Raw genomic sequence first — 115,343 nt, forward strand, 5'->3', positions numbered from 1 at the left:
CTATAGCCTCAATTTTCCTTTTAATTCAGTGGCCTGAAAGTACTGTGAAGATTTTGGCGAAAAAAATGGTCATTTCCTCTCGGGGAACTTTTTTCACGGTTTTCATTGGCGAGATGAAGCGCATGCGGTGAATGTGAATCGGCTTGGGTTATTGCCATTACTGCATAAAAAATAATCTTGAGATTTCTTCGCTTGCAGAAATACACCACGAAATATTGAGTGCATCCGCGTATTGTAAGGGCTTGATAATGCAACCAGATACGTGTAACTCACTTTTAGCAAGCTTTTCTTTAGTGGTATATTCACCTGTAAGTAAAAAAACCTTAACTTTTTCAAAATCAAAAGATTTTCTAACTTCTTTCAAAAAATCGATGCCGTTCATCCTGGGGAGGTTGAGATCAAGTAATATCACCTTCGGCCTGAGTTTAGGCTTACCATTTCGTCCATACAACATATCCAGTGCTTCTTTCCCATCCTTGGCGATAGCAATATTGACCTTTTTTTCCATTTTGGCAAACTCACGTTGCATCGATTCAATGTCAACGTCATCATCTTCTATATATAAAATATCCGCGTTCATAGCCATAATCTCCCTATAAGTGAGCAGAGCAAACTGATGCTATAAATTCCTCAGTTACTTTATATTATAATATACATCGAGGCCTTCAGCTGATTTAGCCACCAAAACACGTGGCCTATCCGTATTCAGCAATTATTACACCAAACTGAATGAGTCTGAACCTTCAACTGCAGCAATCTTATCATTGGAGCCTGTTTGTTGATGTTGCGATGCAGATTTCCAGAACATATCTCTGAGGAGAGTACTAGAGGTAGCTGGACACGTGCTTAAGCTTTTACCTGCTTCATCAATAAGCAAGCTAATTAATTTATCATTTGCACTCTCTTGTGGGCGGCGTAGATTTGCAAATTTGGCGGATAATCTTATTTTTTCATTGAGCGGCTTAATTTGACTAAGATAATAATTCAGTTGTTCTTCAAGATTATGTGCATCTGCTGATTTTAAATGGTTGGCCAAACAAAGATCGGAGTCTAATTCGATAAAGACCTTGATATCAAACCTTGATCGTAGTTTCTCATCTAAGAAAATATCTGCTCCAAAAACAATAACATCACCGGATGCATCATTGATAGCAGATAAAAGTAACTCGCTAGAATTATAAGCAGAACTATCAATGAGTAAGGTGCTCTTTTTATTTAATAAAGAATAACATTGCTCACTCAACGCTTTAAAGCCACTACCTATAGGTCCACAAACGGCCAATACTGTCATATAAATTACCACGCTGTTTAAAATGGCGGCAATAATACCAGTTTGGAGCAGTTAAAACAAATGATATTCGAAAAACCTGATGTATCCCGCCCAAATTAGATAAGTGTATTGATATTATCCATAGGATCTGGTCTTCAAACCAGATAAGATATACTGGCTTATTGGATTGGTCTCATTACTTCACTATGTCTAATATGATAAAAATTTGAATGGAATTCTCATTAATTAAATAAGGAGTTTATTATGAAAATAAGCTGTTTATTAGGCGCTTTGTGCTTATCCCCCTTTCTTGCTTTTGCCAATTCGGATCACAATTTAGAGGGTCTTATTTTTTCCCCTTTGCCGAAAAATAAAAATACGATAGTCAAACATTATAGTAATGAACAAGAAATACCTGATCTGCAGCAAATGGCGCAAAGAACCGTTGATTTTCCAACTCAAATCGTTCGCGTTCGCGGAAATGTTGAAGGATTAGGACTCAGTTGCGAAGAAGTAACAGATAAAATAGACCAGGTCTTTTCAGAAAAAATCTCTCCCAACTTGTTTACCTACAACACCTACGTCAATTGTGGTTATGATCAAGATAGCCCCGAGGAATATGCAACCAGTTTTTCCATCCAGAGTTATTTTGATCCATTAACCGATAAAGCCGTTGATTATTTAAAATCCTATCTCAAAGAATATAATGGCTACAACTTATTTAATACCGCAACCTTGCATATTGAAAATGCCAAAGGTGTTATTATATCAATGAATCTCAATGCGGGTTTAAAAAACAACCCTGATAAAGTGCCACTGATGCTTTATCGTCAAGATAGAAGCAATTTTCATTTCAAAAGTAATTTTGACATGAGAAAAGAATTAATTGCCGATATTTATCAACGATTTTATTCAAATGCCCCCGAAATCATTCTACCCTTTTTAAACAAATGGCTTTTTTCCTATGCAGGAACAGTTTATTACCCAATTCTACAAGCATCCAATTATCTTGAATTGCAACCTGAAAGAATATTTGTCATGGAAAATGAAGGAGATATCTTCGTATCTGATTTAAGATATTATTTCGCCAACCTATGTATGAAGAGAAACCCTAATAAACATTGCTTGTAACTCATTGCAGAAAATGAGCCAGGAGACGAAATCTGGGTGAAGCAAAAGCAGGGGAAAGGGTGTCTGATTTTTTTATTTGCAACCCGGATCACGGTTTGCTTACACCCAGGCTGCTTTCTGACTGCCGGCAAGCATGGCAACTGACTTAAATTTTTAATTCAAGACAGTTGCCCCCAGACCTACGGACTATTTGCATTTAAGATCATATTCTCGCCTATCGTTGCAATTGAAGGAGGCGTTTGGTTAATTCAGCAAACGCTGGGCTTAACAGCCCAGCCTCCGCTTACTGACTTCTAAAGCTGATTTCCCAAGTGTTTCTGTAACAATACCAGCGATTTAGGATCACAATGGGCTAATGATAGTGTTTTAAATAGATTCTTGTTGTCTATTGCTGATAAGTGAACGTCAACAACTTGCGCTCAATTTTGTCTTCAAGAGTTCGTGATGAGTTCGCTATATTGTTCTTCATCAAAGCCCACCGCAATGGTCTTGCCATTTTGTACTAAAACCGGTCTTTTGATGATTGATGGATTGGCGATGATAAAATCAATTTTTTCCGCCATACCTAATGCTTCATAATGGTCTTTATATTTTCGGTATGTCGTTCCTTTCTTGTTGACAGGTAACTCACCGAAGTAGTCACTCCACGCTTGGAGCTGTGTTTTTGTTGGTGGCGATTTTTTGAAATCAATAAATTCATAAGCAATTTTATTGGTTTCTAAAAAAGTACGCGCTTTTTTTACCGTATCACAATTGGGAATAGCAAACATTGAAATCATTTTGGTCCGCGGGATTCAGTGACTAACATGGCAACATCTTATAATGCGGCGCTAATTTCTCCTAGAAAAAAGTGCGGAACTGTCTCGAACGAGAGGATTATACAACCAGGATTGTAACTAGTGTGCATATAAAATATGCCGAGACTGATGATATAATTTCGCCAAGATACTTGATTTCGATGCATCAATTAAACTCAATCTCTTAATTTCCATCAATGTACTAATAAATTAATTTTTAGTTAATTTATTAGTACATTGTCGAACCAAGACCCGCCCCTGACCTACGTTTGCTGCATCTTGCTCTTCTATTTCTTCAAGTACATTATTGAAATCACAATTTTTTTTTCGATAAATCGATTCAGAAGCCTTTACTCCAATCCTAATCCAAAGACATAAATAAAACTTTTTGCCACGATCAGAGCGATTTATTGTATTTATCAATTAATAAATTCTTAATAAATAATTATCTATGATAAAGAAAAGCACTATAGCTTAATTGTTTGGAGGATCTATGCCTAAGAAAGCTGCTTTTGTAGATATCGATGGGTGTTTGGTTATTGAAGGTAAACTAAATCAAGCTTTAGTGGAGCAACTTAAAGCCTATGATGAGATTATCTTGTTTACCCAAAGAAGCATGTATCTGCAGGTTGGACAAATTTCGCGCTCGTATCTCCTCTCGGGAGAAGTGGGAGAAGATACTATTGTAAATACTTGTGATGCCGTTGACGCACTAAGTAAAGCAATCGGAAAAAAAGTGAAAGTATCCACCTCTGTTGATCAGTGTTTTGGACCGCCAACTGAATATTATGAAACAGCCTTAAAGCCATTCGAACAACAATTAAAAGAAGAAGCGGCTAGCAAGAAAGATAAGTTGGATTTTGCTCCATTCAACAAACGTGTAAGTGACGAAGCTGCGGTAGTAAGAAGACATTTTGGTATTGAAGATGAAAGAGCGGCTCCGGACACCTTTTACCCTCAAGGTAAAGTAGAGCAATGCCAAGGACTTATGTCTCATTTACCTCAATTGTTGGGCACAGAAGATATTACCGTTGATTTTTTTGATGATAGCAAAAGAAATCTCAATGAAGTCATTGACAGCGACTTGCGCCAAAAACCAAATTGCATGGTTGTCTCTGGTACTTATATTTGTCCCATAGCTAAGTTTCACGAAAAATATGGCATAGATGCAGATCCACGTGATCGTAAAATTCAAGCCAAATTGCAAGAAGATCCTATTGCAAAATTAAGCCAATATATCGCTATTCGTGAAGCTGAACGTGAGAGTTCTGATCCCCGGTCTGAGTATAAAAGCAAATGGGCAGAAATTTTTAGGCCTGATGTATTGAGTGCTACAACAAAAATCAGTGCTGCCAAAAAGGCAATTAGAATTTTACAAGGAGAAGAAAACGTAGTTATGACAGAAAATGAACTGAAAGCTTTGCAGCAAGGCCGCTCTAAAGACCTCATTGGTGATGCAATTGATATAATAAAAGAGTCACAAGAACAAAATGATGATAGACATGTATTCCACTAAGAAACTTGCTTCTCTCTTCAAAAAAGCTATAAGTTTTTAACACTTACTCCAGAAACTCAACGTACCGCGGGCAAGCCGCGGTACGTTGGCAAAGTAATTGGTACCTTCATAGGCATCCTATTGATAGCGCAAGTCGCTTCATGAAATAACGATAATTAAAGACAATTACCACCTGATTTGATACAACAGGATCAATGAGTCAAAATTAAAGGTTTAATCAATGAGGAAAATAAATATTCTGTTGCTTTGTTTTACCTTATTTTTTCAGTTGCCGCAAACGTATGGAAAAACAAACAAAATGAATTCTCGATCCCAAACACAAACAATAATTGGCTATCAAGAAGGTGATTTTATAATTCCTAAGTATTCATTTAAAAATGGCCAAACCTTAAACAACCTCCGCCTCCATTACATTACCGCTGGGACGCCGCAGAAAAATAATCAAGGTGAGATAACTAATGCGGTTTTATTTTTGCATTGGACCGGTGGCAGTGGCAGTGAACTGCTTGCGCGTTTTGAAAAAGCATTATTAGCACCTGGAAAACCTTTTGATATGAATCATTATTTTTTAATTTTCCCAGACAACATTGGTCAAGGACAATCAAGTAAGCCCAGCGACGGCCTCCGCATGCAATTCCCTAATTATAACTATCATGACATGGTCGCACTGCAACATCAGTTAGTCTCTGAACATTTAAAAATTGCACATTTAAAAATGATTGTTGGCACGTCTATGGGCGGCATGCACAGCTGGATGTGGAGTGAGTTATATCCCGAATTTATGGATGGGATTATGCCTATTGTATGTCTTCCACGCATCGTTGATGGGCGCAATTTGCTTTGGCGACAAATCGTGATTAATACTATCAAAAATGACCCGTCTTGGCACAATGGAAATTATACAACGCCTCCTTATGGAGTAGAGGCCATTTGGCCATTAGTGGCAATGATGGTCGATGGGGTACCCCATATACAACACATGATTGCTAATGCGAACGAAGCAACGAATTACATCCATGCAGCAATGATGGCAGGCAGCAAAAAAGATGCTAACGATATCATTTATATCATGTCAGCCTCTAGAGACTATAATCCAGAACCGTTGTTATCGGCGATTAAAACAAAAGTATTTGCCCTGGATTTCACTGATGACGCGCTAGATTCACCTGAGTTTTATCGTATGCCCGCTTTAATAAAACAAGTAAAACATGGGCGATGGATTCTACAAAAGGGAACACCAACTTCGCATGGTCATTTTACTTTGCTCTACCCGGAGTTATGGATTAAGCAGGCAAAACGTTTTGTATCCTGGGTTAATCATTCGCAATGAAACAGCATGAAGTATTTTTCATGCTGTTTCATTGTTAAGACTCAGAGTTTACTTACACTCTGGATACTTGAATGAAGCAATTTGAGTACTCCAGTTGTCCTTCCCTGACTCCTGCAGAAACTCGTTTGTATACCAAAACGTGCAATCATCACTCGGGTCAATGGCCATACTGCTGTAGTCACCCCAGCGGTTGGTCTTGCCTGGCGCAGAAGGTAATTGATGTCCGCCTCCATTCATAATGATATTTTCACCACGCATTCTGTCACGAGGGTCATAATGTTTGCGTCCAGTATAATGGATGGATGGAAACAGTGCGGGGCCAGAAACGCTAAAGCCTAACGCCATATTTCCCTGTTTATCCATCGCAATACTACCCATCCAGCGCCCATTGCCATCAGGTTGTGTATATGTACCTTGCTGATGAACCGTTAAGTTACCTCTGTAATTTACTCTGAACTCATACCAACGGGTAGCCGGAATTTGATTTCCAGTTTGTACAACATGATTAAATACTAACGATTGATGACTACCCAAATTACGATATGCCAAGCGATACATTGGTCTGTCAGATATCACATCAAGTTTCGCGTTAGTTCCTTGTTGTACAGCGCAATCACCGTCTGCATTATCTGGAGTTTTATTACAAATCGTTGGGTTGAACTCTTTTACTCTCAGTGCAGTAGGCCCCATAAATGTGCTGTTATTGGGATTTTGCCAATCCACATGGAACTTCCATACTGCAAGGTGGTGGCGATCTGTTACCCCATTTGCGTCTTGGAGAAGCCCGACAAAATAGTTTGGCTCGCCTGCATGCGGCAGGGTTTTACCATCAAGATCCGAGGGCAGGAAGAAACCTGCTGCGGGCTGTGGTTGAAAACATTGCATCGTCGCTGGGGAGCCAGTCAACATACTGTTACGATCAAAAGCGCACGCAGCAGGTCCAGACTGAGTGGGTATCGCTGGTGCAAATCCTTCATCATCATCAAGAACGTCAGCGGGAAACATGGCGAACATCATATAATAAGCATCTGGCCAAACACCCAATTTCCCATAATCATTAAAGTTAGTGCCGAAATCAAATGCATAGCGATAGTATGGACCAGTCGCATCCGATGTCGTAGAAACCGCAATACATTGGGTCTGATGTGCTTTGTCCTCAACAGCAAATTGAGTCATAACCCAACGATTTGCTAGTTGGTCGTATTTCACAATAGGATCGCCGCTATTCTGATTTTGACATGGCCCACCAAAGCCTGCCCATAATGCGTTCCCAGCAGTTGGCCCCATCACAAGAGTTCCTGTAGCCTTATCAAAAACAGCAAAACTGGCATTTACCCACTGGACTATTTGAGTCAAGCCTACTGAGGCATTAGGATCTGGTGGAGAAATACTAGGTTCAAAATTTGGAAAACCAGCACCTAAACCTAAAAAGCTAAGACCCGGGGTTGCCACTAGTGGCAATGTAACATTAGGCTGTATCGCCTCATCGATGAACGTGCCTTCAATTGGCTTCAGCTTTAGTGGCTTTCTATATAAAGGAACGACGCGATGTGCTGGTTGAACTAGTTGAACAGTCGATGCCATACTTTTTAATGTTTCAGAAACATCATGTTTCACTTCAGGGATCACTAATTTTACTGGCTCAGCGGCTAGCGAATTCCCGGAAAAAATACTTACAGCCAATCCTAATGCAATGTTGAATTGTTTCACGATCGATAAACTCCTTGTAAAAATGTTTGAATTATTTTTGATAATCGAGCAAGTAACTTATTGGCATCCTAATCGCAATCAGGGACGTTATCCTCTAAAAATGAACTGTACTCACAATATGATTCAACATCATGTCAGAAAAAAAATGCGCTATAAAAACAAGGCATGTACATCCATTCCAACATAGCTGATTATCCTATCACACCCAATAAATCATTTGAAATCAAATGGCTATAGTTAACTGTAAGCCTGTAGTCGATTACGTGTTCTCATTACTTTTAGCTTCTCAGAGTTTTTTTTATTTAACCTGTATACCCATGGTCTCAATACAGTGGGTGTCGAAGCAGATACCAGTACACTGTACAGCTACTCTTGGCGTATACAAACACAACAAATACTTGCTGTAGCAAAACTTTATTACCGCCACGGAACTAAATTTAGGAACACTTCTTACACTACTTTTTGCGCGAACAAATGACCGAATAATCCCTGTATTGGTCTGCCAAATTCATCGTGTTGGTGCAGTAGCCCTGCAGACTCTTTATATTCCAGTATTGACCAACCACTGTCCTGATAAAAATGATACAGCTCTTCTTTTTCTGGTAAATAAGTAAATGATGCAGGTAATGAGTACAGCTCCGATTGGATGGGGAATATTAGAAAATGGAACCCTTGCCTCAGCGTTGCTTGTTGTAACTCATGGAGCAAAGAAGGAATCCGTTCGGGTTTTAAAAACTGTAACGTGACGGTTGAAAGTACGAAATGATATTGTTCTTTTTTAAGAGGCAAAGGCTCATGCAAATCATGCACTATTGTTTGCACCTGCGGTAAGTTCTCTTTTTGGGCAATTGTTGAAACCTGCTCAATAGCAGATTCATTGATATCAATGCCTGTTATCGGGTAACCCTCTCGAGCTAAAAATAAAAGATTCCTGCCGGAACCACAACCAACATCCAAGCTAATTAGTGGATCTTGAGCGTGCAAATGGGTAGCGTAAATAGAAAACAAATCATGATGAACGGCACCTAAGCCATACTTTTTACTGAAATAACGATTTGGTTTACAGTAAAACGCCAATGAGGCATTAAAAGGCTCACTAATTGGTATAATTTTATGCCACGCAGCAGGTGGAATTAGTAACTGCGGATTATTTTTATTGATTCGAGTTCGAGAAAGCTCTTCTCCGTCGCCATTCAGAAAAATAAAATCAATTTCGCCTTCATTAAGATGCAAACTTCCCCAAGTTCCTTCTTTAGTACTGTGCTTTTCAAGGAAGAATTTAAGTTTGCCATGGCTGTCTATTTGTGTCTGCTTGTAGCACACTAAATCATGATGTTTGAGATCTTTATTTTCTTTGAGGTGAGTATGAGCCATTTGTATCTCCTTAACTCCAATGCGAATTACATGATGATTCTAAAATCACTGACGCTCTTTGTCTGGAACTTTATGCCATAGACGCATGGATCTTAGCAATTGTCGTCCAATTACGTGCAGTGCCTTGTATGCCAAGTTTTTTCTCAATCAAATGATGTGTCAATTTAGAACGTCCTATCCCATCAGGATAGGTTAAATAAAGGCACTGAGAACCGGCAGTAATTTGTTCTCGCCCCTGTATACTCTTGATTAAATCTTCTAAAGCAGAGAGTGAAGGATTTTTTGCAAGCAACATCACAAGTAAATGACTTGGATTTGCAATAGCCATTTCAGAAAACGGATTGTTGTGCATGGTTTGCTCAAGAAACTCTTTTTGGCGCACAAATACAGTAACCACCAATTGTAATTGTTGATAAATAGCCGATGCAATCTGCTCCTCCAGAAGAGCCTCCGGCACACCATGCTCTACACTAAAAATAATATTTCCCGTTTGCAGAATAGTTTTTACCTGCTCAAGCCCATGATTTTCCAACAAAAGACACAAGTCCCGCATTGCGACCTTTTTGTGACCGCCTACATTAATTCCACGAATAAATGCAACATAATTCATTTTTCTATCACTTGCATCCTAAATCCAAAATTGTACCATCAAGTTTATAATCAGTAGTTACCAAATGAATGGGAGCAGCCGAGTAGTGACTTTTTTTTGATACTCAGTATATCCGGGCAAATCCCGTACAAGTATTTTTTCCTCATTCAAGATACGGGCAACTAGGAGTGCTAGGAAGGCGGGAGCCAGAAGTAGGGTCCACCATGAGCCGAGTGCCAGTGGTGTGCCAATGAAAAGAAACATGGCGCCAAGATACATCGGGTGGCGCACGCATCCATATAGGCCCGTCATAATGACTTGTTGCCCCTCCTCAACACGAATGTTGGCGGCAGCATAAGTATTCACTTTCGACACGAGATAGAAGATATAGAATGAGAATGCAACGAGCGCATCACCTATGATCGATACATACCATGGTACCAACGACCAACCAAAACGGACATCGAGCGGTGACAAGACAACAAGCGCGATACACAGAATGTAGAGAATAAAAATAATGATTTTTTGGGCGGGCTCCTTTTCATACGCGATGCCTGCCTCAGTACGACGCTTGAGAAGCGCTGGATCATATTTTGCTAGATACACGCTGTATGCGGCGGATGTAATAACAAACACTACCATGTAAAGCCAACCTTGCCAGTAGCTTAGGGTGCCAGCAGAGATAAACAGGAGCGCAAATAGAACCAGCGTCCCGAAAATTGAAGAGCGAATCAGTTGTTGGTAAAGAGCGTCCATATTTTCTTCTTTTCTTAGAAATTATCTTTTAAATTCTAAAGATTGAATTCATCTTACACTTGCGGATTATTTTAAACAACCACCAGGCCATGCTCATTAATTAAGCATTTATAGTCCGGGCTTTAAGAAGTCCAGACAAAAATTGAACCATGGATTTGCCCTGAAAAAATCCAAAATACACCCAAGATAATCTTGCAGAGCAAATTACAGGCATGATATTTAATGGATAATTAATTTCGACTCCATATCTCGAATTTTTTCGTAATCTAATAAAATTAATTCTCGGTTTCCAGCCAAACCAACAATGCCAATACTCGTTAAATAATCGACTGTTTGTGGTACGCGATCACCATTTTTAAACCAAATATGTTCATTAAGAAAGGTCGGCAATTTAGCAATATCAGCGAAAATTTCAGCATTCACTATTGTTCCTGTAGCAGGTGATTTTAAAAAAACAGGCATCACTGTTTTTTTAAATAGATATTTTTTTGTTGTAACATCACCGTCAGCATAGATCTCAACTAATTTATCCGCCTGGCTACTCCCAGTAGCCTCTCGTGCAAAGCCAACAACGGGCCCTCCGCACATCCTGGCACCAGTTTCTATAAGGCGAGGACCGTCTTTAGTGAGCATGATTTCATTATGGGCCGCGCCCCAGCAAACTCCCAAAGCATCTAATGCTTTTTGCGTATAAGCAAATAACGCTCCATACATTTCTTCGCTATAAGGCACAAACTCAACATAGTCATACACGGTTTGGCGATCGTTAAAGGATGTTTTATTATATTTAATTAAATGCGCTAAATAGTGTTTTCCATTGGCACTCACAGTACCTACAGCAAACTCCGTCCCCATAGCCTGCTCCTGGACCACAACCGTTTCATTCATTGCCCCAGTTAGTTTAGAGGGCTCAGATAAAACGCAGTTGAACGCCTTTTGCCAATCGCCTCGTGCTGGAATGTGAAAAACCTTATCACTACCAGCAGAGATTGGGGGTTTAATTATCAAAGGGGAATCAATTAATCCATTTGTCTGAATCCAAGATTCAACTTCATTTTCGGATGCGGTATTGAGTGTCTTCAAAGCCGGAACGCCTGCTTCCTGTAACGCTTTTTGCATCAGTGCTTTGTGTAATCTATTCTGTGCTTTCTTAGGATCATTGGCGAACTGAGGTGTTAACGCTATCGCTAAAGCGTCTGCGAGGGGAACCCCTTCTTCTGCGCCGGGAATAATGGCCAGTGGATCGTACTTTCTAAGCATCTCTACAAGATTAGGTTGATCTGGAATTATCTCAATAAAGTCAGTAGCTTGAATTGTTGCTCCAAAGCCACTCCAATATAGAGGTTTAAGCGTAACGGCAATAGCAGGGATTCCCCGAGCTTTAAACGCAGGAGCCAACTCGATTCCTGAGGATAACGGCTCGACAATGACAACAGGCCTATTCATGAACATACCCCTTATTCGCGTTGTGAGTTAATAGTAGCTGCCCGATTAATACGAAAAGTAATAACGTTGCGGCAGAAAAAGGAAGATAGATTTCTCTGAATCCAGACGCAATAATTAAGCCGCCAAGCAAGGTCCCCAAGGCCCCTCCCAACCCTAAGGCCGAAGAATTCATAGCAGCAAGGATGCTCCCCTGATTTTCATGTAATTCATATAAAATTTGTTGTTGGGGATTAGCAACAGCCCATCCGAAAGCACCCCACATGAAAAAAGGGATTAATCCGAAGTAAGGCACGTTCTTAGTCAATGGTATCGCAATCAGAGACAGCATGAGGCCAAATAAAATTAAAGCCATAATAACCCGGGGTTTTCGGGTTCGATCAATAAAAATTCCAACCAATGAGCTCCCTATGAAGCCTCCCAATCCCCAACTAAAAAGAGTCGTGCTTAATGAATGAGGAGAGCCTGATTGAATAAGGGTGACATACGAATATAGTCCCAAACTTGCCAGAGCTGTAAAACATGTAATGCCAATTACCGATAGCGTTTTTGGCTCAATCATAAGACGTAGCCTAACTGCAAAGGGTGGTGACTTAGGCAGTCTTATGTTGGCATTTTGCAGCGAAAAACCAATTAAGGCGATGAAGCTTAAAATAACAAGATAAACAATCGACAACTGCCAATGCAATAATGAAGAGAGGTACAGTCCAAGAGGAACGCCAAATACTACGCCCGCACTATTAGCACTCCAGAAAAAACTTAATGCGCGTCCTTGAGTAGTAGTACTGGCGAAATAAACACCCATGCTGATACATAACGGAGTAAAAATTCCAGCCCCAATGCCTGCAAGAGATCTGCCAATTAAAAACGGCAAGAGATGCTCAGAAAACAGGGTTACTAAATTGCCAACAATGAATACCGTAAGTGCAAGTTGAATAATACGCTTTATCGACTTATTCGCCAAAAGGATGGAAAAAATAGGCGCCGAAAGAAGATAAGTCACACTGAATAGACTCATTCCCTGACCGGTTACGGCAACAGGTTGGCCAATAGTTTGGCCTATTTGCGGAAGAAGACCGGCGATGAGGAAAGTATTGCAACCTACAGCAAACATTCCTATTGCTAAAAAAATTAAAGTGGTCAGCATAAGCTTCCCAATTCAAATAAAGACTCAATTTTATCTAGCGGTGCCGAAGATCGAATGTAGGAATCAGGTCTGACTAAAATTGCCTGATTTTTATAGACCGTACTGTTAGTCCAAAAATGCTCCTGACATTGGTTTGGATAAATGTACATGACATTTATAAACTCTGGAAGTTTTAGATCCACGTCACAAGTACCGAAAATGAGTAGGGTGAATTTCATATAATCGAGATGAGAATAAAGTCGTGTTTTGACCATGCCGTTAAAAAGCTCGAAATCAAAGATCCGCGAACCACAAAGTTCTCCTGCCCCGTAACGTACCCCCATCCCCGTGATATTCCCTGCCCGCTTTTGTACAATCTTTACGTAGTCTTGGGCATGCGTCCCATTTAGTGAATACTTAGTCGAACGGACAAGCTCACCCGCAGTATTTATCACATCATGAGCGACTGGCTTGCGTTCGTCTTCATAACTGTGTAACAGTTCTTCAGGAGCCCCGCAACGTATGACCATGTTTAACTTCCACATGAGATTAAATGCATCTGCAAGACCGGTATTAAGGCCTTGTCCACCGTTTACGGAATGAATATGGCATGCATCGCCTGCAAGAAAAATACGATCCTGCACGAAAAAACGCTCAGCAACAGATTCCTTAACTGAAAACTGTGAAAACCAGGCAATCTTTTTAAAAGATAGGGTATGCGGTTGCATTGCCCGATTAATTTTCTCAATTGCTTCATTCAAGGTGAAGTCTTGAGTGTCCATTCTTACGTAAAACCTGTCGATCTCCCCCTCTCTTGGAATCCAGGCCACATCCGATGTTTCTGCCTGAAAGACGATGATTTCAGGAACCTTGGGAAAATCGGTGGTTATAATGCCATCGATTACAGCCCAAACAATTTGCGGACGTATAATTTCAAAAGGGATTTCAAAGTGATTGCGCACAAAGGAGCGTGCACCGTCTGCACCAATGACATATCGAGACTGAATACGCTCCCCATTGGCAAGAGTTGTAAGGCAGCCTGCCTCATTAAGCTCAATGTCGACAATGACTGCTGAACGTTTTACTGCTACCGCAGACTCTTTTAGTTTCTTATCTAACAGTTTTTCTATATAGGATTGATCCAGCATAAGAAAGTGTTTATGCAAACACCCCTCCAGTTCTTCCCACCATGACGATTGTCGAGAAATGAATTTGCCATCTGCCCAAACAGAACTGGTATTGCAGGTCTTTCCTAAAGGATAGAGTTCATCAAATAAATCAACCAATTCAAGAAGCTGTAAAGTGCGTGCGTTAAACGCATCCGCTCTCCCAACTTCTAAAGGACCATCAGACTTATCGACAATCACCATCTGCAAACCACAAAGTTGTGCTAGGTAGGCACACATAAGACCGACTGGACCTGCGCCAACAATCATGATATCTGCAACCTGTACACTCATATGTACGACTCCAGACCTGGGTTAGCAAGAGGAGGATTACTCAAAACATGAACGCGCTGAATATGGCGCGGAGACTTAGAGACAAATCCTTCTCGACCATGCAATAGTGAAAAATTATCTGCAATAACGATATCTCCAGTTTGCCACTCATGGGCATAGAAATTATTCGGAGAATAAAGCGCTCTTTCTAAACTTTGATGGAAACGAGCTAACTCTTCATGGTTAATACCCGTAAATTCAAGATCGGGTGGGTTTACAAAATGACCTTTCGCTGCGGAAGGAGGCTCATTGTAACGAATTACAAAACAATCCTGTTGCGGGTGTTTCGTAATAATTGGTGATACCGTCTTACTACTATAAAACTCCATTTTTCGTTGATAAGTACCAGTCACCTTATGCCAAAGCTCTTTTAATTCAGAAGATGTATTGTTTAAAGCTAAAATGGTATTTGAAAAAGTGGTCCTTCCCCCATGTCCAGGCAAAGGTGCGTTGACACAATGAAAAATCTGGTATTCAGGAACTTGAGGTCGATACATACCATCCCAATGCAGTGGCATATAACTATTATCAAAAATGTGATCTTCCGGATCCTCTCGCTCAATTAGCTCCAGCACCTTGCCAAAAGGCCACAGACTCACTTCTCCCCATAATTCACAATAGTTAGAAAAATCCTCGGCATTGTGAAATGTAGCAAACCCTCTTAATACCACGAGTTGATTCTTTCTAAATAAACGCCGTAAGTCCTCTACATCCAGCTCGCTCACCGATATCTTTTCACATACAGCCTCTAAGAGCACACCAAATGGTTTTAGATGAGTTACTTGATAATTCATATTACACCTCCGCCATTAACTGATAATGACTGTCCCGGCCGTCTGCAGCATAAATTAATTTTGCACCTAAAGCCTCCGCTTCTGAGCGTTTCAGTAAGACATACCCTTTCTTACTTTCCACAGCAACACCATGCCAAGGGGTCATCCAGCTTTCATTTCCTACTAAACGAATTCCTAATTTTTTTGCGCCACACGTTTGGGGATGAATGGACAAGCGCACTGCCTCAGGAAAGCGCTCAGCAATTAACATGCTCCAAGCATTACTTCTTCTTATGACCTCATATGCTTTAGAGCGAGATTCTTTTTGGATGGCAGAACGACTTTTTGTTTGCCCCGCATGCATGGCGTCTTCAAATAAAAACCGCGTGATGCCACTGTACATACGATTTGCTTCTTGCTCATCAGGACTTGCTGAGGGTTTGGCGCCGTTACGAATCTTAAGCTTAAGAATCTCTAAGGACTGTCCATAGCGTTTCATAAGCTCATCACGCATTTGCACAAAGTGAAGATTCTTGTAAAAGTAATCCAGATTAAAAAGGGATATGTCTGCAAAAGACATTTCTTTTATAAGCTTCTCTAGCTCAACTTGGTAAGCCGTGACATTAGCTTCTTCCATGCCAACTACATCACTAAAAACCCTGCCATCGGAGCACAGGACAATTTTAATTCCGGGGGTATAAATTTTTTTTATGCGTTGACACAATGTTCCTAAAAAATGCAGAGAAAGTCGTTCCGCATAATCAGGTAAGGGACCCAAAACTTTTTCAGGGTTTGGGGACTTTCCGGGAAAGGCCGGTAATATAAAAGTAACCGGTTCATTCTGTTTCACCGCGGAGATGATTTTGGGCAAATACGCAGAGGCGCACTTTTGACATCCTCTATCACATAAACGAACAGCCTCTGGGACGCGACGAAAAATCATTATTTCAGCTAATATTCTTTGAGCCATTTCTAGAGAAGAGCCTTTATCTAATGAATTTTTAAGTACGTAATCTTTAGTGTCATGATTTTCGGTAATTAAAGTGAACGCTGTATTTTTCATGTTCCGTACCTCCTAAGAATAAAGAGTACAGATCTTCAACAAATCATTAAAATGATTTATTTCAATGATTGTGATAAATTTTATTTATGCCTAAATATTCAATTGATGATTTATGTCTTTATTATTGGATGATATAAAATATTTTATCGCGGCGAGTGATACGCTCAATATTACGCGGGCTTCGGAAATTATTGGGATATCGCAACCGGCGCTTAGTTACTCTATAAAAAGGCTGGAAAATAAACTTGGCGGAGCACTATTTATTCGGCTTAAAAATGGGATCCAACTGACAAAACTCGGAGAAGAGTTTAAGCAACGTTCCCATCGACTCATCTATGAATGGGAACAAGTCCAAAACATAGCCCATCCTGAATCAGGCTTTGTGCAAGGAAACTATACCATTGCCCTGCACCCATCAGTCGCTCTATACGCACTTCAGTACTTTATGCCACAACTGCAAGTTGAATATCCAAAGCTGAACTTTAATTTTATCCATGGTCATTCAAGAGAGATGACTGAAAAAGTAATTAGTTGGGAAGCGGATTTCGGTATTGTTGTTAACCCCATACAACATCCTGATCTCGTTATCATCAAACTCTCTACTGATGAAGTTTCAGTCTTTCATGCCCAGAATGCACAAAATAAGCTTATTTATGATAAAAAGCTTGCTCAATCACAATATATACTTAAAAAAATTGACAAAAAGATCGCCTTTAACGGGGTAATTAACTCTACTAGCCTTGAGGTTATCGCCAAGCTAACAGCCTTAGGTCTTGGATATGGCATTCTACCCACAAGGGTTACCCATCAATACCAACATCTTAAAAAACTAAGTAATGCGCCCATATTTAAAGATGAAATTTGTTTGGTCTACAGACCTGAAAAACATAACAATTTAGTAAGTAAAAAAATTATTCAAATGATTAGAGCATCGATAAGTAATGATAACGCCCAGATTTAAAATGCATCATGATTCATTACCTTGTAAAAGGCTGAATTTGACTATTTTACTGCACACCATCACATCATCTAATTCACTCAATAAATAGCCTGGGATTCTTTATAAAAACTGCCTGTCAAGATATAAAATCAAAATCAATGATTTCATTCACTCAAGCAAGCTACTAACATGGGATACAAATCTCCCGATATCTATATCTAGTATTCAAAATTGTTTCAGCCCAGCTCTGACTTCATTGAAAAAAAAACCCGAATTAACTATGCTTAAAATATTGACACAATTTAAGGATTTGAGATGCCCAAAGGTATTGTTCCCTTCCGCGTAGATTTTGAGAAAAATGGCGTTGGAGTTTCAACCAGAGCACAAGCAGCGCAAATTCTGGATGAAGTAGCCAGACAACATGCCAATGGAGCTAAAACGGTGGGGATCACTTATTCTGCCAATCAAGCGCAAACAGATAAAATTCAAAGTACTTACAAAAATGGCGGTTGGAAAACAGGAACTGATGGATCGAATCAAGCAGCTGTAATCTCCGAAATCGAACAACTACTCACTACGCCCAAATATCAACATTTACAGGGTGTCTACCGCACAGTTCCTATTACCACGATGAAATACGACAGCACAGGAAAGGCTGTGACAGCTAAAGATACTGACGTAGAAGAAAGCCTTAAAGGTGCTTCTAAATTTATGGATGATGGCGGTGTATTATTAGGCTGGACGAATCAAACAACCGCCCCTGGCCGGTTGGCAATTGGTGGCGGTGTAGCGTCTGGTGTGCAAACATCAGCTCAAAAGAGCATGATTAACAACTGGGTAAAGAACAATCTCTCATCGCCCACTTTAGACGATGACCTGCCAATGGCACCTCTTAAACCAACAGTATCCGAGACTTCTTCGGTACAGGCACTACAAGCTTCCGAAGAAGAAGAGGCTCAACGCAAGAAAAAAAGCATTGGTATTCAAAGTGAACAGGTTGAAGCACTGCTTGCAGCCTATAAAAAACATTGTGGGGAGCAATGGTTTAAGGATAATCCACCTGAGAAAGGTGAAGATGGTCGATTAAAACTGACTTTTAAATCAGATGAAGACATGACTGACTTTTTCAAGAAACAAGCTGAGTCAGGAAATAGTTTTATCATGGTTGATGAAAAAACCAATAAAGTCATTGCCTACTCTAATGGTGATGGAAAACTCTATAAACCAGGAAAAGATGGGCCACAAGAAATTACCGGTAAAACTTTACTGCCCAAAGCAGGTGAAATGAATGATCTTCCTGATCTTAAGGATTTTAAGATGCCCGCAAAAGCAGCAACACAAGAGTCTGTTTCCCAACCACAGTAAACATAACCAATATAGTATCCTGAAGACGTGCCTCTGCACCGAACTCTTAACCCTTTGAGGTTAAGCAAAATCTGTACGTGTTTAAAGACTTTTAGATAGCCAGCTTACGGACCAGCACCAAACATTCAAGACTTAAAACATCCAACTTTGCCGGCAAGTGTTACAAATCAAATAGAATCATTGTTTGTAGTCTCATTGTGTTAGGATGTAGTTACAAGTTCTTTGATTTATGTCAAGATTCTCTCGACACTAATTGTATTAAATAAATACGTAACTCTTTTTAAGTTTATGGATTGACTGATGATGAAATACTTAAGGAATATAGTTGTTACATTACTGTTGATAGTTTATCAAAGTGCTTTTTCAGCAGGTGGCCTGTTTTTTAATGTTTCGGCAACGGGTGAACCCGAAAATCTCAATATTACTCTATGTTTGAACGGTAAAGGACCTATATCCTGTCAGAATTATAATGTTTCTGCCTTAACATTAATCATATTTACGACAATACCCAATCACTCCTATCCATTTGCTGGGATTAAAATTAATACCCCAGGTTATGTGTTGTCTGGTTGTACAGCAATCAATAATGGTTATTGTCTATTCACAGTAAGCGATAAAGCTGCGGCAAATATTGAGATAAAGCAGAACAATAATGCCCCATGGTATCCCTCTTTAGAAGCGTTTGAGCATTATAATTCTGGCCGTTCTCATGTATTTTCACAGGCCCGCTTTGGTGGTTCAATGAATGGAAATAATGTAGTCAATACCCTCAATTCCGCCACAAACTATCCTTCTGGATATAACATGTCTTATCTTAATTCCAATTATGCTTTCATCTATGGTGGCGGTTATGGTGATGTCCCTGGCTCGATTGGTGCCTATGTAGCTCGAGTAAATCCCGCCACACTTCAACCTATTTGGTATAATCAGTTAATTAATACATATGAAAATGGAGAATGGGATTATCCCGGTTCCTTAGGCATTTTAAATGATGGATATCTTTATGTAAGCTACGGTTACCGATTAGCAAAACTTAATCCGGAAACGGGACAAGTCATTACAACATTAGTACTTCCGACTGGACATGGACTTCCTAAAAACACTTCATTCAATGGTTTCAATGCTACGGCAGATGGAACTATTATCATGAAATCAGTATACCGCCAAGCAGGTTGTACTGTTCAAGGTCCTGACGCTTTATTGCACTGCCCAGATCCAACGGATGTGCCACCTTCGATTTTAATTTCAGTTAACCCAAAAACCATGCGGGTAATTGATAACATCACTCTGCCAGCCCCTGTAGGTGCAAGACCAACGGTGACTCAATATAAGAATAAAAATTATGTTTATTTACTTGAAGCGACAACAGCTATTCGCTATATAGTAGAAAATGGTATCTTCATACAAGATAATTCATGGAATCCTGGCACAATCACATTGCCCGGCCAAACGCTGTGTACTTCGTTTGTGGTGATAAATGATTGGGTCGTAGCACAAACTAATACGCTCCCTTCAGCAACAGCACTGAGTGTAATTAGCATTAACCAAAATAATGCAGCGAATCAGTTTTCTATTCAGCCATTTTTAGGAGATTCTATCCCATTGGAGATTAGAGAAGCATTTTCTACTGCTACTGCGGATATGGGACAAGCGATAAGCTGGGCACCTATGTCTGTTTCTGGTGATCCTACTACTAACTTGATTTACGCAAGTGATTCTTTACCAGGAAAAATTGCTGCCATTAAAATTTCTGAAAGCGGGTTAAATATAATTTGGACCGCTAATCAAAGAACCACTGAATTCACAACCCTTATTAATCCCCAAGAAAGTCGCGTATTGGTTGGCACCGATATTCCTAGTGGAGAAATTCCTGGTAACAATCACAATGATTTCGCAGTGTGGAGAAATGCGCTAACTGGCGTGGAAATCGCGCGCTCACCATTACTTCCGGCAATGACTCAAGGTACTATGATCCAACCGTATTACTTTGGCGCCATGTTTTTCGAAGGACAATCAGGGACGTTGATCAAGCTATCACCATTATCAGCAAACTCCTCCCAAAAAGGATAAGCAAGCAGACTACGCTGCTCATTCAAGTGCGAGCCGTCACTAGGGGCCAGTTATTATTGGTGCTACTTTTAGCACCAGTTAAATTTAGTGCGGTGCGTTAGAAGAGGTTTGCTCTTTTTTTTCTGGCTCTTTCTCCAGTTCGCTGCCTTTCGCACTTCTTATACCTTCTTTAAAATGGGCTATTTCATGTGTATGTGCCATCTGATATGGCTCATAAGATTTATATTTTTCTAACGTCACCGCACTTTTACACCCTATTGCTTGATAACCTTGTGGAGCTGGTACAGGTTCACCTTCGTAGCCTTTGTGTTTTAAAGCAGCGAAAAGGCTATCTGTTGCAGACTGTCCTGCTAATTGAAACATAACACCTGTGTGCCTAACAGTCCTATCTTCTTTCATAGACCCATCTCTGAATTGAGCAGTTCTTCCTTGTATTAAGTCATCTTTTACACTTAATTTTTCTGCCCCATCCTGTATTTCAGTAGTATCATGAGTATAGTGCGCTTTTAAATATGGCTTGAGATCCTTAAGTTCTGTTTCTTTCCAAACCCATTTGTGATGCCCTTTGTCATCTAGATTGGGGACTAATGCCCCACCTTTTTCTGCGATAAGGTCTGGTGCAAGTGTAAAGAATGTTTCTTTATATGCATTTCCTTTTTTCTTTACTACAGATAAAACACCGGTATAACTTGTTTCTCTAATAAACCATCCCCCCTCTTTCATGTGTTGCAAAGTCTGGATGAACATGGGTTTCTGTTTGGGATTATTGGGGCTAATGCTCCAAATTATAGGTTTATTAGGCTCTTTTTCTTTAGGTTCATACATGATATTTCCCCAAAACAACTATAATATTCATTTTAGCATATTGGGTACTTTTTGTTTTTCCGTACAGTCCATAACCAGTAAGCCTAGTTGCTCTTTTGGACATGACCTCAAAAGTATCCTAAGATTCGTTAGAGATGTATAAAAATGGCAAATTAAGTTTGAGTTGATAAATAATTCCAGAATCTCTATGGTTTTCGACTAATTAACGAATTAATTATTATTAAATAGATAACACCTATCGAAGCCGCAGTGGTTATTATTTAATAAAATTTCATAAGAATGGGTTTACGGATTTTTTTAATGAATAATCATGTTCTGGACGCTGAAAAAACACCCTTTTTGAGTTTAAGACAAGAGCTTATTTGTCACATTTTATTAGTATTAATTCCTTTTGTTTTAATATCTATATTAGTAATGCATTTTACTGATAATCATTTTATTTATACTTTAGATGACCCATATATCCATTTGACTCTAGCTAAAAATATTTGGCATGGATTTTATGGCATTAATATAGGTGAAGTATCTGCCCCATCATCAAGTATCCTGTGGCCCTTTTTATTATCACCGTTCTCTATCTTTGGCAGTTATTTTGAATTTGTTCCATTATTTATCAATTTATTATGCCTGGCTGGATTAGTGCATTTATTATTGTTGATTTTTAAAGACATACCGATTAAGTCGCGGGTTTTATTAATTTTTATAATTTTGCTTTCAATTAATGGTTATGGACTTGTTTTTACTGGTATGGAACATAATTTACAAATTTTCTTAATCGTATTAGGTGTCTACCCTCTATATAAAGAAAAATGGTGCATTCAAACCAGCGCCCCCCCCAATTATCAGATGATTGCTTTGGTGGTATTGCCTATGGTGCGTTATGAAGGTTTAGCGATATCAATTCCTATATTATGTTATCTTTTCTATAAAGGTTATCGCTTAAAGGCTTCTATTGGGCTGATATCGATTTTATTTATTCTCGGTTTGTTTAGTACTTTTTTATATTACCAAGGATTGGGTTTGCTACCCAGCTCAATTACTGCGAAATACATTCCAATCGTTAGTAACTTAAAAGTAAACGTACGGCAATATATTTACTTATTGTTAGTCATCGTAGCCATAGAAATAATTTTATGGAAAAAAGATCCGCAACTTGCTTTAGTTGTTTTTTTTACTAGCATGCTGCATTTTTTATTTGGCCACTTTGGCGGGTTTGGAAGATATGAAGCTTATTTTGTTTTATTTATTGTTATCTTAGCAGTACGCTTGCTAATTGACCTTGATTTGCCAATCTTTCCAACAGTCTTTGCATTACCCGTTATTTGTTATTCTCTCTTCCTCATTAATTTTTTAATCCCTCTTGCATCTGCAAATATTTTCTATCAACAAGTGCAAATGGCTAATATTTTCCGTTTGTTAAATGACCCAGTTGCAGTCAATGACGTAGGTTTAATCTCCTTTCGTAGCCATGGAAAATATGTACTTGACCTTTATGGTTTGGGCTCAACTGCATCGCAAAAAAGTCGTATTGCACAACTCAATCGTGCAAGCTCAGATTGGATAAGTGACTTGATGAGCAAAGAAAATGTTAAATATGCCTTTATCTTTGATCAGTGGTTTCCATACAAACCAAGTTCTTGGATTAAAGTTGGGAAACTCAAAGTAAAGGTTATGCGCGTGGTGATAACCTTTGCTACCGTTACCATGTATGCAGTGGACCCCATTCACGCCCAAAAATTATTTGCCGCACTAAAATCATATGAACCCTATATCAACAAAGATAAAGTTGAACTTATTATCTACTTTGGGGAAGGACCGGGTCCGGTCCGCCCCCATCTCAGAAAGAGTGAACTACATTCATGGAAACGTTATTAGATAATGTTAAATTGCTAAAGCAGATTATGAAAATTCAAACTGTTTTTGCCAGTGCACACCTTGATCAGCGGGTTTTTATACAACTTGCCGTGAATGAAGTACATAAGATCACCCCGGCGACCGAAACAGTAGTGGAGTTAGTCCAAGGGAGTTTCATGGTTTATAAGGCAATGACTGGAACCGTTACTGATTATCATGAGCTAAAATTGCCTATTGAAAAGAGTATTTCAGGACGCTGTATTCTCACTAATCAAGTGTTAATCTCTCACGATAAAGAATGTATTTTTAGACGCAATAATTTAAAAGGTGCTTAGATGAACATTACGGAAATTCATATTGCGCAATTAACGATTCCATTAATTCGTCCATTTATAACGGCCGTAAGACGCACTGAATGCGTTGAGGATGTGGTCATCATAATTAAAACGGATAGTGGCAATCTAGGTTATGGTTCCGCAGCGTCAACTCCAGCCATCACTGGCGACAATACGGAATCGATTATCAATGCAGTTAAAGCCATTCTGGGGCCACAGTTAATTGGACGCAGTATTTCTGAACTGAATGTATTGCTCCAAATGAATAACCAAGCCATCGCAGGTAATACTTCTGCAAAGGCGGCCATTGATATGGCATTGCATGATTTGTTTGCCCAATACTGTGGTTTACCTCTTTATAAATTGCTGGGAGGGAATACGAACAGTATTAGTTCGTGTATTACTATAAGCGTTAAAGAGATTGATGCAATGGTGCAGGATGCAGTTGAGCTGGCCAATCAAGGACACCAAACCATTAAAATAAAATTAGGCTTAAATCCAATTGAAGACATCCAACGCGTCCAAGCAATTCGCCGCGCAGTAGGCAATTCCATCACCTTACTTGTAGATGCCAATCAAGGATGGTCTTATGATGAAACCTTAAAGGTTATTGATGCTTTGCAACAACAGCATTTGCATATTCCGATGATCGAACAACCTATTAACGCACGGGATCTACCGCACTTAAAGACTATTAGCGAACAAGTTGAATGTCTCATCATTGCCGACGAGGCTTGTTTTTCCCCTGAGGATACACTGAATATTGCCAAAATTAATGCCTGTGATGGTGTCAATATTAAGTTGATGAAATCGGGGGGCCTTGAGAATGCTCAGGCCATTTATCATATTGCTAAAGCCGCACACATGAAAATAATGGTCGGTTGTATGTTGGAATCGCCAATTGGGGTTGCTGCAATAGCCAGTTTTGCTGTAAGTAAGCCAGATATTGCCTACGCAGACCTTGATCCTATTTACTTGATTCGTGACAATTATATTTCTGGTGGGGCACAACGTCTTGGCAATAAAATCATCTTGTCAGACAAACCAGGCTTAGGAATTGAAGGCATTGCCCAGGGATTAAATAAGATTGGAGTGATCCATTAATGTCTTTTTACATGCAGTTAGCCAGTTTAGTCATTATTGTTCTTTATGTCGTGATGTTATTTCGCAATGTTGATCCTTTAATCGCGACGGCACTCTGTGTTGGCCTAGGCTATTTGTGGAATCTAAGCAGCCCCATTGCCATCGGCAATTCTATGGCTGCAGCTTTAGGCTCATTCATGGCCTTAGTTGGTTTTATTATCATGTTAGGCCATGGCTTAGGTGAGGTCTTAACGCATACCCAAGTCAGTCATACCTTGGTGCACCAAATTGTTTATGGGATTGGGGTTAATACACAACGACGAGCTAAAATTGGCATAGTACTTTCGTCGTTTGTCATTGTCGGTTTGCTTGGCACCTTGGCTGGAGGATTGGCTATTTTAGCACCTAGCTTACGCCCTATTGCAGGTTCAGTGGGGCTCTCACGCCCAAGTTTGGCGGTGTTAATGCAGGCTTCGGCTGAAGAAGCTTTAATTATTGGGCCTTTTGCGCCGCCAGTAGTGGCTTTACTGGGCATTACCGGACTAAATTATCAGTCTGTCCTTTTATATGCATCTCTCCCAGTAGCCATAATTACTTTAATGACTACATGGGTTATGGCTAACCAATTACAGCGACAATATGCACATGAGTCTTGCGAAGACGAGGACACCTCAGAGCCATTTGTTCCCAATAAACAGCAAAAGCGCGCCACATTACTTTTTTTGCTCTCCTTTATGGCGTGCATCGTCTATGGTTTATTGACTCAGGCCAAAACCTCCTACGTTATTTTTGTTATGTTATTGCTCGCGCTGCTTACTGGATTAGCGAGTAAATTAAGCTTAAAACAAATTTTTAAATTGTTAGTTGAAGGAATGCGCAAAAGCCTGCATCTCTTCTTTTTGTTTATTTTGTTTGATCCTTTTATGGTTTTGATTCATCAGGCAGGGGGATTTAATGCCTTAACCGAACTATTAACCCCATTAATTAATTTAGGTGGCAAACCTGTATTGTCGATGTTAATTGGCTTCACTGGAGCGTTTGGCATGCCAGGCGCTGCTGAAGCAACCATTAAAATGTTACATCAGCTTTTTTCGTCTAGTGTAGTGCAGATGCAATTGCCGATGATAACGTTTGCGTTATGCATGATCTTCGCAACCCGTGTTACTAATTATGCCTATCCAGGAGCGAATATGTTTGCAGCCATGGGTTTTGCTGGCAGCGAAAATGTTAAAGCAATGATACAAAACGGACTCGCCGTGACTGCCGTACAAGTCTTATTTCTCGTTATATATAGTTTATTTCTATAATTCTGAGCCGATGTCAGCATAAGAGTAGAGTCTGTTTTTTATATTTTTAGTCCGAATATAAGTTCTTCAGGCTCCGCCAATGCTTCTACCCGAGCATATGAGACGTGACGCGCAGGCCCATGCAAAACATCAACTCCGCCTTGCTGATAAGGCGCATCCGAATAACTGGCAGTCCAGGCATTATGTGCAGCTACAGCCAATGCTTCTTTACTATGCTGATTATAAGGATGTTTTCCAGGGTGCTGGAAGTGCACGCGTTGTGGATATCCTGGGTCACTAGAATACAGGGTTGCATCTGACTTAGGGCCTCCCGCCGCATCCGCGTCTTCGATTTGCAAATGTCCATTACGGATATAACAAATATAGTTAAGTGCCATGTTTATTCTCCTATTAGGGGTGAATATCGCAATTTACTAAATTTAAAAAGAAATTATCCATTATTGCGACACATCTAAATTCAGAAATCCTCTGGATCTGACCACAGATCTGTTGAATAATGATTCGTCAATAGTTTAAGCTCTTGTTATACTCTTTCGCATAAAATATGCAACAGGATTTAGCACGCGTAGGCAGGGCTAAACGAAGTGCAGCCCAACAAAAAGAACTCATACTCTCTTGAGTGTCAACAAAGTAATTTCAGAAGGAACGCCAAAGCGATTAGCTGGTCCCCAATAACCAGTTCCAGGGTTTACGTAGAGCTGTAAATTCCCATGTTGGTTGGCTCTACGATAATATTTATACGCCAAAGGAAGTAATAAATTAAATGGGAAAAACTGCCCAGCATGAGTATGTCCAGAAAGTTGCAGATTAACACCTAATTTTTCCGCCTCAAAACACACATCAGGCCTATGCGCTAATAGTATTTTAAATTGCGTTATCTCATCAGATTGCAGTGCTTTCTCGATGTTCGGTTTATGGCTGTGATGAAAGTGACCACCAATATGATCAGTAACACCTGCAATCAATATATTAATACCATTCGCATGAATCACTTTATGCTCATTAATTAATGGCTGAAATCCTAATTGCTTTACTTTATCCAGCCAACCCTCTATTCCCCAATAGTATTCATGATTACCCGTCACATAATAGATGCCATGACGTGCTTCAAGCCGGGCCAAAGGCTCCAGATGTTGCTCAATTGATTCAGCTGTTGCATCGGCAAGATCACCGGTAACCACAATAAAATCAGGGTTGGCGGCATTAGCCAGCTTCACAACGCGATCAACATAAAATTGGCGAATAGTAGGACCAACATGCAAGTCACTGATTTGAATTATGGTCATGTCATCTAATTCTTGGGGTACATTGTTCGTAGAAATAGTAATCTTTTTTACCTTCGGTCCTCCAAGCGCCCCCAAGAAGCCTATTCCTGCAAAACAAGCGGATAAGATTAAAAGAAAATAATTGATTTTCTGATGCACAGAAACCAGAGCCACAGGATTGTGGGCAGAGGAATTAAAAATCATCTGCACGACATAATTTCCGAGAAAAATGACATCAAGAGGAATAGATAATAAAATGAACGTAGCCCAAAGCCCCATCATTAAAGTACCAAACCAGATAATTAACCGAAACCAGAGTCGCTCAACCCAATCCGGATGAGCATGATAAGCAAATAACCAGCCTATCATCACCAAAAACAGTAAGAGGCTGCATGGCACAATCAATAACTCATGAGCCGGAAAAGTTTGAATCGCCTTATAGTAGGTATAGCTCCAAAGACTCGCAATTATTAAAAAAAATCTCATTCTTTTCATCCTTAACCTCAGGGTATAAACCACTCATTTTTAAAACTCAGCAAGGTGGCAACTGTCTTGAATTAAAAATTTAAGGCAGTTGCTACGCTTGCTGGTAGTCAAAAAGTAGCCAGGATAAAGCAAAGCCATAACCGGGTTGCAGATAAAAAATCAGGCTCTGCTCCCCGGGTTCGGCTTCGCTTTACCCAGGCTACAATTTAGCAAGTTGAGCGAAACAGTGCAGCCCAACAAAAAGAATTTAAATCAGGCTATAGATTAAATAATGGTAGTGCAGTAGCAGAGCAATACCTCTTATTTGGGTGGCACTATATTAGCTGAACACGTATCTGCAATTGAATAAATACCTTCTTTGTATTGTTGATCCGTCATCGAATCTGATTGTTTAAAAAGATCTAATAGCTTAGGCTGCGCACATTGACAAAAATCAGCTACCATTTTTTGCTCTTTATCTGACGATTTGTCTTTACTAACATTCAACATGTTTTTGCAAGCACTCATCATGTCAGAGTCCGTTGTATTTGTATCTAAATTATCTGTTGCATAATGTAACAAAGCATTAAAGAAGCATGTCTTTGTTATTTTATTACTATCTTCATTGTTATGATTACTCTTAAGTTGCTCGACCATACAATCACACATCGTTTCATTAAATTTTTTATATTCTGGAGTGTTATTTTCAGGTGTATCATGCTTGGTTATCGCTTTCATGCAGGATTGAAAATTCGCATCCTGCTCAGCAAAAATTGGGGCTGATAAAATACAGAAAGAAAACAAAATCAACAGTTTTTTTATTATCATGATTACATTCCCTTTGTTTAAAAGATAAATACCATAGAGTAAGTGTAGTAGTATTTTGTCTTTCAGATGACAACAAGCGTAGGCTGGGCTGAAAGCCCAGCACAAGTATGTATCATTTCTTAGTTGAGCTTTGCAGTTCTCTCTAAAGTAGGAGCTCCATTTTTAATTTGGTATGTATTCAATATCTTTTGCCAGAAGAATATTAGATAAAGGCTGCTTATCACTAAAAAAATCAGGGATAACATTTTTAATAATAACCCCACGTTGAGTGTCATTGGTGTTTTGCGATAATAGCCATAAGCACCAATTAGGCCACAACTACTCCCTAATAATGCGCCGGCCACCACATCGGCTAACCAGTGAGCATCTAATAAGATGCGTGCACTCACTACCGCTATGAGTATCACAATAAAAAGAATCAGCGTTATTTTCTGTTTTGCAGAAGAAAAATAAGGAGTAATCAGCGCATATAAAAAAACCAGATAAGCACTACAAAGAGTTACATGTCCGCTTGGGAAGGAAAAATTTTTAAGTACTGCCGTCATAGCACCAGGGCGAGGAGAGGCGATAACGATTTTGAAAACAAAAGCTAAGATTGCTGCAAGAGCAATAACCCCAAACAGATATAATGCCAATCGCGTTTTTTGTTGATAAATCAGCCAGGCACTGTTTATTGCAAACACAGGGATAATGACTTTCTTATCTCCTAAAAGACAGATGAAGATAGCAACTAAATCCAGAAAAGAAGTTCTCAGTTGATGAGCGAATTGATAAGTTGCTGTATTAATAAAAAAAATAGACCCTTGCCATTTAATGATAAGTGCTAATAACAAAAATCCTACACTGCATATAAAAAAGAGAATAAGACGTCGAGCTTGCTTACGTTGCATTGCTAATAAATTGAATGATGACTCCATTATTTTCCTATAAAAGATTAAAAGACAATTTGCGTTACATAGCGAGTATGTCAATCCCAGGTGCATCTTTATCAGTAAATCACCTTGCTGACTCTATTGTTTTCTACCATAAAGATATTATGAATAGTTGAATAGCTCAATAGCAAGGTGGCGCGGTTGCAAGCAAGCGTAAGCGGATCCCTATCCCTGGGCGATACATGGGCCAGACCTACACATGCCAACTTTGAACAGGTTCTATACAGAATAAGCCGCACGATGAGAATAAGAAACTTCATCATCAGCAATCGGAACTTCATAGCCTTTTTCTAGTGCATGGCGGCGCAGTACAATTGCATTATGAATTGCTTCCGTTATTTGTTTGGTGCTATGCACTAAGCCTGGTCTTTGTTGACGCATATTATTAAGTATCTCTAGTATGCGCTCGGTAATTACATCAGGGTCATCGCTTGAAAAAATAGCTGAATAATTCTTTAAGATTTCCATAGTGAGAATGAGGTGACCAGTTCGACCATGGCCGTGTTTACAGTGGACAAAGACAGGATGTTCGACTGAAATCTTAAAAATCTTCCACAGTATCTCTTTTTTCTGATCATTTGGATCAATATTTAAATCAATGTAACTCCCGTCTTTTAATTCAATACCAATTACCCCTACACGTTGATTATTTCCTTCAGTGCTCACTGTGATTTCAGATTCAGTAAATATATTGGGTTTTGACTCCTCATGTCCATGATGAAAAACATAACTACCGCCGAGATGTTTCCTCGTAACATGATAAGGTCCAACATCATAACTCTTTTTTTTCATGTAATAATTTAAAAAATCAACACCTGAAGGACAAGTATCTAATTCAGAGACACGATTACCTATTGCGATGATGTATGCTATAGGTGGGTCGCGAAATAGAGTGTCTTTAAAGAAACGAATCAAATCATCTGCATTTTTGGGACCAGCTGTAGCAGAAAAATTAGTGTTAGGAATGCTATTTGAAGGGCGAATAAACGATTTGTCCTTAATTCTTGCATGCTCTTTGGCGTAAATTGGTCCTTTAATAAAACGTTTTTTTACTGTCCTGATTACTTGAGCAATAATTTCAGGGGAAGGTCCTACTTCTTGTTTAACCGTTGGTTTTTTATTTTTCGATAAATTTCGTTTGATTTCATGTAGAAAAAACATTTCTATCTCCCTAGAGAAAAAGTAATTATTTCATAAACAGAATGTATCATAGACATATATTTTCTATTAATCGAGAGCTTAAGCGTTTTATATAATTATTAAAAATCAATGTGTTAACACGTAGGTTGAGTACACCCAACAAAACTCACTCATCAGCGAGACAAGAATTGCAATTTATTTACAATAGTTGATTGTGACAATTACATAGTTGAGGCTAATTTATTGATAAATTATGCTATTGCATCTAGATTTAAGAATAATCGAAACAATAATTAGTGTTAGGGAATCAAAACTGTTGTGTGAGTTCAAATTCAAGGAGGAAACCTATGTCGCTGTTAATCAATTACATGAAGACGTTCCGCTTCCTCTTAAGACGGAATGACTTGAGTTCTTTTGTCCAAGAGCACGACCGCCTATTCTCTCTTGCGAAGCAAACTCATAATCATACGGTCGTTGCCTCCCATTATTATGACCTTATGGCGGAAGTGATTGAGATCGCTTACGGCACCAGTTGGGTTTTTTATCCGCCCGATCATGTAGGACAATCACGCGAGGAGACCATTTCCAACTTGCATAAGCAGATCAATTCAGCGCTCTGCCTTTTACCCGGAAAAACAGCGCTTGATATGGGCTGCGGTCTTGGTGGCGCAGCACGTGATATTGCCCGGATTTCCCAGGGAAAAGTGCTTGGGGTCACATTGTCTCAGGCCGAAGTAGATCGAGCGAACGCCCTCAATCGCGAACAAAATCTGGACCACTTGTGCGAAGTCACACAGGGGGACTATACACAAAATTTGCCGTTTCCTGATAATTTCCTGGCCTCGGCTTACAGCATTTACTCACTTAAATACATTTCCAATGACTTGCTGCCCAAAGTATTTGGACACGTCCATCGTGTCATGGAGCCGAATGCAAGATACGTAGTCTATGACGCAGTTCTGACATCTAAATACGATGCAAATAATCCACAACATCGCGCTCTGGTTGAGCGGATTGAGTTTGTGACTGGCATGCCGCCCCTGCACTCGAGTGACGATCTGATAAATGCAGCCCGCAGCGTCGGCCTAAGCCTACTTTCTGAAACAGAAATTTCAAAAGAGCTTGGGTGGAGCTATTTCTTTACCGAAAACAAGCTGCTGGCTGGTACGCTTCGCTCTCGGGCAGTAGGGAGCGCGATTTCAGGCCTTGAAACAGCTCGTCTGTTTCCAAAGGGCTTTTCAGAGTTTTACAATATTTTCATTGCAGGGACGGTGAACGCCCTGGTCGATGCGGACCGCTTAGGCATCGTGTCATTCTCTCGGTTGTTCGTCTTTGGCAAGACCGACTCCTGATGTTTTTAAAAAGGGCTGGATAACTAAATATAAGTTAAAAATCATGAAAATATTAGTCACTGGAGCTAGTGGACACATTGGAAATAACCTCATTGCTGAGCTTATTAAAAAGCAATATGATGTCCGAATACTTGTGCGCAGTGAAATACCCAAATATCTCTCTCATTTTCCTTTGGAGGTATGCAAGGGAGATATTTTACATCAGGAGTCGTTGTATGACGCGACTCACAATATCGATACAGTTTTTCATTTAGCCGCAAAAATTTCTATTACCAATCGAGAAGCAGACGATGTCCGTAAAACAAACATCCAGGGCACCCAAAATGTGATCAATGCTTGTCTTAAAAATCAAGTCAACAAGCTCGTTCATTTTAGTTCCATCCACGCCCTCACTCAAAGTTCTAAAAAATCCAATACGCCTCACATTTTAAATGAAGATTGCCCGCTTGCTTTAGAATCCGTGAATATTTACGATCAATCTAAAGCCTATGCTGAAAAAATAGTGCTTGATAGTTGTGAGCAAGGATTAAATGCGGTGGTGGTTAATCCCACAGGAACAATTGGTCCCAATGACTATAAACTGTCCCTCATGGGAACGGCAATAATTAAAATATACAAAGGACACATCCCTATTCTGGTTCGAGGAGGATATAATTTTGTTGACGTTCGTGACGTGGTTCAAGGGGCGATAGCCGCTGCTGAAAAAGGCAAATCTGGAGCGCGCTATATTTTAGGTGGCCACGACATAAACATGCATCATTTGCTCAGGTTGATAGCCATTGTAAAACAAAAAAAAATGACTCGTTTGTTTCTTCCCCCAAGTATGCTTTCCTGGGTGGTACCCCTCATGGAGTTTTTTTCTAAAATCACAAATACAGAACCGCTCTTTACAAAATACTCAATTGAGACGTTGATGTATCCACCCAAAGTGGATTGTACGAAAGCGGAAAATGAATTGGGGTACAAGAAAACTGAAATCGAGACAACGATCCATGATACGCTTCATTGGCTTTCACAGTCTGGCAAGATTAAAATATGACTCAAAACAATCTCACTTTATTTCTTTATTTCTGGAATGCTATAGCCATTATGGTTTTCTTCACGCTCTTTTTCAAACGAGCGCCTTATGGACGTTATGAGCAAGGGAATAAATCTCTTAAAATCCCAGCGAATGTTTCTTGGTGTTTGATGGAATTGCCATCTGTGATCACATTTTTGCTTATTTTTCTAATGGCCAAACCATCTGCTTATACCTGGGTATTTTTTGCAATGTGGCAACTCCATTATGTCTATCGCTCATTAATCTATCCGTTTCGCCTGAAAAATGCGAAACAGGTTCCAATTTTTATCACGATATCCGCCACGTTTTTTACGACAGTGAATGGTTTTGTAAATGCCTATTGGCTGACTCATTTTCAAGAAATTACATTTTCAACATTGCAAACGCAACACTTTATCGTTGGTTTGATACTTTTTGTTTCAGGATTTGTAATCAATGTAAATTCGGACAACATTTTGTTTGCGATTAATAAAAATAAAAAACCCGGAGTTTACAAAATACCCTACGGCGGCATGTTTCGCTTTTTGAGTAGCCCAAATTATTTTGGTGAAATTCTCGAGTGGATTGGTTGGGGAGTGGCGACTTGGTCAATTGCCGGTTTTTCTTTTACTTTGTGGACAATAGCCAATTTAGCTCCTCGAGCGCTCACCCATCATCGGTGGTATCGCACACAGTTTTCCAATTATCCTAAGGAAAGAAAAGCGCTCATTCCGTTTCTTTATTGAAAAACTTCATAAACGCTTAGTTATAAAGCGAGACAATAAATTTTAGAACTTCTATCAGGAAAAGAATATCCATTAGGCAGATTTTGGTCATCATTGATGAGTTCGAAACCATTTTTTTCATAAAACCGGTGCGAGGCTACCGCCACTCCTGGTGTATCAAGAAAAATATTTTTAAGATTTAAATTTTTTGCTTGCAGAAGAAATTGATGGAAAAGTAGCATTGCAATACTAGGATAGGTTCCACGAAGTTCTTTTTTAACAAAAAACTTTCTCATAATACCCGTCTCAGTATTCAGTTTTTGCAGTCCAATTGAGCCGACAATTGCAGATCCTGCTCTCGCAATCCAAAACCCACCACCAGAATAAAAACTTAAGGGGGCAAAAAGGTCCGGTTGTTCTTTGGCTTTAAGGTTCAACTTGAATTCATTATTTTGGATATCGATAGCAAAACTACGAAGTTCAGCTTCTTCATCCTGAGCAAGAGGAGCAATAAAAATTTCAGACACAATGAATCTTAATAAAGCGAATAGAGTAAGCACTATTATTAATAAAATAATCGAGAATACAAGGGACAAGCCTTTTCCAGAATATTATTCATATACCTTTAAATGGTATGCATGGCCTGGTTGCTTGCAACCAGGCTCGCTCACTGAAGATTCGAATGTCCAAACAATAAAACTTAATCGCTTCAACTTGATTAATTCTTGATATTTAATTCCACTTAAACTAAGTTAATCTCAAAAAATGAAGCCGAATTAACACATACATTTTGTTCATCAGCAGCAATAAAGGAGTGGGGGATGAGAAAACAACTATTATGCAAAAGAACACTAGTTGCACTATGTATGCTACTTTGCAATACCTTAGTCTATAGTGGCTCACCTTTGCAGACAACTGCGCATATATCTCCTAAGCTCGTGAACATGACCGCCAACAGTACTGCAAAGAACTCATTGATTTCTATGAAAAAACGACAATGCCATCAATCCAATAGCTCAAAAATTACAAAAAAACCTAATCTCTTTGTGATGAGTTTAAATGTGTTAGCACCATGCTGGGCGAGTCCTGATTTTTATTCACCCGCCATAGCTCCTTACTTAGATACTAAGGCGCGCAGACAACAAATTATCCATTTTTTAAATAGCATCAGCGATAAAGCAGATATCATAGCGCTTCAAGAGACCACTGCTAATGAATTTAATTATTACAAAGAAGCTTTAGAGAGTAAGTTCTATTCGTTCCAAGCCTATCACGATAAAGATTACTGGTCAGATTGGATTTCACCAGATATCCCATGGGAGCCCAATGGGGTCGCTATTTTTGTAAAAAAATCAACCTTTAGCCAAGTATCTTTTCAAGATTTAGCGTTAACCAATGATGGAAACCATTCGGCCTATTTTGAAGGAGCGCTTTGCAGCACGGGGGAAAAGATACGCGCCGCATCAATCCATCTTGATACAGCACTTGATAGCAATCGCTATCTTGAATTATCAACCCTCATGACCTTAATGCCTCCGGCCTCTGATGTGTACGATATTATTGCCGGCGATTTCAATTATGGGACTCAGTCAGCTCCCATACAAGAAGTCTTAGTGAATAACCATTTTATAGACGTATTTTATTTTTTAAACAAAGAGGAGTGGACCCATCCTTTTGATAATCAAGGAGATATCAACTCAGGAATTATTGATCATATCATCTCACGCAATCTAACCCCGATTGATGGTCAGGTAATCAGTTCCAATCTTTGGGAATTATATCCAAACGATGAAGACCTGCGTGCTATTGGTAATTTAAAACTCACAGGCTCTGATCATTTTCCTCTTTACACCATATTAAATATGGATAATAACCAGACTCAGAGAAAAAGCTGACTGCTCGGAAAAATGAAGCAAGGGTAGGCTGGTTGCAAGCAGCCAGCCTACCCTTACTGCGAAACAGTGCACACCAGCCTTCGGTTTTATTGGAAATCTGGAGATTAAATTTGGTGGAGGTGGCATATTTTTAACTCATTGATTTATTTATCTTAAACTACTGTGGCTACAATGGTGGGTCACTGATGGGGCAATTTACACCTAACTTAATTATGAAATATTGCCTTTATAGCCGTTTCTCTATCCTCATACTATAATCCTTTGTTTCTCTTAAGATGAAACCAAAAATAAGTAACCCAACAGAAGCCACAAAAGCTAAGGATAAAAATCCAATAAAAAATCCATAGACTGATGTGATGTATCCAGCTACAAGATTACTTATTGATGAACCAACACCGACACATAATCCAAGAACTCCTACTAAAAAATTAAATCGGCCAGTTCCTGCTGCCAAATCGGAAACAATAACAACAGCAACCACTCCAAAAATACCAGCACTAACTCCATCTAATAATTGAATGAACAGCAGATGATAGGAGTTTTTCGTGATTGAAAATAATAAAGCACGTACGATTAGGAAAATAAATGCAAATAAATAAATGGGCTTACGCCCCATTTTGTCTATTATGAATCGCAGACTAAAAGCAACAATCACCATCACAAACTGTGCCAATACAATGCAGCTTGCCATAAAAATTGAATCTCTATTGGGATTAATTTCTGCAAGTTCCTGTCCAACTAAAGGCAGTTGGGCTGCATTGGCGATATGAAACATAATGACCGAGCTAAAAAATATTACTATGGGTTTTGACTTTGTTAATTGTAAAAAACCAATCGGTTTTGCATCTGGCGCCACTGTTGGTAATTCTCTAGCAATGGAATGATCAATTTCGTTTGAATTAATAAATAACAGTGGAATCAAAGCAATGAATGAAAAAATAATGGTTCCATAGACTATCCAAGAATGACCGTATAATTGCGCGACAATACCAATAGCGACCATTGTAAACACCGTGCCCGCATGTGTCAGTGATTCATTAACTGTCACTCGTATAGGAAAATACTCTCTCCCAACCAAACCAAGTGTCACCGCTGTGATTGCAGGAGGAATTAAGCTTGCAGCGATACCAACCAACGATTGAGCCGCAATGATAGAATAAAATGAAGTTTGCTTTAAAATCACATAGCAACTCATAATAATACAAGCACATGCAAGCCCTATGAGTGTTCGTTTAAAGGGAATTGCATCGACTAAGATGCCACTAGGCATTTGAAAAATGGCACCAGCAAAACCTGCTGCTGCAAGCGCGATACCCACTTGACTTGTACTCCATCCCAAATGAGAACGTAAATAAATAGCAAGAATTGGCCCTATACCGCCTTGAATATCTGAGATAAAAAAAATCATGAAGCTTAACGCTAAGATACTTTGATAAGAGGGTTTATTTTTCATGATTCACCTGCAAAGAAAATAGATATAAATTAAAATATTCATTAAGGTTGGCAAGCAAGCGTAGATTGGGCTACAGCTGGAGCATCTTGAGGAGTCGTTGCTCTAACTTCAGGAGTAAATACCGGCGATAGGGTATGCTTTAATAAATCACTCATTGAAGATACCGGTACAGCTCTACGTTCTTTATCATGAACCTCAGACAAATACTTTTGCCGCTCTTCAAAAACGCGATTCCTTATTCGACGAGCTAGATTGATTTCCATCAAAATCGGTAAAAATAAAAAGTTTGGTTTTGGGCACAAAAATTTTCCTTAAAACTTAAAAAAAATCAATATCTTGCCACAGAACTCAATATAACTGAACGATCTTAATCTAATGAAATAACAGAAAAACCCCATCGAAAGATGAAATTATTGCTAAGGAGAATAAGCGCAGTCTAGTTACTACAGAACCATTAACTCTTTTGGAACGCAGCGACATTTTTAAGTTAACCCGGACGATTTTCTTGATCGGCAGAAGTGGAAGCCGCAGCACTTTTTGTGCCCTGGGGCTCAGCCTTAAACATACTCGATGCTCGAAGAGTTGAAACAGTCTTTGCACTATAAGCTGTTGCTGATTCTGCCTCATCTTTGCTTATCTTTGGTGGTGTTAACATTTCATCCTCAAATCGAGCTAATGCTTCAGGAAGTTTATTCTTATCAAACTCAGGGCTTAAAATTTCTTTTAAAAATAAATCTATTTTGGCCCTTATTTTGGAAGCTGCTGCCTTTTTCAGCTCCTCTGATATAGGGGGGCTAGGAAACTCTTTAGTCCACATTTTTTGTGTAATAGTTAACAATTTGACGATGGGTTGTAGTTTACTTTTTAATTCCTGAATCTCTTCATTGCCAACAATAACTGTTGCGCCTCGACGATCCTCGACCACATAAGATTTATTTCTATCTCGTTCAGAATCTCGCTCCTTAGGTAAACCGCACATATTCATTATTTTTATTATTGTTGGCATTGGCATGAACGCTGAGGCAACAGAAAAAGCGGGGGGAACGGGGAGGCTATCGTAAATACATGAAACCGTAGTTTTACAAAATTGGCTTGGGTTGGTAAATTCCGGTGGAACTGCTTTGAGAATAGCATCTTTTGTTTCACGTTTTGCCATTATTGGATTTATTCTTTCTTCAGTGAATTTTTTTAGAAGTTCTGGAATTTCTTTTATTTTTTTATTTTTTGATGCTTCATCGCCACTGCTTGCGGTGAGAAAAATGGAACACACAGTGCTGTATAAATTAGTCTGTCCTGTAATATATAATTTTTCACAAATATCAAGAAAATCACAAATTATTTTATATTTAAACTGTATATTTTCACGTGACTCAGAACCGATACTAATACGTAAGAAATTTCCGATATTACAACACACGCTATTTGAGAAGCCATAACCATCTCTAAGAGGTATGCCTAAAGCAGGTAATACTATACTGAGCATATCTCTTTTAACAGTAGGCCCATAGGTCAAGCTGCCTCCTGGTTTAGGAGTAAAATCTATATAAAGAAATCCCCAAATGTCCTGAATATTATGGCTGGTCTCTCGAGTAAATGGAGAATAAATCCTACCAATATGAGATATATTGGGAACTAAATTTTTATGAATGTAATAAGAATTTTGATGTGCGCGGTCAAAGTGTAAATGCATACATGGGTACGCCTTTTCTAATTGATGACACGTCATTGCGGGTGTTGGATCCGTAGGTTGGAAACTTACATGAGATGATGCGAATGTTGTTTTAAGGCCAGGAAAATGATCTTTATTATAAATTGCACTGGCAACGCCACATGATAGCCTGTCTAACCCCATTCCTGCATGTTTATTAAAACTATGCGCCGTTAAAATAGCGAGCTTTCCAGAATTAATTTCTTCTTGAAATTGATGAAGTAACAATGGCATATGAATATGTTTCAATGCGGTCATTGTGGTGTCAAGAACAACGGTGAGTGGCTCTTCTTTATATTCTCGTGGTTTGAAGCCTTCCTTTGTTGTGATTTCAAAAACTGCATCTTTTTGCTCTTGAGTAAGTATTGCGTCGCCACTAAGTGCTGCTTCTGCAAGCTGAGACCGAATGCTTGTATCAATACCTTTTTTCAAAGAGTCTAATGATATTGTTTTGAGTTCGCTCTCTTGCCTTACATAGCAAACCAATTTTCCTTCTTTTATCGCCAGATATAATTTTCTTTTATCCATTGTAAGAACATTCGGTTTTTCATCGGGCATCAGACCTGAGAAATCCAGAGTATATCCTTCCCTCTCTGCTTTGCCTTTCAGTTCTTTTCTGATTTCCATTTGTTTTTGAATGGATGCAATGATGTCTGTTCCGGCATAATGAGTAGGGGCTGTTTGGCTATCTGCTGACACATTCTGGCCAAAACCATCAATAATTACATTAACCTTTTCTTTAAAATCAGTAGCCTGTTTTGTTATCGCCGTAATGATTTCCATTTCATCGCGCGATAATGTTTTTGCAACCCCCTTGGGATCCATGAGACTATCAATTTTTGTCATGTCATCACAGCGAATTTCCTCACATTTTTTGTCAGTTTTATTAATATAAAAAAGTTTATCGCCCGTACGTACGTATGCTTCATTAGAGTGAGTAGGTAATGCTTGGAGTGTCTCCACCGTAGGTGGTGTCTCCCTTCTCATGAGGTCACAACCCACTGGTGATACTTTCAGTGTTCCATTTTCTAATGTGAGAACAACACTTTCATAGTCTTTGATATTCAAACCTTCCGGACGAATAACAGGAAATAAGTTTCTAATAAAAATATCGAGCTCAAAATAAACTCTTCGATTTAAATAAATTTTTTCATGTTCTTTCATTTGTTTTATTGATGTCATTATCATCTGCGTTAGAGCCCCCATTCCTGAGGTTGATAAAAAAACATCTTCGAGAGGTACCTGAGCAGTTGGAAATGCAGGTCTTACCGCCCCCTCTTTTACTCGCTCAGCAATACAAAAAATATCTTTTAAATAGTCAGATAAATGATGCTTAATTGATGCTTCATCATAAGTTTTAGTTAAAGAAAGAATTAAATTAACTTCTTCATATGCAGATTCTATCGCTACATGAAAATCATCTCGAAATGGATCAGCAACATCTTTGCCTTTTATTCGGCTCACAGATGTATTCAATGCATAGGCCAATCGCATCCATGTTGTTCTTAATAACTCATTTTCAAGCGGTGATCTGCGGGCATCGTCCTCTAATCTCAGATCGCGTATACCTGTCATAGTTACCACAGTGTGCAATTCTTTTTGAGATAAAAGTTTTGGAATAGTTGACGGATGTAGATACGCATCAAACTGTTTTAATAGTTCGCCTTTTACCTCTAATTCCTGACATTTTTTTTCTAATTTATTTACATAATAAAGTTTGCCACCATATCTAATAAAACCGGCATTAGCTTTAATGGGTAATTCATTTAGATTTTCTCGGTTAGGTTCTAATAATGAAGCGCTTACTTCATATGAAGAATCGAATACGAGCAGGGAGTTAATAATTTTATATTGAAATGCTGCGCTTTCATCACCTTGTGCTGTAAGCTTTTTTTCCATTTTATCTAAAAGAGAATAGACATAATCTTTAACTTCACTCAACGTGCTCCGATCACGTTCATCTATTGCAGATACTTTTGGTGCGCCCGTTGATGGCCTAGCATCCGATAAAACAGAAAAACGCGCATCCTTTCCAGCATAGATTCCTCCCGTAAATAATAACTGATCTAACCTATATGAGATCAGCTCTTGGAGTAGACCAGTAGACTTTATTCTTTGATGGAGTTTGTCATCTAAACGCGCTCCTTCAATGCGGTTGATACGCTCAAATTGAATTGAACTTTTTTCGGGCCAATGAAGATCTTCGGTTAAACTACTATCAATTTCAGCATATGAAAATGATGTATTCAGAGGAGAACAAAGGTATATTTTATCATTTTTTTTAATTAAAAATGGCTCTGTTGCACGACCATTATTGAATGCAAAAACAGCCAATTTATTTTTGAAATTGGCATCATTGATGTCCACATCATTATCTATGGTTAACAAGTTGAACGTATGAAAATTATAATAATCATCCAAAACAATAAAGTTCCTGCCGTCTAAGCCTTCTACTATTTTTACTTTACTTGCTAAGACGTCTTTTTTTCCTGTTTCCCCTTCGAGCGATCTCAGTATTTCAAAAGGTATTTTGGCCATTTCTAGAGCCATAGTTAATACCTTAAGATTATCCGTCACCGGAAGCACTTTTTTTCCATACTTGCTACTTATGTGCAACCTCACCTCTTCAATGACAGAACCTGTTCTGCCTTCTCTTTCATAAACAAATCTTTTTGAGCGTGGGGAGTTGGAAAATCCTGTCAGTGACTTTGAAAGCTGATATTGTTTTAGTACATAGTGATTTCTTTCATTTTCTTCTTTTTGGGCTTTAAGTTTAGCTATGGTTTCTTCCATATTCTGGCTGCGTAATGCAAATAAAGAACTGATAGGGGCGTCTTCGGGTAAAAAACCAATGTCCAGAGACAAATCAGCAGATAACTCACTCGATTTTGCTGTAGATCCAGATGAAGGTACTGGGACTGATTCAGGTATTGGTGAAGGGGTAGACATATAATCATTCCAACATGTTCATATTGTTTTATATATTATAGGCCATAGCTGCCCTTCTATTGCTCATCAAGAACCTATAAACCACTTATTGACTCACCATTGCCCAATAATGCACTGGACTGCTAGTACTTCTCTTAATTTGGTGAAGGCAAAGCCGTAACCCGGGTTGTAGATCTTTGAGAATTGTATCCAAACGATGAAGACAGCCGTGCTATTGGTAATTTAAAACTCACGGCTCTGCTCATTTTCCTCTTTACACTATATTAAATATGAATAGCAACCGGGCTTAGGAAAAACGTTGATTGTTCGGAACTATAAAACAAGCGTAGCCAGGTTACTCGCAACCATGATTTCAACCATCAACTCTACTCACCAAAATTACAATCCACGAATAAATCCCCACTCCAATTTTGGGAGCACGAGTTTATTAATGAACATACTGAGCCCGCCAACCCTTACCTCCAACCCATTTTCAACGGCTAATAAACCCCAACCGCCATTTGCTGTCCGTTTATAGTTGATTTAATTATTTCTTAATACATGACAATAAGCAGGTAATAAATGATTATATTGGTACATTTTAACCATCTTCACTATCTTTTTCGAATGACTTAATTTTTTAAACAGTTCGTCTGCAATTTTAATAAAAATCAGTTGTTGTCTAGGCTTCACATTGTAGGCTAATGCCAGATAGATTCCATTACATGGGCTATAGGCATACAAGGATTCATAACCCAGTGTGCCGCCGGAATGAACCCAGGTCATCCCGTTACTTTTAAAATAGATAAGGCCAATACCAGCGCCTATACCTATTTCAGTGAATGGTTTAGACTCTTCAAAATATTTTGGTGTACCAATGGTTTCGATATTAACCGTTTTGGTATTCACTGTAGAAATAAGAGAGGTCATATTTTCTAATGACTTCTTAGACAAGATGTTATTTGTAAAAAGTTGATTCAGCCACAATAGTAAATCATGCGGGGTTGAAACCAATGCACCAGCAGATTGTGCAAAGGATGGGGTAATGTTTGTAACATCCGAATTAAACTTAAATGTTCCATCTCGATTATATCCATGAGCAAGCCTCGTCTTAATCGATTCTGAGTAAGGTAAAACTGAATAAAAAGTATTAGGTAAATTATAGCGCTTAAAATATTCATCAAATACTACGTGTATGGGTTTGTGAGTGACCTTTTCAATGATGAGCCCCAATAAAACATAGTCTGTATTGGTATAATGGTATTTTTTCCCAGGGATAGATACATCATGATGTTGATAAGCCATATCAGCCAGCTCTTTAAGGGACCAATATTTTTGGGGATTTTTCCTTAGTAACTTGTCGAACGAGCTTCCGCTGGTGTAATTATAAACACCACTGGTATGGCGTAACAAATCACCCAGGGTTATTTTTTTCCACCTAGGGTATTGGGTCAGCCATTTTCCTACCTTGTCATTAATATTTAGTTTATTTACTTCTACCAGCTTATAAATAATGGTTGCAGTAAATGTCTTTGTGATGCTTCCCATCTGAAACAAAGTATCGTTAGTCATTTCTTTATTTTTTAATAAAGTCTCATAACCACTAACATAATCACCTATTTTATTATTCGGAAACTGAATACTTAAAGATATGCCAGGTAAACCGTATTTTTTTCTGTTTTTATCCAGAATTTGTTGTATGTCATTTCTTAAAGAAGTATTACTGGCTGCGTCGAAGGCATAGACACAAGAAATACAGCCCAAAAAGAGTATGAATAACCTATATAAACGCATTATTTCTACTTTAATGAAAAATTGCAGCATAAATTAATTTGCCCGCTAACTCTAGAGCACGGCAAACAATAGGCCGCGCTTGCTAATTTCTCCAATACCAAGCTCACTTTCAGTATCGAACTCACGGGCCACCAAGCTCTTGATTTTTTTTATGAGCCATCCCTAATTATTAATCTTTACTAAATGTTCTTATGGTTAAAAAAAGTTAATGAATTAAGTGCAACAGTCAATAATAAAACCAGGGGACGGACCCCTGCAGGAAGTGTACAGATTGTTTAAATTATTTTGACAATTTAATTATGATTTTTAATTTAAAGAGAGTTAACAGGAAGTCGGGCCATCTCCAATTGTAGTTCAGTGTCCCAATAAACATGTCGTCGTACAGCAAAGTATGTTGGCCTCAACCCAGCGATAAAAAAAGTTGATGATCGTTAATTCATGTGTTTTCACTTTCATCTTCTGCTGCGAGTTGTAAGAGCATGTCTTTGCTTTTTGCATACCGTTCCCAATGGGTATCAACAAGAGTAACATGGCCTACCTTGCGAGCTATCCGAGGTTTTTTTCCATAGGCGTGATAATGAACCCCAGGAATAGACAAGCACGACTCCAGTGGAAGCAGATTGCCAATGCAATTTAATAACAAACAAGAACCGGTTACTTCCGTACTTCCCAAAGGCAAATCAAAAAGTGCACGCAAATGATTTTCAAATTGGCTGGTATAAGCACCCTCAATAGTCCAGTGACCAGAATTGTGAACACGTGGCGCTATCTCGTTAGCAATTAATTGATTCCCTCGGTAAAAAAACTCAATTGTAAGTACTCCTACATAGTCTAGAGCTTCTAAAATTTTGAGTGCATAAGTTTGTGCCTCTTGTTGTAAATCGCGATGATGTACTGGCGCTTCAGAGAAATGTAATATGCCTTTTTTATGATGATTTTTAATCAGTGGGTAGAAGTTTGTTTCACATTTTTTATTTCGAACAGCAATTAATGAAAATTCGTTTTCAAAAGAGATTAACTCTTCAAGGATAAGGGGTTGATTGCCTAACATGTTCCAGCTTTTTGAAATATCGGATTGGCCTCGTAAGACATATTGGCCTTTGCCATCATAGCCAAATTGTCTTGTTTTTAACACGGCGGGCATTCCTATGTCTGAGAGCGACTGTACCAAATCATGTTCTGACTCAACCGGTAAAAATCTTGGGGTTGGAATGTTTAAAGATCTAAAAAAGTTTTTTTCATATAATCTGTCTTGAGTAATTTTCAATGCTTGAGTCGAGGGATAGAAAGGCCGCATTGTGGCAACCAATTCGGCACAAGAAAGCGGTATATTTTCTGTTTCAATCGTAACGCAATCCACTTCTGCCAAAAATTGTTTTAAAGCCAACTCATCATTAAACTCAGCGACTATCAGTTTAGTAAGATCACCAGCACAGGCATCAGGACTGGGATCCAAGCACACAGTGTCAATTCCTAATGGATAAGCCGCTAATGCCAACATTCTTGCAAGTTGTCCACCACCTAAAATACCAAGTTTCATGTTAACTCCTTTGGGGGGGTTGGATTATCGAGCACTTTTTGTGTTTGTTGTTCTCGATAGAGTTTTAGGGCAGTGCGAATGTCAGGATATTTATTTGCAAGCATTGCGGCAGCTAACAGAGCGGCGTTGATGGCACCTGCTTTGCCTATCGATAAAGTGCCTACAGGTATGCCGGCGGGCATTTGTACAATAGATAATAAGGAATCAATGCCATTTAAAGTTTGCGAGGTGACCGGAACCCCTAAAACAGGCAATGATGTTTTGGCTGCTACCATCCCAGGGAGATGGGCTGCTCCTCCTGCACCCGCAATAATTACTTCCAAACCTCGCATCTCGGCCTGTTCTGCATACTGGAAAAGTTTATCTGGCGTTCTATGAGCAGAGACAATTTCCGCCTCATAAGTAATGTTCAAAGTGTCCAGTGTTTGAGCGGCGTGAGTCAATGTTTGCCAATCACTTTGAGAGCCCATAATAAGGCCTATTAATATGGTTTTCACAGAGCGACTCCTTTGTTTGTATGTTTGCAACGCTTCATTGAATTTGATTCTCTCAAACGGTTATATAAGTTATTTTCCATCCTTCAGCAGAAAGACTCACTCGAATCACAGCATTCTTGACACCATAGTCAAGTAGAGAACTCATCGAGCATGCCCAGGTATAAAGTTAAGTATGGGTTACAACACTATGTTTCAAATCAGGTCACTATTAAAACCAAATTTAGCATCTTGATAAAAGATCACCTCACCTGTTGAGATATCATGATGTCCCCCAATAATGCCACACTCACCTGTTTCAATAAGTTCTTTCAAAATGGGACTGCGCTCCATAACAGCATAGACTGTTTTTCGTACATTAATCGTTGTAACCTTTTCTACAAATTCCTCGTTACTTGAGGTTCGATTTTCAACTATGGTATTTTCGGCACGAACAGCAGATTGTATTTTACTTAATAAGGCAGTCAAACTGCCCATTTCTACATTATCACATGCACCTTTTATTGCACCACATTTTGAATGTCCCAAAACCACTATTATCTTTGCTCCTGCTATTTTACAAGCAAATTCCATACTGCCTAAAATATCTTCATTAATAATGGTTCCGGCAATGCGCACGCTAAATACATCGCCTAAACCCTGGTCAAAAATCAACTCGACTGAGGTGCGTGAATCAATACAACTTAAGATAATTGCAAAGGGGTGTTGTCCATCAGAGGTTTCATTGGCTTGCTGTAACAGGTTACGATTAATTTTTAAGTTGTTTATAAATCGTTTGTTGCCTTCTTGCAATAAGTGCAACGCAATTGTAGGCGTAATCGCTGCTTGCATTTCTTTAGTCAAAGTTTTCATTTTATGCTCCTATACAAGCTCTAAGCATCAGGTAGACTCGATAAGATCTACCATTTTAACAGTAATATTTTTCAGTTTGCATCTATATTACAATTACGAACACATTAGCAACCTTTTTCTCATTTTTATTTATCTTCATAATATGCCCCTGCCAATTTAAGAAAACTTCAGACTGAACTCAAATAAACAATTTATAAATCATTAAAAAACGGCAGAACCATGGCCTTGACGAAAAAGGCTCGGGCTGCCGGTTCATCCCGTTTTTCCGACAGCATGAAATCAACTGTAGTACCTTCCTTATCCACTGCCCTTTCAATTTGATATACGTCTCATCCATACGCCATGAGACACCACAGTGTCGTTTGTGACGCTTTCGAAAGACTCCAGAAAAATCCGATAAATCGACTGATCATGAAAATTTTTGCGACAAAACCGAATTTATCCATTACTAAAACAGCCTATGCATGGATGTGAAAACAGCTCGTAGGCTGGGTGATTTTCACCCAACCATAGTTGATAAATTGAAAATCCAATGTTGGGTCAAAACGACTTAACCCATTCAGACTACTTCTTATTTAATATGACAGAAATAAAATTATTATTATCTTTCATTTTATTGTTTACCTCGCTAACAGCCTTATTACGATCCTTTTTATTAATCTGACTTGTATTTGCCAAGGTTATGTGAGGAGCAAAGTATTTTGGAAGTAGATCGGTATCCATTTTGTACTTTGTTCCATGCTCTTCATTATATCGATCCAGTGCTTCATTCAACTCCCGGTTAATCATTCTTAGTGTTTCCAGAGAGTCCTTTGCAGGAAATAGTACTACAGCATTACGGTTGCACTTTATATTTAGAGGATTTTTGGGATTGGAAGGTTCAGGGCAGTTAGGAGCGACATGCAGGAGACCTGCTGGATCGAAATAAAAAATGAATTGTTCCTTATTTTTTAACTCCTTTTTCATAAAATTTCTTAGTTCTTTCGCTTTGCCAACCTGTCTTATCCACCCTACAGTAACATGATAATTTCTGGGTTTATTATTTGTTTTTCGTGCAACAATAGTATTTTCTACAAACTTGGTATAAATTTGATTTTTATCCTTTTCTGAAACCCTGTAGATTAAAACCAGATCATTAGCATCTGATGCAAAAACTTGACAGGAAAATAAAACAAGAAAGCAAATACTTATAAGTTTTTTCATACTGAACCTCTATCTCAAAATTATTAGACTCTCCCATTTTAAAAGATTGAGAGCCCAATTTGTAAATAATTTGCTCTGGATGAGTAAAGATAGTGTTAATAAAGCATAATTTGAGGATGACGATTGTACAAAACATGGGCAACTCGTAGGTTGGGTCATTTTGACCTGTAATGCTCTAATTAATAATCCAAACAATTTTACCCTTGAAAATAGAGAATAAATCACCAGATAGGCATAATGAAATCGATATTTATTTTAACATTTTATTTTTTACGATCGCTCACTCTGTTGATTAGATCTAATGGAGCAAAAAAGGCAGTAGCTGAAAATCTAATGTCATTTATATCATGAGATAGTTTTTTTATCAGAGATATGAATTTTTCATCGCCAGAAAATTTTCTAATATCTACATAAAAGGATTCTTTTTTTTATGATCAAATCCATATTTATGCTCACTTCTAATGGGAATCTCAATAAACCATAAAAATAATTTTGAAATAATCCTTTAACGATAATCCACTTTTTTCCTCTATTGATTTTATTAGGACTGCTAGCTAACCTTGCTGCTCTTAAGAAGAGCAGGGGTTGTTTAAGATTTTTTTTAACTTCTCTTCCGAGAAACTACCAGGAAACATAGCATAATGATGTGGGTGGATATTATTCTTGAGATTAGAATATGCCGCCCCTTAAAGATTGGGCCCTTATCTATCTTAAACTAAAGCTCGTTGATTCCATATGAAGCTTATGGCTATTATGTGTATAAAAATCGGATCTTTTTATGTCTTCGAAAATGTTTCTTAGAACGCTTTTCTCTTCAAGTGCATTGATTTGGTTATGAGTCAGCATTATCTCACCACCCTTTATCCATTTGAGTAAGCTATTTGCCGCTTCTTTTCGCGTGCTATTGGTTGCAACACAGCTTTTGTCAGCTTCCCATTCAAATGCGAGATAATCATCTAGCGCATAAGTTAAATCTTTATGCGATTTTGGCGTTAAATTCTTGGATAGCACTTCCCGATTTTGAGGAGCATGGTTTTGCACGACTCTGTTCTCTGGTCTACAAAACAGGGTTTGCGATAAAAGCGGTGATTTGGCTGTTTTGGGTAATAAAGGAGGTTGGGTAGTAATGTCCTTTCTTTTAATTTTCAAAGCAAATGGCTCAATGTGGCTGCGCTGCTCTTCTAAAGCACTGTGTAATCTCTTAGCAGCGGACAAAGCACCAATTGGATTGTTATCGAAATCGGCGAAAAACTCTCGATCCTTAGTAGCTGCTGGAGGGTTACGTAATATTGATATTTCAGGGCAGTTACTTTTTATTGCGTGAAGCTCTTTTGCATACACAGCATCAAGATAATTTCGTAATACAAAGCTATCTTTTGTATTCCAATAACCGCCACCGACTGCATAGGAAAAGAGTAGTGATTCTATATTTCCAAAGCGACGCGCAAAAGCTTGTAATTTTTTCTCTATCATGTGCACTTCATTGGTGCATTCTATTTGATTTCTTTCGACTAATGGAAAGCTGACTTGTTTACTTAGAAACATATTACGAATGAATACTGAAAAATTCTCTGGGAATGATGTATGTGCAGGTTTTATGATCCAGCCTTCTTGGATTCCATAACAAGGAAACCATGTTCCTTTGCTTGCTGAGTTTGTACCTGAAGAGCAATAAAAATAGGGGGCTTTCTCTAAAGATACTGCAGAGAGATTTCTTTCGACTTTTTCGTTTCCTTCAATACTTACATATGAAAAAACGTTACCTTTTTCTACTGCTTTAGCTTGCATAATTGTTAACCTCTAACCTTGCTTACTTCAATTTAACCAAACATTAATCTGATAGTATTATATTTGAACCATTATTATTGTCTTGTTAATTCATCTACGTAAATTATGCAATAGTGATACGAGTTATTTGATTTCAAAAGAATTTGTTTCATCTTGATTTTCACTATAAATAGACCAATAGCGTATTAATCATCTAGTATAAAAATTTCGGGTTTTGTCGCAAATCATAGAGGGTCAAGCCTTGCTTCGTGCTTACTCCCTACTTATCAAACTTGTGTTTATTTGATAATTTCTGCTTTAAGCACAAAGCAAGGCTTGACCCTCTATGCCGTGCCCCCTGCGAGAGCTCATGAACCTCCCCATCATTTAAAGGCGCCATTCCTGGCCATTTTTCTCAATACTGGAGTATTGCTAATGATCGGATTGAATTAATTTTTTTGGGCAGATATTGGGTATCTTTGAGGCATATTATACTTAATCAAGCCACATGGCTATTTCACTATAGGTGTTACCTATATTGCTCAATGTCTATGTATTGGTTATATGATTTTGTTTCACATTAAAGGGAGACTACATACTACGTTAGAAAAATTCGGGCTATCCCAATCAAGAATTAAACAAGCTTTATATCGACTTTGTTGGGGTCTGTCCAAATATCATTTAATCCCCAATAACATTCTTTATTCGGATGCAATTCTCCCCGATTTCTACCAAAATTAGAAAAAACAGTTTGTTCTGCTAATTTCAATCTAGCTTCTTCTTCAGTATTAGCCCAAGTATCCTGGCCATTTTCAAGAAGATTTTCATATCCCCCAATATCCTTAATTATTTTTATTGTTTCCTTATCTATTACTCTTAATCTGTAATGATTCATTTTTAGCTCCAGAAAATTAATTTATTCTCCTCTTGTTTTATATTAGCTTATTTTTAAATAGACCAACGATTAATGAACACTAGAGTCGAAACAAATTGACAAAGTTGAGCATATAAAATCTGCATAATTACTTGTACAGAACGTTTCCCAAATTAGGGAACCGACAATCAATCTATTTTCACAATCATAGAGGGTCAAGCCTTGCTTCGTGCTTACTCGCTACTTATCAAACTTGTATTTATTTGATAATTTCTGCTTTAAGCACAAAGCAAGGCTTGACCCTCTATGCCCCGGTTTTATGAGGAAATGCAAAACTCATCACAACCAGAAAATTTCGCAATGATTCAAATTCCTGCTCAATAGCCGTAGCTATATACAAAGGTTCATCAGTATCTTCCAATGTATAAACATTGGTTGCCACCCAATCCGCATGCAAAGAGAGAGAGAGCCAATACGTCCAATTTATCCAACGGTAGACATGTATTCCTAGTGTTCATTTTTGGAACGTGCTCGATCAAAATGCAAATGGATTAGTACGGCAATATTTCAATAACTAATAACACCCAGTTGTGATTATGAATAAATTTAATGAAAGACCCTAGAAAAACATTAGGCTGTAAAGCGCCTGGCATGTTATTTTTATCGCAAAAAATTAGTTAAAGTGTGATTGCATTAGATGGTTGAATCCACAACTCTATGGCTTACTTAGGTCTGTCTATCAAAGTAATCATCAGATCTAATGGATTTGAATTTTGAATAACGAATGGAAGTGTAAAAAGATGTTAGAAAAAAAAGAGATTAGTACCCCTGAGCAAGAAAATAGTATGATGGCTCCACTCCCCGTTGAACTCTTGGTTCATTTATTTAGTTTTTTCAATAATAATGAAAAAAGAGTAGCTAAAGGTGTTTCTCACTTATGTAAGGATGTAATTGATAAATTTTTTACCCATAAAAATATACCACTTACTTATAATGCACATAAGGATGGCTATGTTTCCTCCTTTATTTTACTACCTGGTCACCGTATTGTTTTTTCTGTTGTCCTAGAGAAAACGACATCCTTATCAAGGGCAGGCCTTATTTTTTTTAATTGCAAAGAAAATCAGATTAAAGAAGTTCTTTTGATTGAAGAGTACGAAAAGAATGGAAAACTTGATCATCTTCATGCTTTACCCAATGGTGATTTGGTTGCCTTGTTATATAACACAAACGATGCCCCTCCTTATATCCTGCTTTTAAATGGGAAAACAGGCGAAGAGAAAAATAGAATTCTATTAGCGAAGAAACATGGCAAAGAATCTCCCTGCCTAAAAGAGCTACAAGTATTATCTTCAAACCAATGTATTGCTGTATGTGATTCGGGAAACTTTTATTTGATAGATGTAGAAAATCCTGTTGCTAAAAAAATATCACTCGCCGATGCTAAAAAGCTGAGTAAAAAGAAATATAGCTTATTCGAAGGCCGACCTTCGCAGGCATTAAATATTTATAGCTTACCCGATGGCAATAAGTTATCAATTAACCACAGGTTACCTCATGATACATTAGGTAGTGGAGGGCATTTATCTATTCTCTACACTGAAAGTACAAAAAACCAATTTTCAGATGAAGAGGATTTTAAAGATGCTCTTTACAAAAAATAAACACATTGTTGCGATTATAAATAGAAACACATAGAGGGTCACCACATAGAGGGTCAAGCCTTGCTTCGTGCTTACTCCCTACTTATCAAACTTGTGTTTATTGATAATTTCTGCTTTAAGCACAAAGCAAGGCTTGACCCTCTATGCCCCATTGCTTGTGATAGCAATGTTTTAATACTTAAGAATTGTAACGGCCTTTTAACTTTGGACACCTTGTTTTAATTATGCTCGCTTAGGATGGGATTTTCATCAAATAATTAAAAAAAATACACTATAATTTTAGCAAGTAGTGAGGTATCTTTGATGAAAACAATTACAGTTGCTATGTGGGATCCCGGTTTTAGCATGGAGGATAAAAAACTGGAAGAAAGGATTGACGTGCTTGAAGAAAAATTTAAAGCGGCCTATGCGCAGGCTATGTCATCAGATTCTGGCGACTCAGAGGTGACGTTTATTTTTATGTGTCCTGAATATACTCTGTTAAATAAGGATGACGCGATACAGGGGAAATTCAACTCCAAGACAGCGTTGTTAGACGCTGAGAAGCGTTTACAAAAGCTGGCTAAAGATTATCCTCAGGCTATTATTATTCCCGGTACTACCTATGTTGAAAAAACCTTGAATTTACAAGATGAAGCAAAAAAAACAAAGTATGTGAGTGCGGTTAAATCATGGCAACGTAATCATTTCCGAGGTTTTTTCTCGTTTGAAGAGGAAATTGCAGATAAAAAATTAGTAAAAAATACAGCATCTATTTTTTTCAATTCTCAAAATAATAAACCTAAGCGTTATAGTAAACAGGTCGAGGCTGAAGTTTATCTTGATACGGGAAGCGGTATTTTTTATCCCGGTCATGCCTCTTCGATTTTTACACAAAATGGTATTCGCTTTGGAATAGAGATTTGTGCCGATCATAAAACGGGAATTTTAAGCTCTGAACAACAAAAGATAAGTGAACAAATCGATGTACATTTAATTGTAGCCGATGTTATTCCTACGATACATGGTAAAGTCGCTGAAGGCGATGGCGTGATTATCGTTAATTGTGCTGGGAATTTTACTTACAATCCACTTGCTGCAAAAGAAACAGGCGTTTGGATAAGAGATCAAGGGGGCAATTTGGAGCCTGTCGAAATATCAGAAAACTCAACTGAAGATTTAATAATTTATAGTAACATCCCTGTACCTAATCAAACACTTTCTCCTCAGGCATCAATGTAATGCAAACACTCATGGGGTCAAGCCTTGAATTGTGAATCTTTTCCTTGACATGTTTTTAGTCCATTTCATTCTGAGCCTCAATAGACTCATCAATCTTTAATTGAAATTCACAACTCAAGGCCTGACCCCATATGTGTGATTTGTAATCCGAAACAAACTCATCACTTTGTTGGAATAGATACAATTAACTAAGTTTATTAGATTGATTTAATCGAAGAAGAAGACCGAATACACCCTTTGCACAGAATCATCGAGGGTCAAGCCTTGCTTCGTGCTTACTCGCTACTTATCAAACTTGTGTTTATTTGATAATTTCTGCTTTAAGCACAAAGCAAGGCTTGACCCTCACGAATCAACCATGGGAAACCGATCACCAAATACGGCGCACTGCTTGGGTGCATACAATTAAGAGAGCTGGTATTCGTTACAGAAACCCTTATCAAACAAGACATACGTATGCCTCTATGATGTTATCTGGCGGCGAAAATATCATGTGGGTTGCAAGTCAGATGGGGCATGTTGATACTGAAATGGTAATGAAGACCTATGGTAAGTGGATTCCTAATGATGCATCGAAAAAAGGGTATAGGACAATTAATAATTGGGGAACATACATTTAGGAGGCTATCCGCTCCAAACGTTAGCTGAAGAGGCATCGTAAAAATAATATCCTTTTTCTTTATTTTTACTCTTCCAACCCTCAACTTTATTGATGATATTTTGATTTTTAAGGGTATTAACATCATCGAAAAGACTAATAAATATATTTTTTAGACTTTTTGATTCCTCGTTGATAAAGTTAAATACATGATCATCTTCATTTCTAATTGAGTGTCCAAAAATAAATAAACTTCCTCCTATCTCTTTTATACTTGCGAAAGCTCGCCCAAGATAAGTATTTTCCATTATCCGTGATAGTTTTTGTTCTGTTGTTCCTTCAGAGATAAAAACAGGGTATTTTTGTGAGCTGATAGATTCACGCACTTGTTCAGATATCGATTTACCACTATTGATCCAAGTATATTTTTCATAATGGGGACTGCCATCATTAAAAATATGCATAGCTCCATGTATATAGTATACATTTTGGCGTCTTTCCCTGCCTATCCTCCATTGTACTATCGATTGATTATTTTCAGGCTTTCTGAATCCGTCATCACAAACTAAACGCTTCTCTTTATTTTCAAGAAAATGCATATAAACCCAATAAAGGATTAGATCATAGTTAAATGAATATTTTTTTCCTTTTTCAAAGTGTTTTAAAAATTTGTAACAAGATTGGTACTGCTTTTCTGTAATTGCTTGCGGAGTGGGAGGGTGGGATTTAGTGATAACTTCTATTAATGTATTTTTTAGTTCATCCAAATCTTGTTCAAGTTTAGCTATAAGATCAGATCCTTCTGGGTATAATCGAGCAATGACTAATGCATTAGTTATCCGTCTCATTACGTCTTCAAAATCATTTGTTTCAAGAGATGTAAACAATGCTTTGATGGTTTTAGAGTTAATTCTGTCTGCTAGAACTTTATAGTTGAATACATCTGGAAATATACTGCAACTAAAACCATTTCCCAACATTAAATGCCGATTCCCGCCCGCTCGTTCTGAAATATCTAAACAATCTTGAAACGTATGTATTTGGGGTTGCTGCATGTGTATGAGTCCTTCATAAATTCAGTAGAATTACTCATTAGATAGAACTGAGCCATTCTCTCCACTCATCATTGGCAGCCTCAATTTCTTTTACCCATTTGTTTTTAATTTTTATATCTTCTTGAGTATAAAATTTTCCGGGCTGAATTGTTTGCTGAAAGCCAGTCCATGCTTTTTGTTTCCGTTGTGCTATTGCATCACCTTGGGTTTTGAAGTCCATATCAAACACCTTATGTTTTGGAGTAGTTTAAGTAGTAAATAAACCCTTTGAGAACCCGCGAATAAATCAGATATACCAAAGAGCTTATAAATCAACAGGTTAATTGGTGGAGGCGGCGGCTATTTAATTTATAATTCAATGCATTGTATTTAAAAGGTTATTTTTATGTTTGATAAAAATATACCCCCAAATGTACCCCCACTTGCTCTTAGTGCAAGTAGGAAACAACTTTTTTGCTGAGATCCGCAATCACATTGATGGCTTTATCATAATCAGTAGCTAGGCTAGGATTAAACACCATATTTTCAATGAAATCTTGATAACGTTCTCGCCATAAAGATTTGGTGCGCAGAAGATCAAGTGAACGATTAATTTCTTCTACTGGGTTGGCTGCATATTCAGGATTTTGATTTTTAAATTGCTGTGCATCGGTTAGAACAATCTCCTTAGCCAGCATTAAAAAATTGTCAGGAACAGGTTCAACCGATTCAATAGCATTAAGATCGTAAACGTGGCGAATCAATGATGGATCATCATAATGATAACCTCGTTCAATAGCTATGATGCGTCTGGTTAAACCCACCCATTTCTCAATAGCCGTTTCATGCACAGCAACGCAATGGGTTTGGCTTTGAGGAAATAAGCTTAAACTGGGAAAGGTATCCTCCATCAGCGTTTTTACTGAGCGTGTCACAACCTCACGGCGAATATTTGATAAAGTGAATTCAAAGAGTATGTGAGGTCTTAAAGTCGCATTACGAGTAAACTCTGAAGGGTAGAAAAATTCAACCCGTGAATACTTTCCCTCATTACGCACCACTGGCTCACTTGCTGTAAGATTAGGAATTGCAAAGTTTGATTGAAGCTCAAGCCGAAAAGCCTTAAGTTCTTTCAACAAATAGGATTTGCTAAAACCATCCGTGGTAGATTTACGCTGAATTTTAAAATCAACGTCCTCAGACATACGCTGGACGACCTTGTGCGCTTTGGCCAAACAAGTACCGCCACAAAATACCAAACGGAAATATTCATTTTCTATTTTGGAAAGGGATTGAATTACCTGAGTGACATAATAATCCTTTTCAATAACAGATTCAGGTAAGTCTAAAGTGTTTGCAGTGGTTTCAATATATTGAAACATCGAGCTATCGAGCATTAATTTGTTTCTCCGCAATTAATTTTCTTTTGCCAAAAGACAGCGTGCCTCGATAGCGGCTTTTTAATCGGACAGAAGTACGCACGGGAACTTGTGTTGTGCGCCCTGCATTATACTCTTGAGCCGCTGTGCTAAGCTCCCATTGGATACCTTTCTTAGTTAAGGCCTCTTTACAGGCTTGATCAAAACCGCCTTGAATAATAGGTGCATTTAGCATTTCTGATAAATATGCTTTTGCATAAATACCAGCTCCAATTTTAACCAGCTTATTGTCATCCATCATTTTCTTAAAAACACGACTAACTTGGCGATACGATCCCAGATCCATGAGATCTTGGCGCAGCACCACATTACTGCGTATTTTCTTAATACGCTGAAGCGCTTTGTACTCTATGCTGTCTTTATATTTAACTGTCATAATAATTCGCCAATTTAGGACTTATTGTAATTATAGCACACCTGTATTTAGCGTCAATTTGGGACACATTAAATATAATAAACCGCCTCTTAATTTGGATAGAATTTATTATATATCATGCTATTAGCATAGTGTTGTGGCAAAGTTTAGAAAGAACTTTAGGATTCTATACCAAGAAAGACTTGCTTAAATATTTCTAGCTTCGATTGGGGATCGATACTTATGCTATTATCGCGCTCCACACCAGCAATATACATCTCCCAATCTTCTACGTAGACTTTATCGTAGTTATCAATTAATAGCTTGGCGAGTTCCAACTCAAACTCAGAGGCTTTCAATAAATCTGCCCATTTATGGAAGCCAACTATCAACGCAATGATATGCTGGGCTTTCATTAAGCTAAAATTGTCTTCATCTATGTCGTAAGATAAAATAATTTGTTCTATATCAAAGTATTGAGGCTGATACTCATATAAATAATCATTAATTACCTCATCAAGGTATGGTGTTTTTGTTTTGTAATCTTTGAATAGGTTTTTTGCTTGAAGTTTAAAGTATTCGATGTATGTCATAATATAATCCTATTACGTTTACCAAAATTATTATCTAGTTATTTGCGTTCGTAGTCTTTGGTTAGATAACAAGCTTGGTATAAGGTTATACTATCTTCACTATTGGTTGATTAAATCTTTGCACGAACGAGCAGGCTTACCAATAAGCACGATTGCATTATGTATGAAATGCTTTTTAAAGACAAGATAGTAGTCACCCGCAGCCTATTTCAACCATTTCGAGAACTTCCTCGAAATGGCCTTCAAATTTTTTTGTCATCCATACGTTCCAAAATGGAACATATGCTTTTTACAATACTTCCCAACGTATATTCTTACGAGTTAAATGTGTTTTAATTAGAGGCCTATCTCATTTAAGGATCAGTTTTTTGATCTTAGTCTCGACTTTGGCCATTTTTGATTTTGTCATTCCCGCGAAGGTAGGAATCTATCTATCAGATTAAAATGATACCAACTTGGGCATGGATTCCCGCCTTCGCGGGAATGACAGGCTATCACATTGGACTGAAATAAATCAAAAATTTAAAATGGCCAAAGTCCAGTTAGTAGTGTTGATATTTTCTGTGCAGCAATTTGCCTTTCTCTTACCCGCCCAGAACGAATAGCATCAATTAATGTTAACAAATCATAAAATAATGGATCTGGATGTTTGGCTATAGCTTCAGGTACTGAAGGATATAAAGGTTTCAGTGCAAGACCCCGTTCACTACCTTCACCGTATGGCCAAACAGGAATTGGATCATTACCTATTATAATCTGCTCATTTAAAGCCGGTGCGGCATAGCTAGTTGGAATCCCACGAACTAGTTCGCCTAATTTGGCCGGAAAAACATACTTTAAACCATGGAGAAAAAACTCTTCGCAAGCTTGAGTTATAGGCTGTGGCTTATTTGGCGGATGATAAGGTGTAATTAATCCTGCAGAAACTAATCGCTTAAACGCGCTATTTATCTGGGAAGGACTAAGACACAATTCAGATGCAATGCTATTTTGAGACCAGCTTTTATCTATCTGGTAAACTAATAGTTTGGCTAAAACAACAATATCTTGTGGTTTGATCATGATTAATGAATAGCTATTCTAAATTCTAGAATTTAGAATGATTTAATCCATTTATAAATTGATTTTTAGTCTAAATGCAAAGAAAATTAAAATAGCATGCTGATGTGCATAGCAAAACGTACCAGATCATAATATTAACTTGACGATAACAGGCGATTGGCGTGAAAGAGCAACAAATAGAGAAAGACTTAATCAATAAATTGATTGAGCAAAAATATTCTTACCGTGATGACATTTGTGATAGAGTCTCTTTGGAAAAAAATTTCCGACAAAAATTTGAAGAGCTAAACAGAGTCCATCTAACCGATAATGAATTTTCTCGTTTATTAGAAAGCATTATTACACCAAATGTCTATAGTTCTGCTCGTATCTTACGTGAACGCAATAGCTTCGAGCGTGATGATGGAACACCGTTAAATTATACACTCGTCAATATTAAGGAATGGTGCAAAAATACTTTTGAGGTTATCAGCCAGCTGAGAATCAATACAGATAATAGCCATCATCGTTATGATGTCATTTTGCTTATTAACGGAGTTCCAGTAGTTCAAATTGAACTAAAGTCACTCACGATTACCCCACGTCGAGCAATGCAGCAGATAGTAGAGTACAAAAATGAACCTGGTAATGGCTATAACAGAACATTGATGTGTTTTTTGCAAATATTTATCGTCAGTAATCGCACCGATACATGGTATTTTGCTAATAATAACACGCGCCATTTTAGCTTCGACGCTGATGAACGTTTTTTGCCACTGTATCAGTATGCAAGTGAGGATAACAAAAAGATAACTCACCTTGATACCTTTGCTGAAAAGTTTCTCGCCAAATGCACTCTGGGGCAAATGATCAGTCGCTATATGGTTTTAGTTGCCAGCGAACAAAAATTGATGATGATGCGCCCCTATCAAATCTATGCCGTAAAAGCCATCGTTGATTGTATTCATCAATATAGTGGTAATGGATATATCTGGCACACTACAGGAAGCGGTAAAACATTGACCTCATTCAAAGCTTCAACTTTACTCAAGGATAACCCAGACATAGAAAAATGCCTGTTTGTGGTCGATAGGAAAGATCTTGATCGACAAACTCGAGAAGAGTTCAATCGATTTCAGGAAGGATGTGTTGAGGAAAATACAAATACTGAAATGTTGGTGCAACGCTTACTTTCTGATGACTATGCCAATAAGGTAATTGTTACCACAATCCAAAAATTGGCTTTAGCCTTAGATAAAAACAACAAACGTAACTATCAAGAGCGTCTTAAGCCTTTAAGTAACAAACGCATCGTATTTATCTTTGACGAATGCCATCGCTCACAATTTGGCGAAAATCATAAAGCCATCAAGGAATTTTTCCCCAATGCCCAGTTATTTGGTTTCACTGGAACACCAATTTTTGAGTTAAATGCCACTTATAAGCAAATTGAAAGCGAACAAGGCTCTTTTAAAACCACAGAAGATATTTTTCAACAACAATTGCATGCCTACACAATAACGCACGCTATTGAAGATCGTAATGTTCTACGATTTCACATTGACTACTACAAACCTGAAGGTAAAAATACGCCAAAACAAGGGGAAGCATATACTAAAAAAGCCGTTATTGAAGCCATTTTGGAAAAACACAATACTGCAACAGCTGACCGTAAATTTAATGCCATACTTGCAACCTCATCGATCAATGATGCAATTGAATATTACGAGCTGTTCAAAACAATCCAAGCACCCCCAAAAGAAATAGACATAGATTATCATCCTTTAAACATTGCCTGTGTTTTTTCTCCTCCTGCTGAAGGCAATAAAGATGTACAGCAGCTCCAAGAAGATTTACCACAAGAAAAATTGGATAATTCTGTAGCGCCTGACAAAAAGAAAGCCGCTCTTAAAGCCATCATTGATGATTACAATAAACAATACAAAATGAACTGTAGTATTAACGAATTTGATCTTTACTATCAGGATGTGCAGAAAAGAATTAAAGACCAACAATATCCCAATCAAGATCTGCCACACAACCAAAAAATCGATATTATTATTGTGGTCGATATGTTGCTTACTGGGTTTGATTCCAAATATTTAAACACCCTATATGTAGATAAAAACCTCAAGTACCATGGATTAATTCAGGCATTCTCACGCACTAATCGCGTATTGAATGATAGCAAGCCTTACGGCAATATCCTTGACTTCCGTCAACAGCACGAAGCTGTAAATGAGGCCATCACGCTATTTTCTGGCGCACAAGCTGAGCGCGCCAGAGAAATTTGGTTGGTGGATAAAGCGCCTGTCGTCATCGAAAAATTTGATAACGCAGTACAAAAACTCAATGAATTTATGCAATCACAAGGACTGGAAAACAAACCGGAAGAAGTCGTTAACTTAAAAGGTGATACAGCTCGCAGCCAATTTATCAACCTATTTAAAGAGGTACAACGCTTAACAACACAGCTGAATCAATATACCGATTTAAACGAAGAACAACGGCAGTCCATTGAACAGGTACTACCAAAAGAACAGTTACAAAGTTTCAAATCTGTTTATTTGGAGACCGCTCAACGTTTGAAGGCGGAACAGGATAAGGGTAATGAAAAAACTTTGCCAGAAGTAGAACAGCTGGATTTCGAATTTGTGCTATTTGCTTCAGCCATCATTGATTATGATTATATTATGGAGCTCATTGCTCAATATTCACAACAAAAACCTGGCAAGCAGAACATGAGCCGTGAACAATTGATAGGCTTAATTCAATCTGATGCTAAATTCATGGATGAGCGTGAAGATATCACCGCTTATATTAACTCCCTTACAGTGGGTGAAGGTCTCAGTGAGAAACAAATTCGTGAAGGTTATGAAAACTTTAAAGAAGAAAAAAATGCAAAGCTACTTACGACTATTGCTAATAAACATGGTTTAGAAGTAGCCAAGCTGCAAAACTTTATCGATAGTGTCATCCGCCGCATGATTTTTGATGGGGAACAATTAACTGAATTACTGGCGCCACTTGAATTGGGCTGGAAAGCACGCACTCAGAAAGAGCTGGAATTGGTTGATGATCTAACGCCACTACTACATAAACTAGCCCATGGGCGTGAAATTTCGGGGTTAGATGCTTATGAGCAATAAAAAAACAACACCTCTCAAACCTAAGCTAAGATTTCCTGAATTTCGTGATACAAGTGAATGGGAGGAAAAAACTTTATTAGATGTTTGCAAAAAAATTACTCAAGGTGGCACTCCAGATACAACCAACTCTTCTTTTTGGAATGGCCAGATCGAGTGGTTGACACCTGCAGAGATGGGAAAAACAGAATCTTACTTTATAAATTCAACTAAAAGAAAAATAACATCAGATGGATTAAAGAACTGTTCATCAGAATTACTTCCAATAAATTCCGTAATACTTTCAACAAGAGCCCCGATCGGCCACTTAGCTATTAATAGCACAGAAATGGCAATTAATCAGGGTTGTAAGGGATTGATTCCAAAGGAATCAACCGATTGTACGTTTTTATACTATATTCTATACAATTTAAAATCTTGTCTTATAAATCTTGGAGCAGGTAACACTTTCAAAGAACTAAGTGGAAGTGTTTTAAAAAAATTCACTTTAAGTTTACCAATCTACAGAGAACAACAAAAAATCGCTGATTGCCTGTCTTCTATCGATGAATTGATTACAGCAGAAAACAAAAAGCTCGATGCTCTTAAGACTTACAAAAAAGGGCTAATGCAACAACTCTTTCCTGCCGAAGGTGAAATTCCCCCGAAACTCCGCTTTTCGGAGTTTCAGAATGCTCAAGAGTGGAAGCTATATTTACTTGGTTCAAAATCAATAAAAATTGGAAGTGGCATAACTCCTAATGGAGGAGAGAAGAACTATAAAAATAATGGACGCCCCTTTATTAGAAGCCAGAATGTAGGATGGGGTGAGTTATTACTAGAGAACGTTGCCTTTATTGATAATGCAACACATTTAACTTTTTCTGCAACAGAGATAAAAGAAAATGATGTTTTATTAAACATCACCGGTGCATCTATAGGGCGGAGTGCGATAGCAGATAAAAGAATCGAAGGAGGTAACGTTAATCAACATGTATGCATTATTCGAGTAAAATTAGATGAGTTATTACCAAAATTATTAAATCAATATCTGCTTTCAGAATATGGACAAAATCAAATTGATGGATTTCAAGCGGGGGGTAATAGGCAAGGCCTTAATTTTTCTCAAATAAAATCTTTTTCTATCCCTCTGCCAAATACCCTACAGGAGCAACAAAAAATTTCCGATTGTCTGTCTTCTATCGATGAATTGATTACAGCAGAAAGCAAAAAACTAGAAGCTCTTAACAATCATAAAAAAGGTTTAATGCAACAACTCTTCCCAAGTATAAGTGAGCTGTAGGAATGAGTAACAAACCAGAAAAAATTTACGAATTTAAAACACTGCATCGTCTTGTTACCCGTATTAGAGATGATCTAAATAATCATGATTTTGTTTTATTGTTCGCCTATAATGGCACAGGAAAAACGCGCCTGTCCATGGCGTTCAAAGATGCTGGCAAAAAAAATAACGGGAAGGATACACTCTATTTTAATGCGTTCACTGAAGACTTATTTCATTGGGATAATGATCTTGAGGGTGATGCCGAACGTTACTTGAATATTAATTCGCAATCTGCTTTTTTCTCTGGTTTTAAAGAGCTGGCTTTAGAAGAAAAAATTTTTTCATTTCTTGAACGTTATGCGGATTTTGATTTTAAAATAGACTATGACGAATGGAAAATCATTTTTATACGCGGCGAAGAGCAACATATTAAGATTTCTCGTGGCGAGCAAAACATATTTATTTGGTGTATCTTTCTGGCAATTATAAGGCTCGTTATTGATGGCCATGAATCCTATGCATGGGTCAAGAATATATATATCGATGATCCTATTTCATCACTAGATGATAATAACACCATTGCTGTAGCCAGCGACCTGGCTAAGTTATTGAAATCTGGTATAGGAAAAATAAAGACAGTTATTTCCACACATCATGGCTTATTCTTTAATGTGCTACATAATGAATTGAAGGCTGATAAATATAAAGCCAAAACACATTTTTATCATCGAGCAAATCATTCTGATATTTATACTCTACGTAATACAGAGGATACACCATTTTTTCATCACGTAGCGACATTGAGCGAGTTAAAAAATGCTGTCGAGTCGAACAAAATATACACCTATCATTTTAATATGCTGAGAAGCATTATGGAAAAAACCGCTGTTTTTTTCGGCGCTAAAGATTTCTCTAGCTGTATTCATGGCATGGAGGATCAAGCACTGTATGCTCGCGCTTTAAACCTATTAAGTCATGGACAATATTCCATTTATGAGCCAAGGGAAATGATGGATGACAATAAAGAATTATTCAAAAATATTTATTTTGCATTTTTACAACGTTACCGTTTTGAATTACCTGAAATAAGCCGCCAACAGGAGAACCCTGCATGACTGAAGAACAACAAAAAGAACTTGGGAAAATCCTTTGGGGAATAGCCGATCAGCTTCGTGGAGCAATGAACGCAGATGATTTTCGCGACTATATGCTTTCTTTTCTTTTCCTACGTTATCTTTCTGACAATTACGAGGCTGCAGCAAAAAAGGAATTGGGAGAAGAGTATCCCGCTGCTAATGGGCATATAACACCGTTACAACATTGGTATGAAAAAAATCCTAATGATATAACTGCATTTGAGGACTTACTACGTCGTCGCATGCATTATATTATCAAGCCAGATTATCTCTGGGGCAATATTGCTGATATGGCTCGCAGACAGCATGAAAAGCTGTTGGATACATTACAAGATGGATTTAAGTATATTGAAGAAGAGTCTTTCGGGTGTGCTTTTCAAGGGCTGTTTTCTGAAATTAACCTTGCTTCTGAAAAACTTGGAAAAATCTATTCTGATCGAAACACTAAACTTTGCACTATTATCACTAAAATCAATGAAGGTATGGCTAAGTTTTCGACTGATAGAGATACTCTTGGCGATGCTTACGAATATCTTATTGGCCAATTTGCTGCTGGGTCTGGTAAAAAAGCTGGTGAGTTCTATACACCCCAACAAATTTCTAGCATTTTATCTGCCATTGTGACATTGGATGGCCAAGATCCCACTTTAGGCAAAAAAGAATATCTTGAAAGTGTCTTCGACTTTGCCTGCGGATCAGGTTCATTATTGCTCAATGTGCGAAATCAAATAGGTGCTCATGGCATTGGTAAAATTTATGGACAAGAAAAAAATATCACCACCTACAACTTGGCACGTATGAATATGCTATTACATGGGGTAAAAGACACTGAGTTTGAGATTTATCACGGAGATACCCTACTGAATGATTGGGATATGCTGCGTGAAGCTAACCCTGCCAAGAAACCCTATTTTGATGCGATTGTGGCTAATCCACCATTTAGTTATCGCTGGGAACCATCAGAAGCGATGGCGGATGATGTCCGATTTAAAAGCTATGGGCTTGCTCCTAAATCAGCAGCTGATTTTGCCTTCTTGCTGCATGGTTTCCACTACTTGAAAGAGCAAGGAACCATGGCAATTATTCTACCTCATGGCGTACTATTTCGTGGGGGTGCAGAGGAACGTATCCGCCGAAAACTCCTTGATGATGGCCATATTGACACTGTTATTGGCTTGCCTGCTAATCTTTTCTACTCCACTGGCATTCCTGTATGCATTTTGATACTTAAAAAATGTAGGAAACCAGATGATGTCTTATTCATCAATGCGAGCGAACATTTTGAAAAAGGAAAAAGGCAGAACCAACTGCTGCCAGAACATATTGAAAAAATCATTTCAACTTATCAATTTCGCAAAGAAGAAGAGCGCTATTCAAAGCGCGTTTCAATAGAAGACATTCGTGAAAAACATAGCTATAACTTGAATATTTCTCGCTACATAAGTACCACGATAGCTGAAGAAGAAATTGATTTACATGCGGTGCATGCTGAGCTGGAAGATATCGAGCTAAAAATCACTGCTGCACTTGATAAGCACAATACATTTTTAAAAGAGCTTGGGCTTCCTTTATTACCAAAATCTGGAAGCCGATAGAGTAAAATTTTAGTTTAAAAATCCGCAGAGCTGAGTCAAGATTCTTTTTAACTCAGTAAATTGGCGCTCTCTTTCACGCAATTCTGCGCAGCGAGCGCCATGTTTATAAGCATTCATTTTGCTGACGGATTTACCCTCAAGAGTCACTGCCCCGGTTGATTGATTCCAGGGTTTCCATAGTTGGATTAATAATGCTTGTTTTTGTCGTTCCTCTGAAGTCCAATGTCTCATTCTGAGTCTCCTTTAATAGTTCGTTTGCAACTTTTTTATTATTTTCAATTGAATCAGATTGATTATTGATCTGTTGGTTAAATGCATTATTTTGTTGTTTAACAAAAGTAATACTACGACGTGGATGCTTTAATTCACTCAAAACAGCCAAGGTTTTTCTGCATTGTGCCTGTGCTTTCAAAGCTATGTTTGAGAACACCTCAATTTGATTGATCATATTCAAATTAGGTAACTGCTTTAAAGTATCGTAAAAAACGTAGTCCAATGTTTTAGCTTGCGCCATTAGCATGTCCTCTATCTCCTTAAGATTACCTTCATTAATCCGGCTAGAACTTTTAATAAGCTCATCCATAAGTGTGGGTGTATCAAGCACATGACCATGTCCATGCAATTCACTTATTGCCATTGCTGCACTACTTAAACAATTAACGTGAACTTTTGAATTGTGGATCTTTTGCTGTTGCTTAGCATCTTCTTGATTATGCTTATTTTTCGATTTATTTGTCATTTTGTAATGCCTCCCGAATATAAGTATTAGCTGCCCACCGACCTTTATTTTGCTTTTTAAAGGTTTTTTCTTCCTGCTTCATTCCATCAAGCCAACGTGTTATGTATTCCGATAGTAAAGGTGTATTTACTTGAGAATATCCTAAAGATCGCAGCCATCTTTTGTCATCGTGTAATAGCTCTAGCCCAGCTTGTTTTGCTTGTTCAAAGAATGCTTCAAAAATATCAGTAGATTGCACTGGTACATCAATCTCTATTGCTAATTTTGCTAACACTGGTTTGTTGGTTGGTATGGTACTAGCAGAATTAGCAACATTAGCAGCCAACTGTCGTTGCTTAATTTCATTAAAAAGTCGTGCAATAGTCATATTATCCTCCGTTTTTAAGCAACGCAGGATTTAACTCAATACAGTTTGGTTTTTTATCGCTATTTAAACGTGCTCGGTTAAGTTCTTGCAACTCACACAAAACTAATCGCATATCTGACGCCTTTCTCACACATGCAGGGCCACTTTGAAGAACAATCGATGTAGGGACTGTGTGTGTCTTGTTTTTTTGACAATACCCAATTAACCAATTTTCTAATCGATTTGCACTGACAAGCTCTGGTGCGAGTGCAAGTTCACCGAAAAATCTTTTGGATTCATTTAAGTGCCACAAAGCAATTAGACTTGCCCCATCAAATGACTCGCCACCTATATCTTCATCATCGCCAAATTCAAAGAAGCTAAACAACGCCGCCAATCGAGCTGCATTATCTGCTAATTTTGACGCCACATCCCTGAATTCATACAGTTCACCTCCTTGATGTAATTCACTTTCGATCACGTCATGAAACTTAACCCATGCTAATTTTGCTAATGGTGATAATGGCATAAGTTTCGGAGTTAATGCGCCATTCATCACTGGCGGCGAACTATTTAGTATTTGCGTCATACGCTGGTTAAATAGGGCTAAATGTGGCCATTTTTTAGGAGCTTCAGTAAAAAGACGTTGACCTTGCGTTGACTCTGGCCATGAAAAGAGCACTCGAGCAAAATAGCCTATTCCGCGAGCTAAAGAACCAAGACGTGAAGTGAACTCCTTGATAGTAACCTCTTGGACTTGCACAGCCATGGTGAGTCTAACTTCTTGTGATCTAAATGATTCAGACGTGCGCCTGTCTGTGGGGATACCTTTTCCATCCCATCCTTGATTGTATGTTGCTAAATTACGCATCACTGTATCTTTATTCATGCCATGAGCACCAAAAACTATACCTCCTTCACTAGAAATAATTCCAGCAGATGGCCAAACCATCGCTAAATTACTTTTCAATGCCTCGGGCGTCACATCAGAATAAATAAGCCTTGGGATCTTAGGTGGTTCTGGTTTGCTAAGTTCAAGAGAAACTAATTTAAATTCTAAATGGTGTGTATCTTGTCCTTTAGAGGTTAATTTTCGGATTTCATTTTTTATTCCATCAAATTTTGCCTCCCAAGCTTCTTTCTTGGCGTTGTACTCTTTGAGCAATGGCTTTGCTTCCTCTGCTTTTTTCTGCTCGTATTCATAAATAACCTTGGTAAAAAAATTATCACAAGTCGATTTCCTTTCACCTGAATCCGCAATAGTGACCATAAATAACCCCGTTGGTCCGCATAGCTTTTCATCACGCTTGACATCAACATAAGTTTGGCATGCTAAAGAAATCGCACTAAGCGCAGATGCAGCAACTAGAGCAATTGGCGCTTTTGTATAGCTTTGAACTTCGATAATTGCATCACGAATGATCGGTGGCAATGCTTCTATAGGGTATGGAAGTTGCCCAATGGTTGTCTTTAGGGGCAAGGGATCAGACCAATCGCATTGCTGCTCCACATCATCGGATAAATTATCAAGAAAGGGCAGATTATATAAGCTCTCTTGATTTGCGTCAGGGTTCATTTCAAGCCAATCTACAACATCACCTTTTTCTGACAATCCAAGTTTAGCAACATCAACGTATCTAATACGGCAATTAAGTGATTCTAAGATACAGCGTACTTCTTGCGCATAACAAAGGCCAGATTCATCAAAATCACGCCAAATAATGATGTCTCTACCACGAAGTGGCTGCCAATCAACCGTTGCAGCGCTAGATCTTCCCCCCGATGTCGTGGCAATACATCCTAGACGTTCTAAGCAATCTACCTTTTGCTCTCCTTCTACAATCCATACCTCTCCCTGCGGATTTTTTGCAATATGGCTCAGATGATATAAGGGCTTCTGATGATTAAATTGAGGTTCACCTAAGCTCCAAGTATTTTTGTCTGAGCAGAAATGAAATGGTCTTATCCATTTTCTCCCATCAGAGTGCTTTAAACGAATTCGCATGTAGATGAACGTTCCTTTTGCATCATCATATATATGCAATGCAAGGGGCTTAAAGCCTTCTTTGAGCTCATTTTTAGCGTAGCGCCCCACCAACTTTTTTGCTTCCATTCGAAGTTTGTTGCTATCCATGGCGCCACGCTCCTAGCTCCTTAACTGCAGAAACAAAATCAAGGTTGTAACGTTTCATATGGAAGGCCACAATATCTCCTCCATGAGCACCACAAGCCATACATTTGAAACTACCTGAATCTAATCGCAAACGTAAGCTAGGCTTTGTATCAGGATGAAATGGGCAAATTGCAGACTTCCACTCACCACCTCCCTTTAAAATCAAGCCCTGTTTACGATAATATTGCGCAGCAGATGGAAGCAAGGCTGCATTAAATCCACTTTTGAAACGATTCACGCTTTTATTCATGGTTCGTTTCTCCGCAGGATTTACGCGCTAATTCTAGTCGTGTAACAAGATCTCGAATTTCATCATTTGATTTTCCTGCAATTCGAGCAGCATTTAATGCAATAACCTCATTTTCAGGCCAACCAACGGAACGAGTCCCAAGATGAATGGGTTTTGTCCATAAGCCTTGAGATATTCTTAAATAAAGCGTGCTTCTGGGAAGTCCACTAGATGCTTTGACGCGAGGCAATCTTAAGATGGTATTAGTCATGCTTGTGCCCTCCTGGGCGTTGTTAAACATGACTGTAGGATATTCTGACTAGAAATGCGTCACACCTAATGTCTTACGACGTAAAACTCGACATGACTATCTGTTTGATAATATTAAAATTTATAAATTTCTCGTATAATTTTTTTAATTATTTCTGCTTCTTTGGTATTAAATTTTCGTTCCTTAACCAACCATGAAGTTAAATTGCCCGTTTTCTGAATAGTATTTTGCTTTTCACGCCAATTAGGAAATTCTTTAAGAGTTTGCTCAAATGCCTTGTTCAGATCTTGAAAATATCGACTTTGTTCTAATAATGGATAAGTGTGATTAACTGGCTCAAGATTATCTTCGTTAATTGATTGTTGAGCACGAAAGAGATATTTCTCTACATCCTCTGTATATACGAGTGTATCTTCGCTTAATTCCACCTCATCCTTTCTGTATATTGCACGAATTTCTCCTGCGTACACAGCACGAATTAATTCTTGAATACGGTCATTCCACATCCCAACGTGCAACGTGCCATAATTACTTCTGTTTTCCCAAAATGAACCAGATGTTATCGGATTCATCCCGAAACTTAACGCCGTTACTTCATGTATAGTAAGCGAACTGTAATTACTCCAACTACGCGCTGCATGCCCGCCATTACCATGTGGTGGATGTGCTCCTTCAAAGGGCCAAATAGGTTTTTCTGGATGATTGAATTTTCCCATATAGTTCTTCCTTTCAATAATCTATTTCTTCAGGTTATATAAGTAATCAGCCCAATCTTGCATCATTTTTTTGCGTTCGGGTAAATGTGCTGTTCTGTTGTAGGCACGCCCATTAGGATCACGAACAGCATGAGCAAGCTGATGTTCAATAATATCTGGCCGGACACCAAGGACTTCATCAAGTAATGTTCTCGCAGTTGCCCTAAAACCATGACCAGTGGCTTCTTCTTTACTAATTCCTAACCTCCGTAATGCAGCCAAAATTGCGTTGTCACTCATTGGTCGAGCATTGCTTCTCGCAGAGGGAAAAACAAAAGAACTATTACCAGTTAATGGGTGAAGTTCTTTTAATATTGCTATAGCTTGAATAGCCAAAGGCACGATATGGGGAGTATCTGTTTTAGTAACAATATAACTCCATTGAGCGGTGTCAAAATCAATGTCTTCCCATTTTGCGTGGCGCAACTCACCAGGACGTACAAAAACTAACGGTGCCAACCGTAAAGCACATCGAACAATCAGTGATCCTTGGTAATCTTCAAATATTTTTAACAATTCTCCAAAACGCTTAGGATCAGTTTGCGCTGCAAAATGCTTGGTTTTTACAGGAGGAAGCGCGCCTCTTAAATCTTGAGTTGCATCTCTTTCCGCTCGGCCTGTTGCAATGGCATAACGAAATACTTGTCCACAATTGCTTAATGCTCGATGCGCTGTTTCTAATGCTCCACGTTCTTCAATTCGACGAATTACTGACAACAATACGGGGGGAGTAACTTCTGTTACAGGTTTATTGCCAATCCAAGGAAAAATATCACGCACAAAGCGTTGCATAATCTTATCCCCGTGACTTTTAACCCAATTTGATGAGTATTTTACAAACCATTCTCTAGCGACTACTTCAAAACTATTGGTCGAGCGTTCATCTGCAATTTGTTTCATGACTTTTCGATGCTCACCAGGATCAATGTCATCAGCGAGTAGTTTTCTAGCCTCATCCCGTTTGACGCGGGCTTTAGCGAGGGTAACATCATCATATACCCCCAAGGCCAGCAATTTCTCTTTCCCACCAAAACGGTATTTCATTCGCCAATATTTATTACCCTGTGGGGTTACATACATAAACAAGCCTTTCTCAGCAGAAATCTTATAAGCTTTTTCTTTTGGTTTAGCATTACGAAATACTATATCTTTCTTTTCAGCCACTTTGGGGGTATCTCCTTTTTGACTTATCGATATACCCCAATAAATACCCCCACTATGGTTTGGATGTAGGGGGTATCTATTGGACAATAGTGGACGTATGATAGGCTTTAAGCCTAGTGTTTACAAGAGTTTATGGATGTTATTGGAGTGTCTTGGATGGTTAATTGGTGGAGGCGGCGGGAATCGAACCCGCGTCCGCAAATCCTCTGCCTTCAGCTCTACATGCGTAGCCGTGTCTTTTGATTTAACTGTGCATTCTCCGACGGGCAGGATACTACACAGCGATTCCCTGAATTTCGCGTCTTAATACGGGATGGATTAGGACACTAGCTTATTTCTTATGACCGTTGATTCGATACCAATAAGCGGGCTCGGTCGAACGGGATACTGGGTTTATTGGCCAGTACACAGTGATGGTTTAACTAAAGCGCTTATTAGGCAGCGATAGCTTCCCCACCAGCAAAGTTTTCATCGTTTGCATTTATATTTAGTTTGAGTCTGATTTACGAGAGTTCTCAATCTCGGCATGCACCTCTGGTTTTGCAACCCACGTCGAAGCCAGGTCGCCCCCAATCTGTACACTTTAAGTATAACATAAATTGTACACGGATGAGCAGCCCTTATTGTGAAAATTCATGCGGGAGGTCTGGATGACGGCTTTTTGCCATCATCCAGATTATACTTATCCTTGAATGCCATTATGGCGTAATAACGCATCCACCGTTGCTGGGCGACCTCTGAACTCTTTATAAGCCTCGGCCGCTTTCTTCGCACTCCCTACTTCCAAAATGTAATGTAGGAAATCATGCCCCGTTTGGGGATTTAAAACCCCTTCTTCTTCAAAACGAGAAAAAGCGTCACTGGATAAAACTTCGGCCCAACTGTAACTGTAGTAACCGGCAGAATAACCACCACCAAATATATGGCTAAAACTATGTGCAAAACGATTATAAGGTACAACAGGGACCACACAGGTTTTAGAACGTACATCAGCCAAAATATCATCAACCAGGGAGGCTTGATTGGCTACATATTCTTGATGAATACGAAAATCAAATACCGCAAACTCCATCTGGCGTATCATCGCCATAGCAGATTGAAAGTTTTTTGCGGCAATCAGACGTTCAAAAAGTGAATTAGGAAGAGGCTCACCAGTATCTACATGCGCAGTTAAAACGGCTAAACCACTGTTTTCCCAACACCAGTTTTCAAAGAATTGGCTGGGTAATTCCACTGCATCCCATTCCACCCCATTAATACCTGAAGCACCTAAATAATCAACTTGCGTTAGAATGTGATGCAAGCAATGGCCAAATTCGTGGAACAAGGTCACCACCTCTTCGTGAGATAGCGTCGCAGGCTTATTGGCGGATGCCTTAGCAAAATTACATGTCAATGTCGCGATGGGTAACTGTACGCTGCCATCTTCCAATTTTCGACGGCTTTGTAAGGAATCCATCCATGCGCCACTGTGCTTGTTGGAGCGTGCAAATAAATCAGTAAACACATAACCGCGAACCGTGTTGTGCTCGTCAACCACACAATAACATTGTACGTCTTTATGCCAAATATCAACGCCTTTTATTTCTTCTATGGACATGCCATATAATTTCTTAACTAAATCGAATAATCCCTGCATCACCTTAGGTTGAGGAAAATAGGGGCGCAAATCTTCTTGTGATAGCGTAAATAATGCTTGTCTTCTTTTCTCAGACAAATACCCTACATCCCAAGGTTTAACTACTTTGAGCTGGAATTTTTCAGCAGCAAATTGTTCCAGCTGTTTAAACTCGGTTGTTGCTTGGGTGTGTATTCTTCCGATCAAGTCATCCAGAAAGTTTCTAACCTCAGCGGTTGATTCAGCCATTTTTGTGGCTATCGACAGTTCGGCATAGTTATTAAAGCCTAAAAGCTTAGCCTTTTCATCGCGTAATGCCAAAATTTCCTGAATCAAGGGCGTATTGTCATAAGTTCCAGCATTAGGACCTTGATCTGAGGCTCTGGTAATATAAGCCTGGTACATTTCTTCACGTAGTGCGCGATCTTCAGCATACGTCATCACCGCTTGATAACAAGGATATTCCAGAGTAAGGACATGCCCTTCGAGATGTTTTTCAGCAGCAAGTTCTTTCGCTGTATTTAAAGCATGTTCAGGCAGTCCTGCCAAACGTGCCGGATCTTTAATATGCAACGTAAATGCTTGTGTTGCGTCGAGAATATTGTGCTCAAATTGATTGGTCAAATCATCTAGGCGTGTCTGAATGGCTTCGAAGCGTTTTTTATGTTCTTTATTCAAAGCAACACCTGATAATTCAAAATCGCGCAAACTATCGTCAATTAACTTTTGTTGCACCGGATTCAAGCTGTGTTTGTCAATTGATTTGATGGCCTCATACAATTCATGATTATGGCCCATTGTGGACTCATAAGCAGAGAGCAGTGGCAAACAGGCATCATAGCATTTGCGTAATTCAGGCGAATCCATTACCCCATGCAAATGCGACAATGGTGACCAAAAGCGCTCCAGCTCATCGGCCATATCATCTAAGGGGTACATTAAATTGTCCCAGGTATAATGAGGATTTTCTTTGAGTAAACGGTCTACCTGCTCTAAATGCTTTTTTAATATGGCATCAAGATGCGATTGAAATTGCTTCACATCAATACGACTAAATTGGGGTAATCCTACTGGTGCTGACATGCTTTACCTTTGAAAATTGATAAGACCTAAAGCATAGCATTCAATTAATAAAGCCTCTATACCCAAATGATGTAATGTAATTCGTCATCCCGGTGTTATGACAAAAAAGCTAAATACCGTAGGCTGCGCTACACCCAGCCTATGTTTTATTGGACACAACAGAATGAATCATCGAGCGTCATATCCTCTTCTTCCTCAGACAACAACTCTAAACGTGCTGGCGTTGCTTCTTTTTTACTAAAAAAACCCAGTTTTGCTAGTGCAGGAGCACGCTCGATGGTATCTACAGGTCGACTTTCGGCAATTTCTTCTGTTAGAGCAAAATTGATAACACAAATCATGGCCAAACAAATTGCGCCAACTACTGGAATAATTGGATTTGCGGCAAATATGGGCAATGCGCAACATATGGCCAGAAAAATAGCGACGGTCGTTATTAAATGCGACACCAGTCGATATTGCTCAAAAGCAATTTGCTTATCTATTGTGTCAAGCTGCTCATTTATTTGTTTTTCTTCTTTTGCAGAATGCGGCTCATTGAGCATCGCTGCATATTGCGCACGCAGCTCATATAAACGACTTAATTCAATAAAAGTACGCGTAAGCGAGAGGATGATATCGATGGCAAAAGCGGCGAACGAAACATAAAAGGCAAATGGAGCCAATGCACCAACTAAATAAAAACAATTAAGAAATCCTGCACTAAACCAGACAATATCATTACCTAATTCAAACCAACGACGTTTTATTTGTGCATTGAAACGAGCGGTCCAGTCTAAAGAACCCTCTGTATCATCATCCATCCACCAGCCATGCACCGTATGTTTTATCACCACAAACAGGTTTACTAACAATCGAGGCAGGAAAAAAATCCACGCTAAATATGCGATAATAGGATCTAGAGCTTTATCCATGATGCGGACAAAATTAAGGTATCCATCTGATTGTGCAATAAGAGTAATAAAATCCAACGCGCGCTTGGAACGCGTGAATAACAATCGATACAAATTCGTCTCGACAGTCATATTGCGTACTTCTTGCGTCAAAGAAGGTACTTCTTCCACCTCTTTAGGATTCTTAGGAAAATTTTCTATCAATCCTGCGAGCAATTCACGATATAAATTCTGTTGCTGGCGTAAGCGCCTCACCTCTCTGGGTATAATTAAGTAGTGCTCGTAAATATGCTCCAAAAGTTCTGCCAGCATTAAGGCAGCAATAAGCTGTTCTTGCAGTTCTTCGCGATCGATCTGCTGCTGAGACAGAAATTTAGCTCTTAATTGTTGCCCCAAAAGACTGTATTCGAGATTCATTACTAAATGAAGTGGGACTACCTTATTATAGAAATCAGGACCTAACTTCTTGATGCTTTCTGTGAAGGTCCAATTCAAAGGATTCTGCACCATCTGCGAAACAGACAGTTCAGGAAATATGTTGTCTAAATGCCGAATAACTGGGGTCATGATGTCCTAAAATGAATTTTGGATATCAAATAAACAATGTTCTATTGATCATTTGTTTATGCCTATTAATCACTTCAAAAGTAAAAAAATAGGTCTGATTATATATAAATCTACATAAAAAGAAAATTTATGAACATTAATCCTACGGTTTGTTGTTTCCATGGATAGATTAAAAAAACAAATTTGATTTATTTTTTACCAGAAAAATCGATAATCAGGCTTATCGATCTATACTAAAGTGACACGAACTTATCGTTTTGGCATGCTCATAAAATATGAAATCAGGGCAAAATTAGATCTTTTTGCAAAATAATGGTCAAAAATGCACTTATTTTCTTGCTGATTTATGTCTTCTGAGCGACAATATTGCACCGAATTAAGCATGAAGAGAACCCATGAATCTTTCCAAAGAATTAGCTAATGCCATTCGCATGCTAAGTATAGACGCCGTAGAACAAGCTCAATCAGGACATCCAGGAATGCCTTTAGGCATGGCAGACATAGCAACCGTTCTGTGGAAGAAGTTTTTAAAGCACAATCCCCAAAATCCTCATTGGTTTAATCGCGATCGCTTTGTACTGTCTAATGGGCATGGCTCCATGTTGCTTTATTCCTTACTTCATTTGAGTGGATATAAGCTCTCTTTGGAAGATCTTAAACAGTTTCGTCAACTCAATTCGAAAACACCTGGACACCCAGAGTTTGGACATACGCCCGGTGTAGAAACGACTACCGGCCCTTTAGGACAAGGCTTAGCAAATGCAGTAGGCATGGCGTTAGCAGAACGCGTACTCGCAACACACTTCAACCATGATGATTTTAATCTTGTGGATCACTATACCTATACTTTTACTGGTGATGGATGCCTCATGGAGGGCATTTCTCATGAAGCGTGTTCGCTAGCAGGTACTTTAGGCTTAGGGAAACTCATTGTTTTCTATGACGACAATGGAATTTCTATTGATGGTAAAGTTGAATCTTGGTTTACGGATGACACCGCACAACGGTTTAGAGCATATCATTGGCAAGTCATCGAAGCAGTAGATGGCCATGATATGGATGCAATCGAGCAAGCCATTCTTAAAGCCCAAGCAAATACCACACAACCCACCTTGATTATCTGCAAAACGATAATAGGACTAGGTTCCTCTGTCGCCGGAAGTGAAAAAGCACATGGCGCGGCATTAGGCAGCAAAGACATTGCCAATGTGCGTGAATTTTTTAAGTGGAACTACGGACCTTTTGAAATCCCTGACTCCATCTATCAACAATGGAATCATGTAGAGCAAGGGGAAAGAGAAGAACAACAATGGCTCATGCTGCTGAATCAATACAAGGAAAAATATCCTCAAGAGCATTATGAGTTTTTACGTCGCATCAACGGCGATCTTCCCGATGATTGGCAAAGTAACAGTCATGCATTTTTTGAGCAATGCCGCTCCAATGACAAAGCCATCGCGACACGAAAAGCGTCACAACAATGTATTGAACATTTTGCCCGTTTTCTGCCTGAAATGCTCGGTGGTTCTGCGGACTTAACTGGTTCTAATAATACAGATTGGTCAGGTAGCAAAGCCATCACTGGCGAAGACTTTTCAGGTAATTATCTATATTATGGTGTACGCGAGTTTGGCATGGCTGCAATCATGAATGGCTTAGCCGTCCATGGAGGATTTATTCCTTATGGTGGAACATTCCTGGTTTTTGCAGACTATGCCCGTAATGCGGTACGTTTAAGTGCCTTAATGCAACAACGCGTTATTTATGTCTTTACTCATGATTCGATTGGCTTAGGTGAAGATGGTCCAACACATCAGCCCGTAGAGCATGCATCCATGCTGCGCATGACTCCAGGCATGAGCGTCTGGCGCCCTGCAGATTTAATGGAAACAGCCGTTGCATGGAAACGCTCTTTGGAGCATCATAATGGGCCAACATCCTTGCTGCTTTCAAGGCAAAACCTGCCTGCATTGCCTCATGGAGCAACAGCGGCTGAGCTAATTGACAAAGGAGGTTACATTATTCTGGATTGTGAGGGCACTCCTGATGCCATCTTAATCGCTACAGGCTCGGAAGTTCAGCTGGCACTTACGGCTGCAGAGCAAGTAAAAACACGAGGATTTAAAGTGAGAGTAGTCTCTATGCCTTGTGCAGAACGATTCTTGGAGCAAGACCAAAGTTATAAAAATCACGTTTTGCCCCAAAATATCCACACCCGTGTAGCAATTGAAGCAGCCAGTTCTGCTTATTGGTATCAATTTGTTGGCTTACAAGGTGCAGTCATTGGCCTGGATCGTTTTGGCGTATCGGCTCCAGCTACCCAAGCCTATCAATATCTGGGTATTACTGTAGAGCGAATAGTTGAAACTGTAGAAACATTAGTGCAAAAACATTAAATTTGTAGCCTGGGTGAAAGCAAAGCCGTAACCCAGGTTTCTGGACGTGAAAGAATTTCTTAATCCCGGGTTACGGCTTCGCCCTCACCCAGGTACGATTAGATACTTACTTAACTTGAAAGATAAAAGGATGTTTACAATTCGTTAGAATTGTAAACGACCCTACTAAAATTGGAGAGGTAATATGACAATACGTGTCGCGATTAACGGCTATGGTCGCATTGGCCGTTGTATCTTAAGAGCAATTTTTGAATCAAAAAAACAAAATGAATTTGAAATTGTTGCGATCAACGATTTATCAGCGATTGATACAACAGCACACCTGACCCGTTACGATACAACACATGGCCGTTTCGCATCGGATGTCAGTGTTGAAGGTGACATGCTGATAATCGACGGGCATGCAATTAAAATCATTGCCGAGCGTAATCCACTGAATTTACCCTGGAAAGAATTAAACATTGATTTAGTCTTAGAGTGTACTGGCTTCTTTACAGAACGTGACAAAGCAATGCAACACATTACCGCTGGCGCGAAAAAAGTATTGATTTCTGCCCCAGGAAAAAATGTGGATGCAACCATTGTTTATGGAGTAAACCACCACACACTCAAAGCGTCTGACCTGATTGTTTCCAATGCATCATGCACCACGAATTGCTTGGCTCCAGTTGTAAAACCATTAAATGATGCTCTAGGCATTGAAGCGGGTTTATTGAATACAGTTCATGCCTACACTAACGATCAAATGCTTTTAGATGGAAGTCATGAAGATTTACGTCGTGCTCGTGCAGCAGCACACTCTATTATTCCCACAAAAACAGGTGCCGCAGCAGCAGTAGGATTAGTATTACCTGAGTTAGCAGGAAAACTGGATGGTTTTGCAATGCGTGTTCCAGTGCTTAATGTGTCCGTTATTGACTTAACCTTTACAGCAAAACGTGAAACCACCGCCAAAGAAGTCAACGATATTGTCCGTCAAGCAAAAAGCCGTATCTTACAAATCAATGATGATCCTTTAGTTTCATGTGATTTTAATCATAACCCCGCATCAGCTATTTTTGATACCACACAAACCAAGGTATTTGGTAATCTCGTGAAAATTGTGGCTTGGTATGACAATGAATGGGGCTTTTCTAATCGTATGCTGGACACAGCGCAACAAATGATGAGTTGCTAAAAAACCCAGCTTGGAGATATCTGATGAATCTGATACAAATGCGCGATATAGACCTGTCAGGAAAACGGGTACTTATTCGTGAAGATCTGAATGTTCCAATCAAAGAGGGTTTTATTACCAGCGACCAACGATTACAGGCAGCACTACCTACTATTAAAGCTGCTTTGGATGCCGGTGCGGCAGTTATGGTCTTATCTCATTTAGGACGTCCTGAAGAAGGAAAATTCGAACGACGTTTTTCCATGGAGCCGATCGCAGAATATCTGCGCGAACATTTGGATTACCCTGTACGTTTCGTAAAGGAATATCTCAGTGGGGTAGAGGTTAACCCAGGTGAGTTAGTCGTTTGTGAAAACGTGCGTTTTAATGTGGGTGAAAAAAATAATGATGAGCAACTGGCAAAGAAACTTGCCAGTCTCTGTGATATTTTTGTCATGGATGCTTTTGGAACAGCACATCGAGCTCAAGCGTCTACTTATGGTGTCGCTCAGTATGCCCCGATTGCGGTCGCAGGCCCCTTATTAGTGAGCGAACTTGATGCCTTGGAAAAAGCCCTTGCTGCCCCTCAAAAACCCATTGTGGCGATTGTAGGTGGTGCCAAAGTTTCTACAAAGCTTAGTTTACTACGGCAGTTAGTCACGCTTGTTGATTATTTAATCCCTGGAGGCGGAATCGCAAATACCTTTCTTAAAGCTCAAGGATTTGAAATCGGTGTTTCCCTTTATGAACACGATTTACTGGATGAAGCACGTGAAATTCTCCAACTGGCTAAAGAAAAAGGCTGCCATATCCCCTTACCTACGGATGTTGTCGTTGGCAAATCATTTAGTGAACATTGCCCGGCCTATAATAAATCACTGCACAATGTTGCCTCTGACGACATGATTCTCGATATCGGTCCCATGACGGTTAGTGAATATGTTGACATTGTTAACCTTGCCAAAACCATCATTTGGAATGGCCCAGTTGGTGTTTTTGAATTTGCACAATTTGCTTATGGAACACGGGCTATAGCTATTGCTATAGCCGAAAGTGATGCTTTTTCAATTGCCGGAGGTGGTGACACACTTGCCGCGATCGATCTCTATGATCTGAATCAGCAAATCTCTTATGTTTCCACAGGAGGTGGGGCGTTTCTTGAGTGTTTAGAAGGAAAGACCTTGCCAGCTGTTGCCATTTTGCAGGAGCGAGCACAAGATGTTAAGACAAACTAAAATTGTTGCCACATTAGGTCCATCCAGTAGTAATCCAACGATACTTCGTGCCATGTTAACCGCAGGTGTTGACGTGGTACGTATCAATTTCTCCCATGCTGATGCTTCTGCGTTATCGCTTATTGCATTGGTTCGCGAAATTGCTGAAGAATTAAAGCATCCACTGGCAGTAATGGCCGATTTACAAGGCCCGAAAATCCGTATAGGCCGTTTCAAAAATAAATCAATCACTCTGGTTGAAGGCCAAGCTTTTTCTTTAGATTGTAACGCCGCAGAGATGTTAGGTGATCATGGCGAAGTTTCTGTAGCCTATCCCAATCTAGCTAGGGAACTGGTCGTAGGAGATCATCTATTGCTTAATGATGGTTTAGTGGAATTGGAAGTCAAAGACATCGTTGGCTCTAAAATTCACTGTATTGTCATTGAAGGAGGTGTTCTCAGTGATCTTAAAGGATTAAACAGAAAAGGTGGCGGCCTCGCAGCGAGAACGATGACAGAGAAAGACAAACGTGATTTGCATACAGCTATAGAAGCAGAAGTAGATTACATCAGTTTATCCTTTGTTAAAGATGCCGAAGACATTCGCCATACCCGTGCCCTCATGACCGAGTTTGGCAAAAAAATACCGATTATCGCAAAAATCGAGCGTACTGAGGCCTTGGAATACCTCACTGAAATTATTCAGGAAGCCGATGCCATCATGGTAGCGCGAGGCGATTTGGGCGTTGAAATAGGTGCCGCAGAAGTGCCTGCGATTCAAAAACACATCATTGGCGAAGCACGTCGATTGGATAAAGTAGTCATCACAGCAACCCAAATGATGGAATCAATGATAAACAATCCGCAACCTACGCGTGCAGAAGTTTCTGATGTTGCCAATGCCATCTTGGATGGAACAGATGCGGTGATGTTATCCGCAGAAACCGCCAGTGGCCAATTCCCAGTAAAAGTACTGGCGATGGTCAATAAGATCTGTCTCAGTGCAGAAAAGCATGCAAGCTTTTACTACCACAGTAATGATGAAACCTGTCATTACCAACGCGCAGACCAAGCCATTGCGATGGCCACAATGCATGCAGCCAATCATTTCCCCATCCAAGCAATTATTACCTTGACCGAATCAGGTGATACCGCATTATGGATCTCAAGACAACAAAGCACAGTTCCTATTATTGCTGTGTCTGCGAATAAGAGAACTATTGGCCGCTTGTGTCTTGCCCACAATGTGTTCCCGGTGTTTATGAATTACCACCAATTCACTTCTGAAACCTTGAATCAACAAGTGCTTGCAGAGTTAATAAAGTTAGGTCATCTGGAGCAAAAAGGCTTTGTTTTATTAACCCGTGGTCGAGTAATTGGTACAGCAGGTGGTACAAACAGTATGGAAATTATTCGCGTTTAGCGCTTATAATAAGTTTGTGACAATGTAGCCTGGGTGCAGCATAGCGTAACCCAGGTTATGGGACAGGGCTTTAATTTGCGGGTGTAGTTCAATGGTAGAACCTCAGCTTCCCAAGCTGATGGCGTGGGTTCGATTCCCATCACCCGCTCATTCAATTTGCGTGCTCCAAGAATCAAAACAACTCAGACAAACTTTCTATCAATCAGTGATTTTGCGCAAAAGCCGGTAGCTCCCGGATTATGCTGGGCTAATCCGGGTACAAAACAGGCGACAACATTAACTATTCAACGACTTCTTTTTTTTCTTCAAGACTGCGTGACAACCCTAATTTCTCTTTCAAACGCGCGACAACATCTGGATCATATTGCCGGCTCGTTTTATTTTTCACCATCACAGCGGTAGCTCTAACAGGCTGTGCTGGTGCATTTAGGGAATTATAAGTTGACGAACGCACTGGATAAGTAGGAAAGTGATCTTCTGCAGATGGAGAGACTTGGCTTGTTTTTGCTTGGAAACTTGTATTTTGCTGATTTGAACTGGTTGGGTTTGAGGTTTTTTCGGTCATAACCTTACGTGCGTTTCTTGCACTTTTTTCAACACGCTTTTTAATCTTAGTGGTGGCGTGTTCCGCTTCTTCTGCACTGACCTCCCCCACTTCATTACCGTGCAAATCAATACGCATTTCACGTAGCTTCAGACAGGCTAAATAATCAAGACGACGTGTGAATAAAACCACGGCCTCTCGTAATTTACTTTTAGAAATACCTAATTCTGTAGCTTTATCTGCGTGAAGCAAAATATCGTCCATAATCCCTATTTTTAATGGACGAATTCGTAATGAATTATCAAATGCTTCCGGGAAATTTGCAGCGAGCCACAATAATGCGTCTGTTCGTGCTTGTTTAGACTTATTTTTTTGAGCTTTATTTATAACGGCGGTGCGTGGGTGCAGCTCCTGTTTTCTCATTAGAGTACCCTTGTTAGATATTAAAATGTCATATCCGGAAAATGAAATCATTTGCATTAACGAATGAGCGCACAATGTACAATGTTTAATGATTGTTTGCAAGCACTCTTAATCATGTTCAGTTACTGCGCACGAAAAAAGAACCAAAGTAGAAAAATCGATGATGATGACCCTATAATAAAACAAGTCTTTTTGTATTCGTCATCGTTTTTTGACTACGCATTGATGTGATACCATTCATTGATATTGACTGTTTCGATTAGGTTTTATGGGAGCAATATATGATAAGCTTCATGCAAAAAATGTTTATATTCTTTCTTGCTGTATTCTTTCCATGGATCATTTTTCTTATCAATGATAATCCTGGAGGTGCCTTTGTTTCTCTAGCCTTACAAGCTACAGTGATTGGATGGCCTTTTGCAACGATGTGGGCGTTGCGAACACACTACCCTCCCTCAAAAGATAAAAAATCATAACTCATTTCGTGAGGAGAATTATGTTAACACGTGTTATTGTTAATGGGGCTAATGGAAAAATGGGGTCTTTAGCTTGTGAAACCCTTAATCAGCACAAGGAATTTGAATTAGTTGCACAACTGGGCAAAAAAGATAATTTAGCGCAAGCGATTCAAGATACTAAAGCGCAAATTGTTGTTGATCTCACCCGAGCAGACAGTGTGTATCAAAATAGCCTTACGATTATACACCATGGCGCGCACCCAATAATTGGCACCTCAGGACTTCTTCCTGAGCACATTCAGGAATTAACTTCATTATGTGAAGGTCGTCGTCTGGGTGGAATCATTGTACCTAATTTTTCCATAAGTGCCGTCTTGATGATGCTCTTTGCAGCGAAAGCCGCAGAATACTTGCCTGAGGTGGAAATTATTGAAGCACATCATCAACAAAAACTTGATGCCCCCTCAGGGACCGCTTTAAAAACTGCGGAAATGATTGCCGCTGCAAGAAAAAATCCTAAAAATAAATTAAATCTCAAGGAATTAGTCCCTGGCGCTCGTGGTGGAACACATTGTGACATCAACATCCACTCTTTACGTCTGCCAGGTGTTATTGCACGCCAACAAGTCATTTTTGGGAGCGAGGGCGAAACCTTAACCATTACAGATGACTGTATTGACCGACGTTGTTTTATGCCTGGGATTATTCTGTCTTGCCAAAAAGTGTCGGGATTATCTACATTAATTTATGGACTTGAGCACTTACTGTAATTGTGAGAATTTAGGGCCCGGTAAACCCGGGCTCTATGTATGTTTAAACATGAATCATAGCTTCATGCCGATGTGATTCTTTGGATTTATTAAACAAGCCCGTCCATTCCTCCACTGTCTTCTCAACCGTCTCAGCAAAAGTGCTCACTTCTTTTGGTTTTAACAGTGAACGTAAACGTCCATAAACAGAATTTGTTGCAACAGAGCGGGTTTCATCTGCTTCGGGTCGCTCCAATACGATTTGCAATATTTTTTCGAGCCGCACTACATTATCCTTTCCGGAACTGGGGCTGACCATGAGATCGAAAATCTGCTGAATTCCATCAGGAGTTGTTGGCGACGCATCAGAAAAAAACATCGCAGACCACGAATTTGATTCTACAGGAGCAAATAAGCTTTTTTCATTGATAAAAGGATAGAGGGCATCGTAAAGTCGATTGCAATTTGTTTTACCTAATTGCCGAGCAGCCAAACGACATTGTAATGTGTCTTTTGGTAATAGATATTCTTTTGCTTTTTTATGGCCACCAATAAAAATATTCTTTACTTCGTTATCGGTAGCAGCTCGGTCATCGTCCTTAAGAGCATGTTCATTATTGAGGCGCTTTTTAATTTCAGTGGCAATATCCTCTGGTAAATACCACTCAGGGGTTTTGATGCCTTCAGACCCAGGCGCATTATGCCCCGCATGTTCTTGTTGATGACGACTCATATACAGATCTGCAACCAAAGAAACAAAACGAATACGGTCTTTAGCTTGGGACTCATCAAATATGGGCCAGTTGCCATACAGTTCTTTATAAAGAAGCATCGCATCCGTATGGATGAGCTCTATGGCTTTTCTATCCTTACCACTCACACACGAACCATAAGGATGCCCACCAACGGCCAAAATAATTAACTGTTCCAAAGAACTCAAAAACAATTCTCTACCAGCATAATCAAAAACCGTTGCGGAACCTGCTTTTGACTCCAAAACACTTTTGTATTGATCAAGAAGAGTCTGTAATCCTGGTGTCGAGGAAACGTATTTTTTTGCGACAGCCAATAAATTCAAACTGTCTTTATCATTCGACTGAGTGTAATACAGCCGCTTTGCTAAATTATAAGGATGATTATTCTGCTGGATGGATTGAATCTTTGCCCGCCGCTCTACTGCAGCCCGCGCTAATTTGTACAACTCCAAATCAGGTGGTAATGTTGGTAAATAGTCTGTAATCCAGGTCGGCACATAGTCTACCGCATGAATTGGACTAATCAGCGTTTGTAATATTGCCAGTTGTCCTGGTTGTGCATGCTCCATCACTTTCGCCAGACACGCATCGCTATGCCGTCGTTGCACTGCTTCTGGCCACTCTAATCCATCTCGTGTTGCAATGTGGCTGGAACGATAGCGCTTTTTTGAGAGCTCACGAATTACTTTTCCATCATGACTTATTCCCAATAAGCTATGGGCTGCATAATTTGCAGGCAGAGGTAAAGTGCGATGGCGGCTGGATAAAAAAGGAACCGCATCTTCTACTTTATCAACACCTTTTAGTACATGCTCCAAAAAAAACTGTTGGTGATGCGGCAATACCCAATACCATTGTGGCAAGCTTGAGATATATGCCACCGAATCAGCACACTCATTCTTAAAACTATCGGAGATAAGCAGCTTTTTAAATTGCTTTAGATTTTCGTCCAGGTTAGCGGGATCAGCGGCCAAAATACGCATCATTTCTTGTAAATGAGGACTTAGATCATTAAACCATGAAGGAAGTGGCGAGGAATTATTAGCAATTTGTTGGAGATCTGTCTTTAAACTAAGTGCTTTCCTTTTTATTGATGACCAACTGATTAAAAAATTATTAAAATCGTGAACTACTTCAGTATGACTGCTAATTTTTCGATCTAGATTACAAAAATAGGCTTGTTGATATTCTTTAAGCCCGTATAGCCAGGGTGGGGTTTTAGGATATTTCTTGGCTTTTATCTGTTTTAATTCATCAATGAATTGACCGTAGTGAGGAGGAAGCGACTCGTCGAGTTGGATAACATAGCTGATATCCTCTCCTACCTTCATAGGCATTAATGTTGCCAGATCAGGACGGCCATTCTTCATTAAGTCATATTGCTCTGCCTCATTGAGCAGCTCAATTGCTTCTTTAATCGAAGTGCCCCAAACCAAAGCAATGGCTTCAATTAATTTGGCAGTATATTTTTCTAACTCTTTATGCAAATCATCTGTTGAGTCTTTTGCATCACAAGCAGCTGTTTTACATTCATCGATATACTCGCGCAACGTTTCTTTGGTTAAAAAGCTGCTCTGAAGAGGTAACGCATCAAGAAGAAAATTGAACCCTTTTTGCAGGCTACTTACCCGACGCACAAAACTACGGCGATAATCAGGTTTTTCATGGTAAGTTTCTAGAGTATAGCCGGGAAAACGAGTCTCTAGCGCTTGAATCAATTCTCGTGATAATTCGGTACCATGGGGTACACGTAAAACAATTCCTTTGCCCATAGATTAATTTCCTTAACTACTTGCCTCGGTTCAAAATACTCCAATAGAGTGATTCAAAAAAAGGTCATTTTAGTCCTAATCTCTTCATCATTATTGTATAAATAATTCCATGAAACAATTACAATAATCACTTAATTTGATAAAAAATAATAAAAAGGAGTTTGCTAATGAGCTACATTGTTCAACATTATATTGGTGGTCAATTAACCAATGAAACGAATACAAAAAGCCATTCTATTTATAATCCAGCTTTAGGAGAGGTGATTGGACAAGTTCATTTTGCGTCCAAATCCCTTTGTGATAAAGCAATTGCTACTGCCAAAGAAGCAGGAATAGGATGGGCGCAAACTCCTGCAATCAAAAGAGCACGAATCCTTTTTAAATTCCGAGAATTATTAGAAAAAAACCAGCTGGATCTCGCACGCATTATTACACGTGAACATGGCAAAACTTTAGATGATGCCAAAGGTTCTGTAGCACGTGCTATAGAAGTAGTGGAATTACATTGTGGCCTAGTTAATCAACTCAAAGGCGAATTTTCTCCCGATGTAACCAATGGGGTTGACTGTCATACCTTAAGACAACCAATAGGGGTGTGTGCGGGAGTTTCTCCTTTTAATTTCCCAGTCATGGTGCCGGTGTGGATGATGATTCCTGCGATTGCTTGTGGCAATACGTTCATTATAAAACCCTCTGAACAAGATCCTTCTGCTCCAGTGCGTTTGTTGGAGTTATTAACTGATGCAGGATTGCCAGCAGGCGTTGCTAATTGTGTGCATGGTGATAAGGAAACCGTAGACTATTTACTGGCACATCCAGATATCGCAGCCTTTACTGCAGTCGCGTCAACACCGGTTGCCCAACATATTTATAGTACAGCAACCTCCCATGGAAAACGCGCCCATACTTTTGGCGGTGCGAAAAACCACTGTATTGTGATGCCGGATGCCGATCTGGATCAAGCTGCCTCTGCGATTGTTGGCGCTGCCTATGGTTCTGCAGGGGAACGCTGCATGGCTATCTCTGTTGCCGTCACTGTAGGTGAACATACCGCGGATGCTTTAATTGAAAAAATGACGCCGCAAATCAAAGCAACCCGCATCAACGCAGGGGATGCGCCTAATACAGATATGGGCCCCTTGGTTAGTGGACCACATCGGGAAAGAGTTCTAGCGGCTGTAGATAAAGGGGTAAGCGAGGGCGCTAAACTAATTATTGATGGCCGCGCATTTAAACATCCTGAACATCCACAAGGTTTCTTTATGGGCCCCTGCCTGTTTGATCAAGTCCATGAAAACATGTCCATCTATCAAAATGAAATTTTTGGCCCCGTTCTCGTCATTATGCGTGCCAATAATTTTGAAGAAGCGCTCGCGTTGGTAAATCGAAATCAATATGGTAATGGTACTGCAATCTTCACCCGCGATGGATTTAGTGCGCGTGAGTACAGTCAACGTGTGCAAGCTGGGATGGTAGGAGTTAATATTCCTATACCTGTTCCTGTTGCCAACCATCCTTTTGGTGGCTGGAAACATTCTGCTTTTGGTGACACCAACATGCACGGGCAAGAAAGTATCAACTTCTATACTCGACGTAAAACCGTCACCAGCAAATGGCCTGTCACTGAAATTAAAGACAGTGCGTTTATTATGCCTACACATGATTAACATCAAATAATGTAGCCTGGGTGAAACGAAGCGTAACCCAGGGATGCAGTTCCCTGTGTTTCGCTGTGCCTTCACCCAGGCTACATTGATATTACATGGATACAATACATGGAGAACTCAATGACAAAAATCGGATTTGTAGGACTTGGACATATGGGCTTACCCATGGCCATCAATCTCGTTAAAGCAGGACATCAAGTGACCGGCTATGACTTACAACAAACGGCCTTGCAGCATTTTTCTCAAGCTGGTGGCCTGCTTGCTGAAAACACACATGAAGTCGCCAAAGACCAGGATGTATTGATTACGATGCTACAAAATGGCGAACAAGTGCTGAATGTATGTCATGGTAATAATGGTTTGTTCCATGCAGCAAAAAAAGGAGCCTTATTTATTGATTGCTCCACCATAGATGTTAACAGTTCGCGCGAACTACATTATCTAGCCAAGCAACATCAGCTACATGTTGTCGATGCACCGGTATCAGGTGGAGTCGCCGGAGCAGGAGCAGCCACCTTAACCTTCATGGTTGGTGGTGAAGAAAAGGCATTCCATACCGCCCAGCCTATTTTGGCAACTATGGGACAAAAAATCATTCACACCGGTGGCGCAGGCAGCGGGCAAGCGGCAAAAATATGTAATAACATGATCCTGGGGATCTCCATGATTGCGATTTCAGAGGCATTTACTCTCGCAGAGCAACTGCAATTATCACCCCAAAAACTGTTTGAAGTAGTCACTAATGCATCAGGACAATGCTGGGCAATGAGCAAATATGCACCAGTTCCTGGCGTTTTAGAAAACGTACCGGCAAATAATGAGTACAAACCCGGATTTGCAGCAGCCATGATGCTCAAGGACTTACTACTCAGCCAAGATTCTGCGCACTCAGTTAATGTGCACACTCCTTTAGGTTCGCAAGCAACCATGATCTATCAGCATTTTATCGACCAAGGCCTTGGTGATTGTGATTTTTCTGCAATTATTAAACTGATTGCTGAAGGTGAGGGGGTATAACATGCATACTCATTTGCACCATCCAAAATTAACGCCTACAGAAGATTCAATCAGCGAGTTTTGGTCTGAGGTAGCCCAACAAACTGTAGATTGGCTAAAGCCATGGGATACAGTACTTACCGGCGGCTTAAAACATGGTGATGTCACCTGGTTCAAAGGGGGGAAATTAAATGTCAGTATGAATTGCTTAGACCGACATTTACCCCACAAAGCAAATCAGCCCGCGATTATTTGGGAAGGTGACGATCCAACTCATAATAGAACACTGACTTTTGCTGAGTTGCATACTGAGGTGTGTCGCATGAGTAATGTGCTCAAACACCTAAAAGTAAAAAAAGGCGACAAGGTAGCGATCTATTTGCCCATGATCCCTGAAGCAGCAATTGCCATGCTTGCGTGTACTCGAATTGGCGCAATACATACCACCATATTTGCCGGTTTTTCAGCCCACGCCTTAAAACAACGCATACTTGCTTCTGAATGCACCAGCCTAATCACTGCTGACCATTTTTATCGCGGTGGTAAATTAGTTGATCTAAAGAAACAGGTTGATGAAGCATGCCATGATCTACCCTTGCCAAGGCTAGTGATTAAAACAAATGATGCCGCCGTTCCTTTTGATAAAAATAAAGATCATTGGTGGCATGAGCTCAAAGAAAAAGTAAATGCCCACTGTGATCCAGAACCAATGGACGCAGAGGATCCACTATTTATACTATATACCTCTGGAAGTACTGGCCAACCTAAAGGAGTAGTCCATACAACCGGCGGCTATTTAGTACAAGCTGCATACACACATCAATTAATCTTTAATTGCCAAAAAGAAGAAGTATTTTGGTGTACTGCAGATATAGGCTGGATTACAGGACATAGTTATGTAGTATATGGGCCGCTTTGTAATGGAATTACAACGCTCATGTATGAAGGGATCCCTACTTGGCCTGATTATTCTAGAAACTGGAATATTGTGGATAAGCATCAAGTCAATGTGTTTTATACAGCACCCACGGCCATACGTGCCTTAATGCGCGCCGGTGATGAATGGTTAAACTCTAGTTCTCGACACTCCTTGCGCTTACTTGGTTCCGTTGGTGAACCCATTAATCCCGAGGCATGGGAGTGGTATTATCAAAAAGTGGGTCAAAACAGATGCCCTATAGTGGATACTTGGTGGCAAACTGAAACTGGGGCGGTGATGATTAGCCCTAGAGCAGATGATCCCATCCGCAAGCCGGGCTCAGCGCGCCAACCCATTCCAGGTATCATTCCGGTATTACTCAATGAACATGGTCACGAAATCATGGATACCGGCGAAGGATTTTTAGCCATAAAATACCCCTGGCCTTCTATGGCAAGAACGATTGCCGGCGATCACCAACGTTACTGCATGACCTATTTGCATCATGGTTATTATATTACTGGAGATGGGGCAAAACGCGATGCGGATGGTGATTATTGGATTACAGGACGTGTGGATGATGTGATTAATGTTTCAGGGCATCGCTTAGGTACGGCAGAAATCGAAAGTGCCCTGGTGAGCCACCCCGCTGTTGCGGAAGCAGCTGTAGTTGGTATTCCTCATGATCTTAAAGGCCAAGGTATTTATGCCTATGTCATTTTAAAACAGGGTTACACCGCGAGTGACCAATTAAAAACGGAGTTAATCCAACAGGTCAATAAGGAAATAAGTCCTATAGCGAAACCAGATGTCATTCATATTGTTAATGATTTACCCAAAACCCGCTCCGGTAAAATTATGCGGCGTATCCTGCGCAAAATTGCGGGAAAGGAAATAGAACATATTGGTGAGTTGGGAGATATTTCTACTTTGGCAAATCCACAAGTCGTGGAAAAATTATGGAAGGAGTCGAACCAATCCTAATCATTTCATTTTTTTATTAAATGTAGCCTGGGTGAAGGCGCGGCCGTAACCCGGGAATAGAAACATAACTTTCCTGATTCGCTACATGGCACCCAGGCTAAAATTGCCACGCCCAAATGTGTGAATTTTTGACCAATTTGTCAAGTAAATGCAAAAAATGTGTTGCTTTATATGCAAAAAACGATTAAAATTAGGCACGTTTTAGCCATAGGTCAGATCCCCTAAAATGCAAGAAGTCCCGGATTGTTTTGATTTTTCTCAGCTGTCCTTGGAGGAAATAGCCAAATTACTCCAACGATTTAGCGTGCGCCTAACCCCCGATGAAGCCCTCACCATTCAGAATTCATTATTAAAAAGACCACCAACTTATGCTGAATGTGTCTTATGGTCAATTCAGGGCTCAGAACACTGTTCCTATAAAAGTAGTCGCAAACACCTTAACCAATTTAATACTAAAGCGCCGCACGTCATTCTAGGCCCTAAAGAGGATGCTGGAATTGTGGCGGTAGCTACGGATAAAGAGAACAGACGTTATGGGATTGTGATAAGCCATGAATCACACAATCATCCCTCACAACTCGTACCCTTCGAAGGTGCGGCAACCGGAGTGGGTGGCAATGTGCGAGACGTATGCTGTATGGGCGCGGAAGTCATTGCCGTTGCTGACAGTTTGCGCTTTGGGGATATTAATCGCCCAAAAACAAAGTGGATACATCAGGGCGTAGTGCAGGGAATTGCTGGCTATGCGAATCCGCTTGGCATTCCCAATCTAGCCGGGGATACGTATTATGACGAAGCGTATAATGAAAATTGTCTGGTCACTGTAGTCACCTTAGGTGTAGTCAGAGAAGATCATATTATCCACTCCTATGCCCCCGCTAACGCAGAGGGCTATCAATTTATATTAGTCGGCAAACCCACCGATAACAGTGGCTTTGGCGGTGCCGCTTTTGCCTCGGCAACTTTGAGTGAAGAGCAACAAGAGCAAAATAAAGGGGCAGTACAAGAGCCTAATGCCTTTTTGCAAAGACACATTCTTAAAGCCAATTATGCGATGTTTGAATTCCTCCGCGAAAAGAACCTCATTGAGCGCGTTGGCTTCAAAGATTTAGGCGCCGGCGGCATTGCATGTGCCAGTGTTGAATTGGCAGAAGCCAGTGGCTATGGAGCAGAAATCAATATTGATCTTGTGCCCACCAGCATGCACGATTTATTACCCGCGGTGGTTTTATGCTCTGAAACTCAGGAACGCTTTATGTGGGTTGTCCCTGAAGAATTAGTTGACACCTTCTTAAAGCATTACAATGAGCGTTTTGCGCTTCCAGAAATCTGTGATGGAGCACAAGCAACTGTTGTAGGCCAAATAAGAAACGATGGCTTATATGTCGTCAAATCCCAAGGGAAAGAAATTGTCTCTGCTCGCGCAGAAGACATTACCAAAGGGATTCTTTATGATCGCCCCTACAGTAGCAAACAACACACGCACACAGAACCAAAGCCTATCATTGTGCATGATTTCAATGAGCAATTACTCAGTTTACTTGCTCACGAAAACATTGCCTCGCGTGCGCCTATTTATGAAAGTTATGACAAGCAGGTTCAAGGTCGCTCCGTTGTGGAACCAGGATGGGCTGATGCTGGCGTGATTGCCCCATTTAATGAAGATAAATACCCAGAAGAAATTCAACGTACGGGTGTTGCTTTATCGGTCGATCATAATCCACGCTACAATAAAATTGACGCCTATTGGGGGGCTGTGAATGCAGTCACCGAATCCGTGCGTAATATCATTGCCGTGGGTGCCTGGCCTCTGGCGTTGACTGATTGTTTGTGTTTTGGTAATCCTGAAAATCCAGAGCAGATGGGCGAATTTGTGGATTCAGTTCGCGGCATAGTTGATGCATGTCATGCCGTAAAAATGTTTACCGATCGCAGTGTGAGTCTCCCGATTATTTCAGGAAATGTGTCGCTTTATAACGAATCGGCTCAAGGCGCCATTCCACCAAGCCCTATCATCAGCTGCCTTGGCGCAATGAACGATTTATCCAAAACCATCACTTATGATTTCAAGCAAGCTAATTCAGTGCTCTTGATGGTTGGTGCGCGTAAAGATGAATGTGGTGGCAGTGTGTATTACCAGTTGCACAACGAACTGGGCAGTCAACTTCCTAAACCGGACCTTGCTGCATTTGCTGATGAAATCAGCGCCGTACATGCCGCCATACAAACAGGCCTGGTGCTGGCCGCACATGATATTTCCGAAGGAGGTATCGCAGTTGCTTTGGCAGAAATGAGTTTTAAAAATGAACTTGGGGTAAATGTTTTTATTCCCGGTACCTTGGCGAATGATAAAAAACTGTTTACAGAAAGCGGCGGCTTTATCCTTGAAGTGTCCCCGGAACATGTAAGCATGCTGGAACAAATATTCCACAAGTATTCTGTATCGTTTCAAACTATAGGTGAAACAACAGCAACCCCAACCTTGATAATGAATTCAGTTATCAATCTGTCCGTCAGTGCAGCAAAAACTGCCTGGAAAAATGGTTTAGTTGAGAGGCTCATATAATGTCAATTATTGATTATAAAGCTGCAGGTGTAGACATTGAAGCAGGCAATGAAGCAGTTCGTAGCATTAAAAAATCGGTAGAAAGCACCTTTTCACCGCACGTACTTACGGGGATTGGTAGCTTTGGCGCCATGTATGATCTCAAAAGCCTGCTGCAGGATTATGAGCATCCGGTTCTTGTGCAAAGCATTGATGGTGTGGGGACGAAAATGATGGTCGCCAAAATGATGCAAAAATTCGACACCATCGGGATGGATTTAGTCAGCGCCACAACAAATGACATTATCGTTTTAGGTGCAAAACCACTGACGCTTCTTGATTACATTGCAAATGATAAATTAAAACCAGAAACCGTTGAACAGATCATTAAAGGCATGGTCAAAGCCTGTAAAGAAAACCACATCTCTTTAGTTGGTGGGGAAACCGCAGAAATGCCGGGCACTTATTTACCTGGTGAACTTGATTTAGTCGGAGTCGTTACCGGCGTAGTTGAAAAAAATAAAGCCATTGAGGGAAAAGCAATCTGTGAAGGTGATCTTGTGCTTACCTTTCCTTCAAGTGGCTTGCATACCAATGGTTATTCATTAGCAAGAAAACTCCTCTTTGATGTTGCAGGCTACACCGTCGAATCACAATTTCAAGATTTTTCCCATAGCATAGGTGAAGAGCTCTTAACTCCTCATATTAATTACACCAGGCCTATCTTGAGTATTTTGGAAAAAAACATACCCATTAAAGGCATGGCACATATCACTGGTGGTGGCCTACTGGAGAACATTCCCCGTATTTTACCAAAAAATTGTGGTGTAGAAATTCATAAAAAACAAATCCCCGAACTTCCTATATTTAGCTTATTACGTAAATTAGGACATCTGGATGATGAGCACATGTATCGCACATTTAATATGGGTGCAGGTTTGGTTCTCTTTATAGCGCCAGAAACATTATCTGCTGTACGCGAAGTACTCCGCGATTTTCCATCGTTCCCTCTTTATGAAATTGGACATGTCGTACGAGGCGAGCAAAAGGTGACACTGTTATGATACGCATTGGTTTAATTCAATTTCCAGGTTCTAATTGTGAGCGAGAAACAGCGCTTGCAGTGAAACGAGTCGGCATGGAGCCCGTTGAGTTTTTATGGAATGAATCTTTAGAGAAACTGCGTCACTTAGATGGTTATATCCTTATTGGCGGCTTTTCCTATGAAGATCGTTCTCGCGCAGGAATTATTGCCGCACTTGATCCCGTAATTCAAGAAATCAAAGCGCAAAACGAGCAAGGCAAACCAATATTAGGGATTTGCAATGGCGCCCAAATACTCGTCGAATCAGGTTTAGTCCCCGGTTTTGAGCAAGATGATATCAGTATGGCACTTACTGAAAATAAGCGTATTGCCAATGGCAAAATAGTAGGAACCGGTTTTTATAATGCCTGGGCATACATGCGATTATCAGAAAATCACCAGCATAATGCCTTTACCCGTCATCTTAAAACTACAGATGTAATTCATCTCCCTATAGCCCATGCGCAAGGGCGCTTTTTAATGCCTGATTCATTGTTACAAAGGATAGAACAGCATGGTTTAAATTTATTCCAATATTGTGATGCCAAAGGCAATATCATTGATAATTTCCCCATTAATCCCAATGGTTCCGCTGGCAATATTGCAGCAGTAACCAATCAAGCTGGGAATGTGATGGCCATGATGCCGCATCCTGAGCGCACAATAAATGGTGATCCTATTTTTGCTTCAATGCGCGATTATATAGAAGAACACTCTAATTCGCAGGTTACGGCAGTGCCCAAGCTACAAAGTATGGCTCACCAAGCACAAAACTTCAGTAAAATCCCAGCCAGCCACCTCTGTCTTGTTAAGCTGATTATCACGGATAACCAAGCCTTAACAGTACAAAAAACCTTAAGACGCTTAGGTTTTCCAGTAACTGTGCATCGTTTTGAACACTGGGAAATTGATTGTGACTCTGCAGAAGAGTTTGCTCAGCTCAAAAAAACGGGACTTTTATATTCCGATCGTAAAGAACGGGAAGTGTCCTTAAACGAACTGCATTCTAAAAATGCTTCAGCGTATCTCGTTCGCGCAAAAGAAGACTTAAAGGGACAGCAAACGCTACAAACCCTGAATGCCCACTATGAATTACCCAAAATAAATAAAATAAATCACGGTGTTTTATGGCAGTTTACTAGCGAGGAAACGAACGTTGCTACGTTAATAGACGACATTTTGTTAACTCATATTATTGGAAACCCCTATGCTCACGAATGCTACCGCTACGACCACTCGCTATGACAAGGAAATTCGCGAAGCTCCAGCTTTTTGTTTGGATAAAACAAATTTGCCTGTAGGCAAGAAATATCAAGGGAAAGTTAGAGATTCTTATGACCTGGGTGATGCCATCATGCTCGTTACTACGGATAGGCTAACCGCTTTTGATAGACACCTTGCCCTAATTCCTTATAAAGGTGCGGTACTTAATTTAACCAGTGCTTGGTGGTTTGAACAAACCAAAAACCTTGTTCCCAATCACATTATTGCCATTCCCGATCCGAATGTTGTTATTGCCAAAAAATGTACCGTTTTTCCAATTGAATTTGTCGTAAGAGGCTATATTAGTGGCACAACAGGCACTTCTTTGTGGACTCAATATCAAAATGGAGTGCGTACCTATTGTGGGATTACCTTTCCTGAAGGATTAACAAAAAATCAACAGCTTGAACAAGCTGTTTTGACGCCAACGACTAAAGAACAAATTCATGACCGCCCTATTGCACCGGCTGAAATCATTTCTGAGGGATGGATGACGGAAGCAGATTGGCTAGAAGCCAGTGCGTTGGCGCTGAAACTTTTTCAACGTGGTTCTGAAATCGCGAAAAATCACGGTTTGATTTTAGTGGATACCAAATATGAGTTTGGCCGTGATGCCAATGGAAAAATTATCGTCGTTGATGAAATCCATACTCCTGACTCTAGTCGTTATTGGCTTGCCGACAGTTATCAAGCACGTATTGCTGCAGGATTAGAGCCAGAAAATATTGATAAGGAGTTCTTGCGACTCTGGTTTGCAAAAAACTCAGATCCTTATCATGATGAGCAGCTTCCGCAAGCGCCGCAAGAATTAATTGTAGAGCTCTCATCACGCTATATTCAGTTGTATGAACGAATCACAGGTCAAAAGTTCAGTTTTGCAGAACATAAAGAACCTGCTGAGCAACGGATCATGCGTCATATTGCAAATTACTTGGGGTAACATAACCAATGTGTGGGATAGTAGGTATTTATAGTCATGAACCAGTAGCCTCTGAATTGTATGAGAGTCTCATCCATTTACAACACCGAGGTCAGGATGCGGCAGGCATCCTGACCTGTGATCAGCGGTTCTACACAAAACATGGCTTGGGTTTGGTGCGCGAAATTTTTACTCCTGATAATGTCTCGCCCCTACAAGGAAATATAGGTATTGGTCATGTTCGTTATCCGACCGCAGGTGGCTATACGGAAACCGATGTCCAACCTTTATGGATTGGTAGCCCACGAGGTATTGCTCTTGCGCATAATGGTAATCTGTCAAACTATCAGGAACTGGCCGATGAGATTCGTTTAAAACAACATCGACATCTTAATTCTTCACTGGATTCTGAAGCGCTATTACTGATGCTTGCAGATAATCTGGCCAGCAATGTCGCCAGTAATGAAGAAAACAATGAACACTTTTTCGAACTGCTGACGCAGGCGGTCTCACATATTTTTGAACGGATAGAAGGTGCTTATTCTATTGTTTCCGTAGTTATTGGGAAAGGGCTTGTTGCCTTTCGTGACCCACACGGTATTCGTCCACTGGTTTGGGGAACACGTGAAAATCCCGATGGAACAGTAGATACAATTTTTGCATCGGAAACCACGCCTTTTTATGCCCTAGGCTTCGAACCCAAAGGAGATATTCTACCTGGTGAAGTCGCTTTCGTGGATTTAAACGGTACGCTGCACCGCCGCGTTTTGAAAACCGAAGAATTTAGGCCTTGCGTTTTTGAATACGTTTATTTTGCCCGTCCGGATGCAACACTCAATAACGTCAGCGTGTACCGTTCCCGTTTACGTATGGGACAAAACCTGGCAATTCAATGGAAGAAAAAGCATCCAGACCTCATCCCAGATGTTGTAATCCCTGCGCCGTTCACTGCAAATACAGCCGCGTTGTCTTTCGCCAGTGAATTAGGTATTCGCTATTCTGAGGGCCTGTATAAAAATCCTTTTATAGGTCGTACGTTTATTATGCCCAATCAAAAGGCAAGAAGTCGCAATATTCGTTACAAACTCACCCCCCAACAAACCGAAATTAAAAATAAAGTGGTGATGATTATCGATGACAGTATTGTTCGTGGAACCACCTCGCGTGAAATTGTCAAAATGGTACGCGAGTCTGGCGCGAAGAAAATTTATTTTGCGTCCACATCCCCAGCACTTAAAAACCCCTGCTTTAGCGGCATCGATATTCCATCGCGCAAAGAGTTGATTGCGGCGAATCAAAGCGAAGAGGAAATTGCCAAGTATCTTGGTGTAGATGCATTACTCTATCAATCACATGAAGATCTCGTCGAAGCAGTAACCCGTCGCGGAGATCATCACATCAAGAAACCATGCATGGCGTGCATGGATGGCGATTACTTTTGTAAAAAACTAACTGCAGAAAAAATGAAGCAACTTGAACTCCAGCGTGAAACAAGTAGAGATACTCCCCCCCAAAAAGAGGACAGCATTGAATGAACATTCTTGTTATCGGTTCTGGTGCGCGTGAACATGCACTCATCAAAGCACTACACCGCTCCCCCCAACCAACATCATTATTTTGTTACGGTACGGCGATTAATCCAGGCATCCAGCAACTTACTACTCAATATTGCGCCGGGGATATCACAGAGTGTACAGCGGTAGTGTCTATGGCCAAACTCTGGGACATTGACTTCGCGATTATTGGCCCAGAAGCACCTCTTGAACAAGGAATGGCTGACGCGTTATGGCAAGCAGGTATTCCTGTTATTGGACCGAAAAAGAAATTAGCTCAAATAGAAACCTCTAAAGAGTTTGCCCGCGATTTAATGAAAAAACATCACATTGCAGGCCTGCCACGTTACCAAAAATTTGCGACACTACAGCACGTTGAGGCATTTCTTAATGAGCTTGGTGAAGGTAATTACGTCATAAAAGCCAATGGCTTAATGGGTGGCAAAGGGGTTAAAGTGGCGGGAGAACACTTGCACTCCATTGCGGAAGCCTTAAGTTTTTGTCAAGACATTCTTGATAAAAAACAGACGATACTCATCGAAGAAAAACTAATCGGCCAAGAGTTTTCTTTCATGTGTTTTGCTGATGGCAAAAAGCTCGTGCCTATGCCTTTGGTACAAGACCATAAACGCGCTTACAATGGCGATCGAGGCCCCAATACCGGGGGGATGGGTAGTTATTCAGACACCGATCATCGTTTACCCTTTTTAACAACACAAGACGTACACGAGGCGCTCGCGATTAACAATGCCGTCTTCCAAGCGCTGTCTTCTGAATTTGATGAGCCCTATATTGGCATTTTGTATGGCAGCTTTATCGCCACCAAAAACGGAATTTATGTCATCGAATTTAACGCTCGTTTTGGCGATCCTGAATCATTAAACGTATTATCTATTTTAGAGTCTGATTTTGTTGCACTATGCCAGGCAATGATTCAAGGCGATCTTAGCGCAGATAAAGTTATATTTTCGAAACAAGCTACGGTATGTAAGTACACAGTTCCCGAAGGCTATCCAGACGCCCCAAAGAAAAATTTTGTTGTTGATTTCTCAAAAGTTGTTTGCCAAGACCATTTATATCTTTCTTCGGTAAATCAGGTCGATCAGCACATCGTTGCTGAAGGTTCTCGCACGGCAGCCTATGTCGGCATTGCTGACTCCATTGTTGCAGCGGAAATAAAAGCTGAAGATGAAATTTCATTAATTGAAGGTCCTTTATTTCATCGTGAAGACATAGGGACAAAACAATTAATTCAGCAACGCATTGATCAGATGCAAAGGATACGCGCCTCATGATTCGCATCGCTATACTTGGCTCAACCCGAGGGACTAATTTGAACGCTGTTGTTGCTGCAATAAAACAACAGCGTTTACCTGCATCAATAGAATTGGTTTTAAGCAATAAAGCAGATGCGCCCATTCTGGAGAAAGCAAGCCAGTTCGGGCTTAAATCACTGTTTATTAATCCGCAAGGATTAAGTCGCAGCGATTTTGATCATTCATTATCCGAGATACTCAGCCAACATCGCATAGAGCTTATTGTCTTAATTGGTTATATGCGTATCTTATCTGCTGAATTTGTCTTGAATTGGGAAAATAAAATAATCAACATTCATCCTTCTTTATTGCCTGCTTATGCCGGGTTAATGAATCTGGACGTACACCAAGCCGTTCTAGATGGAGCTGAGCATGAAACAGGGTGCACGGTACACTTTGTTACCGAGCAGGTAGATGCCGGTCCGATTATTTTACAAAAGAAATGTCCTGTTTTAGCAGGCGATACTCCAGAGTTGTTGAAAACCAGAGTACAAGAGTTAGAGGGAGACGCTTTGATTGAAGCAATATACACCATTGCCACATCAGACAAAGCACCATATAAATAATAGACTTTTTTTCAAACGCTACTGAGAAATACTTATATCAATACTGATGGATTCAAAATCAGATTGGGCCATTATGGAAGAAGCCAGCTTAACTCTAGAAAAGTTTAAAGCACGCTGATCCATAGCACAAATGCCATCAATGCGGCTGTTTTGACAGTAACGCTCTTCGGTAATAAGTATCTTGAGTATCGCGAGCAATTAAAAAATGCAGAGAAGTCTTGGAAAATGAGCTAGAGAACGAATTATGGAAAACTCATTCCACCCCATAATCTTAGAGGATGATCATTGTGCTCTAGTGCCTTTAGCATATGAGCATCATGATGCGCTTGCAGAAGCAGTTCTTGATGGGAGCTTACATCAACTGTGGTATACCTTTGTCCCTGAGCCGCACAAAATGCGTGACAACATTAATCTACGATTAAGTATGCAAAAAGAAGGCTCCATGCTGCCATTTGCTGTAATTGACAAGACACAAGGGAAAGCAGTGGGCATGACGACTTATATGAATATTGATAGGGTAAATCGTCGCGTTGAAATAGGAGGCACATGGTATCGTAACCATGTTCAACGCACAGGCCTTAATACAGCATGTAAGTTGCTTCTACTCACCCATGCGTTCGAATCAATGAATTGCATTGCCGTTGAGTTTCGGACACATGCCTTCAATAATGAAAGCCGCAAAGCGATCGAACGCCTGGGGGCCAAACTTGATGGTGTATTGAGAAATCATATGATGATGCCCAATGGAACGTTACGGGACACATACGTATACAGCATTATTGCCAGCGAATGGCCAACAGTAAAAGCACATTTGCAATTTTTAAAAAGTAAATATCAGCTGTAGGTTGCGCCAACATCAAATTGACACTACGATAAATCAAGCCATTGATTGAGCAAAGCAATCAATTCCGCAACGCCTTCTTTTTTCAACGAAGAAAAAGATTGCACCGTAATTAAATGTTCTGCCAACTCATAATGTTTGCGCACTTTAGAAACGGCATTCTTTACATCGCTGCGACTTAATTTATCTGACTTTGTCAATAAAATATGGACTGGAAGCTCACGCTCTAAAGCCCAATCGATCATCATCAGATCTAAATCTTTTAAAGGATGGCGAATATCCATGAGTAAGATCAGCCCTTTTAAGCTTTGCCTTACTTCAAGATAATGGGCTAAATTTTTTTGCCATTCTAGTTTCACCTGTAAAGCAACTTTGGCATAACCATAGCCCGGTAAATCGACAAGACGACGCGCTTCATCGATCCCAAATAAATTAATTAATTGAGTACGTCCAGGGGTTTTACTGGTTCTGGCCAAATTTTTGATGCCAGTTAAACAATTTAACGCACTAGACTTCCCTGCGTTTGAGCGTCCGGCAAAAGCCACTTCATATCCTGAGTCTTCAGGTAAGTGGGATACACGTGCAGCACTTTTTAAGAATACTGCTTTAGAATAAGGATTTTCTGACATATGAATTATAATATTTTGGGATTTCAACCAAGGCAGTGTACCATTACTTCAAGAATTTATTATGAGAAATCGATGAAAAAATTTGTACTCACTCTTATTCTCTGTATACCTCTCACCCTTTTTGCCCAAGAAAACACGAACCCCGTAGCAAATAAAGCAGCAGTGTGTACCGCCTGTCATGGTCTACAAGGTAACAGTCCCAATCCCGACTGGCCTAATATTGCCGGACAACATCCCAAATACTTTATAAAACAACTTAAGGACATCAAAGCAAGCACCCTACGCGATGTACCTACCATGCGCGCTATTGTTAGCATGCTGAACGAGCAGGATATGGATGACTTGGCAGCATATTATGCTAAAATGCCTCTTGCTCAAGGCAGCACACCTGAAAAATTTCTTAAGCGCGGTGAACAAATTTATCGTGGAGGGGATTTTACAAAAAGGATTACGGCGTGCATTGCCTGCCATGGGCCTAAAGGAACGGGAAATGCTCAAGCGGGCTTTCCGGTGCTTTCAGGTCAACATGCTGCATATACCGTGTTGCAATTGAATGCATTTAAAGACGGTAAGAGAAAAAATGATTTAAACCATATCATGCAAGATATTAGTAGTAGAATGAGTCAGGATGATATGGAAGCAGTTGCACATTATATTGAAGGGTTACATTAGGAAACTAAATTATGTTAAAAAAATTAATCGCTGTACTCTTACTCTTACCCGCAATGGCTCTTGCCGCGTCATTTGTTGAAGGTAAGGACTATCAAGTTGTTACTAATCCCCAAGCAGCAAACAATAAAAATAAAACGCCCATCATCGAAGAGTTTTTTAGCTATGGCTGTCCTTGGTGTTACAAAATAGAAGCACCTCTGGATGTATGGGTGAGTAAAATGGGTAACAACATTCAGTTCGAACGCGTCCCAGTGGTCTTCAAACCTTCTTGGGAGCTTTATGCGAAAGCTTATTATACTGCAAAAACACTAGCACTTTCGGATAAGATGGATCTTTTACTCTTCAAGGCCATACAAGAAGATAGAAAAACTTTAGATTCAAAACAAGCCATGATCAATTTCTTCGTTACCCAAGGTGTTGATAAAGAAATTGCGAAAAGCGCTTTTGAAAATTCACCAACAATAGATATGCGTGTACAAAATGGTATGAGCCTCATGGGCACTTATCAAATTAATGCTGTTCCCGCTTTTGTAGTGAATAATAAATATAAAACAGATTTACAAATGGCTGGCAACCCAGAGCGTTTATTGGAAATATTGAATTACCTCACTCGCAAAGGGTAAATTTTTCGCTCTTTTACGTCAACGTAGCGTACCCGAAAAGTAAAGTAGGCTGGGCTGACAAGCCCAGCACTTGCTTACCCTTATGTTGTTTTACAGCTGGGCTTATCAGCTCAGCCATGTACTGTTCACACACATATGTTTACGTCGATGAGTACGCCATATTTAAACGACATTGGTTACGGTCGGTTTCTGGGATATCGGTTCTTTTGCCGTGGATAAGCCCTTCACACCTGCGAACACATTCGTTATCTCATCTAATGTCTGCTTTAACATTTTTGATAATGGACTTGAAGCAAATATACTCTTAAAAGGGTTTTCTTGCTCATGGAGTTCATCCGCTCTGTTCTTGATCCCTAAAACGCCACTATAAAATGCAACCAACTCTTCTACACTTTTGTAATAAAATAATTTTCTAAAATAAGTTTCATACTCTTTTCTTAACGCTTTCTCCTTATCAACAGGTAAAGCGGCTTGTTCTGTAAAAAAATTTTTATGATCTAGAGGTGCCATTTCTTTTAAGTAATCTACGAAATACCTTTCTACGGCGGCTTTAATTTTATCCAGTTGCTTGCGAATATATATTTGCTTCACGAGCTGAGTAAACGGTTGCTCAACGTTCAATTTTTTAAACGCAGAAACATCTATATAATCGAGTCCCAATTCATCAGCAAGTTTAAGTGCTTGCTCCACAGATACTTCCCGACGTTGCTCCAAATCTGCTTTACAGCCAAGGAGTATCATGGGTACATTTTTTTTAGCCCGTAAACTATCTACATATTCGCGCGTATGTTGTAAAGAGTCTTTTCGGGTTAGATCAAAACAAATCAAAGCAGCATCTACATTAGAAAAATAGGAGCCAACTACTTTTTGTAATCTTGGAGCACCCGATGCATCCCAGATACGTAATTGTATTTTTTTATTAAAGTCATTAATCCATTTTATTCTTTGATCAACTCCCATTGTGTCCATATATTCACCAATAGGGTGGAGAGTACCGCCACAATAGACATGCATCAAACTGGATTTTCCAACCGCATTATCTCCTAAAAGAATGATCTTGAAGTGCTCATCGTATTCTCTTTTTTGTTCCATAGTAATCACCTTAGATCAGCTTGAACAAAAATAATAACGAATTATTGGTTTTAATTTAAGTGTTCTTTGAACTAATCGTCATTTATTTTGGAGGAAGACAATGAAAGCCGTTTTAAGGATATAAAGGCGCTTATTAGGCGCCTTTACCAGGGTTTTCCAAACTGAGGATACCGGTATTAAAATCATAAGCAAAAATCTCAGCATAACGCCCCCAGTCAATCATGGTGCGTAATACTCTGTCGGCTTCTTTTTCACTTAAATAATCTTCAAGTTTACTTAAAAACCGTTCTTCGGAAACTCTATGGCCTACTTTTTCATCGAGAATCCGTCGTATATGGCGTGCAAGAGGTACCTTTTCCAATAATCTTTGCGCAAATAATTGCTTACGCTCTTGAAGATCAGCCTCAGCAAATTGCTTCCCTAAGTCACTTAATTGAATATCCCCTGCAGAAACTTTAGCAAAACCTAATATTTCCAAAGTTTCGAGAATAGGGAACAGATCATCAATGTTCATCATTAACTCATCTGCAAGCTCTGGTAAATCAATCCGTTCTTCAAAAGAAGTCATCGTCTCAATCAGACCCGTCAATTCTGAAGGTTCTACATCAGGCAAGCGATATCCCAAGCCGATTTGTCGCTCTCTTTGTGCGCGTTTTGCCTTTTCTTTGGGGCCTGTTGTCATTAAGGTATAAATTTTATCAACCAAGGCCCGAAACTCAGGAGATTCAGGCTCACGTGGCTGTGGTAAAGTAACCGGTAATTCAGCACGAATGTATCCGGGATCATTACCAAAAATTACAATTCTATCGGCTAATGTGGCGGCTTCTTCGATATTATGAGTCACTAATAAAATACCATTGGTATTGGTTTTCTTTTCCTTCCATAGCTCCAATAAATCGGACTTTAGGTTTTCTGCAGTAAGGACATCAAGTGCAGAAAAAGGCTCATCCATTAATAAGACATCTGGGTTAATGACTAGCGCACGCGCAAAACCAACACGTTGCCGCATGCCTCCAGAAAGCTCTTTAGGAAACGCGGATTCAAAGCCGTCAAGGCCAATAATATCAATTGCTTCAATCGCACGATGTCTGCGCTCTTCGCGATTTACACCTTGTGCCTCAAGGCCCAGCTCCACATTTTCTAGTACGGTAAGCCAGGGCATCAGCGCAAAAGACTGAAAAACCATCGCAATCCCATCAACAGGGCGGGTAACCGGTTTGCCTCTATAAGTTACTGTGCCACTGGTAGGCGTTATAAGGCCCGCGATAATACGCAACAATGTAGACTTTCCCGAACCGGATTTACCTAATAATGCGACAATTTCACCTTCTTGCAGTTTAAAATTTACATCCTCAAGTACCAGCAGATCTTGTTCGGCTGCCTTTTTAAATGACTTGCGCAAGCTTTCTATAGCAATAATGGTTTCAGACATAGATATCTTTTAATTAAAGTTAAAACGTTCTTCCGCCAGTCGATAGAGCGGACGCCAAATCAAATGGTTAAAAGTAAGCACATACAAGCACATCATCCCAGTACCTAAAGCAATCTTGGGGAAATCCCCCGTTGCTGTACTGGCTTGAATGTACTCACCCAAGCCAGTGGCTCTCAGAGTTGTATCCCCCCAACTCACGAATTCTGCCACAATACTGGCGTTCCATGCACCACCAGCTGCGGTGATTGCGCCAGTAATATAAAAGGGGAAAATTCCTGGCAACGCCAACCTTTTCCACCAAAGCCATCCCTTCAAACCAAAATTATCTGCGGCAAGATAAAGCTCACGCGGAATACTCGATGCGCCTGCAATCACATTAAATAAAATATACCATTGGGTTCCAAGTATCATGAGAGGCGTCACCCATATTTCTACATTTAAATGAAACGCGACAATAGCAATGACAAATAAAGGATAGAATAAATTCGCGGGAAACGCTGCAACAAATTGGATGACAGGTTGTATTTTTTGTGCAATTCTTGGCCTTAAACCAATCCACACACCTATTGGAATCCAAATTAAAGAACTCAGGAAAATCAAACAAAGGACGCGTGTACCCGTTGCCGCACCAAGCAAAAACACATGCAAAATATCACTAACTTTCAATTCAGCGAGGATAAAGCGCAACAAAAACCACCCACCCGAACAAACGCTGAGTAAAACCAAAATGCTCAAAAAGCGATCTAAGAGCTTCTGTCTTTTAAAATCAACTTCTTTAATTGCTTTAGCCTCGTTGATCCTAAGCCAGCGCGCATTAACAAAATGATCGGTACAAATACCGATGATTTCAGCAAACTGCTTCATTAGCCGACTACCGCGTATCCAGTCCACTAACCAAGATTGATATTCAGCTTCATCGTGAGACTGCTCTGTTTTAAATTTTTCGGACCAGGCAATTAAAGGCCGGAAAAATATTTGATCGTATAAAAAAATAACAATCACCATCGCTAAAATGGCATAACCTACTGCATGTATATCGCGTTGCTGGATGGCTAAAGCAATGTAAGAGCCTACCCCCGGTAACCTGATGTCTTGATGCGCGACAGAAATTGCTTCTGATAAAACCACAAAAAACCAACTTGCAGACATAGAAACCATCATGTTCCACAATAAGCTCGACATAGAAAAAGGCACTTCCAATTTCCAGAAACGTTGCCATGCCGAAAGTCGGAACATAGAGGAAACTTCTTGTAAATCATGTGGCAAAGTTTTTAATGATTGATAAAAACCAAAAGTCATATTCCATACTTGCGCGCAAAAAATGGCAAAAATGGAGGCACATTCAGGTCCCAATAAACTGTTAGGAAATAGACGGATAAATCCAGTCACTGTAATGGATAAAAAACTAAGTACCGGAATGGATTGCAAAATATCGATAGCAGGAATAATGATTTGTTCCGCGCGTCGATTTTTAGCAGCCCAAAGCCCTATAATGAATGTAAAAATGATTGAAAAAAACAATGCAATAAACATACGCAACACCGTACGTAATGCATAAAACGGTAGGTTGGCAGGATCTAAAGAAATAGGTATCTGTTGTCCTAATCGATAAGGAGTGGCCATTTGTGAGCCTGCCCAACCCAAAAAGAACAAGATGGAAAAAACAAGAACAAGAAGCAACAAATCCCAACGATTTATATATCGGCCAAATCTATCAGGATTAGCAAAGTAGAACCGACTTTCTCGCACCATGCCTCCTTAATAACTTTGTTGACACCAGAATACACTCTGCAACTTATTAATCACGCAGTATAGGCCTGTGTACAATTCTACTGCCTTGGCAAAATGAAGAATTGTAAATAGGCCTTATTTTTATTGAAAAAGCAATGAAACGCACAATAACATCAACATAAACCCTGGTATGTCAAATGGTGACACAGGATTAGTTCTATTGGTGCGAGTTCAGCTGCTTATTTTAAGGATAGTAAAATACCATAAAGATGGCTTAATCGATAGCTTGAAGCAGCTGAATATAACGCTTTTCTATGCAATAATGGCATTTTAAATCTTATAAAAAATATAGTCCTCAAGATTCGCAGATAAAAAATTGTAAATAAAATAACGAGTAAATTATTAAAGTACATTAATATTCAATAAGTTATCCACTTTACTTTATTCAAGTCAGATTTAAATAAGAAAAATTTGATTAAAAACTGAACTTTTTGTTAATTTATGTGTCAAACATAGTGAGCATTTCCCCCGAATGCTTAGCTCCGCTTTACCCCCTCTTAAGCGGGGCAATGTTTGGATTATTATCTAAACATCCAATTTGCCCCGGCGCAGCCGGGGATTTTTTTGTGCATCGAATCTTGGTGGAAAGTCAGATTTGAGTTCTTTTTTCGTTTAAGATCAGCCAAATATAACTTTCAAATGTTACACTATGAGTTCATTCCAATAATTGATTAGATCTGAAAACAGGCCTACACTAAAAACCTATTTTTTAGGGTACAAGGGATCATGCGCATGAACAAAAAATTAGCTTTTATTCTATTATCATTTTTCTTCCAATTCAGTTATGCACAATCAGAACAGGCGGAACTATCTGTTTGGGTCAATGAAGCTATTGTTGCTACATATACCTACAGCTATCAAAATTATCTCGAAGATCAAAAGAAAATAGCCAAATATTTTACTGCTGATGGCTGGATTGCCTTCAATAAGGCTTTAAATGCTTCCAAATTGCCAGAAGCTGTGCAAAAAAATCAATATAGAGTGAGCTCGGTAGCAACTGAACCACCAGTAATCACAAACATTGATCCAACGCATTGGAAAGCAACCATGCGCTTATTGGTCGTATACCAGAATCCCCAGTATCAACAACGGCAACATCTGAAAATCAATATTAATTTTATAGCCGCACCGTCAGGCCAAGGGGTACGCGGATACAGCATGACTAATTTGCAGTCCGTAGCAACTAAACCCTCTTGTAAATGCATTATTGAAGAGGAAAGCGAACCAGCAACGCCAGTGCCAAATACTCCCGCTACCGATACACCCCCAACAAACTCGCCAGCTGCAAACCCACCTACGCCAAATAACGCCACACAATAAGACCTAGGTGCACGACAATTAACATACCAATCAAAATCAAAATAATATTTAATTTGCTTGGTATGGTTACGTCTAAAGCGGATTGCTCAGGCTGATTAGGATTATAATAAACATCAATTTCTGCATTTTCTTGAAAAGCTACGGCTGCTTTATAGGCTACACTACGGGAATATTTGCTATTTGGATTATTATGCGCTGTATCTAAAAACAGATATTCCCCGATCAAACTCTGCTCATTAACCTGATATGTGTATTCAATTTTAGGCCAAACACTATGGCCTACCTTTGTCCATTCACAGGCCGTAATTTGCCCTTTAACTTTTAGCCATGATTGCGCCTGCAGCAAAAGTTGACGATCACGCCAGAAATGTCTAAAGAGTATTAACAGAAAGAGCAACCATCCTAAATCTAGCATCCAACGCCAAACATTTAGCCCTGTCATTAAAGTAGTCCTAAGAAATATGCAGTATGCAATATACAGTATATATCGCAATAGGTATAATCACCCACATCAAAGTGATTGAAAAAGGACGTACTATGATTGCTAAAACCCCCCTTCACGCCACACATCAAGAATGTGGTGCTAAAATGGTTGATTTTCATGGCTGGGAAATGCCGTTGCATTATGGATCTCAGCTTAATGAACATCATTATGTTCGCCAAGATGCCGGCATGTTTGATGTCTCGCATATGACGATTGTTGACATACTTGGTGCTGGCGGTCGTCAATTTTTACGCAAGCTTTTAACAAACGACGTAGATCAACTCGCGCACAATGGGAAAGCGCTTTACAGTTGTATGTGCAACGAACACGGCGGCATTCTTGACGATCTCATCGTTTATCAACGGGCTTCAGATAACTATAGAGTCGTTCTAAATTCAGCAACGCGACAAAATGATTTAGCCTGGATTCGCAAAAAAAGTGAAGGCTTCGCTGTTGGTCTACAAGAACGAAGAGACTTGGCCATGATTGCCATCCAAGGACCTAATGCAATAGAAAAAACATTGAAAATTCTTAATCCCGCACAAATTGATGCGGTATCGACACTCACTCATTTTGAATGTGTCGATGTGGAACAATGGTTTTTTGCACGCACTGGATATACTGGGGAAGATGGATTTGAAATCATCGCGCCTCAAGAGTCCATAGTTCAATTATGGAATAGCTTAGTGCAGGTGGGTGTACATCCCTGTGGATTAGGTGCTCGCGATACACTGCGACTGGAAGCAGGTATGCTACTTTACGGCCAGGATATGGACATAACCACTAACCCCTTAGAATCAGGGCTTGCCTGGACCATTAAATGGGAGCCTGCTGATCGTGATTTTATCGGCATGGGCGCCTTGTTCTCCCAAAAGCAAATAGGAATCAAGCGAAAAATGGTAGGACTTACCTTGTTGGATAAAGGAATTATGCGCCATGGACAAAAAGTGATAATTCCAGGTTGTGCAGATGGAATTATTACGAGTGGAAGCTATTCCCCCACTTTGGAAAAATCCATTGCTTTAGCACGTGTTCCACTTGAAACAGGTGATGAAGTCATGGTTGATATTCGTGGCAAATTAGTTCCGGCAAAAGTAGGTAAACCACGTTTTGTTAAATCAGGAAAAGCACTTTAAAATGAGAACTTGTAATCTGGATAAAACGATGTAGAACTAAAGTCGATGCGACTGACTCGAAGTTCCACTTTTGCTTCATCTAGGCTATATATTAATAAGGACAATACGAATGAATGAATTAAAATTCACAAACACCCATGAATGGCTAAAAGAAGAACAAAATGAAGTAACCGTAGGCATTACTGATCATGCACAACAATTATTGGGTGACATGGTTTTTGTAGAATTACCTGAAGTAGGTGATGAAGTGAGCGCAGGTGAAGAGTTAGGTGTTGTCGAGTCAGTAAAAGCTGCCTCTGACTTCTATTCCCCCATAAGTGGTATCGTTACTGCCGTTAATGAAGTAGTCGTTGAAAATCCGGCTCTTGTCAATTCTGATCCTTATGCTGCTGGTTGGCTTGTCAAGCTAAAGCCAAGCCATCCCAGTGAAATTGATAGTTTATTAACTGCCGAACAATATCAAAATGAGATAGCTGAGGAACATTAATATGCCCTATATCCCACACACTCCTGAAGACAGCAAAATGATGCTTGACGCTATTGGCGCGCAAGATACTCAAACTTTATTTGATGAAATTCCATTATCTCTGCAATATGCAGGATTTCAAAATATACCTGCCGGTGTCAATGAAATGGATATGCTAAAAGAAGCACAAGCACTGGCAAATAAAAATCGTAATGGAATTTGCTTTATGGGCGCAGGATGCTATGAGCATCATATACCTGCAGCGGTGTGGGATATTGCTTCACGTGGCGAATTCTTAACAGCATATACTCCTTACCAAGCCGAAGCCAGCCAAGGCACGTTACAATTGCTCTACGAATACCAAACCATGATCTGCGAATTAACCGGCATGGAAGTAGCGAATGCATCCATGTACGATGGGGCTACAGCACTTGCTGAAGCCATTTTGATGGCAGTGCGCCTCAATAAACACAGTAAAACAAATCGTGTATTAATTCCTGGGACGATTCATCCTTTCTACCGCGAAACCATTGAAACCATTCTGCAAACCCAACACATTGAAGTAATTACTTTGCCTTTTGATGAACAACAAGGTATTACTTCTCTTGCTGCATTGGCGCAATATACTGGAGAAGACATTACTGCACTGGTTATTGCACAACCTAATTTTTTTGGCTGCCTGGAAAAAGTAGATGAACTTAGTGATTGGGCGCATCAAAACAAAACAGTCAGCGTCGCCTGCGTCAACCCTGTATCGCTTGCCTTATTAAAACCACCAGGATCTTGGGGCAATCATGGGGTAGACATTGCCTGTGGCGAAGGTCAGCCTTTAGGTGCACCTATGGCATCAGGCGGTCCTTATTTTGGTTTTTTAAGTACGCGGATGACACATGTGCGCCAAATGCCTGGACGCATCATCGGTTGCACTGTGGACAAAGATGGGAAAAGAGGGTTTACCTTAACCTTACAGGCTCGTGAACAGCATATACGTCGTGCCAAAGCAACCTCAAATATTTGTACTAATCAGGGGTTATTGGTTACAGCGGCAACCATTCACATGAGCCTTTTAGGCGCAGAAGGTTTACAACAAGTTGCAAGCCAATGCCACCATAATACTCATGAACTAGTGGATGCCTTAATAAAAATTGATGGTGTAGAACAGGTTTTTAGCGCCCCTTATTTTCATGAAGCATTGCTGAAACTCAATCAACCCGTTGAACAGGTATTAAAGCAATTAGCGAATGCAGGAATCACCGGCGGTTATGCTCCAGAGGTTCATTACCCCCAATTGGCGAATACCCTATTAATTTGCGCGACAGAAATGCGTACTGCAGAGGAAATAGCGTTTTATGCCAAAACGTTGAAATCCATTTTGTCTCAGCGAGGTGCTCCATGTTTGTAATTCAGTTAACCTATTTAGTTCCTCTAAGTGAAGTAGATAAGTACCTGCAAGCACACAGAGAATTTCTTGATTACTATTATAAACAAGGTTTATTGCTGGCCTCAGGTCCTATGAAACCTCGTACTGGTGGAATCATTATTGCCGCATCAAATGATCGAGCTTATCTCGAATCCATATTCAAACAAGACCCCTATTATCTGGCGGAGATTGCGGAGTATCAGTTTATTGAATTTACTCCAGTCCTTCATCGAGCTGAACTTAAAGAACTTATTCAAAAAATGGAAGGCAAATTATGTTGATTTTTGAATTATCTAAAAAAGATCGTCAGGCAACTGCCCAAGCACCCAAAACCTCAATCAGTAAATACACCATTCCTGCTGAATTGCAGCGAAAAACGCCCCCGAAAATGCCTGCCTGCTCCGAATTACAGGTGGTAAGACATTTTACGCGCTTATCCCATAACAATTTCTCGATTGACAGTAATTTTTATCCGCTGGGTTCATGCACGATGAAATACAACCCTCGAGGAGTTCACAAAGCCGCGTCTATGGCGAATTTTCTTAACCGCCATCCCCTGGCAACAGAGGATAACAGCCAAGGTTTCCTGGAGTCATTATACCGCTTGCAAGAAAATATTGCTGAAATTACCGGGATGGCCGGTGTTTCCTTAACGCCTATGGCGGGATCACAAGGAGAGTTTGCTGGAGTTGCGATGATAAAAGCCTATCATCAATCTCGAGGTGACACTGCCCGTGATGAAATCCTGATTCCTGATGCAGCACATGGTACAAACCCAGCCTCTGCAGTCATGTGTGGTTTTAAAATCGTTGAAATAGCAACCGCTGCAGACGGGGATATCGATCTTGAAGAATTAAAAAGCAAACTTGGCCCCAAAACAGCAGGTATTATGCTGACCAATCCCTCTACTTTGGGCTTGTTCATGCGCCAAATTAAAGAGATAGCGGCACTGGTGCACCAGGCAGGTGGTTTACTGTATTACGATGGCGCCAATCTCAATGCTATTTTAGGAAAAGTAAGACCTGGAGACATGGGCTTTGATGTCATGCACTTAAACTTACATAAAACATTTGCTACACCGCATGGTGGAGGTGGTCCTGGTGCCGGCCCTGTGGCTGTCGGTAAGCGCTTGCTTCCCTTCATGCCTTTACCAATAGTGAAAAAAACTGACTCCGGATATCAATGGGCAACCCGGCAAGATTATCCACAAAGTATTGGCCGCCTATCCTGTTTCATGGGAAATGCAGGTATTTTACTGCGTGCCTATTTTTACATGCGTGTACTTGGTAAAGAAGGGTTACTCCGTGTTTCGGAATATGCAACCTTAAATGCAAATTATCTGCTCAAAGAACTCACTAAAGCAGGTTTTACTGCAGCCTATCCAAGCCGACGTGCTTCTCATGAGTTTATTCTTACTCTAAGTCCAGAAAAGAAAGTATACGGCGTTACTGCCATGGATTTTGCTAAACGCTTATTGGATTATGGTGTTCATGCGCCAACGACATATTTCCCGCTACTCATTCCAGAATGTCTGCTGATTGAGCCTACAGAAACTGAGAGCAAGGAAGAGTTAGACCAATTTGTGCATATCATGAAAACTATTAGAGAAGAAGCAGTCGCAAATCCTAATTTACTGAAAGAAGCACCACATACGCTACCTGTCAAACGACTGGATGATGTAAAGGCCGCTCGCGAGTTAGATTTAAATTATTTCGCACATAAAAAATCCCAAGAGAAGTAATAAATTTCCCCTTCTCCTGGGGGGAAAAACGCCCTCTCCCGCTCCCTATTCCACTTGTAGGAGTGGGGATTTTTCTGATTTAATAATCATTAATAAAACACATAGCGTGTGTCTTGTGCATCAATCTTATTAGGTCTATAACTATAAGATAGAATTAAAAATTTAGGTTCCATCTGCGTTCCAGATTGACGCGCCCAATGATGGTAAATGACAATGATATGTGACCTCTTCGGAAATCCGCTGAGGAGGATGAAATGCAAGGAGAAACGGCGCGATGAGGATTCGACACCGGATCGCCAACGCAATTCGCCCCCGCAGTAGCGTTTCTGCAGAGACCATTTAAGGAACAGAATAAAGTGCCCCCAAAGAGCCTTACAGTTCTCCACTTTCTGTTACAAGACATACAAGTTTGTATGGACCTCAACTATATAGAGAAAGTGCTGCCTTTGCCTATGTTAGAGCTTGTTCCGTCTTGCCCAGACTATTTTGTTGGGTTAATGAATCTCAAAAATAAATGCATCCCAGTGCTTGATTTAGCAATTTGTACAGGCTTAGCACGCAATGAACAATACTCATTAAATATACCGATTCTCTTGTGTTCCGATGGAATACATCAAATTGGTCTAATTGTTGACAAAGTACTTGGCTTAAGCGATATCGATCAACAGCAAATCGAAGTGCATGAAGAATTTACAAATAATAACTCACCTTTTTTTGGTGCCATCACACTAGAAACCAGTGTTTCATTATTGCTCGACGTCAATTGGATTTTTGCGCTCAAATTAGCGCAAGAAATCAGCAAGTCGGGCGCTAATCATGAGTAATAGAACATGGGCAATAATACATTGAATGACGTAAAAATACTTGAACCTGCATTTATGGAATTAATCCATAATCGCTATGGGCTGGTAATCCATGTGAATCAAGCTCAAGAGTTAGCAAAAACCATTGCAACAGCATGCAATAAATTCAATTATCAACCTCAAGAATACTTGCAGCAATTAAAAAACTGCTCCAGTAACTCCTCTTTATTGGCTGATTTAGTCGCAGCAATTACCGTAGGAGAAAGCTATTTTTTCCGTGATAAAAGCCAAATGTATTTACTTGAGAGTAAACTTTTACCTGATTTGATAAAACACAAGGCACACGATTTTACTTTAAAAATTTGGAGTGCGGGTTGCTCTTCAGGCGAAGAAATATATACCCTCGCCATGTTGTTGGCAGAACTCATACCCAATATTGATATATGGGACCTCTATTTATTAGGCACCGATATCAATACCACAGCGCTGCAAAAAGCAACTAAAGCGACTTATGGACAGTGGTCCATGCGTTCTATTCCTGAGAAATATCTACAACGTTATTTCTTAAAAAATGGCCGTACCTATGATCTTTCACCAGAGATTCGCAATTTAGTGCAGTTTAAATACCTTAACTTATGCGATAACAGCTATCCATCCATAATTAATGGAATATTTGAGGTGGATTTAATTTTATGTCGCAATGTGCTTATTTATTTTGATAATGAGCTTGCCACAAAAATTATGCAAAAGCTCAGTGCATGTATGACTAAAAACGCTTATCTTATACTGGGTGCATCAGATCCTATTGTGACAACAGGGACAAATCTTATCTTTCATCATGATGGTGCAATCTATTT

General features: G+C 39.7%; 100 protein-coding genes, 1 tRNA gene, 1 other RNA gene and 1 pseudogene (1 of these 103 only partly in view). 49 read left to right on the top strand and 54 right to left on the bottom strand.

The features are described from left to right. Positions 1-157: 157 nt before the first annotated feature. On the bottom strand, positions 158-580 hold the full coding sequence (locus Lste_RS12130; RefSeq protein ID WP_058511727.1) for a response regulator: 423 nt from the start codon (positions 578-580) through the stop codon (positions 158-160). 135 nt (positions 581-715) lie between these two features. Beyond that, positions 716-1,291 (bottom strand): nucleoside/nucleotide kinase family protein, encoded by a 576-nt coding sequence (locus Lste_RS12135; protein WP_058511189.1) that lies wholly within the window; start codon positions 1,289-1,291, stop codon positions 716-718. Between the two features lie 243 nt (positions 1,292-1,534). Here Lste_RS12135 and Lste_RS12140 point away from each other — a divergent pair, with 243 nt between their 5' ends. Continuing rightward, positions 1,535-2,401 carry an Lpg0189 family type II secretion system effector gene (locus Lste_RS12140; RefSeq protein WP_058511190.1) on the top strand — a complete coding sequence of 289 codons (867 nt, stop codon included), beginning with the start codon at positions 1,535-1,537 and terminating at the stop codon, positions 2,399-2,401. Between the two features lie 431 nt (positions 2,402-2,832). Here Lste_RS12140 and Lste_RS12145 read toward each other — a convergent pair whose 3' ends face one another. Then, a complete protein-coding gene (locus Lste_RS12145) occupies positions 2,833-3,180 on the bottom strand; it encodes an arsenate reductase family protein (protein WP_058511191.1) in 348 nt (115 codons plus the stop codon). Between the two features lie 228 nt (positions 3,181-3,408). Next, positions 3,409-3,621: a hypothetical protein gene (locus Lste_RS12150; RefSeq protein WP_058511192.1), complete on the bottom strand. Its 213-nt coding sequence runs from the start codon at positions 3,619-3,621 to the stop codon at positions 3,409-3,411. 70 nt (positions 3,622-3,691) lie between these two features. Between Lste_RS12150 and Lste_RS12155 the strand changes: the two genes are divergently transcribed. Further along, positions 3,692-4,714, top strand: a complete 1,023-nt coding sequence (locus Lste_RS12155; RefSeq protein ID WP_058511193.1) for a hypothetical protein — start codon at positions 3,692-3,694, stop codon at positions 4,712-4,714. A gap of 298 nt (positions 4,715-5,012) precedes the next feature. After that, positions 5,013-6,044 carry an alpha/beta fold hydrolase gene (locus tag Lste_RS12160; protein ID WP_237760479.1) on the top strand — a complete coding sequence of 344 codons (1,032 nt, stop codon included), beginning with the start codon at positions 5,013-5,015 and terminating at the stop codon, positions 6,042-6,044. Positions 6,045-6,092: 48 nt separating this feature from the next. Here the strand turns inward: Lste_RS12160 and Lste_RS12165 are convergent, their stop codons facing one another. From Lste_RS12165 to Lste_RS12205, 9 genes are all read right to left on the bottom strand, one after another. After that, the gene (locus Lste_RS12165) at positions 6,093-7,754 is read right to left on the bottom strand and encodes a hypothetical protein (RefSeq protein ID WP_058511195.1); all 1,662 of its coding nucleotides are present in this window, start codon (positions 7,752-7,754) and stop codon (positions 6,093-6,095) included. 450 nt (positions 7,755-8,204) lie between these two features. Continuing rightward, positions 8,205-9,128, bottom strand: coding sequence for an SAM-dependent methyltransferase TehB (gene tehB / locus Lste_RS12170; protein WP_058511196.1), 924 nt, complete (start codon positions 9,126-9,128; stop codon positions 8,205-8,207). A 70-nt stretch (positions 9,129-9,198) separates the two neighbouring features. Continuing rightward, complete coding sequence (locus Lste_RS12175; RefSeq protein ID WP_058511197.1) at positions 9,199-9,738, bottom strand: DUF1697 domain-containing protein; 540 nt, start codon at positions 9,736-9,738, stop codon at positions 9,199-9,201. 57 nt (positions 9,739-9,795) lie between these two features. Beyond that, the gene (locus Lste_RS12180) at positions 9,796-10,473 is read right to left on the bottom strand and encodes a methyltransferase family protein (RefSeq protein ID WP_058511198.1); all 678 of its coding nucleotides are present in this window, start codon (positions 10,471-10,473) and stop codon (positions 9,796-9,798) included. A 219-nt stretch (positions 10,474-10,692) separates the two neighbouring features. Beyond that, a complete protein-coding gene (locus Lste_RS12185; RefSeq protein WP_058511199.1) occupies positions 10,693-11,919 on the bottom strand; it encodes an ATP-grasp domain-containing protein in 1,227 nt (408 codons plus the stop codon). Beyond that, entirely contained in the window at positions 11,912-13,063 is a 1,152-nt protein-coding gene (locus Lste_RS12190; RefSeq protein ID WP_058511200.1) for an MFS transporter, read from the bottom strand. The genes Lste_RS12185 and Lste_RS12190 overlap by 8 nt, the downstream gene beginning before the upstream one ends. Further along, positions 13,057-14,502: an FAD-binding protein gene (locus Lste_RS12195; RefSeq protein WP_058511201.1), complete on the bottom strand. Its 1,446-nt coding sequence runs from the start codon at positions 14,500-14,502 to the stop codon at positions 13,057-13,059. The genes Lste_RS12190 and Lste_RS12195 overlap by 7 nt, the downstream gene beginning before the upstream one ends. Further along, positions 14,499-15,335, bottom strand: coding sequence for a TauD/TfdA dioxygenase family protein (locus tag Lste_RS12200; RefSeq protein ID WP_058511202.1), 837 nt, complete (start codon positions 15,333-15,335; stop codon positions 14,499-14,501). The genes Lste_RS12195 and Lste_RS12200 overlap by 4 nt, the downstream gene beginning before the upstream one ends. A gap of 1 nt (position 15,336) precedes the next feature. Then, positions 15,337-16,377 carry an L-tyrosine/L-tryptophan isonitrile synthase family protein gene (locus Lste_RS12205; protein ID WP_058511203.1) on the bottom strand — a complete coding sequence of 347 codons (1,041 nt, stop codon included), beginning with the start codon at positions 16,375-16,377 and terminating at the stop codon, positions 15,337-15,339. 112 nt (positions 16,378-16,489) lie between these two features. Here Lste_RS12205 and Lste_RS12210 point away from each other — a divergent pair, with 112 nt between their 5' ends. The 3 genes from Lste_RS12210 to Lste_RS12220 all read left to right on the top strand — a co-directional run bounded on the left by Lste_RS12210 (position 16,490) and on the right by Lste_RS12220 (position 20,752). After that, a complete protein-coding gene (locus Lste_RS12210; RefSeq protein WP_058511204.1) occupies positions 16,490-17,338 on the top strand; it encodes a LysR family transcriptional regulator in 849 nt (282 codons plus the stop codon). A 294-nt stretch (positions 17,339-17,632) separates the two neighbouring features. Next, entirely contained in the window at positions 17,633-18,682 is a 1,050-nt protein-coding gene (locus Lste_RS12215) for a hypothetical protein (protein WP_058511205.1), read from the top strand. A gap of 300 nt (positions 18,683-18,982) precedes the next feature. Then, positions 18,983-20,752, top strand: a complete 1,770-nt coding sequence (locus Lste_RS12220) for an SMP-30/gluconolactonase/LRE family protein (protein ID WP_058511206.1) — start codon at positions 18,983-18,985, stop codon at positions 20,750-20,752. An 84-nt stretch (positions 20,753-20,836) separates the two neighbouring features. Here Lste_RS12220 and Lste_RS12225 read toward each other — a convergent pair whose 3' ends face one another. Beyond that, on the bottom strand, positions 20,837-21,577 hold the full coding sequence (locus Lste_RS12225) for a hypothetical protein (protein ID WP_058511207.1): 741 nt from the start codon (positions 21,575-21,577) through the stop codon (positions 20,837-20,839). Between the two features lie 300 nt (positions 21,578-21,877). Between Lste_RS12225 and Lste_RS12230 the strand changes: the two genes are divergently transcribed. From Lste_RS12230 to Lste_RS12245, 4 genes are read left to right on the top strand one after another with little or no spacing between them, the layout of a single operon-like run. Beyond that, positions 21,878-23,452 (top strand): hypothetical protein, encoded by a 1,575-nt coding sequence (locus Lste_RS12230; RefSeq protein ID WP_058511208.1) that lies wholly within the window; start codon positions 21,878-21,880, stop codon positions 23,450-23,452. After that, positions 23,437-23,766: a hypothetical protein gene (locus Lste_RS12235; protein WP_058511209.1), complete on the top strand. Its 330-nt coding sequence runs from the start codon at positions 23,437-23,439 to the stop codon at positions 23,764-23,766. Before Lste_RS12230 ends, Lste_RS12235 begins: the two co-directional genes overlap by 16 nt. Continuing rightward, positions 23,767-24,870 (top strand): dipeptide epimerase, encoded by a 1,104-nt coding sequence (locus tag Lste_RS12240; RefSeq protein ID WP_058511210.1) that lies wholly within the window; start codon positions 23,767-23,769, stop codon positions 24,868-24,870. It begins immediately after the preceding gene. After that, the gene (locus Lste_RS12245; RefSeq protein ID WP_058511211.1) at positions 24,870-26,156 is read left to right on the top strand and encodes a TRAP transporter large permease subunit; all 1,287 of its coding nucleotides are present in this window, start codon (positions 24,870-24,872) and stop codon (positions 26,154-26,156) included. Before Lste_RS12240 ends, Lste_RS12245 begins: the two co-directional genes overlap by 1 nt. A 38-nt stretch (positions 26,157-26,194) precedes the next feature. On the opposite strand, the gene Lste_RS12250 is transcribed toward Lste_RS12245, so the two are convergent. From Lste_RS12250 to Lste_RS12270, 5 genes are all read right to left on the bottom strand, one after another. Continuing rightward, entirely contained in the window at positions 26,195-26,533 is a 339-nt protein-coding gene (locus tag Lste_RS12250) for a hypothetical protein (RefSeq protein WP_058511212.1), read from the bottom strand. A gap of 228 nt (positions 26,534-26,761) precedes the next feature. Next, a complete protein-coding gene (locus Lste_RS12255; RefSeq protein WP_058511213.1) occupies positions 26,762-27,907 on the bottom strand; it encodes a metallophosphoesterase in 1,146 nt (381 codons plus the stop codon). 300 nt (positions 27,908-28,207) lie between these two features. After that, entirely contained in the window at positions 28,208-28,714 is a 507-nt protein-coding gene (locus tag Lste_RS12260; protein ID WP_058511214.1) for a hypothetical protein, read from the bottom strand. A gap of 119 nt (positions 28,715-28,833) precedes the next feature. Beyond that, the gene (locus Lste_RS12265; protein WP_058511215.1) at positions 28,834-29,631 is read right to left on the bottom strand and encodes a phosphatase PAP2 family protein; all 798 of its coding nucleotides are present in this window, start codon (positions 29,629-29,631) and stop codon (positions 28,834-28,836) included. Between the two features lie 234 nt (positions 29,632-29,865). Beyond that, positions 29,866-30,807, bottom strand: coding sequence for a protein-tyrosine phosphatase family protein (locus tag Lste_RS12270; RefSeq protein WP_058511216.1), 942 nt, complete (start codon positions 30,805-30,807; stop codon positions 29,866-29,868). 326 nt (positions 30,808-31,133) lie between these two features. Between Lste_RS12270 and Lste_RS12275 the strand changes: the two genes are divergently transcribed. Genes Lste_RS12275 through Lste_RS12285 form a run of 3 tightly spaced genes read left to right on the top strand, consistent with a single transcriptional unit; the run spans position 31,134 to position 33,923 of the window. Continuing rightward, positions 31,134-32,138 (top strand): SAM-dependent methyltransferase, encoded by a 1,005-nt coding sequence (locus tag Lste_RS12275; RefSeq protein WP_058511217.1) that lies wholly within the window; start codon positions 31,134-31,136, stop codon positions 32,136-32,138. 43 nt (positions 32,139-32,181) lie between these two features. Beyond that, positions 32,182-33,177, top strand: a complete 996-nt coding sequence (locus Lste_RS12280; RefSeq protein ID WP_058511218.1) for an NAD-dependent epimerase/dehydratase family protein — start codon at positions 32,182-32,184, stop codon at positions 33,175-33,177. Beyond that, complete coding sequence (locus Lste_RS12285) at positions 33,174-33,923, top strand: DUF1295 domain-containing protein (RefSeq protein WP_058511219.1); 750 nt, start codon at positions 33,174-33,176, stop codon at positions 33,921-33,923. The genes Lste_RS12280 and Lste_RS12285 overlap by 4 nt, the downstream gene beginning before the upstream one ends. A 20-nt stretch (positions 33,924-33,943) precedes the next feature. Here the strand turns inward: Lste_RS12285 and Lste_RS12290 are convergent, their stop codons facing one another. Continuing rightward, complete coding sequence (locus tag Lste_RS12290; protein WP_058511220.1) at positions 33,944-34,429, bottom strand: GNAT family N-acetyltransferase; 486 nt, start codon at positions 34,427-34,429, stop codon at positions 33,944-33,946. Positions 34,430-34,723: 294 nt separating this feature from the next. On the opposite strand from Lste_RS12290, the gene Lste_RS12300 reads away from it, so the two are divergent. Beyond that, complete coding sequence (locus Lste_RS12300; protein ID WP_058511222.1) at positions 34,724-35,797, top strand: endonuclease/exonuclease/phosphatase family protein; 1,074 nt, start codon at positions 34,724-34,726, stop codon at positions 35,795-35,797. A 226-nt stretch (positions 35,798-36,023) separates the two neighbouring features. On the opposite strand, the gene Lste_RS12305 is transcribed toward Lste_RS12300, so the two are convergent. The 11 genes and pseudogenes from Lste_RS12305 to Lste_RS12350 form a co-directional block, all read right to left on the bottom strand. Then, a complete protein-coding gene (locus tag Lste_RS12305; protein WP_058511223.1) occupies positions 36,024-37,250 on the bottom strand; it encodes an MFS transporter in 1,227 nt (408 codons plus the stop codon). A 41-nt stretch (positions 37,251-37,291) separates the two neighbouring features. Then, the gene (locus Lste_RS12310) at positions 37,292-37,552 is read right to left on the bottom strand and encodes a hypothetical protein (protein ID WP_058511224.1); all 261 of its coding nucleotides are present in this window, start codon (positions 37,550-37,552) and stop codon (positions 37,292-37,294) included. Positions 37,553-37,737: 185 nt separating this feature from the next. Next, positions 37,738-41,907, bottom strand: coding sequence for a hypothetical protein (locus Lste_RS12315; protein WP_058511225.1), 4,170 nt, complete (start codon positions 41,905-41,907; stop codon positions 37,738-37,740). Between the two features lie 522 nt (positions 41,908-42,429). Further along, entirely contained in the window at positions 42,430-43,680 is a 1,251-nt protein-coding gene (locus Lste_RS12320) for a serine hydrolase domain-containing protein (protein ID WP_193393407.1), read from the bottom strand. Positions 43,681-44,116: 436 nt separating this feature from the next. Beyond that, a complete protein-coding gene (locus Lste_RS12325) occupies positions 44,117-45,220 on the bottom strand; it encodes a 5-(carboxyamino)imidazole ribonucleotide synthase (protein ID WP_058511227.1) in 1,104 nt (367 codons plus the stop codon). Continuing rightward, entirely contained in the window at positions 45,217-45,717 is a 501-nt protein-coding gene (gene purE, locus Lste_RS12330; protein WP_058511228.1) for a 5-(carboxyamino)imidazole ribonucleotide mutase, read from the bottom strand. The genes Lste_RS12325 and purE overlap by 4 nt, the downstream gene beginning before the upstream one ends. A 192-nt stretch (positions 45,718-45,909) precedes the next feature. Continuing rightward, entirely contained in the window at positions 45,910-46,566 is a 657-nt protein-coding gene (locus tag Lste_RS12335) for a carbonic anhydrase family protein (RefSeq protein WP_058511229.1), read from the bottom strand. Between the two features lie 218 nt (positions 46,567-46,784). Beyond that, positions 46,785-46,948, bottom strand: a pseudogene (locus tag Lste_RS18900) (DDE-type integrase/transposase/recombinase); the annotation flags it as partial. Between the two features lie 182 nt (positions 46,949-47,130). Further along, on the bottom strand, positions 47,131-47,769 hold the full coding sequence (locus tag Lste_RS12340) for a hypothetical protein (RefSeq protein ID WP_058511230.1): 639 nt from the start codon (positions 47,767-47,769) through the stop codon (positions 47,131-47,133). Between the two features lie 705 nt (positions 47,770-48,474). After that, positions 48,475-49,557, bottom strand: a complete 1,083-nt coding sequence (locus tag Lste_RS12345; protein ID WP_058511231.1) for a hypothetical protein — start codon at positions 49,555-49,557, stop codon at positions 48,475-48,477. A gap of 613 nt (positions 49,558-50,170) precedes the next feature. Beyond that, positions 50,171-50,431: a hypothetical protein gene (locus tag Lste_RS12350; protein WP_058511232.1), complete on the bottom strand. Its 261-nt coding sequence runs from the start codon at positions 50,429-50,431 to the stop codon at positions 50,171-50,173. Between the two features lie 779 nt (positions 50,432-51,210). Here Lste_RS12350 and Lste_RS12355 point away from each other — a divergent pair. The 3 genes from Lste_RS12355 (at position 51,211) to Lste_RS12365 (ending at position 53,915) form a co-directional block, all read left to right on the top strand. Further along, positions 51,211-52,074, top strand: a complete 864-nt coding sequence (locus Lste_RS12355) for a hypothetical protein (protein WP_058511233.1) — start codon at positions 51,211-51,213, stop codon at positions 52,072-52,074. A 303-nt stretch (positions 52,075-52,377) separates the two neighbouring features. Then, entirely contained in the window at positions 52,378-53,295 is a 918-nt protein-coding gene (locus Lste_RS12360; protein WP_058511234.1) for a hypothetical protein, read from the top strand. A gap of 338 nt (positions 53,296-53,633) precedes the next feature. Then, positions 53,634-53,915: a tyrosine-type recombinase/integrase gene (locus Lste_RS12365; protein ID WP_420324191.1), complete on the top strand. Its 282-nt coding sequence runs from the start codon at positions 53,634-53,636 to the stop codon at positions 53,913-53,915. A gap of 4 nt (positions 53,916-53,919) precedes the next feature. Here Lste_RS12365 and Lste_RS12370 read toward each other — a convergent pair whose 3' ends face one another. The 6 genes from Lste_RS12370 to Lste_RS12395 all read right to left on the bottom strand — a co-directional run bounded on the left by Lste_RS12370 (position 53,920) and on the right by Lste_RS12395 (position 58,376). Next, positions 53,920-54,948, bottom strand: a complete 1,029-nt coding sequence (locus Lste_RS12370; protein WP_058511236.1) for a DUF4917 family protein — start codon at positions 54,946-54,948, stop codon at positions 53,920-53,922. Between the two features lie 37 nt (positions 54,949-54,985). Then, entirely contained in the window at positions 54,986-55,168 is a 183-nt protein-coding gene (locus Lste_RS12375) for a hypothetical protein (RefSeq protein ID WP_058511237.1), read from the bottom strand. Positions 55,169-55,376: 208 nt separating this feature from the next. Then, positions 55,377-56,324 carry a nucleotidyl transferase AbiEii/AbiGii toxin family protein gene (locus tag Lste_RS12380; protein WP_058511238.1) on the bottom strand — a complete coding sequence of 316 codons (948 nt, stop codon included), beginning with the start codon at positions 56,322-56,324 and terminating at the stop codon, positions 55,377-55,379. Further along, positions 56,314-56,742, bottom strand: a complete 429-nt coding sequence (locus tag Lste_RS12385) for a DUF6088 family protein (protein ID WP_058511239.1) — start codon at positions 56,740-56,742, stop codon at positions 56,314-56,316. The genes Lste_RS12380 and Lste_RS12385 overlap by 11 nt, the downstream gene beginning before the upstream one ends. A gap of 158 nt (positions 56,743-56,900) precedes the next feature. After that, positions 56,901-57,314, bottom strand: coding sequence for a hypothetical protein (locus Lste_RS12390; protein WP_058511240.1), 414 nt, complete (start codon positions 57,312-57,314; stop codon positions 56,901-56,903). 522 nt (positions 57,315-57,836) lie between these two features. Next, on the bottom strand, positions 57,837-58,376 hold the full coding sequence (locus tag Lste_RS12395) for a helix-turn-helix domain-containing protein (RefSeq protein WP_058511241.1): 540 nt from the start codon (positions 58,374-58,376) through the stop codon (positions 57,837-57,839). A gap of 161 nt (positions 58,377-58,537) precedes the next feature. Between Lste_RS12395 and Lste_RS12400 the strand changes: the two genes are divergently transcribed. Genes Lste_RS12400 through Lste_RS12415 form a run of 4 tightly spaced genes read left to right on the top strand, consistent with a single transcriptional unit; the run spans position 58,538 to position 65,496 of the window. Beyond that, positions 58,538-61,504, top strand: a complete 2,967-nt coding sequence (locus Lste_RS12400; RefSeq protein WP_058511242.1) for a type I restriction endonuclease subunit R — start codon at positions 58,538-58,540, stop codon at positions 61,502-61,504. Beyond that, the gene (locus Lste_RS12405; protein WP_083503988.1) at positions 61,494-62,783 is read left to right on the top strand and encodes a restriction endonuclease subunit S; all 1,290 of its coding nucleotides are present in this window, start codon (positions 61,494-61,496) and stop codon (positions 62,781-62,783) included. The genes Lste_RS12400 and Lste_RS12405 overlap by 11 nt, the downstream gene beginning before the upstream one ends. Positions 62,784-62,785: 2 nt before the next feature. Beyond that, positions 62,786-63,880 carry an AAA family ATPase gene (locus Lste_RS12410; RefSeq protein ID WP_058511243.1) on the top strand — a complete coding sequence of 365 codons (1,095 nt, stop codon included), beginning with the start codon at positions 62,786-62,788 and terminating at the stop codon, positions 63,878-63,880. Continuing rightward, positions 63,877-65,496 carry a type I restriction-modification system subunit M gene (locus Lste_RS12415; RefSeq protein WP_058511244.1) on the top strand — a complete coding sequence of 540 codons (1,620 nt, stop codon included), beginning with the start codon at positions 63,877-63,879 and terminating at the stop codon, positions 65,494-65,496. Before Lste_RS12410 ends, Lste_RS12415 begins: the two co-directional genes overlap by 4 nt. 136 nt (positions 65,497-65,632) lie before the next feature. Here Lste_RS12415 and Lste_RS12420 read toward each other — a convergent pair whose 3' ends face one another. The 10 genes from Lste_RS12420 to Lste_RS12460 all read right to left on the bottom strand — a co-directional run bounded on the left by Lste_RS12420 (position 65,633) and on the right by Lste_RS12460 (position 75,334). Then, the gene (locus Lste_RS12420; RefSeq protein WP_058511245.1) at positions 65,633-66,235 is read right to left on the bottom strand and encodes a hypothetical protein; all 603 of its coding nucleotides are present in this window, start codon (positions 66,233-66,235) and stop codon (positions 65,633-65,635) included. Next, on the bottom strand, positions 66,225-66,602 hold the full coding sequence (locus Lste_RS12425; RefSeq protein ID WP_058511246.1) for a hypothetical protein: 378 nt from the start codon (positions 66,600-66,602) through the stop codon (positions 66,225-66,227). Before Lste_RS12425 ends, Lste_RS12420 begins: the two co-directional genes overlap by 11 nt. A gap of 1 nt (position 66,603) precedes the next feature. After that, a complete protein-coding gene (locus tag Lste_RS12430; RefSeq protein ID WP_058511247.1) occupies positions 66,604-68,715 on the bottom strand; it encodes a YfjI family protein in 2,112 nt (703 codons plus the stop codon). Next, positions 68,708-69,004 carry a CHC2 zinc finger domain-containing protein gene (locus Lste_RS12435; RefSeq protein ID WP_058511248.1) on the bottom strand — a complete coding sequence of 99 codons (297 nt, stop codon included), beginning with the start codon at positions 69,002-69,004 and terminating at the stop codon, positions 68,708-68,710. The genes Lste_RS12430 and Lste_RS12435 overlap by 8 nt, the downstream gene beginning before the upstream one ends. Then, on the bottom strand, positions 68,997-69,254 hold the full coding sequence (locus tag Lste_RS12440) for a helix-turn-helix transcriptional regulator (protein ID WP_058511249.1): 258 nt from the start codon (positions 69,252-69,254) through the stop codon (positions 68,997-68,999). The genes Lste_RS12435 and Lste_RS12440 overlap by 8 nt, the downstream gene beginning before the upstream one ends. A 113-nt stretch (positions 69,255-69,367) precedes the next feature. Next, positions 69,368-69,970, bottom strand: coding sequence for a hypothetical protein (locus Lste_RS12445; protein ID WP_058511250.1), 603 nt, complete (start codon positions 69,968-69,970; stop codon positions 69,368-69,370). Positions 69,971-69,991: 21 nt separating this feature from the next. Next, entirely contained in the window at positions 69,992-71,173 is a 1,182-nt protein-coding gene (locus tag Lste_RS12450) for a tyrosine-type recombinase/integrase (protein WP_058511251.1), read from the bottom strand. A gap of 165 nt (positions 71,174-71,338) precedes the next feature. Beyond that, positions 71,339-71,744: a transfer-messenger RNA gene (ssrA, locus tag Lste_RS18570) on the bottom strand. A 111-nt stretch (positions 71,745-71,855) separates the two neighbouring features. Beyond that, positions 71,856-73,874 (bottom strand): M3 family metallopeptidase, encoded by a 2,019-nt coding sequence (locus Lste_RS12455; RefSeq protein WP_058511252.1) that lies wholly within the window; start codon positions 73,872-73,874, stop codon positions 71,856-71,858. A 146-nt stretch (positions 73,875-74,020) separates the two neighbouring features. After that, positions 74,021-75,334 (bottom strand): hypothetical protein, encoded by a 1,314-nt coding sequence (locus Lste_RS12460; protein ID WP_058511253.1) that lies wholly within the window; start codon positions 75,332-75,334, stop codon positions 74,021-74,023. 395 nt (positions 75,335-75,729) lie between these two features. Here Lste_RS12460 and tkt point away from each other — a divergent pair, with 395 nt between their 5' ends. The 5 genes from tkt (at position 75,730) to Lste_RS12485 (ending at position 81,671) form a co-directional block, all read left to right on the top strand. Continuing rightward, complete coding sequence (gene tkt / locus Lste_RS12465) at positions 75,730-77,730, top strand: transketolase (RefSeq protein WP_058511254.1); 2,001 nt, start codon at positions 75,730-75,732, stop codon at positions 77,728-77,730. Positions 77,731-77,914: 184 nt separating this feature from the next. Beyond that, positions 77,915-78,907 carry a type I glyceraldehyde-3-phosphate dehydrogenase gene (gene gap, locus Lste_RS12470; RefSeq protein ID WP_058511255.1) on the top strand — a complete coding sequence of 331 codons (993 nt, stop codon included), beginning with the start codon at positions 77,915-77,917 and terminating at the stop codon, positions 78,905-78,907. Between the two features lie 23 nt (positions 78,908-78,930). After that, on the top strand, positions 78,931-80,121 hold the full coding sequence (locus Lste_RS12475; protein WP_058511256.1) for a phosphoglycerate kinase: 1,191 nt from the start codon (positions 78,931-78,933) through the stop codon (positions 80,119-80,121). Further along, entirely contained in the window at positions 80,105-81,523 is a 1,419-nt protein-coding gene (gene pyk / locus Lste_RS12480; RefSeq protein ID WP_058511257.1) for a pyruvate kinase, read from the top strand. The genes Lste_RS12475 and pyk overlap by 17 nt, the downstream gene beginning before the upstream one ends. 77 nt (positions 81,524-81,600) lie before the next feature. Beyond that, positions 81,601-81,671 (top strand) — tRNA-Gly (locus tag Lste_RS12485). A 132-nt stretch (positions 81,672-81,803) separates the two neighbouring features. Here the strand turns inward: Lste_RS12485 and Lste_RS12490 are convergent. After that, positions 81,804-82,490, bottom strand: coding sequence for a ProQ/FinO family protein (locus Lste_RS12490; protein WP_058511258.1), 687 nt, complete (start codon positions 82,488-82,490; stop codon positions 81,804-81,806). Positions 82,491-82,771: 281 nt separating this feature from the next. On the opposite strand from Lste_RS12490, the gene Lste_RS12495 reads away from it, so the two are divergent. Beyond that, positions 82,772-82,966, top strand: coding sequence for a hypothetical protein (locus Lste_RS12495; RefSeq protein WP_058511259.1), 195 nt, complete (start codon positions 82,772-82,774; stop codon positions 82,964-82,966). A gap of 20 nt (positions 82,967-82,986) precedes the next feature. After that, positions 82,987-83,718 (top strand): 4-hydroxy-tetrahydrodipicolinate reductase, encoded by a 732-nt coding sequence (dapB, locus tag Lste_RS12500; RefSeq protein ID WP_058511260.1) that lies wholly within the window; start codon positions 82,987-82,989, stop codon positions 83,716-83,718. 43 nt (positions 83,719-83,761) lie between these two features. On the opposite strand, the gene Lste_RS12505 is transcribed toward dapB, so the two are convergent. Further along, on the bottom strand, positions 83,762-86,224 hold the full coding sequence (locus Lste_RS12505; RefSeq protein WP_058511261.1) for a hypothetical protein: 2,463 nt from the start codon (positions 86,222-86,224) through the stop codon (positions 83,762-83,764). 167 nt (positions 86,225-86,391) lie between these two features. On the opposite strand from Lste_RS12505, the gene Lste_RS12510 reads away from it, so the two are divergent. From Lste_RS12510 to Lste_RS12560, 11 genes are all read left to right on the top strand, one after another. Beyond that, a complete protein-coding gene (locus Lste_RS12510; protein ID WP_058511262.1) occupies positions 86,392-87,891 on the top strand; it encodes a CoA-acylating methylmalonate-semialdehyde dehydrogenase in 1,500 nt (499 codons plus the stop codon). A gap of 108 nt (positions 87,892-87,999) precedes the next feature. Beyond that, positions 88,000-88,908, top strand: a complete 909-nt coding sequence (mmsB, locus tag Lste_RS12515) for a 3-hydroxyisobutyrate dehydrogenase (protein WP_337589288.1) — start codon at positions 88,000-88,002, stop codon at positions 88,906-88,908. Between the two features lies 1 nt (position 88,909). Further along, positions 88,910-90,790, top strand: a complete 1,881-nt coding sequence (gene acs, locus Lste_RS12520) for an acetate--CoA ligase (protein ID WP_058511264.1) — start codon at positions 88,910-88,912, stop codon at positions 90,788-90,790. A gap of 226 nt (positions 90,791-91,016) precedes the next feature. Continuing rightward, positions 91,017-93,356, top strand: coding sequence for a phosphoribosylformylglycinamidine synthase subunit PurL (gene purL, locus Lste_RS12525; protein ID WP_058511265.1), 2,340 nt, complete (start codon positions 91,017-91,019; stop codon positions 93,354-93,356). Then, on the top strand, positions 93,356-94,399 hold the full coding sequence (gene purM, locus Lste_RS12530) for a phosphoribosylformylglycinamidine cyclo-ligase (protein WP_058511266.1): 1,044 nt from the start codon (positions 93,356-93,358) through the stop codon (positions 94,397-94,399). Before purL ends, purM begins: the two co-directional genes overlap by 1 nt. Further along, positions 94,396-95,664: a phosphoribosylformylglycinamidine synthase I gene (gene purQ, locus Lste_RS12535; protein WP_058511267.1), complete on the top strand. Its 1,269-nt coding sequence runs from the start codon at positions 94,396-94,398 to the stop codon at positions 95,662-95,664. Before purM ends, purQ begins: the two co-directional genes overlap by 4 nt. After that, complete coding sequence (locus Lste_RS12540) at positions 95,627-96,622, top strand: phosphoribosylaminoimidazolesuccinocarboxamide synthase (protein WP_058511268.1); 996 nt, start codon at positions 95,627-95,629, stop codon at positions 96,620-96,622. Before purQ ends, Lste_RS12540 begins: the two co-directional genes overlap by 38 nt. Positions 96,623-96,630: 8 nt before the next feature. Continuing rightward, positions 96,631-98,136, top strand: coding sequence for an amidophosphoribosyltransferase (gene purF / locus Lste_RS12545; RefSeq protein ID WP_058511269.1), 1,506 nt, complete (start codon positions 96,631-96,633; stop codon positions 98,134-98,136). Continuing rightward, positions 98,133-99,449 carry a phosphoribosylamine--glycine ligase gene (gene purD, locus Lste_RS12550; RefSeq protein ID WP_058511270.1) on the top strand — a complete coding sequence of 439 codons (1,317 nt, stop codon included), beginning with the start codon at positions 98,133-98,135 and terminating at the stop codon, positions 99,447-99,449. Before purF ends, purD begins: the two co-directional genes overlap by 4 nt. Further along, positions 99,446-100,036 (top strand): phosphoribosylglycinamide formyltransferase, encoded by a 591-nt coding sequence (purN, locus tag Lste_RS12555; protein ID WP_058511271.1) that lies wholly within the window; start codon positions 99,446-99,448, stop codon positions 100,034-100,036. The genes purD and purN overlap by 4 nt, the downstream gene beginning before the upstream one ends. 244 nt (positions 100,037-100,280) lie before the next feature. Next, entirely contained in the window at positions 100,281-100,880 is a 600-nt protein-coding gene (locus Lste_RS12560) for a GNAT family N-acetyltransferase (protein WP_058511272.1), read from the top strand. 23 nt (positions 100,881-100,903) lie between these two features. Here the strand turns inward: Lste_RS12560 and yihA are convergent, their stop codons facing one another. Next, positions 100,904-101,506 carry a ribosome biogenesis GTP-binding protein YihA/YsxC gene (gene yihA, locus Lste_RS12565; protein ID WP_058511273.1) on the bottom strand — a complete coding sequence of 201 codons (603 nt, stop codon included), beginning with the start codon at positions 101,504-101,506 and terminating at the stop codon, positions 100,904-100,906. A 72-nt stretch (positions 101,507-101,578) separates the two neighbouring features. Between yihA and Lste_RS12570 the strand changes: the two genes are divergently transcribed. Further along, a complete protein-coding gene (locus Lste_RS12570) occupies positions 101,579-102,178 on the top strand; it encodes a c-type cytochrome (protein WP_058511729.1) in 600 nt (199 codons plus the stop codon). Between the two features lie 11 nt (positions 102,179-102,189). Beyond that, positions 102,190-102,801: a thiol:disulfide interchange protein DsbA/DsbL gene (locus tag Lste_RS12575; RefSeq protein WP_058511274.1), complete on the top strand. Its 612-nt coding sequence runs from the start codon at positions 102,190-102,192 to the stop codon at positions 102,799-102,801. A gap of 162 nt (positions 102,802-102,963) precedes the next feature. Here Lste_RS12575 and Lste_RS12580 read toward each other — a convergent pair whose 3' ends face one another. The 3 genes from Lste_RS12580 to Lste_RS12590 all read right to left on the bottom strand — a co-directional run bounded on the left by Lste_RS12580 (position 102,964) and on the right by Lste_RS12590 (position 107,074). Then, a complete protein-coding gene (locus tag Lste_RS12580) occupies positions 102,964-103,893 on the bottom strand; it encodes a Rab family GTPase (protein WP_058511275.1) in 930 nt (309 codons plus the stop codon). A gap of 133 nt (positions 103,894-104,026) precedes the next feature. Then, positions 104,027-105,325 (bottom strand): ABC transporter ATP-binding protein, encoded by a 1,299-nt coding sequence (locus Lste_RS12585; protein ID WP_058511276.1) that lies wholly within the window; start codon positions 105,323-105,325, stop codon positions 104,027-104,029. Between the two features lie 9 nt (positions 105,326-105,334). Then, positions 105,335-107,074: an ABC transporter permease gene (locus tag Lste_RS12590; protein ID WP_157070767.1), complete on the bottom strand. Its 1,740-nt coding sequence runs from the start codon at positions 107,072-107,074 to the stop codon at positions 105,335-105,337. A 774-nt stretch (positions 107,075-107,848) separates the two neighbouring features. Here Lste_RS12590 and Lste_RS12595 point away from each other — a divergent pair. Further along, positions 107,849-108,436, top strand: coding sequence for a DotI/IcmL family type IV secretion protein (locus Lste_RS12595; protein WP_058511278.1), 588 nt, complete (start codon positions 107,849-107,851; stop codon positions 108,434-108,436). Here the strand turns inward: Lste_RS12595 and Lste_RS12600 are convergent. Beyond that, complete coding sequence (locus tag Lste_RS12600; protein WP_058511279.1) at positions 108,411-108,878, bottom strand: DUF3592 domain-containing protein; 468 nt, start codon at positions 108,876-108,878, stop codon at positions 108,411-108,413. The genes Lste_RS12595 and Lste_RS12600 overlap by 26 nt on opposite strands. Positions 108,879-108,973: 95 nt before the next feature. Between Lste_RS12600 and gcvT the strand changes: the two genes are divergently transcribed. From gcvT to Lste_RS12635, 7 genes are all read left to right on the top strand, one after another. After that, complete coding sequence (gcvT, locus tag Lste_RS12605; RefSeq protein WP_058511730.1) at positions 108,974-110,056, top strand: glycine cleavage system aminomethyltransferase GcvT; 1,083 nt, start codon at positions 108,974-108,976, stop codon at positions 110,054-110,056. A gap of 109 nt (positions 110,057-110,165) precedes the next feature. Then, entirely contained in the window at positions 110,166-110,543 is a 378-nt protein-coding gene (gene gcvH / locus Lste_RS12610; RefSeq protein ID WP_058511280.1) for a glycine cleavage system protein GcvH, read from the top strand. Position 110,544: 1 nt separating this feature from the next. Then, the gene (gene gcvPA, locus Lste_RS12615; protein WP_058511281.1) at positions 110,545-111,924 is read left to right on the top strand and encodes an aminomethyl-transferring glycine dehydrogenase subunit GcvPA; all 1,380 of its coding nucleotides are present in this window, start codon (positions 110,545-110,547) and stop codon (positions 111,922-111,924) included. Then, a complete protein-coding gene (locus tag Lste_RS12620) occupies positions 111,915-112,223 on the top strand; it encodes a YciI family protein (RefSeq protein WP_058511282.1) in 309 nt (102 codons plus the stop codon). Before gcvPA ends, Lste_RS12620 begins: the two co-directional genes overlap by 10 nt. After that, the gene (gcvPB, locus tag Lste_RS12625) at positions 112,217-113,683 is read left to right on the top strand and encodes an aminomethyl-transferring glycine dehydrogenase subunit GcvPB (protein WP_058511283.1); all 1,467 of its coding nucleotides are present in this window, start codon (positions 112,217-112,219) and stop codon (positions 113,681-113,683) included. The genes Lste_RS12620 and gcvPB overlap by 7 nt, the downstream gene beginning before the upstream one ends. A gap of 356 nt (positions 113,684-114,039) precedes the next feature. Next, on the top strand, positions 114,040-114,507 hold the full coding sequence (locus tag Lste_RS12630) for a chemotaxis protein CheW (RefSeq protein WP_157070743.1): 468 nt from the start codon (positions 114,040-114,042) through the stop codon (positions 114,505-114,507). Positions 114,508-114,513: 6 nt separating this feature from the next. After that, positions 114,514-115,343, top strand: the 5' portion of a protein-coding gene (locus Lste_RS12635; RefSeq protein WP_058511285.1) for a CheR family methyltransferase. The gene runs 37 nt beyond the window's last position; only the first 830 of its 867 coding nucleotides appear in the window; it begins with the start codon at positions 114,514-114,516; its stop codon lies off the right edge, out of view.

This window comes from Legionella steelei (assembly GCF_001468005.1).
Taxonomy (GTDB): Bacteria; Pseudomonadota; Gammaproteobacteria; order Legionellales; family Legionellaceae; genus Legionella; species Legionella steelei.

Coding starts and splice junctions, on each gene's coding strand:
- Lste_RS12130 (WP_058511727.1), bottom strand. CDS start 580: ATGAACGCGGATATTTTATATATAGAAGATGATGACGTTGACATTGAA.
- Lste_RS12135 (WP_058511189.1), bottom strand. CDS start 1,291: ATGACAGTATTGGCCGTTTGTGGACCTATAGGTAGTGGCTTTAAAGCG.
- Lste_RS12140 (WP_058511190.1), top strand. CDS start 1,535: ATGAAAATAAGCTGTTTATTAGGCGCTTTGTGCTTATCCCCCTTTCTT.
- Lste_RS12145 (WP_058511191.1), bottom strand. CDS start 3,180: ATGATTTCAATGTTTGCTATTCCCAATTGTGATACGGTAAAAAAAGCG.
- Lste_RS12155 (WP_058511193.1), top strand. CDS start 3,692: ATGCCTAAGAAAGCTGCTTTTGTAGATATCGATGGGTGTTTGGTTATT.
- Lste_RS12160 (WP_237760479.1), top strand. CDS start 5,013: ATGAATTCTCGATCCCAAACACAAACAATAATTGGCTATCAAGAAGGT.
- tehB (WP_058511196.1), bottom strand. CDS start 9,128: ATGGCTCATACTCACCTCAAAGAAAATAAAGATCTCAAACATCATGAT.
- Lste_RS12175 (WP_058511197.1), bottom strand. CDS start 9,738: ATGAATTATGTTGCATTTATTCGTGGAATTAATGTAGGCGGTCACAAA.
- Lste_RS12180 (WP_058511198.1), bottom strand. CDS start 10,473: ATGGACGCTCTTTACCAACAACTGATTCGCTCTTCAATTTTCGGGACG.
- Lste_RS12185 (WP_058511199.1), bottom strand. CDS start 11,919: ATGAATAGGCCTGTTGTCATTGTCGAGCCGTTATCCTCAGGAATCGAG.
- Lste_RS12190 (WP_058511200.1), bottom strand. CDS start 13,063: ATGCTGACCACTTTAATTTTTTTAGCAATAGGAATGTTTGCTGTAGGT.
- Lste_RS12195 (WP_058511201.1), bottom strand. CDS start 14,502: ATGAGTGTACAGGTTGCAGATATCATGATTGTTGGCGCAGGTCCAGTC.
- Lste_RS12200 (WP_058511202.1), bottom strand. CDS start 15,335: ATGAATTATCAAGTAACTCATCTAAAACCATTTGGTGTGCTCTTAGAG.
- Lste_RS12205 (WP_058511203.1), bottom strand. CDS start 16,377: ATGAAAAATACAGCGTTCACTTTAATTACCGAAAATCATGACACTAAA.
- Lste_RS12210 (WP_058511204.1), top strand. CDS start 16,490: ATGTCTTTATTATTGGATGATATAAAATATTTTATCGCGGCGAGTGAT.
- Lste_RS12215 (WP_058511205.1), top strand. CDS start 17,633: ATGCCCAAAGGTATTGTTCCCTTCCGCGTAGATTTTGAGAAAAATGGC.
- Lste_RS12220 (WP_058511206.1), top strand. CDS start 18,983: ATGATGAAATACTTAAGGAATATAGTTGTTACATTACTGTTGATAGTT.
- Lste_RS12225 (WP_058511207.1), bottom strand. CDS start 21,577: ATGTATGAACCTAAAGAAAAAGAGCCTAATAAACCTATAATTTGGAGC.
- Lste_RS12230 (WP_058511208.1), top strand. CDS start 21,878: ATGAATAATCATGTTCTGGACGCTGAAAAAACACCCTTTTTGAGTTTA.
- Lste_RS12235 (WP_058511209.1), top strand. CDS start 23,437: ATGGAAACGTTATTAGATAATGTTAAATTGCTAAAGCAGATTATGAAA.
- Lste_RS12240 (WP_058511210.1), top strand. CDS start 23,767: ATGAACATTACGGAAATTCATATTGCGCAATTAACGATTCCATTAATT.
- Lste_RS12245 (WP_058511211.1), top strand. CDS start 24,870: ATGTCTTTTTACATGCAGTTAGCCAGTTTAGTCATTATTGTTCTTTAT.
- Lste_RS12250 (WP_058511212.1), bottom strand. CDS start 26,533: ATGGCACTTAACTATATTTGTTATATCCGTAATGGACATTTGCAAATC.
- Lste_RS12255 (WP_058511213.1), bottom strand. CDS start 27,907: ATGAGATTTTTTTTAATAATTGCGAGTCTTTGGAGCTATACCTACTAT.
- Lste_RS12260 (WP_058511214.1), bottom strand. CDS start 28,714: ATGATAATAAAAAAACTGTTGATTTTGTTTTCTTTCTGTATTTTATCA.
- Lste_RS12265 (WP_058511215.1), bottom strand. CDS start 29,631: ATGGAGTCATCATTCAATTTATTAGCAATGCAACGTAAGCAAGCTCGA.
- Lste_RS12270 (WP_058511216.1), bottom strand. CDS start 30,807: ATGTTTTTTCTACATGAAATCAAACGAAATTTATCGAAAAATAAAAAA.
- Lste_RS12275 (WP_058511217.1), top strand. CDS start 31,134: ATGTCGCTGTTAATCAATTACATGAAGACGTTCCGCTTCCTCTTAAGA.
- Lste_RS12280 (WP_058511218.1), top strand. CDS start 32,182: ATGAAAATATTAGTCACTGGAGCTAGTGGACACATTGGAAATAACCTC.
- Lste_RS12285 (WP_058511219.1), top strand. CDS start 33,174: ATGACTCAAAACAATCTCACTTTATTTCTTTATTTCTGGAATGCTATA.
- Lste_RS12300 (WP_058511222.1), top strand. CDS start 34,724: ATGAGAAAACAACTATTATGCAAAAGAACACTAGTTGCACTATGTATG.
- Lste_RS12305 (WP_058511223.1), bottom strand. CDS start 37,250: ATGAAAAATAAACCCTCTTATCAAAGTATCTTAGCGTTAAGCTTCATG.
- Lste_RS12315 (WP_058511225.1), bottom strand. CDS start 41,907: ATGTCTACCCCTTCACCAATACCTGAATCAGTCCCAGTACCTTCATCT.
- Lste_RS12320 (WP_193393407.1), bottom strand. CDS start 43,680: ATGCGTTTATATAGGTTATTCATACTCTTTTTGGGCTGTATTTCTTGT.
- Lste_RS12325 (WP_058511227.1), bottom strand. CDS start 45,220: ATGAAACTTGGTATTTTAGGTGGTGGACAACTTGCAAGAATGTTGGCA.
- Lste_RS12335 (WP_058511229.1), bottom strand. CDS start 46,566: ATGAAAACTTTGACTAAAGAAATGCAAGCAGCGATTACGCCTACAATT.
- Lste_RS12340 (WP_058511230.1), bottom strand. CDS start 47,769: ATGAAAAAACTTATAAGTATTTGCTTTCTTGTTTTATTTTCCTGTCAA.
- Lste_RS12345 (WP_058511231.1), bottom strand. CDS start 49,557: ATGCAAGCTAAAGCAGTAGAAAAAGGTAACGTTTTTTCATATGTAAGT.
- Lste_RS12350 (WP_058511232.1), bottom strand. CDS start 50,431: ATGAATCATTACAGATTAAGAGTAATAGATAAGGAAACAATAAAAATA.
- Lste_RS12355 (WP_058511233.1), top strand. CDS start 51,211: ATGTTAGAAAAAAAAGAGATTAGTACCCCTGAGCAAGAAAATAGTATG.
- Lste_RS12360 (WP_058511234.1), top strand. CDS start 52,378: ATGAAAACAATTACAGTTGCTATGTGGGATCCCGGTTTTAGCATGGAG.
- Lste_RS12370 (WP_058511236.1), bottom strand. CDS start 54,948: ATGCAGCAACCCCAAATACATACGTTTCAAGATTGTTTAGATATTTCA.
- Lste_RS12375 (WP_058511237.1), bottom strand. CDS start 55,168: ATGGACTTCAAAACCCAAGGTGATGCAATAGCACAACGGAAACAAAAA.
- Lste_RS12380 (WP_058511238.1), bottom strand. CDS start 56,324: ATGCTCGATAGCTCGATGTTTCAATATATTGAAACCACTGCAAACACT.
- Lste_RS12385 (WP_058511239.1), bottom strand. CDS start 56,742: ATGACAGTTAAATATAAAGACAGCATAGAGTACAAAGCGCTTCAGCGT.
- Lste_RS12390 (WP_058511240.1), bottom strand. CDS start 57,314: ATGACATACATCGAATACTTTAAACTTCAAGCAAAAAACCTATTCAAA.
- Lste_RS12395 (WP_058511241.1), bottom strand. CDS start 58,376: ATGATCAAACCACAAGATATTGTTGTTTTAGCCAAACTATTAGTTTAC.
- Lste_RS12405 (WP_083503988.1), top strand. CDS start 61,494: ATGAGCAATAAAAAAACAACACCTCTCAAACCTAAGCTAAGATTTCCT.
- Lste_RS12410 (WP_058511243.1), top strand. CDS start 62,786: ATGAGTAACAAACCAGAAAAAATTTACGAATTTAAAACACTGCATCGT.
- Lste_RS12415 (WP_058511244.1), top strand. CDS start 63,877: ATGACTGAAGAACAACAAAAAGAACTTGGGAAAATCCTTTGGGGAATA.
- Lste_RS12420 (WP_058511245.1), bottom strand. CDS start 66,235: ATGACAAATAAATCGAAAAATAAGCATAATCAAGAAGATGCTAAGCAA.
- Lste_RS12425 (WP_058511246.1), bottom strand. CDS start 66,602: ATGACTATTGCACGACTTTTTAATGAAATTAAGCAACGACAGTTGGCT.
- Lste_RS12430 (WP_058511247.1), bottom strand. CDS start 68,715: ATGGATAGCAACAAACTTCGAATGGAAGCAAAAAAGTTGGTGGGGCGC.
- Lste_RS12435 (WP_058511248.1), bottom strand. CDS start 69,004: ATGAATAAAAGCGTGAATCGTTTCAAAAGTGGATTTAATGCAGCCTTG.
- Lste_RS12440 (WP_058511249.1), bottom strand. CDS start 69,254: ATGACTAATACCATCTTAAGATTGCCTCGCGTCAAAGCATCTAGTGGA.
- Lste_RS12445 (WP_058511250.1), bottom strand. CDS start 69,970: ATGGGAAAATTCAATCATCCAGAAAAACCTATTTGGCCCTTTGAAGGA.
- Lste_RS12455 (WP_058511252.1), bottom strand. CDS start 73,874: ATGTCAGCACCAGTAGGATTACCCCAATTTAGTCGTATTGATGTGAAG.
- Lste_RS12460 (WP_058511253.1), bottom strand. CDS start 75,334: ATGACCCCAGTTATTCGGCATTTAGACAACATATTTCCTGAACTGTCT.
- tkt (WP_058511254.1), top strand. CDS start 75,730: ATGAATCTTTCCAAAGAATTAGCTAATGCCATTCGCATGCTAAGTATA.
- gap (WP_058511255.1), top strand. CDS start 77,915: ATGACAATACGTGTCGCGATTAACGGCTATGGTCGCATTGGCCGTTGT.
- Lste_RS12475 (WP_058511256.1), top strand. CDS start 78,931: ATGAATCTGATACAAATGCGCGATATAGACCTGTCAGGAAAACGGGTA.
- pyk (WP_058511257.1), top strand. CDS start 80,105: ATGTTAAGACAAACTAAAATTGTTGCCACATTAGGTCCATCCAGTAGT.
- Lste_RS12490 (WP_058511258.1), bottom strand. CDS start 82,490: ATGAGAAAACAGGAGCTGCACCCACGCACCGCCGTTATAAATAAAGCT.
- Lste_RS12495 (WP_058511259.1), top strand. CDS start 82,772: ATGATAAGCTTCATGCAAAAAATGTTTATATTCTTTCTTGCTGTATTC.
- dapB (WP_058511260.1), top strand. CDS start 82,987: ATGTTAACACGTGTTATTGTTAATGGGGCTAATGGAAAAATGGGGTCT.
- Lste_RS12505 (WP_058511261.1), bottom strand. CDS start 86,224: ATGGGCAAAGGAATTGTTTTACGTGTACCCCATGGTACCGAATTATCA.
- Lste_RS12510 (WP_058511262.1), top strand. CDS start 86,392: ATGAGCTACATTGTTCAACATTATATTGGTGGTCAATTAACCAATGAA.
- mmsB (WP_337589288.1), top strand. CDS start 88,000: ATGGAGAACTCAATGACAAAAATCGGATTTGTAGGACTTGGACATATG.
- acs (WP_058511264.1), top strand. CDS start 88,910: ATGCATACTCATTTGCACCATCCAAAATTAACGCCTACAGAAGATTCA.
- purL (WP_058511265.1), top strand. CDS start 91,017: ATGCAAGAAGTCCCGGATTGTTTTGATTTTTCTCAGCTGTCCTTGGAG.
- purM (WP_058511266.1), top strand. CDS start 93,356: ATGTCAATTATTGATTATAAAGCTGCAGGTGTAGACATTGAAGCAGGC.
- purQ (WP_058511267.1), top strand. CDS start 94,396: ATGATACGCATTGGTTTAATTCAATTTCCAGGTTCTAATTGTGAGCGA.
- Lste_RS12540 (WP_058511268.1), top strand. CDS start 95,627: ATGCTCACGAATGCTACCGCTACGACCACTCGCTATGACAAGGAAATT.
- purF (WP_058511269.1), top strand. CDS start 96,631: ATGTGTGGGATAGTAGGTATTTATAGTCATGAACCAGTAGCCTCTGAA.
- purD (WP_058511270.1), top strand. CDS start 98,133: ATGAACATTCTTGTTATCGGTTCTGGTGCGCGTGAACATGCACTCATC.
- purN (WP_058511271.1), top strand. CDS start 99,446: ATGATTCGCATCGCTATACTTGGCTCAACCCGAGGGACTAATTTGAAC.
- Lste_RS12560 (WP_058511272.1), top strand. CDS start 100,281: ATGGAAAACTCATTCCACCCCATAATCTTAGAGGATGATCATTGTGCT.
- yihA (WP_058511273.1), bottom strand. CDS start 101,506: ATGTCAGAAAATCCTTATTCTAAAGCAGTATTCTTAAAAAGTGCTGCA.
- Lste_RS12570 (WP_058511729.1), top strand. CDS start 101,579: ATGAAAAAATTTGTACTCACTCTTATTCTCTGTATACCTCTCACCCTT.
- Lste_RS12575 (WP_058511274.1), top strand. CDS start 102,190: ATGTTAAAAAAATTAATCGCTGTACTCTTACTCTTACCCGCAATGGCT.
- Lste_RS12580 (WP_058511275.1), bottom strand. CDS start 103,893: ATGGAACAAAAAAGAGAATACGATGAGCACTTCAAGATCATTCTTTTA.
- Lste_RS12585 (WP_058511276.1), bottom strand. CDS start 105,325: ATGTCTGAAACCATTATTGCTATAGAAAGCTTGCGCAAGTCATTTAAA.
- Lste_RS12595 (WP_058511278.1), top strand. CDS start 107,849: ATGAACAAAAAATTAGCTTTTATTCTATTATCATTTTTCTTCCAATTC.
- Lste_RS12600 (WP_058511279.1), bottom strand. CDS start 108,878: ATGACAGGGCTAAATGTTTGGCGTTGGATGCTAGATTTAGGATGGTTG.
- gcvT (WP_058511730.1), top strand. CDS start 108,974: ATGATTGCTAAAACCCCCCTTCACGCCACACATCAAGAATGTGGTGCT.
- gcvH (WP_058511280.1), top strand. CDS start 110,166: ATGAATGAATTAAAATTCACAAACACCCATGAATGGCTAAAAGAAGAA.
- gcvPA (WP_058511281.1), top strand. CDS start 110,545: ATGCCCTATATCCCACACACTCCTGAAGACAGCAAAATGATGCTTGAC.
- Lste_RS12620 (WP_058511282.1), top strand. CDS start 111,915: ATGTTTGTAATTCAGTTAACCTATTTAGTTCCTCTAAGTGAAGTAGAT.
- gcvPB (WP_058511283.1), top strand. CDS start 112,217: ATGTTGATTTTTGAATTATCTAAAAAAGATCGTCAGGCAACTGCCCAA.